116 protein-coding genes (2 of these 116 running past the window's edge) are annotated in these 112,208 nt (G+C 68.1%); 76 read left to right on the plus strand and 40 right to left on the minus strand.

Annotated elements, in window-relative coordinates; translation table 11 throughout:
• Both NVU01S_RS16560 and NVU01S_RS16565 read left to right on the plus strand, forming a co-directional pair.
• Positions 1-1,044: the 3' portion of a hypothetical protein gene (locus tag NVU01S_RS16560; protein ID WP_052280992.1), read on the plus strand. The gene continues 477 nt to the left of window position 1, outside the view; only the last 1,044 of its 1,521 coding nucleotides appear in the window; its start codon lies beyond the left edge, outside the window; its stop codon occupies positions 1,042-1,044.
• 2 nt (positions 1,045-1,046) lie between these two features.
• Positions 1,047-1,715, plus strand: a complete 669-nt coding sequence (locus tag NVU01S_RS16565; protein WP_082859546.1) for a pentapeptide repeat-containing protein — start codon at positions 1,047-1,049, stop codon at positions 1,713-1,715.
• A 126-nt stretch (positions 1,716-1,841) separates the two neighbouring features.
• On the opposite strand, the gene NVU01S_RS16570 is transcribed toward NVU01S_RS16565, so the two are convergent.
• A complete protein-coding gene (locus NVU01S_RS16570; protein WP_043676557.1) occupies positions 1,842-2,756 on the minus strand; it encodes an NmrA family NAD(P)-binding protein in 915 nt (304 codons plus the stop codon).
• 106 nt (positions 2,757-2,862) lie between these two features.
• On the opposite strand from NVU01S_RS16570, the gene NVU01S_RS16575 reads away from it, so the two are divergent.
• Positions 2,863-3,618, plus strand: coding sequence for a TetR/AcrR family transcriptional regulator (locus NVU01S_RS16575; protein WP_043676559.1), 756 nt, complete (start codon positions 2,863-2,865; stop codon positions 3,616-3,618).
• Positions 3,619-3,711: 93 nt separating this feature from the next.
• Here the strand turns inward: NVU01S_RS16575 and NVU01S_RS16580 are convergent, their stop codons facing one another.
• Positions 3,712-4,101: a DUF2237 family protein gene (locus NVU01S_RS16580; RefSeq protein WP_014987060.1), complete on the minus strand. Its 390-nt coding sequence runs from the start codon at positions 4,099-4,101 to the stop codon at positions 3,712-3,714.
• 111 nt (positions 4,102-4,212) lie between these two features.
• On the opposite strand from NVU01S_RS16580, the gene ftsY reads away from it, so the two are divergent.
• The 7 genes from ftsY to NVU01S_RS16615 all read left to right on the plus strand — a co-directional run bounded on the left by ftsY (position 4,213) and on the right by NVU01S_RS16615 (position 13,760).
• Entirely contained in the window at positions 4,213-5,787 is a 1,575-nt protein-coding gene (gene ftsY / locus NVU01S_RS16585) for a signal recognition particle-docking protein FtsY (RefSeq protein ID WP_043676561.1), read from the plus strand.
• 382 nt (positions 5,788-6,169) lie between these two features.
• Positions 6,170-7,549: an ammonium transporter gene (locus tag NVU01S_RS16590; protein ID WP_043676563.1), complete on the plus strand. Its 1,380-nt coding sequence runs from the start codon at positions 6,170-6,172 to the stop codon at positions 7,547-7,549.
• 5 nt (positions 7,550-7,554) lie between these two features.
• Entirely contained in the window at positions 7,555-7,893 is a 339-nt protein-coding gene (locus NVU01S_RS16595; RefSeq protein ID WP_014352094.1) for a P-II family nitrogen regulator, read from the plus strand.
• A gap of 90 nt (positions 7,894-7,983) precedes the next feature.
• A complete protein-coding gene (locus tag NVU01S_RS16600) occupies positions 7,984-10,431 on the plus strand; it encodes a [protein-PII] uridylyltransferase (protein WP_043676565.1) in 2,448 nt (815 codons plus the stop codon).
• Positions 10,432-10,546: 115 nt separating this feature from the next.
• Complete coding sequence (locus NVU01S_RS16605) at positions 10,547-10,861, plus strand: hypothetical protein (protein WP_106387032.1); 315 nt, start codon at positions 10,547-10,549, stop codon at positions 10,859-10,861.
• A gap of 104 nt (positions 10,862-10,965) precedes the next feature.
• A complete protein-coding gene (ffh, locus tag NVU01S_RS16610) occupies positions 10,966-12,531 on the plus strand; it encodes a signal recognition particle protein (protein WP_043676566.1) in 1,566 nt (521 codons plus the stop codon).
• 134 nt (positions 12,532-12,665) lie between these two features.
• Complete coding sequence (locus tag NVU01S_RS16615) at positions 12,666-13,760, plus strand: amidohydrolase family protein (protein WP_043676568.1); 1,095 nt, start codon at positions 12,666-12,668, stop codon at positions 13,758-13,760.
• A 77-nt stretch (positions 13,761-13,837) separates the two neighbouring features.
• Here the strand turns inward: NVU01S_RS16615 and NVU01S_RS16620 are convergent, their stop codons facing one another.
• Positions 13,838-14,326 (minus strand): MarR family winged helix-turn-helix transcriptional regulator, encoded by a 489-nt coding sequence (locus tag NVU01S_RS16620; RefSeq protein ID WP_043676570.1) that lies wholly within the window; start codon positions 14,324-14,326, stop codon positions 13,838-13,840.
• 62 nt (positions 14,327-14,388) lie between these two features.
• On the opposite strand from NVU01S_RS16620, the gene NVU01S_RS16625 reads away from it, so the two are divergent.
• The 3 genes from NVU01S_RS16625 to NVU01S_RS16635 all read left to right on the plus strand — a co-directional run bounded on the left by NVU01S_RS16625 (position 14,389) and on the right by NVU01S_RS16635 (position 17,373).
• Positions 14,389-15,522, plus strand: a complete 1,134-nt coding sequence (locus tag NVU01S_RS16625) for a questin oxidase family protein (protein ID WP_043676571.1) — start codon at positions 14,389-14,391, stop codon at positions 15,520-15,522.
• A gap of 52 nt (positions 15,523-15,574) precedes the next feature.
• Positions 15,575-16,558 (plus strand): LLM class F420-dependent oxidoreductase, encoded by a 984-nt coding sequence (locus NVU01S_RS16630; protein ID WP_043676573.1) that lies wholly within the window; start codon positions 15,575-15,577, stop codon positions 16,556-16,558.
• A gap of 62 nt (positions 16,559-16,620) precedes the next feature.
• Entirely contained in the window at positions 16,621-17,373 is a 753-nt protein-coding gene (locus NVU01S_RS16635) for a class I SAM-dependent methyltransferase (RefSeq protein WP_043676576.1), read from the plus strand.
• Between the two features lie 43 nt (positions 17,374-17,416).
• Here the strand turns inward: NVU01S_RS16635 and NVU01S_RS43405 are convergent, their stop codons facing one another.
• Positions 17,417-17,581 (minus strand): hypothetical protein, encoded by a 165-nt coding sequence (locus tag NVU01S_RS43405; RefSeq protein WP_156161770.1) that lies wholly within the window; start codon positions 17,579-17,581, stop codon positions 17,417-17,419.
• A gap of 226 nt (positions 17,582-17,807) precedes the next feature.
• On the opposite strand from NVU01S_RS43405, the gene rpsP reads away from it, so the two are divergent.
• The 4 genes from rpsP to trmD are packed head-to-tail and all read left to right on the plus strand — an operon-like array spanning position 17,808 to position 19,696.
• On the plus strand, positions 17,808-18,239 hold the full coding sequence (gene rpsP, locus NVU01S_RS16640) for a 30S ribosomal protein S16 (protein WP_014987048.1): 432 nt from the start codon (positions 17,808-17,810) through the stop codon (positions 18,237-18,239).
• Positions 18,239-18,481, plus strand: a complete 243-nt coding sequence (locus NVU01S_RS16645) for an RNA-binding protein (protein WP_011210690.1) — start codon at positions 18,239-18,241, stop codon at positions 18,479-18,481. The genes rpsP and NVU01S_RS16645 overlap by 1 nt, the downstream gene beginning before the upstream one ends.
• A complete protein-coding gene (gene rimM / locus NVU01S_RS16650) occupies positions 18,482-19,006 on the plus strand; it encodes a ribosome maturation factor RimM (RefSeq protein ID WP_043676578.1) in 525 nt (174 codons plus the stop codon).
• 12 nt (positions 19,007-19,018) lie between these two features.
• Positions 19,019-19,696, plus strand: a complete 678-nt coding sequence (gene trmD, locus NVU01S_RS16655; protein WP_043676580.1) for a tRNA (guanosine(37)-N1)-methyltransferase TrmD — start codon at positions 19,019-19,021, stop codon at positions 19,694-19,696.
• A 21-nt stretch (positions 19,697-19,717) separates the two neighbouring features.
• Here the strand turns inward: trmD and NVU01S_RS16660 are convergent, their stop codons facing one another.
• A complete protein-coding gene (locus NVU01S_RS16660; RefSeq protein ID WP_014987045.1) occupies positions 19,718-20,569 on the minus strand; it encodes a helix-turn-helix transcriptional regulator in 852 nt (283 codons plus the stop codon).
• Between the two features lie 145 nt (positions 20,570-20,714).
• Between NVU01S_RS16660 and NVU01S_RS16665 the strand changes: the two genes are divergently transcribed.
• The 5 genes from NVU01S_RS16665 (at position 20,715) to NVU01S_RS16685 (ending at position 28,094) form a co-directional block, all read left to right on the plus strand.
• On the plus strand, positions 20,715-22,343 hold the full coding sequence (locus tag NVU01S_RS16665; RefSeq protein ID WP_043676582.1) for an AMP-binding protein: 1,629 nt from the start codon (positions 20,715-20,717) through the stop codon (positions 22,341-22,343).
• Positions 22,343-23,968, plus strand: coding sequence for an AMP-binding protein (locus NVU01S_RS16670; protein ID WP_043676584.1), 1,626 nt, complete (start codon positions 22,343-22,345; stop codon positions 23,966-23,968). The genes NVU01S_RS16665 and NVU01S_RS16670 overlap by 1 nt, the downstream gene beginning before the upstream one ends.
• Positions 23,969-24,079: 111 nt before the next feature.
• Complete coding sequence (locus tag NVU01S_RS16675; protein ID WP_043676586.1) at positions 24,080-24,544, plus strand: hypothetical protein; 465 nt, start codon at positions 24,080-24,082, stop codon at positions 24,542-24,544.
• Positions 24,545-24,710: 166 nt separating this feature from the next.
• Complete coding sequence (locus NVU01S_RS16680; protein WP_082032246.1) at positions 24,711-27,143, plus strand: Tex family protein; 2,433 nt, start codon at positions 24,711-24,713, stop codon at positions 27,141-27,143.
• A gap of 33 nt (positions 27,144-27,176) precedes the next feature.
• Positions 27,177-28,094, plus strand: a complete 918-nt coding sequence (locus NVU01S_RS16685) for a hypothetical protein (RefSeq protein ID WP_063048140.1) — start codon at positions 27,177-27,179, stop codon at positions 28,092-28,094.
• Between the two features lie 265 nt (positions 28,095-28,359).
• Here the strand turns inward: NVU01S_RS16685 and NVU01S_RS16690 are convergent, their stop codons facing one another.
• Positions 28,360-29,256, minus strand: coding sequence for a sigma-70 family RNA polymerase sigma factor (locus NVU01S_RS16690; protein WP_043667304.1), 897 nt, complete (start codon positions 29,254-29,256; stop codon positions 28,360-28,362).
• A 98-nt stretch (positions 29,257-29,354) separates the two neighbouring features.
• On the opposite strand from NVU01S_RS16690, the gene NVU01S_RS16695 reads away from it, so the two are divergent.
• From NVU01S_RS16695 to NVU01S_RS16760, 14 genes are all read left to right on the plus strand, one after another.
• Entirely contained in the window at positions 29,355-29,765 is a 411-nt protein-coding gene (locus NVU01S_RS16695; RefSeq protein ID WP_043667302.1) for a DoxX family protein, read from the plus strand.
• Entirely contained in the window at positions 29,762-29,995 is a 234-nt protein-coding gene (locus NVU01S_RS44870; RefSeq protein WP_043667300.1) for a serine hydrolase, read from the plus strand. The genes NVU01S_RS16695 and NVU01S_RS44870 overlap by 4 nt, the downstream gene beginning before the upstream one ends.
• 348 nt (positions 29,996-30,343) lie before the next feature.
• Entirely contained in the window at positions 30,344-30,685 is a 342-nt protein-coding gene (gene rplS, locus NVU01S_RS16705; RefSeq protein WP_029893064.1) for a 50S ribosomal protein L19, read from the plus strand.
• A gap of 77 nt (positions 30,686-30,762) precedes the next feature.
• Complete coding sequence (lepB, locus tag NVU01S_RS16710; protein WP_043667298.1) at positions 30,763-31,539, plus strand: signal peptidase I; 777 nt, start codon at positions 30,763-30,765, stop codon at positions 31,537-31,539.
• A gap of 45 nt (positions 31,540-31,584) precedes the next feature.
• The gene (gene lepB / locus NVU01S_RS16715) at positions 31,585-32,367 is read left to right on the plus strand and encodes a signal peptidase I (protein ID WP_167829353.1); all 783 of its coding nucleotides are present in this window, start codon (positions 31,585-31,587) and stop codon (positions 32,365-32,367) included.
• A 79-nt stretch (positions 32,368-32,446) separates the two neighbouring features.
• The gene (locus tag NVU01S_RS16720; protein WP_043667400.1) at positions 32,447-33,202 is read left to right on the plus strand and encodes a ribonuclease HII; all 756 of its coding nucleotides are present in this window, start codon (positions 32,447-32,449) and stop codon (positions 33,200-33,202) included.
• A gap of 46 nt (positions 33,203-33,248) precedes the next feature.
• A complete protein-coding gene (locus tag NVU01S_RS16725) occupies positions 33,249-33,554 on the plus strand; it encodes a DUF2469 domain-containing protein (protein ID WP_011210678.1) in 306 nt (101 codons plus the stop codon).
• Positions 33,555-33,665: 111 nt separating this feature from the next.
• Positions 33,666-34,022: a YraN family protein gene (locus NVU01S_RS16730; RefSeq protein ID WP_029893067.1), complete on the plus strand. Its 357-nt coding sequence runs from the start codon at positions 33,666-33,668 to the stop codon at positions 34,020-34,022.
• On the plus strand, positions 34,022-35,530 hold the full coding sequence (locus tag NVU01S_RS16735) for a YifB family Mg chelatase-like AAA ATPase (RefSeq protein ID WP_043667293.1): 1,509 nt from the start codon (positions 34,022-34,024) through the stop codon (positions 35,528-35,530). The genes NVU01S_RS16730 and NVU01S_RS16735 overlap by 1 nt, the downstream gene beginning before the upstream one ends.
• Positions 35,531-35,768: 238 nt before the next feature.
• Positions 35,769-36,920, plus strand: coding sequence for a DNA-processing protein DprA (gene dprA, locus NVU01S_RS16740; RefSeq protein WP_043667291.1), 1,152 nt, complete (start codon positions 35,769-35,771; stop codon positions 36,918-36,920).
• Positions 36,921-36,985: 65 nt separating this feature from the next.
• A complete protein-coding gene (locus NVU01S_RS16745) occupies positions 36,986-37,225 on the plus strand; it encodes a ribbon-helix-helix protein, CopG family (RefSeq protein WP_043667289.1) in 240 nt (79 codons plus the stop codon).
• A complete protein-coding gene (locus tag NVU01S_RS16750) occupies positions 37,222-37,656 on the plus strand; it encodes a type II toxin-antitoxin system VapC family toxin (RefSeq protein ID WP_043667288.1) in 435 nt (144 codons plus the stop codon). The genes NVU01S_RS16745 and NVU01S_RS16750 overlap by 4 nt, the downstream gene beginning before the upstream one ends.
• Positions 37,657-37,750: 94 nt before the next feature.
• On the plus strand, positions 37,751-38,674 hold the full coding sequence (locus NVU01S_RS16755) for a tyrosine recombinase XerC (protein WP_029893072.1): 924 nt from the start codon (positions 37,751-37,753) through the stop codon (positions 38,672-38,674).
• A 258-nt stretch (positions 38,675-38,932) separates the two neighbouring features.
• A complete protein-coding gene (locus NVU01S_RS16760) occupies positions 38,933-40,387 on the plus strand; it encodes a peptidoglycan DD-metalloendopeptidase family protein (RefSeq protein ID WP_052280374.1) in 1,455 nt (484 codons plus the stop codon).
• A 46-nt stretch (positions 40,388-40,433) separates the two neighbouring features.
• Here the strand turns inward: NVU01S_RS16760 and NVU01S_RS16765 are convergent, their stop codons facing one another.
• Positions 40,434-41,894: an MFS transporter gene (locus tag NVU01S_RS16765; RefSeq protein WP_043667286.1), complete on the minus strand. Its 1,461-nt coding sequence runs from the start codon at positions 41,892-41,894 to the stop codon at positions 40,434-40,436.
• A gap of 55 nt (positions 41,895-41,949) precedes the next feature.
• On the opposite strand from NVU01S_RS16765, the gene NVU01S_RS16770 reads away from it, so the two are divergent.
• Positions 41,950-42,684: a TetR/AcrR family transcriptional regulator gene (locus NVU01S_RS16770; RefSeq protein ID WP_043667284.1), complete on the plus strand. Its 735-nt coding sequence runs from the start codon at positions 41,950-41,952 to the stop codon at positions 42,682-42,684.
• Here NVU01S_RS16770 and NVU01S_RS16775 read toward each other — a convergent pair.
• The gene (locus tag NVU01S_RS16775; RefSeq protein ID WP_043667282.1) at positions 42,666-43,400 is read right to left on the minus strand and encodes an esterase/lipase family protein; all 735 of its coding nucleotides are present in this window, start codon (positions 43,398-43,400) and stop codon (positions 42,666-42,668) included. The two genes, NVU01S_RS16770 and NVU01S_RS16775, sit on opposite strands and share 19 nt — an antisense overlap.
• 215 nt (positions 43,401-43,615) lie before the next feature.
• Between NVU01S_RS16775 and NVU01S_RS16780 the strand changes: the two genes are divergently transcribed.
• The 6 genes from NVU01S_RS16780 to NVU01S_RS16805 all read left to right on the plus strand — a co-directional run bounded on the left by NVU01S_RS16780 (position 43,616) and on the right by NVU01S_RS16805 (position 49,136).
• Positions 43,616-44,341, plus strand: a complete 726-nt coding sequence (locus NVU01S_RS16780) for an acetoacetate decarboxylase family protein (RefSeq protein ID WP_043667280.1) — start codon at positions 43,616-43,618, stop codon at positions 44,339-44,341.
• A gap of 158 nt (positions 44,342-44,499) precedes the next feature.
• Complete coding sequence (locus tag NVU01S_RS16785; protein ID WP_043667279.1) at positions 44,500-44,865, plus strand: YidH family protein; 366 nt, start codon at positions 44,500-44,502, stop codon at positions 44,863-44,865.
• On the plus strand, positions 44,862-45,173 hold the full coding sequence (locus tag NVU01S_RS16790) for a DUF202 domain-containing protein (RefSeq protein WP_043667277.1): 312 nt from the start codon (positions 44,862-44,864) through the stop codon (positions 45,171-45,173). The genes NVU01S_RS16785 and NVU01S_RS16790 overlap by 4 nt, the downstream gene beginning before the upstream one ends.
• 46 nt (positions 45,174-45,219) lie before the next feature.
• Complete coding sequence (locus NVU01S_RS16795; protein ID WP_043667274.1) at positions 45,220-47,136, plus strand: alkyl/aryl-sulfatase; 1,917 nt, start codon at positions 45,220-45,222, stop codon at positions 47,134-47,136.
• A 54-nt stretch (positions 47,137-47,190) separates the two neighbouring features.
• Positions 47,191-47,544, plus strand: coding sequence for a GatB/YqeY domain-containing protein (locus tag NVU01S_RS16800; protein ID WP_052280386.1), 354 nt, complete (start codon positions 47,191-47,193; stop codon positions 47,542-47,544).
• 245 nt (positions 47,545-47,789) lie between these two features.
• Entirely contained in the window at positions 47,790-49,136 is a 1,347-nt protein-coding gene (locus NVU01S_RS16805) for a hypothetical protein (RefSeq protein ID WP_052280385.1), read from the plus strand.
• A 74-nt stretch (positions 49,137-49,210) separates the two neighbouring features.
• Here the strand turns inward: NVU01S_RS16805 and NVU01S_RS16810 are convergent, their stop codons facing one another.
• The 3 genes from NVU01S_RS16810 to NVU01S_RS16820 form a co-directional block, all read right to left on the minus strand.
• Positions 49,211-49,729: a DUF1990 domain-containing protein gene (locus NVU01S_RS16810; RefSeq protein WP_043667268.1), complete on the minus strand. Its 519-nt coding sequence runs from the start codon at positions 49,727-49,729 to the stop codon at positions 49,211-49,213.
• A gap of 125 nt (positions 49,730-49,854) precedes the next feature.
• Positions 49,855-51,006, minus strand: a complete 1,152-nt coding sequence (locus NVU01S_RS16815; protein WP_175068899.1) for an epoxide hydrolase family protein — start codon at positions 51,004-51,006, stop codon at positions 49,855-49,857.
• A 151-nt stretch (positions 51,007-51,157) separates the two neighbouring features.
• On the minus strand, positions 51,158-51,679 hold the full coding sequence (locus NVU01S_RS16820) for a M23 family metallopeptidase (protein ID WP_052280372.1): 522 nt from the start codon (positions 51,677-51,679) through the stop codon (positions 51,158-51,160).
• Between the two features lie 873 nt (positions 51,680-52,552).
• Here NVU01S_RS16820 and rpsB point away from each other — a divergent pair.
• From rpsB to NVU01S_RS16855, 7 genes are all read left to right on the plus strand, one after another.
• On the plus strand, positions 52,553-53,395 hold the full coding sequence (rpsB, locus tag NVU01S_RS16825; protein WP_029893085.1) for a 30S ribosomal protein S2: 843 nt from the start codon (positions 52,553-52,555) through the stop codon (positions 53,393-53,395).
• A 101-nt stretch (positions 53,396-53,496) separates the two neighbouring features.
• The gene (tsf, locus tag NVU01S_RS16830; RefSeq protein ID WP_042255397.1) at positions 53,497-54,321 is read left to right on the plus strand and encodes a translation elongation factor Ts; all 825 of its coding nucleotides are present in this window, start codon (positions 53,497-53,499) and stop codon (positions 54,319-54,321) included.
• A gap of 230 nt (positions 54,322-54,551) precedes the next feature.
• On the plus strand, positions 54,552-55,280 hold the full coding sequence (pyrH, locus tag NVU01S_RS16835; protein ID WP_014987009.1) for a UMP kinase: 729 nt from the start codon (positions 54,552-54,554) through the stop codon (positions 55,278-55,280).
• Between the two features lie 66 nt (positions 55,281-55,346).
• Positions 55,347-55,904 carry a ribosome recycling factor gene (frr, locus tag NVU01S_RS16840; RefSeq protein WP_042255428.1) on the plus strand — a complete coding sequence of 186 codons (558 nt, stop codon included), beginning with the start codon at positions 55,347-55,349 and terminating at the stop codon, positions 55,902-55,904.
• 86 nt (positions 55,905-55,990) lie between these two features.
• Positions 55,991-57,082, plus strand: a complete 1,092-nt coding sequence (locus tag NVU01S_RS16845) for a phosphatidate cytidylyltransferase (protein ID WP_244467171.1) — start codon at positions 55,991-55,993, stop codon at positions 57,080-57,082.
• A 74-nt stretch (positions 57,083-57,156) separates the two neighbouring features.
• The gene (locus NVU01S_RS16850) at positions 57,157-57,852 is read left to right on the plus strand and encodes a MarR family transcriptional regulator (protein ID WP_043667263.1); all 696 of its coding nucleotides are present in this window, start codon (positions 57,157-57,159) and stop codon (positions 57,850-57,852) included.
• Positions 57,840-58,565 carry a hypothetical protein gene (locus tag NVU01S_RS16855; RefSeq protein WP_043667261.1) on the plus strand — a complete coding sequence of 242 codons (726 nt, stop codon included), beginning with the start codon at positions 57,840-57,842 and terminating at the stop codon, positions 58,563-58,565. The genes NVU01S_RS16850 and NVU01S_RS16855 overlap by 13 nt, the downstream gene beginning before the upstream one ends.
• A gap of 1 nt (position 58,566) precedes the next feature.
• Here the strand turns inward: NVU01S_RS16855 and NVU01S_RS16860 are convergent, their stop codons facing one another.
• Positions 58,567-58,941, minus strand: a complete 375-nt coding sequence (locus NVU01S_RS16860) for a LapA family protein (RefSeq protein WP_014987004.1) — start codon at positions 58,939-58,941, stop codon at positions 58,567-58,569.
• 123 nt (positions 58,942-59,064) lie between these two features.
• Here NVU01S_RS16860 and rlmN point away from each other — a divergent pair, with 123 nt between their 5' ends.
• The 3 genes from rlmN to NVU01S_RS16875 all read left to right on the plus strand — a co-directional run bounded on the left by rlmN (position 59,065) and on the right by NVU01S_RS16875 (position 61,410).
• On the plus strand, positions 59,065-60,174 hold the full coding sequence (rlmN, locus tag NVU01S_RS16865) for a dual-specificity RNA methyltransferase RlmN (protein ID WP_043667259.1): 1,110 nt from the start codon (positions 59,065-59,067) through the stop codon (positions 60,172-60,174).
• Positions 60,175-60,376: 202 nt separating this feature from the next.
• The gene (locus NVU01S_RS16870; protein ID WP_043667256.1) at positions 60,377-60,853 is read left to right on the plus strand and encodes an excisionase family DNA-binding protein; all 477 of its coding nucleotides are present in this window, start codon (positions 60,377-60,379) and stop codon (positions 60,851-60,853) included.
• Complete coding sequence (locus NVU01S_RS16875; protein ID WP_043667254.1) at positions 60,853-61,410, plus strand: PIN domain-containing protein; 558 nt, start codon at positions 60,853-60,855, stop codon at positions 61,408-61,410. The genes NVU01S_RS16870 and NVU01S_RS16875 overlap by 1 nt, the downstream gene beginning before the upstream one ends.
• Before the next feature lie 274 nt (positions 61,411-61,684).
• Here NVU01S_RS16875 and NVU01S_RS16880 read toward each other — a convergent pair whose 3' ends face one another.
• The 3 genes from NVU01S_RS16880 to NVU01S_RS16890 all read right to left on the minus strand — a co-directional run bounded on the left by NVU01S_RS16880 (position 61,685) and on the right by NVU01S_RS16890 (position 66,623).
• Complete coding sequence (locus tag NVU01S_RS16880) at positions 61,685-62,365, minus strand: DUF8020 domain-containing protein (RefSeq protein ID WP_043667252.1); 681 nt, start codon at positions 62,363-62,365, stop codon at positions 61,685-61,687.
• Between the two features lie 221 nt (positions 62,366-62,586).
• On the minus strand, positions 62,587-66,255 hold the full coding sequence (locus NVU01S_RS16885; protein ID WP_043667250.1) for a caspase, EACC1-associated type: 3,669 nt from the start codon (positions 66,253-66,255) through the stop codon (positions 62,587-62,589).
• Positions 66,252-66,623, minus strand: coding sequence for a hypothetical protein (locus tag NVU01S_RS16890; RefSeq protein ID WP_043667247.1), 372 nt, complete (start codon positions 66,621-66,623; stop codon positions 66,252-66,254). The genes NVU01S_RS16885 and NVU01S_RS16890 overlap by 4 nt, the downstream gene beginning before the upstream one ends.
• A 249-nt stretch (positions 66,624-66,872) precedes the next feature.
• Here NVU01S_RS16890 and NVU01S_RS16895 point away from each other — a divergent pair, with 249 nt between their 5' ends.
• From NVU01S_RS16895 to NVU01S_RS16910, 4 genes are all read left to right on the plus strand, one after another.
• Positions 66,873-67,724, plus strand: coding sequence for an inositol monophosphatase family protein (locus tag NVU01S_RS16895; protein WP_043667386.1), 852 nt, complete (start codon positions 66,873-66,875; stop codon positions 67,722-67,724).
• A gap of 14 nt (positions 67,725-67,738) precedes the next feature.
• Complete coding sequence (locus NVU01S_RS16900) at positions 67,739-68,980, plus strand: hypothetical protein (protein WP_244896313.1); 1,242 nt, start codon at positions 67,739-67,741, stop codon at positions 68,978-68,980.
• A 185-nt stretch (positions 68,981-69,165) separates the two neighbouring features.
• Positions 69,166-69,690 (plus strand): cysteine dioxygenase, encoded by a 525-nt coding sequence (locus NVU01S_RS16905; RefSeq protein WP_043667243.1) that lies wholly within the window; start codon positions 69,166-69,168, stop codon positions 69,688-69,690.
• Complete coding sequence (locus NVU01S_RS16910) at positions 69,687-70,079, plus strand: rhodanese-like domain-containing protein (RefSeq protein WP_043667241.1); 393 nt, start codon at positions 69,687-69,689, stop codon at positions 70,077-70,079. The genes NVU01S_RS16905 and NVU01S_RS16910 overlap by 4 nt, the downstream gene beginning before the upstream one ends.
• A 14-nt stretch (positions 70,080-70,093) precedes the next feature.
• On the opposite strand, the gene NVU01S_RS16915 is transcribed toward NVU01S_RS16910, so the two are convergent.
• Positions 70,094-70,480, minus strand: coding sequence for a DUF5997 family protein (locus NVU01S_RS16915; protein WP_041564607.1), 387 nt, complete (start codon positions 70,478-70,480; stop codon positions 70,094-70,096).
• 137 nt (positions 70,481-70,617) lie between these two features.
• On the opposite strand from NVU01S_RS16915, the gene NVU01S_RS16920 reads away from it, so the two are divergent.
• Positions 70,618-71,544, plus strand: a complete 927-nt coding sequence (locus tag NVU01S_RS16920) for a LysR family transcriptional regulator (protein WP_043667239.1) — start codon at positions 70,618-70,620, stop codon at positions 71,542-71,544.
• Between the two features lie 226 nt (positions 71,545-71,770).
• On the opposite strand, the gene NVU01S_RS16925 is transcribed toward NVU01S_RS16920, so the two are convergent.
• The gene (locus NVU01S_RS16925) at positions 71,771-72,040 is read right to left on the minus strand and encodes a DUF2631 domain-containing protein (protein WP_043667237.1); all 270 of its coding nucleotides are present in this window, start codon (positions 72,038-72,040) and stop codon (positions 71,771-71,773) included.
• 145 nt (positions 72,041-72,185) lie between these two features.
• Here NVU01S_RS16925 and dxr point away from each other — a divergent pair, with 145 nt between their 5' ends.
• The 5 genes from dxr to NVU01S_RS16950 all read left to right on the plus strand — a co-directional run bounded on the left by dxr (position 72,186) and on the right by NVU01S_RS16950 (position 78,843).
• Complete coding sequence (dxr, locus tag NVU01S_RS16930) at positions 72,186-73,328, plus strand: 1-deoxy-D-xylulose-5-phosphate reductoisomerase (protein ID WP_043667383.1); 1,143 nt, start codon at positions 72,186-72,188, stop codon at positions 73,326-73,328.
• 225 nt (positions 73,329-73,553) lie between these two features.
• Positions 73,554-74,753 (plus strand): M50 family metallopeptidase, encoded by a 1,200-nt coding sequence (locus NVU01S_RS16935; protein ID WP_043667235.1) that lies wholly within the window; start codon positions 73,554-73,556, stop codon positions 74,751-74,753.
• Positions 74,754-74,892: 139 nt separating this feature from the next.
• Entirely contained in the window at positions 74,893-76,050 is a 1,158-nt protein-coding gene (gene ispG, locus NVU01S_RS16940; protein WP_014986990.1) for a flavodoxin-dependent (E)-4-hydroxy-3-methylbut-2-enyl-diphosphate synthase, read from the plus strand.
• 64 nt (positions 76,051-76,114) lie between these two features.
• Positions 76,115-76,981, plus strand: a complete 867-nt coding sequence (locus NVU01S_RS16945) for a GNAT family N-acetyltransferase (protein WP_082031939.1) — start codon at positions 76,115-76,117, stop codon at positions 76,979-76,981.
• Between the two features lie 53 nt (positions 76,982-77,034).
• A complete protein-coding gene (locus tag NVU01S_RS16950; RefSeq protein WP_052280371.1) occupies positions 77,035-78,843 on the plus strand; it encodes a penicillin-binding transpeptidase domain-containing protein in 1,809 nt (602 codons plus the stop codon).
• Positions 78,844-78,849: 6 nt separating this feature from the next.
• Here NVU01S_RS16950 and NVU01S_RS43410 read toward each other — a convergent pair whose 3' ends face one another.
• The 9 genes from NVU01S_RS43410 to NVU01S_RS16990 all read right to left on the minus strand — a co-directional run bounded on the left by NVU01S_RS43410 (position 78,850) and on the right by NVU01S_RS16990 (position 84,457).
• Complete coding sequence (locus tag NVU01S_RS43410) at positions 78,850-79,008, minus strand: hypothetical protein (protein WP_156161491.1); 159 nt, start codon at positions 79,006-79,008, stop codon at positions 78,850-78,852.
• A 305-nt stretch (positions 79,009-79,313) separates the two neighbouring features.
• Positions 79,314-80,285 carry a hypothetical protein gene (locus NVU01S_RS16955; RefSeq protein WP_043667232.1) on the minus strand — a complete coding sequence of 324 codons (972 nt, stop codon included), beginning with the start codon at positions 80,283-80,285 and terminating at the stop codon, positions 79,314-79,316.
• Positions 80,269-80,712 carry a hypothetical protein gene (locus NVU01S_RS16960; protein ID WP_052280370.1) on the minus strand — a complete coding sequence of 148 codons (444 nt, stop codon included), beginning with the start codon at positions 80,710-80,712 and terminating at the stop codon, positions 80,269-80,271. Before NVU01S_RS16960 ends, NVU01S_RS16955 begins: the two co-directional genes overlap by 17 nt.
• Positions 80,713-80,716: 4 nt before the next feature.
• Positions 80,717-81,439 carry a WXG100 family type VII secretion target gene (locus NVU01S_RS16965; protein ID WP_043667229.1) on the minus strand — a complete coding sequence of 241 codons (723 nt, stop codon included), beginning with the start codon at positions 81,437-81,439 and terminating at the stop codon, positions 80,717-80,719.
• Complete coding sequence (locus NVU01S_RS16970) at positions 81,436-81,756, minus strand: type VII secretion target (RefSeq protein WP_043667228.1); 321 nt, start codon at positions 81,754-81,756, stop codon at positions 81,436-81,438. The genes NVU01S_RS16965 and NVU01S_RS16970 overlap by 4 nt, the downstream gene beginning before the upstream one ends.
• A 140-nt stretch (positions 81,757-81,896) precedes the next feature.
• Positions 81,897-82,397, minus strand: a complete 501-nt coding sequence (locus tag NVU01S_RS16975; protein ID WP_043667225.1) for a peroxynitrite isomerase — start codon at positions 82,395-82,397, stop codon at positions 81,897-81,899.
• A gap of 114 nt (positions 82,398-82,511) precedes the next feature.
• Positions 82,512-83,021: a hypothetical protein gene (locus NVU01S_RS16980; protein ID WP_043667222.1), complete on the minus strand. Its 510-nt coding sequence runs from the start codon at positions 83,019-83,021 to the stop codon at positions 82,512-82,514.
• Positions 83,018-84,076 carry a DNA polymerase III subunit beta family protein gene (locus NVU01S_RS16985; RefSeq protein ID WP_043667219.1) on the minus strand — a complete coding sequence of 353 codons (1,059 nt, stop codon included), beginning with the start codon at positions 84,074-84,076 and terminating at the stop codon, positions 83,018-83,020. The genes NVU01S_RS16980 and NVU01S_RS16985 overlap by 4 nt, the downstream gene beginning before the upstream one ends.
• 33 nt (positions 84,077-84,109) lie before the next feature.
• Positions 84,110-84,457 (minus strand): winged helix-turn-helix transcriptional regulator, encoded by a 348-nt coding sequence (locus NVU01S_RS16990; protein ID WP_244467170.1) that lies wholly within the window; start codon positions 84,455-84,457, stop codon positions 84,110-84,112.
• A gap of 73 nt (positions 84,458-84,530) precedes the next feature.
• On the opposite strand from NVU01S_RS16990, the gene NVU01S_RS16995 reads away from it, so the two are divergent.
• The 3 genes from NVU01S_RS16995 to NVU01S_RS17005 all read left to right on the plus strand — a co-directional run bounded on the left by NVU01S_RS16995 (position 84,531) and on the right by NVU01S_RS17005 (position 86,917).
• Positions 84,531-85,280, plus strand: coding sequence for an SDR family oxidoreductase (locus tag NVU01S_RS16995; RefSeq protein WP_043667213.1), 750 nt, complete (start codon positions 84,531-84,533; stop codon positions 85,278-85,280).
• Between the two features lie 52 nt (positions 85,281-85,332).
• On the plus strand, positions 85,333-86,274 hold the full coding sequence (locus NVU01S_RS17000) for a phosphotransferase (RefSeq protein ID WP_052280369.1): 942 nt from the start codon (positions 85,333-85,335) through the stop codon (positions 86,272-86,274).
• Positions 86,275-86,464: 190 nt separating this feature from the next.
• Positions 86,465-86,917, plus strand: coding sequence for a hypothetical protein (locus NVU01S_RS17005; protein ID WP_043667211.1), 453 nt, complete (start codon positions 86,465-86,467; stop codon positions 86,915-86,917).
• Here NVU01S_RS17005 and NVU01S_RS17010 read toward each other — a convergent pair whose 3' ends face one another.
• Complete coding sequence (locus NVU01S_RS17010; RefSeq protein ID WP_244467169.1) at positions 86,918-87,418, minus strand: hypothetical protein; 501 nt, start codon at positions 87,416-87,418, stop codon at positions 86,918-86,920.
• A 65-nt stretch (positions 87,419-87,483) separates the two neighbouring features.
• Positions 87,484-88,863, minus strand: a complete 1,380-nt coding sequence (locus NVU01S_RS17015; protein ID WP_043667205.1) for an APC family permease — start codon at positions 88,861-88,863, stop codon at positions 87,484-87,486.
• Positions 88,864-89,098: 235 nt separating this feature from the next.
• On the opposite strand from NVU01S_RS17015, the gene NVU01S_RS17020 reads away from it, so the two are divergent.
• A complete protein-coding gene (locus tag NVU01S_RS17020; RefSeq protein ID WP_043667201.1) occupies positions 89,099-89,914 on the plus strand; it encodes an ABC transporter permease in 816 nt (271 codons plus the stop codon).
• Positions 89,911-90,732, plus strand: coding sequence for an ABC transporter permease (locus NVU01S_RS17025; RefSeq protein ID WP_043667199.1), 822 nt, complete (start codon positions 89,911-89,913; stop codon positions 90,730-90,732). Before NVU01S_RS17020 ends, NVU01S_RS17025 begins: the two co-directional genes overlap by 4 nt.
• Here the strand turns inward: NVU01S_RS17025 and NVU01S_RS17030 are convergent, their stop codons facing one another.
• The gene (locus NVU01S_RS17030; protein WP_043667196.1) at positions 90,733-91,593 is read right to left on the minus strand and encodes a helix-turn-helix domain-containing protein; all 861 of its coding nucleotides are present in this window, start codon (positions 91,591-91,593) and stop codon (positions 90,733-90,735) included.
• Between the two features lie 178 nt (positions 91,594-91,771).
• Between NVU01S_RS17030 and NVU01S_RS17035 the strand changes: the two genes are divergently transcribed.
• Together NVU01S_RS17035 and NVU01S_RS17040 are read left to right on the plus strand one after the other, a co-directional pair.
• Entirely contained in the window at positions 91,772-92,197 is a 426-nt protein-coding gene (locus NVU01S_RS17035) for a guanyl-specific ribonuclease (RefSeq protein ID WP_043667193.1), read from the plus strand.
• Between the two features lie 470 nt (positions 92,198-92,667).
• Positions 92,668-93,024 (plus strand): DUF4254 domain-containing protein, encoded by a 357-nt coding sequence (locus NVU01S_RS17040; protein WP_043667191.1) that lies wholly within the window; start codon positions 92,668-92,670, stop codon positions 93,022-93,024.
• Between the two features lie 187 nt (positions 93,025-93,211).
• Here NVU01S_RS17040 and NVU01S_RS17045 read toward each other — a convergent pair whose 3' ends face one another.
• Genes NVU01S_RS17045 through NVU01S_RS17080 form a run of 8 tightly spaced genes read right to left on the minus strand, consistent with a single transcriptional unit; the run spans position 93,212 to position 103,063 of the window.
• Complete coding sequence (locus tag NVU01S_RS17045) at positions 93,212-96,499, minus strand: hypothetical protein (protein WP_043667189.1); 3,288 nt, start codon at positions 96,497-96,499, stop codon at positions 93,212-93,214.
• 56 nt (positions 96,500-96,555) lie between these two features.
• Positions 96,556-97,152, minus strand: coding sequence for a DUF4126 domain-containing protein (locus NVU01S_RS17050; protein WP_043667187.1), 597 nt, complete (start codon positions 97,150-97,152; stop codon positions 96,556-96,558).
• Positions 97,153-97,205: 53 nt separating this feature from the next.
• Positions 97,206-98,003 (minus strand): ABC transporter permease, encoded by a 798-nt coding sequence (locus tag NVU01S_RS17055; protein WP_043667185.1) that lies wholly within the window; start codon positions 98,001-98,003, stop codon positions 97,206-97,208.
• Between the two features lie 3 nt (positions 98,004-98,006).
• Positions 98,007-98,906: a 2-aminoethylphosphonate ABC transporter permease subunit gene (locus NVU01S_RS17060; protein WP_052280368.1), complete on the minus strand. Its 900-nt coding sequence runs from the start codon at positions 98,904-98,906 to the stop codon at positions 98,007-98,009.
• Positions 98,903-100,078: an ABC transporter ATP-binding protein gene (locus tag NVU01S_RS17065; protein WP_043667182.1), complete on the minus strand. Its 1,176-nt coding sequence runs from the start codon at positions 100,076-100,078 to the stop codon at positions 98,903-98,905. The genes NVU01S_RS17060 and NVU01S_RS17065 overlap by 4 nt, the downstream gene beginning before the upstream one ends.
• Positions 100,079-100,106: 28 nt before the next feature.
• Positions 100,107-101,180, minus strand: coding sequence for a 2-aminoethylphosphonate ABC transporter substrate-binding protein (locus NVU01S_RS17070; RefSeq protein WP_043667179.1), 1,074 nt, complete (start codon positions 101,178-101,180; stop codon positions 100,107-100,109).
• Between the two features lie 57 nt (positions 101,181-101,237).
• A complete protein-coding gene (locus tag NVU01S_RS17075; RefSeq protein ID WP_043667177.1) occupies positions 101,238-101,927 on the minus strand; it encodes a phosphonatase-like hydrolase in 690 nt (229 codons plus the stop codon).
• A gap of 8 nt (positions 101,928-101,935) precedes the next feature.
• On the minus strand, positions 101,936-103,063 hold the full coding sequence (locus NVU01S_RS17080) for a TIGR03364 family FAD-dependent oxidoreductase (protein WP_043667175.1): 1,128 nt from the start codon (positions 103,061-103,063) through the stop codon (positions 101,936-101,938).
• A gap of 96 nt (positions 103,064-103,159) precedes the next feature.
• On the opposite strand from NVU01S_RS17080, the gene NVU01S_RS17085 reads away from it, so the two are divergent.
• Positions 103,160-103,927, plus strand: coding sequence for a GntR family transcriptional regulator (locus NVU01S_RS17085; RefSeq protein ID WP_244467168.1), 768 nt, complete (start codon positions 103,160-103,162; stop codon positions 103,925-103,927).
• A gap of 31 nt (positions 103,928-103,958) precedes the next feature.
• Here NVU01S_RS17085 and NVU01S_RS17090 read toward each other — a convergent pair whose 3' ends face one another.
• The 3 genes from NVU01S_RS17090 to NVU01S_RS17100 form a co-directional block, all read right to left on the minus strand.
• Positions 103,959-105,086, minus strand: a complete 1,128-nt coding sequence (locus tag NVU01S_RS17090) for a monodechloroaminopyrrolnitrin synthase PrnB family protein (RefSeq protein ID WP_082031938.1) — start codon at positions 105,084-105,086, stop codon at positions 103,959-103,961.
• Positions 105,087-105,298: 212 nt separating this feature from the next.
• Complete coding sequence (locus NVU01S_RS17095; protein WP_043667172.1) at positions 105,299-106,309, minus strand: LLM class flavin-dependent oxidoreductase; 1,011 nt, start codon at positions 106,307-106,309, stop codon at positions 105,299-105,301.
• A 130-nt stretch (positions 106,310-106,439) separates the two neighbouring features.
• Positions 106,440-107,582 (minus strand): PucR family transcriptional regulator, encoded by a 1,143-nt coding sequence (locus NVU01S_RS17100; RefSeq protein WP_052280366.1) that lies wholly within the window; start codon positions 107,580-107,582, stop codon positions 106,440-106,442.
• 138 nt (positions 107,583-107,720) lie between these two features.
• Here NVU01S_RS17100 and NVU01S_RS17105 point away from each other — a divergent pair, with 138 nt between their 5' ends.
• From NVU01S_RS17105 to NVU01S_RS17125, 5 genes are all read left to right on the plus strand, one after another.
• Complete coding sequence (locus NVU01S_RS17105) at positions 107,721-109,259, plus strand: class I adenylate-forming enzyme family protein (protein WP_043667169.1); 1,539 nt, start codon at positions 107,721-107,723, stop codon at positions 109,257-109,259.
• Positions 109,260-109,294: 35 nt separating this feature from the next.
• A complete protein-coding gene (locus NVU01S_RS17110; protein WP_052280365.1) occupies positions 109,295-110,110 on the plus strand; it encodes an alpha/beta fold hydrolase in 816 nt (271 codons plus the stop codon).
• Positions 110,107-111,021 (plus strand): NAD(P)H-dependent flavin oxidoreductase, encoded by a 915-nt coding sequence (locus NVU01S_RS17115; protein WP_043667167.1) that lies wholly within the window; start codon positions 110,107-110,109, stop codon positions 111,019-111,021. Before NVU01S_RS17110 ends, NVU01S_RS17115 begins: the two co-directional genes overlap by 4 nt.
• Positions 111,022-111,062: 41 nt before the next feature.
• Entirely contained in the window at positions 111,063-111,926 is an 864-nt protein-coding gene (gene map, locus NVU01S_RS17120) for a type I methionyl aminopeptidase (protein WP_014986950.1), read from the plus strand.
• Positions 111,927-112,119: 193 nt separating this feature from the next.
• A protein-coding gene (locus tag NVU01S_RS17125; RefSeq protein WP_043667357.1) for a cobyric acid synthase crosses the window boundary here: on the plus strand, positions 112,120-112,208 show its start. It continues 1,465 nt past the right edge of the window; only the first 89 of its 1,554 coding nucleotides appear in the window; the start codon lies at positions 112,120-112,122; the stop codon falls past the right edge of the window.

Consider the following 112,208-nt stretch of genomic DNA (forward strand, 5'->3'; position numbering starts at 1 on the left):
AAGTTGAGCAAGGCATCCACCGCATGGCGCACGTTCGCCGAGCACGCCACGATCACCGGTTCGGCAGGGCAACTCGCGGGTGCCATCGGTTTGTTCGATGGTGTCGCGGACAAGAAGAACCTGGAGCTGGTCCTCGAGAACCTGACCACACTTCGAGACAGCGCCGGCCAGGTCGCTCTGGCCGCACAGAACTTGGCAACGCCGGTGGCTGAATTCCACACCGGCACCGTGGATGCTCGCAAGACGTTCGAGTCCGAGATCAATACTCTCGTCATCGGTGCTGGAATCGCCGTCGCGCTGGGAGTTGTCGCAGCCGCCTTCAGCTTTGGGGGCAGTTTGGCAGTCAGCGGCGGCGCCGTTGTCGGGCTCGTCGCCAACACCATCAACGCCATCCGCACGGCCTATACCGCCAGCAGACTGTATCGAATCGTCGGTCTCACCGCTGCGACCGCAACGGCTGCCGTCGTTCTGACTCATTTCGACAAAGTGCCCAGTGAAGCACTCCTGGACCTGAGCGCAAAACTCACCGCGATTATCGGTATGCGTGTGCTCATCGACGGTGCAGACGGGGTGCAGCCCGGTTCATCGAACGCTTCCAACACGCCCGGAACGACTGAGTACCAGAAGCGCGTCGAAGAACTTGCGCAAGACCCGGCGAAAAACGGGAAAGTGAACCCCCAGTCGAAACGGGAGGCAGAGGTGGGTTTGGGTTTGGAGAACTCCGGCGCGGTCGAAGGACCGATCACCCGAGCTCCGTTGGGAGCCAACGGAGAGGACCAAGGCGAGTTCATCGATGCCTCAGGCAAACGGTGGGACGTGAAAAGCTCACCGGATGTCATTCCGGACTACAGACCGGCCCAGGTTGCGGGCAATCCGATACCCAATCCGCAAACTGATCAGGAATTCACCGAAATGATCGAGGATTCGATCGCAGACGGTGAGGGTGTCATGATCGATCAGAGCGGGATGACGCCCGCCCGGATAGCACGCCTGAAGCAACTGGTCGAGAGTCACCCCGAGTGGCAAGGAAAGGTGCTTTGGTAGAGATGACCACGGCTGATGGTCCCAGTTCGAGCAGTGTCGCCAGGTGGCCTTCGGATTCGGCGGCACATCGAGCATTGGCCGAGTATCTGCAGGTGCTGCCAGCCGATCCTGCTGCTGAGCGGACGGCGGCTACGGTTCTCAACGGGTGGGGAGCGGATTTCTCGGGTGCGGATCTGTCGGGGCTGGACCTGCTCGGTGCGGAGTTGGGCAGCGCGAACATGAGTCGGGTGGTGCTCATCGACGCCGACCTATACACCGCTTCGCTCGGCGAGACTCGACTGGACGGCGCCGACCTCAGCGGTGCGGATCTGCGCAAGGTCCAGGGTCGCGGTTGTAAAGCGCAGTACGCCAACCTTTCCGGCGCCAATCTACAGCGAGCGGATTTCGCTCAGTCGAACTTTCGCGGCGCGGTTCTTCGAGGCACACAGCTCCAACGAGTTACATTCTCAGGGGCGGACCTTCGAGAGGCGGACCTTCGAGATAGTGTTTTCGAGCGGACCAGACTGTCACGTGCGCGCATGGGGGGCTGCCGGGTCGCCGGGGCATCCGGACAGGTCATCGGGCCTGTCGACGTCGGCGTCGACACGTCGAAGCTGCTGGACGGCCCAGAGTTACGCGAGTGGTTCAGCGCCAACGGCGCGCCGTCGGTCGAGGTTCGCCCATCCGCTTAGCTCCTAGGCAGGATTTCGATGCTGATGTATCAGCCCGTGCGGTGTCGAGCTGTGCTCGGCATTTCCGCGGCCCGCCTGGTGAAATCCCGCGGAGACGTCGCCTGCGCGGGATTTCGCGGCTCGGGCCTAGGCGGTGGGGAGTCGGTCGTTGTCGAGTAGGGATTTGATTTGGGCGGCGCCGGTTTCGGCGAGCCAGGTGGCGAAGGTGCGCAGGGTGGGGTGGATGGCGCGGACGGTGTCGATATCGGCGCGCCAGCCGCCGGTTTCGCGCATCAGCCGCCAGGTGTAGGCGATCGATGCGCCGAGGGAGGCGGCGTAGGCCTCGTCCAGTTCCTGATAGCGGACGGGATGGCCGGTGACGGCGGCGATCGCGGCGGCGGCATCCGGCGGGGTGAGGGCGTCGCCGGCCAGCTCCAGGGTCCGGCCGTGGAAACGGTCGGGGTCGGCGAAGGCCAGGGCGGCGACCTCGGCGACGTCGGCCACCGCGATGACCTTCATCGGGCGGTCGGCGGGAAACATGTGCCGGTGTACGCCGTCGACGATGCCGTCGAGCGGCAGGCCGCGCAGCAGATAGTTCTCCATGAACCGGACCGGGCGCAGCAGGGTGTAGCGCGCCCCGCTGGCCGCGACGGCGTGTTCGATGCGCTGTTTGCCGCTCGCGCCCCACGAGGTGTCCTCGTTGAACGAGGCGATACCGGTGAACACGATCTGTGCCACCCCGGCTCGGCGGGCCGCGTCGACGAGCGCTTCGCCGCGTCGCGCTTCCCGCTCGACATCCCAGCCGTCCGGGTCGTAGGCGGCGGGCGGCACCGCGAAAAGGGCTGTGGCACCGGCCAGTGCGGTGGGCAGGGTGGCGGGGTCGTCGAAATCGCCGACCGCGAGTTCGGCGCCCGCCGCGGCGAGCGCTCGCGCGGCCGGCGCGTGCGGGTCGCGCACCAGCGCGCGGACCGCACGCCCGTCGGCGAGCAGTTTGCGGGCGGTCGCGCCGCCCTGCTTGCCGGTGGCGCCGGTGACCAGGATGAGGTGCTGCGAAGAAGACATGCTCGCCTTGTCTGTCGATAGAATCGGGTCGGACAACCCGTATTTCGGGACGGTACGGGTGGCCTGGCCCGCTTGACCAGGTCGAAGAACGGAAGGCCGTAACGAATTGACTGCCCCACCCACCGCCCGCAGCGACGCCACCCGCAATCGCGCCGCGGTGCTGTCCGCCGCACAACGCGCGTTCGCCGAGCAGGGGCCGACGGTGTCGCTGGCGGAGGTGGCCCGGCGGGCCGGGGTCGGCGCGGGCACCGTCTACCGGCACTTCCCGACGAAAGTCGATCTGCTGGAAGCGGTTATGCAGCAGCGCGTGGACCGGCTCGCCCAACTGGCCGCCGATCGGCTGGGCGCGCCGGATCCCGGTGCCGCCTTCTTCGATTTCTGCACGCAGGTGGTGGTGTCGACGCCGGGCAATCAGGCGCTGTGCGATCTGGTGCAGTCCGATGACGGTTGGCCGCGCGCTTTGTTGATGAGTGCGGGCGCACGATTCCATCAGGCGCTGGGCGCGCTGCTGACGGCCGCGCAGCGTCAGGGCGCGGTCCGCCCGGATCTCGAGGTCTCGGATGTGCTGGCGATCTTCACCGGTTGCGTTGCCATCCAACGACTTCAACCGACCGACGGTGCACTGGGCCGGACGGCCGCGTTGGTCATCGATGCGATGCGTGCCCCGGGCGTAACGAATCGTCCCGCCGCGGCGGGCGAAACTCGTAACGAAACGGCGGATAGTAACGAAACGCGGTGCCCGGTGTGCGCCGGTGCCGTCCGGCACTCGGGCACCGGCCGTCGTCCGCGATATTGCTCACCCGCCTGCCGGCAGAAAGCGCACCGTCGCCGCGCGGCGACGACGCGAACACGTGGCGCATAAGCGACACGTGTCGAGACCCGGTCACGGTCGAACGGGACAGGTCGAGCCCGACGGCAGCCGGATCCGGCCGGGCTGCCGTGCGCGGCATGCGGATTACAGCAGGTCGCTGACGTCGTCGGGCACGTCGACGGCGTATTTGCGCAGGATGTCCATCGAGATCACTTCCAGGGCGTTCTCGTGCGTGGCGGCCAGCACCACGGGTGCGGCGACACCGTCCTCGTGCGCGTGTAGCCACCGCACGGCCACCACACACCACCGGTCGCCCGGCTGTAATCCCGGGAAGTTGTTCTCCGGCCGCGGCGTACTCAGATCGTTGCCGATGGACGCCTGATGCTCCAGGAATTCGGCCGTGACGACGGTGCACACGGTGTGGCTACCGAGATCCTCCGGCCCGGTGCTGCAGCAGCCGTCCCGGTAGAAGCCGGTGAGAGGATCGGCGCCGCACTCTTCCAGCGGCCCCCCAAGCACGTTTCGATCGGTCACGTCGCCGATCCTATTGGCACGTCGCGAGAAGTTCCGCAGGACAAGAAATCTCGGGGGTTGTGTGTCGGCACCGGGGCGGCGTGGTAAAGCGGGCCGGTTCGTTCTGCAAGGATGGGGCGCGTGAGTTCCGAAGCCTGGATCATTGTCGCCGTTGCCGCTGCTCTGCTGCTGGTGGTGCTTGTTGTCGGTTTTGTCCGGTACAAGCGCTCTCGGGTCTCTTTGACGCAGCCTGCGGAGCAGCAGCTGACCGACCGGTCCGGCGGATACGCCGCCTCGGGCGGATTCAGTTTCAGTCAAGGCGGCACGGCGACCGCACCCGAACCGCAGCTGGTCGAGCGGACCGATACGGACGGGCAGCCGCACGTCGGCGACGACGCGGCCATCCCCCGGGACGCACCCAAGCGCGGCATCACCAATGTGCAACTGCCCGAGGGCGATGTCGCCGAGGCGCCCGCGGGCGAAACCGCTGCGCCCGAAGTCGAATCGACCGACGTCGCCGCGAACGCACCGGAAACCACCGAAGCACCGGCGGCCGCCGACGCACCGACCACCGCTCCTGCGGACTCATCGACCACCGCATCCGCCGGCGCGCCGACCACCGCTCCCGCGGACGCACCGACCACCGCATCCGCCGGCGCATCGACCGCCGCGCCTGCCGAAACAGAGTCCGCCCCGACCACCTTCCCCGACACCGCCGCGGGCGCCGAGGCCCCCGCCCCGCTCGAGGAGATCGAACCCACCGCGGGCCGGCTGGTCCGCCTGCGCGGCCGCCTGTCCCGTTCGCAGAACGCGGTCGGCAAGAGCCTGCTCGGCCTGCTCGGCGGCGGCGACCTGGACGACGACTCGTGGGAAGAGGTCGAGGACACCCTGGTGCTCGCCGATCTGGGCACCGCGAGCACCGCCGCGGTGGTGGCCCGCCTGCGCGAGGAGATGGCCTCGCGCAGCGTCCGGACCACCGACGCGGCCCGTGCCGTGCTGCGGGACGTGCTGATCGAGGCGTTGCGCCCCGAACTGGACCGCTCGATCCGGGCGCTGCCGCACGCCGATCACCCGTCGATCCTGCTGGTCGTCGGCGTCAACGGCACCGGAAAGACCACCACCACCGGCAAACTCGCGCGGGTGCTCGTCGCGGATGGCCGCCGCGTGCTGCTCGGCGCGGCCGACACCTTCCGGGCCGCCGCCGCCGACCAGTTGCAGACCTGGGGTGAGCGGGTCGGCGCGGAAACCGTGCGCGGCAAGGAGGCCGCCGATCCGGCCGCGGTCGCTTTCGACGCGGTGAGCGCGGGCATCGATCGCGGCGTCGACGTGGTGCTCATCGATACCGCGGGCCGCCTGCACACCAAGACCGGCCTGATGGACGAGCTGGGCAAGGTCAAGCGCGTCGTGGAAAAGGCAATCACGGCTGGTCGCTCTGCAGGCTCCGCTCCTGGTGCGGTCGACGAAGTGCTGTTGGTGCTCGACGCCACGGTCGGCCAGAACGGCCTGATGCAGGCGCGTGTGTTCGCCGACGTGGTCGATATCAGCGGGGTGGTGCTCACCAAGCTGGACGGGACCGCCAAGGGCGGCATCGTCTTCCAGGTGCAGCACGAGCTGGGCGTGCCGGTGAAGCTGGTCGGTCTCGGCGAGGGGGCCGACGATCTGGCGCCGTTCGAGCCGGGCGCTTTCGTGGACGCGCTGCTCGGCTGAGCCACGCTCGCGGACCGACAACGGCCCCGCGCGACAGCATCGTCTCGGCAAACCGGGCTGCTGACCGAATTGTCCGGCTCGACCTGACAACATGACGCGCCATCACGGCGCACACGGCAGTGTTTGCGACGAAACACGCCGAAAACCGAATGTTTGCTACTTCTAGCGGGCCGGTAACCGGCGCTGCGCCGGCTCCGGCCCGCACCTCACCGCCGCCCGGAAACTTCCGGTGTAAACCCCGAAACGTGGCCGCAACACAACTGGCTCATCCGTTCACGCAGGTGAAACACCGCAGCTCTGTAGCTGAAACACCGAGTGACCACCCTTCTGGTCAGGTCCATTTGCCGGAGTCGGCAGGGCCCGAGATGAGGAGGACATTAAGGTGGCATTTCCCCTTACCGGTGCACCGGACACCGGTGACACCGCATGGATGCTGGCGAGCTCAGCGCTCGTGTTGTTGATGACGCCCGGTCTGGCGTTCTTCTACGGCGGCATGGTCCGCTCGAAGAACGTGCTGAACATGATCATGATGAGCGTCAGCGCCATGGGCCTCGTCGGCGTGCTCTGGTCGCTGTACGGTTTCTCGACCGCCTTCGGTGACAACACCTTCGGCCTGATCGGCGACCCGGCGCAGTTCTTCGGGCTGAAGGGTCTGCTCGGCGGCAACGCGGTGGCCGAGGTGAAGGACGCCACCGGCGCCGTCACCACCGCCGCCTCCGGCATTCCGCTCGCGGGCACCATCCCGATGAGCGTGTTCGTCGCGTTCCAGCTGATGTTCGCCATCATCACGGTTGCCCTCATCTCGGGTGCGGTTGCCGACCGCATGAAGTTCGGGGCCTGGCTGCTCTTCGCGGGCATCTGGGTCACGGTCGTCTACTTCCCGGTCGCGCACTGGGTCTTCGACTTCGACGCCAAAGACGCCGACGGCAATGTCGTGCACGAGGGCGGCTGGATCGCCAACAAACTGCTCGCGGTCGACTTCGCCGGTGGTACCGCGGTGCACATCAACGCCGGTGCGGCCGCGCTCGCCCTGGTGCTGGTGCTCGGCAAGCGCAAGGGCTGGCCGACGACCGCGTTCCGCCCGCACAACCTGCCCTTCGTCATGCTCGGCGCCGGCCTGCTGTGGTTCGGCTGGTTCGGGTTCAACGCCGGTTCCGCGCTGACCTCCGGTGGTCTCGCGGGCACCACCTTCGTGACCACCGCGGTGGCGACGGCCGCGGCCATGCTGGCCTGGCTGCTGGTGGAGAAGCTGCGCGACGGGCACGCCACCTCGCTGGGCGCGGCCTCGGGCGTCGTGGCCGGTCTGGTCGCGATCACGCCGTCCTGTTCGTCGGTGAACGTGCTCGGCGCGCTCGCGGTCGGCGCGGTCGCGGGTGCGCTGTGCGCCCTCGCGGTCGGCCTGAAGTTCAAGTTCGGGTTCGACGACTCGCTCGACGTGGTGGGCGTGCACCTGGTCGGTGGCATCGTCGGCACCCTGATGGTCGGTTTCGTCGCCGCGCCCGAGATGGGTGCCGCGAAGACCGGCCTGTTCTACGGCGGCGGTATCGATCAGCTGTGGCGTCAGGCGGTGGGTGCCGGTGTGGTACTTGCCTTCTCCTTCGTCGCCAGCCTGATCATTGCCTATATCGTGAAGTTCACCATTGGGCTGCGCGCGAGCGAAGAAGCGGAGTCGGTGGGCTTGGACGAGTCCGAGCACGCCGAATCCGCATATGACTTCGCCGCCGTGGGCAGCACGGCACGTTCGGCCGTCAAGGAGGCATGACGAACATGAAACTGATCACCGCAATCGTCAAACCGTTCACCCTCGAGGACGTCAAGACCGGTCTCGAGCAGGCGGGTGTGCTCGGCATGACAGTCAGCGAAGTGCAGGGATATGGCCGCCAGAAGGGGCACACCGAGGTCTATCGAGGTGCCGAGTACTCCGTGGATTTCGTGCCGAAGGTCCGGGTCGAGGTGGTCGTCGACGACGCGTCCGTGGACAAGGTCGTCGAGGTGATCGTCGAGGCCTCGCGCACCGGCAAGATCGGCGACGGCAAGGTCTGGGTGACGCCGGTGGAGACGATCATTCGCGTCCGTACCGGCGAACGCGGTACCGACGCGCTGTAGATCTCGAATATCTGAGCTGAGCGGCGGCCCCGCTCCCACCGGAGCTCCGGTCGGGGCGGGGCCGCGACTGTTAGGGATGGGCGGTGGGTTGTGGCAGGTCAGCACGAGCACGACGGCAAGGTGTCCAACGGGGCGGCGGATCTGGTCCGCGCGCGCGGCCAACTGCTCGACGGCGGGGTGCCGCGCAATCCCCGGCTCGACGCCGAGTCCCTGCGGCAGGCCCTGGTCGACCTGTTCGAGCTGTGGCTCACCAGTAAGGGCGCCGAACTCGGCATCACCCGCGACAGCGGACTGGCCGTGGTCGCGGTCGGCGGTCTGGGCCGTGCGGAGATGCTGCCGTACTCCGATCTCGACCTGGTGCTGCTGCACGACGACGTCGATCCCGCCCGGGTCGCCGAGGTCGCCGATCAGCTCTGGTACCCGCTGTGGGACGCCCATATCAAGCTCGATCACAGCGTGCGGACCGTCCCGCAGGCGCTGCGCGTCGCCTCGGACGATCTCATCGCCGCGCTCGGCATGCTGGAGGCCCGGCATATCGTCGGCGATCAAGAGCTGAGCAACTTGCTGATCGGCGGGGTGCGCCGGGAATGGCGCAACGGAATCCGTTCCCGGTTCGACGAATTGATCGCTCAGGCACAGGCCCGGTGGGAGCGCAGCGGCGAGATCGCGCACCGCGCCGAACCGGATCTGAAGAACGGCCGCGGCGGCCTGCGCGATATCCAGCTGCTCGACGCGCTCGCCATCGCCCAGCTGACCGATGCGATGCCCGGCCTCGGTCCCGACGTGCCGGGCGGCGGCCTGAAACAAGCGCACCGGCGACTGCTCGACGTGCGGACCGAGCTGCATCGGGTGGCGGGCCGGGCCCGCGATCAGTTGCGGGCCCAGGACGCCGACGAGATCGGCGCGGCGTTGCGCATCGGTGACCGGTTCGATCTCGCGCGCACGCTCAGCGATTCCGCGCGCACGGTCAGCTATTCCGTCGACGTCGGATTGCGTACCGCGGCAAACGCTTTGCCCCGGCGCGGGCTGGCTCGGCTGCGTCGGATGCCGGTGCGCCGGCCACTCGATGAGGGGGTGGTCGAGCACGGCGGCGAGGTGGTGCTGGCCAGAGACGCACGGCCACAACGCGATCCGGGTCTGATCCTGCGGGTGGCCGCGGCCTCGGCGCAGACCGGGCTGCCGATGTCGGCCACCACGCTCAACCGGCTCTCCGAGGACGCGCCCGAACTGCGCGAGCCCTGGCCCAAGGACGCGCTGAACGATCTGCTCGTGTTGCTCGGCGCCGGCCGCGGCGTCATCGACGCGATCGAGGCGCTGGACCGAACGGGCTTGTGGGGCAGGCTGCTTCCGGAATGGGGTGCGGTGCGCGACCTGCCGCCGCGCGACGCCCTGCACACCTGGACCGTGGACCGGCACCTGATGGAGACGGTGGCCTACGCGAGCGGGATGAGCACCCGGGTGGCCCGGCCCGATCTGCTGGCGCTCGGCGCGCTGCTGCACGATATCGGCAAGGGGCGCGCGGGCGATCACAGCGTGGTCGGCGCGGAACTGGCCACCCATATCGGCCGCCGGCTCGGGCTGTGGCCGTCGGACGTGCGCACGCTCAGCGCGATGGTCCGCCACCATCTGCTGCTCCCGGACACCGCCACCCGGCGTGACCTGGCCGACCCCGCCACCGTGCAGCATGTCGTCGACGCCCTCGACGGCGATCCGGAACTGCTGGAACTGCTGCACACCCTCGCCGAAGCGGACTCGCTGGCCACCGGGCCCGGCGTGTGGGGCGACTGGAAGGCCTCGCTCATCGGCGATCTCGTGCGCCGGTGCCGGCTGGTGCTGGCGGGCGGTGAACTGCCGCAACCGGAGCCGATCGCGCCGGAACTCGTCGCGAAGGCCAAAGCGGGCGGCGTGCACGTCGAGCTGAAGCCGGGGGAGAGCAAGTACACCTACGCGGTGACGGTGATCGCGCCCGATGGCGCCGGACTGTTGTCCGACGCTGCCGGGGTGCTCGCACTGCACTCGTTGCGGGTGCTCTCGGCCGCGCTCGGCAGCGAGGGCGAGTCGGCCATCGACACCTTCGTGGTGTCGCCCAAGTTCGGTGATCCGCCGGATGCCGGACTGTTGCGCCAGGAACTCATCCGGGCCATCGGCGGCGACCTCGACGTCGCGGCCGTGCTCGCCAAACGGGAACGGGAGGCGGGCGGCGTCAAGCCGAGCGAGTACGCACAGGCGCAGCCGCGGGTGCTGTGGTCGGGCACCTCGGCGCCGGGGCAGGTGCTGCTCGAGTTGCGGGCCGAGGACCGGATCGGGGTGCTCAGCAGGCTCGCCGCAGCACTGGAGAACTGTGGCGCCGACGTGCGCTGGGCCAAGGTGGTGACCATGGGTTCGGCGGTGGTCGACACCTTCTGCCTCGACCTCGGCACCGCGGACGGACCGGACCGGCGGACCGAGATAGAGCAGGCGATCCTGGCGGTCGTGCCGCGTCCCGCGCCGAAGAAACCGGAGGCGGGTATGCCCGGTCCGGAGATCGTCGGGACCTGACACGCCACGAAGTAACCAATCTGTTGCACACGATTTGCTGTAACCCATATGTCGGCGCCTCCGGTCGTTTTAGGATCAGAGCATTCGGCTATCGCTGCATGAGGGGAGCACGTCGTTGGCAATTGAAGTTGTTTCGGCGTCGATGATGACGAGCGACGAGACCACGCATATGGCGCGGTGCGTCGGCGGGGACCGCTGGGTTGTTTCCTGGCTTCCCGGTCGCACATTGACCGGACAACAGGCCGTGACCGCGATGACCATCGCCTCGACGGTGGCCAGCTCACGGATCCCCACCACGACGGAATGGGCCATCCTCGACGACCTGGCCCTGGAGCTGGGACTGACCGCGCGCGAGGCGGTCTACATGGTCGCCAAGGAGAACCACGACTACCGCAAGACCGCCAAACCGCGTCGCCGTTCGCTCGACTGATCGACCCGTTCCGACCTCGAAGGACGCACCGCCTGCGCGGGTGGGTCGGCTATCCCATTACCCTGGGAGGCAATTGACGTCCCCCGAGATCAGGAGCGCGATCGGTGTTCGAATCCCTGTCCGACCGGCTTACCGGTGCCCTCAAGGATCTGCGCGGTAAGGGGCGTCTGTCACCGGCCGACATCGACGCCACCTGTCGCGAGATCCGGCTGGCGCTGCTCGAAGCCGACGTCGCGTTGCCGGTGGTGCGCGGCTTCATTGCCCGAATCAAGGAGCGCGCCAAGGGCGCCGAGGTCTCCGCCGCGCTGAATCCGGCGCAGCAGGTCGTCAAGATCGTCAACGAGGAACTCGTGACGATCCTCGGCGGCGAGACCAGGCGGCTCACCCTGGCGAAGAATCCGCCGACCGTGGTCATGCTGGCCGGTCTGCAGGGCGCCGGTAAGACCACGCTCGCCGGCAAGCTCGCGAAATGGCTGAAGGGCCAAGGGCATCAGCCCTTGCTGGTGGCCTGTGACCTGCAGCGGCCCGGTGCCGTCACGCAGCTGCAGGTGGTCGGTGAGCGTGCGGGCGTGCCCGTCTTCGCGCCGCATCCCGGCACCTCCACCGGCGGCGGCGAGAACGCGCTGGGCGTCACGGCCGCCGACCCGGTCGAGGTGGCCCGCGGCGGTATCGCCGAGGCCAAGTCCAAGCAGTACGACGTGGTCATCGTCGACACCGCCGGTCGCCTCGGCATCGACGAGGAACTGATGCGCCAGGCCGCGGGCATCCGCGACGCCGTGCAGCCCGACGAGACCCTGTTCGTGCTCGACGCCATGATCGGTCAGGACGCGGTCAACACCGCCGAGGCGTTCCGCGACGGCGTCGGCTTCACCGGCGTGGTGCTGACCAAGCTCGACGGTGACGCCCGCGGTGGCGCGGCGCTCTCGGTGCGCAACGTGACCGGCGCGCCGATCATGTTCGCCTCCACCGGTGAGAAGCTCGAGGACTTCGACGTCTTCCACCCGGACCGGATGGCCAGCCGCATCCTCGGCATGGGCGACGTGCTCAGCCTGATCGAGCAGGCCGAGCAGATCTACGACGCGCAGCAGGCCGAGGAGGCCGCGCGCAAGATCGGCAGCGGCGAGCTCACGCTGGAGGACTTCCTCGAGCAGATGCTCGCGATCCGCAAGATGGGCCCGATCGGCAACCTGCTCGGCATGCTGCCCGGTGCGGGCCAGATGAAGGACGCGCTCGCCGCCGTCGACGACAAGCAGCTCGACCGGGTGCAGGCGATCATCCGCGGCATGACCCCGGCCGAACGGGACAACCCGAAGATCATCAACGCCTCCCGCAGGCTGCGCATCGCCAACGGCTCGGGCGTCCAGGTGTCCGACGTCAACCAGCTCGTCGACCGCTTCTTCGAGGCCAAGAAGATGATGGCCGCCATGGGCCGCCAGATGGGCATGCCCGGTGCCCGCCGCGGCAACACCAAGAAGGGCAAGAAGGGAAAGAAGGGCGGTCGCGGACCGACCCCGCCCAAGGCCCGCGGCGGTTTCCCGGGGATGCCCGCCGGCATGCCGGGGATGCCCGCCGGAATGCCCGACCTGTCCAACATGCCGCCCGGCTTGGACCAGCTCCCGCCCGGCCTGGAAGGTTTCGACATCTCGAAGCTGAAGTTCCCGAAGAACTGACCGTTGCCGCGCACGTTTCCGCCCGCCGCGCACGAATTCGCTGACGAATTCGTGCGCGGCGCGCCGTTACGCGCGCGTCGGCGGAGGCGCGGCCCGCACTCGCACACAGTAGGTTGGGGACAAAGGAGGTCTCTGTGCATCTGCGTGGCGTGCTTCTCCCCGGTGACGAGGTCCGCGACCTGTGGGTGCGGGACGGAACCGTGTCGTTCGAACCTGTACCCGGAGCCGAAACACTGTGCCGCACAGGGTGGATCGTGCCGGGACTGGTGGACGCGCACTGTCACGTCGGGATCCGCTACGGCGGTGGTGACGAGGACCGGGCGGGGGCGATCGCGCAGGCCGAGACCGAACGGGACGCGGGCGCGCTGCTGCTGCGCGACGCCGGGTCGCCGATCGACACGCGGTTCATCGACGACCATCCGGAACTGCCGAAGATCATCCGCGCCGGTCGCCACATCGCCCGCCCGCGCCGCTACATCCGGGAACTCGGCATCGAGCTGGACGACGAGCGCGACCTGCCGGAGATCGTGGCCGAGCAGGCGCGCTTCGGCGACGGCTGGGTGAAGATCGTCGGCGACTGGATCGACCGGTCGGTGGGGGATCTGCGGCCGCTGTGGAGCGACGCGATCCTGAAGGAGGCGATCGACGCGGCGCACGCCAACGGCGCCAGGGTCACCGCGCACGTGTTCGGCGAGGACGCGCTGCCCGGCCTGATCGGCGCGGGCATCGACTGCCTGGAGCACGGCACCGGCCTCACCGACGACACCATCGAGTTGATGGCGGCGCACGGCACGGCGCTGGTGCCGACCCTGGTCAATATCGACACCTTTCCCGACATCGCCGACAGCGCGGGCAAATTCCCCGTCTACGCCGCGCACATGCGTGACCTGCACCGCCGCGTGCGAACCACCGTCGCCAACGCGCACGACGCGGGCGTGCCGATCTTCGCGGGCACCGACGCCGGCGGTTCGATCCGGCACGGCCGCATCGCGGACGAGATCGCCGCGCTCGGCGGCGCGGGCCTGTCGCCGCACGACGCACTGGGCGCGGCCTCGTGGGATGCCCGCACGTGGCTCGGCCGTCCCGGCATCGAACCCGGTGCCCCCGCGGATTTCGTTGTCTACCAGGAGGATCCCCGCGCTCACCCCGAGACCCTCACCGCGCCGTACGCGGTGATCCTGCGCGGGCGCGTGTACGCCCAGCGCGACCCGGTCACGGGTCACCGCTGACAAGATCAGGGGGAACTGGTGGCGGCGGCCTCTCGCGAAACGCCGCCACCAGTTCCCCCTGATCTCGAGCGCTCGGTTCAGGTGCGCCAGTGGCGGATTTCGTGTGCCCAGGCCTGGAGTCCCGCTGCGAAGCCGGCGCGCTGCTCCGGTGTGAGGGTGGCCATCGCGGCCAGGAGCGGTTCGGCGCGGCGGGCGAGGAAGGTCTCCATGTGTTCGCGCCACCGCGGCAGCAGCGCGACCAGGGTCCGGCGGCGGTTGGCCGGATCGGGTTGTCTGCTCACCCAGCCCGCGCGGTCGAGGTCGCCGACCAGTTCGCTGACCGTGGACAGGGCCAGGCCCATGCGCCCGGCCAGCTCGCTGACGCTGAGCGCCGCCTCGGGCACCAGCTGCACGCAGACCGCGCCGTGCCGGGCGGTGAGACCGTGGGCGGCGAACGAATCCTGATGCGCGACAGGCATATCGGAGCGTGCCTTGTCGAAGAAGTTGGCGATCAACGGTACGTAACCGATCACCTCGGTGATCTCCGCACGGTTCGGCAGCCGGGGTGCGCTGGGCTTGTCGGGCATGGGTACAGCATATATATTCGGATTTACGAACTATTCGTATATCCAAACCATTGGGGGTTGGGGTGTCCAGCTATCAGGACGCGGTCGTCGATGCACTCGAGCGCCTCGACGACCTCGGTTACGAACGCAATCTCGGCGGCGGCGATCTCGCCAACCACGGGCCGATGGGCGCCGAGGCGCTGGCGGTGCTCGGTCACGGTGACGCGGTGCCGGCTTGGGTCGCGACCTACCGCAAGGCGGCGCCGCATCACGAACCGCCGGTGCCGTACCAGCGGATCGACGGCACCGACGAGGCGGAGTGGCGGGCCGCGCTGGGCGATATCGGTCGCGCGGGCGACTTCGAGGAACTGTTCCTGCGCGAGATCGCCGAGGAAGGCTGGCAGGCCGTGCTGGTGCGCTGGTGGCCGCGGTTGCTCCCGGGTCCGATGACCGGACTGACGCACGGGTTGATCCGCACCGCGCACGCGGTGCGCGGGCTGTCCGCGGCGCCACCGACTCCGGTGCAGCTGCGCGAACTGTCCCGCGGGCTGGGTTACTGGGCCGCCCGGTTCGTCGACGCCCCGTGGGCGGGCACGTTGACCGGGCAGCTGCCGGTACCCGCCGCGCTGGCCGCGGTGCCGCGCCTGCCCGAACGGCCGCGCAGCCCGCAGGAGGGGTTGGCGCGGATGCGGAATCCACAGGCGATGCCGGGCTACACCGACGCGCTCACCGCGCTCGCCGCCGACCACACCGACCGGCTGATCTCGGAGATGACCGCGACCTACGCCGGGGTGTGCGTCGCGCATTCGGGCGCCGGGTTCCCGATCCCGCTGTTGCACGGCGTCACCGCACCCGCCGCGGCCCGGCTCGTGCTGCCGCAGTTGCCGCCGGAGCTGCACGGCCCGACCGTGGCCGCGCTGTGGCAGGCCCAGGTGACGCTGCTGATGATGGTCACCGACGGCCGTGCCGGCGAGGACACCGCCCTGGCCGACGCGCAACGGGCCGAGGTGCCGGCCTGGGACGAACTGGTCGGGCGGGCCGTCGACCACGGCGACGAGCACGTCATCAAGTTCACCGAGGCCTGCCTGCGTGAGCACACCCTGCGCCCGGATCCGCGCTATGCCTGGGCGGTCGATCTCGCGCAGCGCCAGATCGAGCGTCCCGACGCCGAAGGCGGTTCCGCGGTCGCCGTACGATTCGCCCGTCCGGCCGACTGAGCGCCCTGCCACCGGCGGTGCACCGCCGGTGGCCCGCGTAGGGTCGGCTCTCATGAGCATTCGCCTCGGCTATCAAATGCCCAACTTCACCTACGGTCAACCGGTGCGTGAGCTGTTCCCGACCGTGGTCGCGCAGGCCAGGGCGGCCGAGGCCGCCGGTTTCGACACGGTGTTCGTGATGGACCACTTCTATCAACTGCCGGGGCTGGGCACGCCGGACGATCCGATGCTGGAGTCCTACACCGCGCTGTCCGCGCTTGCCGCGTCGACCGAGCGAATCCAGTTGTCGGCGTTGGTGACCGGCAACACCTATCGCAATCCGGCGCTGCTCGCCAAGACCGTCACCACCCTGGACCTGGTCAGCGGCGCTCGCGCGGTGCTCGGCATCGGCGCGGGCTGGTACGAACTCGAGCACACCTCCTACGGTTTCGAATTCGGCACGTTCACCGAGCGTTTCGAGCGGCTCGACGAGGCGCTGCAGATCATCCGGCCGATGCTGCGCGGCGAGCACGCCACCTTCGACGGCAAGTGGTACCAGGCCGATCGCGCCATGAACGAGCCGCGGCTGCGCGACGATCTGCCGATCATGCTCGGCGGTTCCGGGGAGAAGAAGACCTTCGCCCTGGCCGCGCGGTACGCCGATCACCTCAATATCGTGTGCAACGCTTCGGAATTGCCGCGCAAGATGGCGGCCCTGCACCAGCGCTGCGCCGAGATCGGCCGCGACCCGGCGACCCTGGAGGTCAGCTACCTGTGCATGCTTTTCCTCGACGAGGACGGCGACCAGGCACGCAAGCAGCAGCGAGACTTCCTGCGCGGCAACGGCATCGAGTTGTCCGATATGTCCGAGGCAGAGCGGGCGCAGTCCGTCGCGGATCGGCAGTTCGCCGGTGATGCCGACGAGGTCGCCGAGCAATTGCAGCGCCGCGTCCTCGATCACGGCGTGCAAGGACTCGTCGTCAACATGCTCACCAACGGCCATCAGCCGGGTGCGGTCGAACTGGCGGGGCATGCCCTTGCGCCGCTGGTGCGTTGATCGAACGCGCCCTGAAAACTGTTGGGAGTACGGAAACTTTTCCGGTCGATAGAATCGGCAACGTGACAGCGTCCACACCGGAGCGGCGGGGTTCTTACGGATTCGACGCGCCACCGATCATGGTCCTGCTAGGCGTGCTCGCGCTCGGATTCCTGATCGGTGCGGTGGTCGACGTGCTGGTCGGCGAACTCGCATCGGCGGCGGTGCTGGTGTTGATCGGGCTCGCGATGGCCGCGCAGTTCAGCCTGTTCCTGCACGCCACCCGGCGGGGCAAGTTCCGTGCCTGGGACGGACTGCTGGACGACCTGCGGCTGCGCGGCGACGAGCGCCTGCTCGATCTCGGCTGCGGGCGCGGTGCGGTGCTGCTCGCCGCGGCCAAGCGGCTGCCCGAGGGCAAGGCCGTCGGCATCGATCTGTGGCGTTCGGTCGACCAATCCGGCAACAATTCCGCGACCACCGCGCAGAACGCGGTCGCCGAGCAGGTCGCGGACCGGATCGAACTGCACACCGGCGACATCACCTCGTTGCCGTTCCGGACCGGCGAGTTCGATGTCGTCGTCTCCAGCCTGGTCATCCACAACATCAAATCCTCGGCGGGGCGCGCCGCCGCCGTGCGGGAGGCGCTGCGCGTGCTGCGGCCCGGCGGTCACCTCGTCCTCGTCGATATCGGCCGGACCGGCGAATACGAGACCACCCTCGTGGCCAACGGCGCGCAAGCCCTGCGCGCCCGCACCCTCGGCTGGCAGGTCTGGTGGGGCGGCCCGTGGATGCCGACCCGCACCCTGAGCGCCACCGCCCCACCCGCCGCCGCCTGATGTATTCCGGTGCGAGAAGTGTTCGGTGAAGGACTCCGTAGCCTCAGTTGAACAGGTTCGCGATGCCGGATGCGATGGCGCGTAACAGGCGGAAGCCGCCCGCGGTGGCGTATTCGACGGCGACCTCCTGACCCATGTCGGTCACGGTCTCGCGGGCTGTCTGGCGCGCGGTGCTGCGCCTGCGTCTGCGGCGGCGAAAGATCCCCATGACCTGTTATATGAGCGGACCGCCCCCAGCGCAACAAGTCCAGGCGATTTCAGGTGCTCGCGGTCCATCTGGCACAATGAACCACCGTCCTTCCGGACGAAGTGTCAGCCCGTCTCCGGTTACGTACCGCGCGGCGGTCACACACTCCAAGCGCTAAACCGGGCTCGCAGACCATGCGGGTCGCTGAATTGCGCCGTGACCAACCAATGAAAGAGGCAGAACAAGCATGGCTGTTCGCATCAAGCTCACCCGTATGGGCAAGATCCGCAACCCGCAGTACCGCATCGTCGTCGCGGATGCCCGCACCCGCCGGGACGGCCGGGCCATCGAGTCCATCGGCAAGTACCACCCGAAGGAAGAGCCGTCGCTCATCGAGATCGATTCCGAGCGCGCTCAGTACTGGCTGGGTGTCGGCGCGCAGCCGACCGAGCCCGTCCAGCGCCTGCTGGAGATCACCGGTGACTGGCAGAAGTTCAAGGGCCTGCCGGGCGCCGAGGGCACGCTGAAGGTCAAGGCCGCCAAGGCGTCCAAGCTGGACCTGTTCAACGCCGCGCTGGCCGCCGCCGACAACGCCCCGACCACCGAGGCCGTCACCCCGAAGAAGAAGGCCGCCAAGAAGGACGAGGCCGCCGTGGCCGAGACCGAGGCTGCTGAGTAATGAGCGCAGTCGTCGCCGATGCTGTGGAACATTTGGTTCGCGGCATCGTCGCGAATCCGGATGACGTCCGCGTCGAGCTGATCACCGGCCGCCGCGGACGCACCGTCGAGGTGCACGTTCACCCTGATGACCTGGGCAAGGTGATCGGTCGCGGCGGTCGTACCGCGACCGCGCTGCGCACCCTGGTCGCCGGTATCGGCGGCCGGGGCATCCGGGTCGACGTGGTCGACACCGACCAGTAGATGGAACTTGTCGTAGGACGCGTCGCCAAGTCGCACGGCGTGCGTGGCGAGTTGGTCGTCGAGATACGCACCGACGAGCCGCAGGCCCGGTTCGCGCCGGGCAGTACGCTGCGCGGACGGCTGGCGCGGTCCAAGGAAGTTCGTGAGTTCACCGTGGAGTCGGCCCGAGAGCACTCGGGCCGGCTTCTGGTGTTTCTCGACGGCGTCAGCGGGCGCGAGGCGGCCGACGCGTTGCGCGGAATGCTGTTCGTGGTGGACAGCGCCGACCTGCCGCCCTCGGACGATCCGGACGAGTACTACGACCACGAACTCGAGGGGCTGACCGTCCGGCTCACCGACGAGACCGTGGTCGGCACCGTGCGCGAGGTCCTGCATTCGGCTGCGGGAGAACTGCTTTCGGTGCGGGCCGCCGCGGACGGCCGGGAGATCCTGATCCCGTTCGTCACCGCGATCGTGCCCACCGTCTCGCTGGCGGATCGGCTGATCGTCATCGATCCGCCCGAGGGACTGCTCGATCCGGAATAGGGGGATGAGCGTATGAAACTCGACGTCGTCACGATCTTCCCCGAGTACCTCGAGCCGTTGCGGACCGCGCTGCTCGGCAAGGCCATCGACAAGGGCCTGATCTCGGTCGCCGTGCACGATCTGCGCGACTGGACGCACGACGTGCACAAGTCTGTCGATGATGCCCCGTACGGCGGCGGCCCCGGCATGGTCATGAAGCCGACGGTGTGGGGCGACGCGCTGGACGCGGTCTGCCCCGACGACGCGCTGCTCGTCGTCCCGACGCCCGCGGGCGTCCCGTTCACCCAGGCGACCGCGCAGCGCTGGGCCACCGAGGACCATCTCGTCTTCGCCTGCGGCCGGTACGAGGGCATCGATCAACGTGTCTTCGACGATGCGGCCCGTCGGGTGCGCGTCGAAGAGGTGAGCATCGGCGACTACGTACTGATCGGCGGGGAGGCCGCGGTGCTCGTGCTGGCCGAGGCCGTGGTCCGGCTGATCCCCGGTGTGCTCGGCAATCAGCAATCCCACCAAGAGGATTCGTTCTCCGACGGTCTGCTCGAGGGCCCCAGCTACACCCGTCCGGTCACCTGGCGCGAGCTCGAGGTCCCGCCGATCCTGCTCTCCGGCGACCACGCCAAAGTGGCCGCTTGGCGCCGCGAGCAGTCCCTCGCGCGCACCCGTGAGCGCCGTCCCGATCTCCTGCCCTGACCTACCAGGCCCAGGCCCTGTCTAGGGCAGCAGCCCGTGCCGCCGCGCCGCGACCACCGCCTCGTGGCGTGAATGCGCGTCCAGTTTCGTCATCGCGTTGCGCAGGTAGCTCTTGACCGTTTCCGCGGCGAGCGAGAGCCGTTGCGCCGCCTCCTGATTCGTGCAGCCGAGGGCGACCTGCGAGAGCACGTCCAGTTCCCGCCGGGACAGCTGGGGTGCGTCGGCGGCGGGTGCGCCGACCATGACGCGGGTGAGGCGTTCACACACCGTGTGCAGCCGGCCGCGCAGGTTGTCGTCGTCGGCCGAGCGGGCCATGCCGCGCAGTTCGGCGTGGATGTCGCGGAGCTCCTCGGCGACCGCGGGCGCGGTGTCGGAGGCGGGCGCGGTCATCTCCAGCAGGCGCAGCCTGCGGTCCACCTCGTCCCGGATGGCGATCTCGGTGGCCAGCCGGCGACCCGCCTGCACGACCAGATCGGCGGTGCGGTCGCCGATCGGACTGGCGCCGCGGGTGGCGGCGTAGAGCACGGCCCGCGAACACTGGCCGACCACCACCGGCACGGCGACGATCGACCGCAACCCTTCGCCGGACACCGGCCCGTCGTAGTGATGGGTGATCGTGGAGGTGTTGACGTAGTCGGCGACCGACGCCGGGCGGCCGGAGTCCATCACCCGCCCGCCCAGCCCCGAGGTACGCAGCACGGACAGACCGCGCAGTCCATTGGTGAGGGTGCCGACGAATTCCGATAGCAGCAGCGCATCACCGTGCACCTCGCCGCCGAACGCCACCGGTACCCCGGCCGTGCCCGCTACCCAGCGGATTTCGGCGCGCAGCGCGTCTGAGTCGCGCGGGCGGAGCAGCGCGGTGTGGGTCATGGGACTCACCCCTTTTCGGGGGTAGTGGCGAACGAGGTGTGACCCACATCCTATTAGGGCCAACGGGACGTAGTGCGTGTTCGGTCACGCCTGGCGCGCGGCGGGGACGCGCCAGTGCGTGACCCGAACACTGAGGAGTGACGAGATGGGTATCGACTTGAATCCACGGGTGCGGGAGTTGCTGGACACCTACGACCGGCCGGAGGCCTCGGCGGCCGACGTCCTGTGCGACCGGCATCCCGCGAACGGGATCGCGTTCACCATCGTCGAGAGCGACCTGTCGTCGACCGATCTCACCTATGGCGAACTGCGGGAGCGCTCGTCCCGGTTCGCCGCGGCGCTGGCCGACCTCGGGATCGGGCCCGGCGATCGGGTCGCGACGCTGATGGCGAAGTCCGCGGATCTGGTGGTCGCCCTGCTGGCCATCTGGCGCCGCGGGGCAGTGCACGTCCCGCTGTTCACCGCGTTCGCGCCGCCCGCCATCGCGTTCCGGCTCGAGGCGAGCCGGACCACGGTCGTCATCGCCGACGCCGACCAGGCGAGCAAGCTGGCGCCGGGGCCGGACCTGCCCGCGGATGCGCCGTGGCAGGTCATCGTCAGCGGTGCGGCGCCGAGCGGCACGCTGAGCATGGCGGAGCTGCTGGCCGGCAAGTCCGCGGACGATCCGAACGCCGCCGCGGTCGCGGTCGGCGGCGACGGGCTGCTGATCCAGCTGTTCACCAGCGGCACCACCGGCACGCCGAAGGGGGTGCCGATCCCGTTGCGCGCCTTGGCTTCCTTCCAGGCGTACCAGGAGTTCGCGCTCGACGTCCGCACGGACGACGTGTACTGGAACGCCGCCGATCCGGGCTGGGCCTACGGCCTTTACTGGGCGATTCTGTCGCCGCTGTCCAGCGGCATCCGCAGCCTGCTGCTGCACGCGGGTTTCTCCGCCCCGCTCACCTGGCAGGTGCTCGAGCACTTCGGCGTCACGAATTTCACCGCCGCCCCGACCGTGTACCGCGCGCTGCGCGCGGCGGGCGGCACGCCGCCGCGGATCAGGTTGCGCCGCGCATCGTCGGCGGGTGAACCGCTCACGCCCGAGGTCGTGGCGTGGTCGCTGGAGAATCTCGGCGTCGCGGTGCGCGATCACTACGGCCAGACCGAGCACGGGATGCTCATCTGCAATGCCTGGCACGAGGCGCTCGACGCGGAGGTGCCCGCGGGGTCGATGGGACGCACACTGCCGGGCTGGACCTGCGCGGTGCTGGCCGACGACGCGGACACCGTCGCGCCGGTCGGCGAACTCGGCCGCGTCGCGATCGACACGGCCAACAGTCCGCTGCTGTGGTTCCTCGGCTACCTCGACGCGCCCGAGCGCACCGCCCAGCGCTTCACGCCGGACGGCCGCTGGTATATCACCGGTGACGCGGGCTCGCAGGACGAGAACGGCTGCTTCCGCTTCTCCGCCCGGGACGACGACGTCATTATCATGGCCGGGTACCGGATCGGCCCTTTCGAGGTGGAAAGCGTGCTGGTGCTGCACGATCAGGTCGCCGAGGCCGCCGTGGTCGGTATGCCCGACGAACTGCGCGGCGAGGTGCTGGAGGCGTTCGTGGTGTTGCGCAACGGTTCCGGGGGCAGCGACGAGCTCGCGGCGGAGCTGCAGGAGCTGGTGAAGCGGAAGTTCGCCGCGCACGCCTATCCGCGCACCGTGCATTTCGTGCCGGAGCTGCCGAAGACGCCCAGCGGCAAAGTGCAGCGATTCGTGCTGCGGCAGAAGGGAACCAAGTGATGTCGCGGCCCAGCTATGCCTCGGGGGTGTCGCAGACCCCGCTGCTCGGCGACACCATCGGCGGCAATCTCGACCGCGCGGTGGCGGCGCATCCGGACCGGGAAGCGTTGGTGGACAAGACCTCCGACCGGCGCTGGACCTACCGGGAGCTGGGTGCGGCGATCGACGCGCTGGCCACCGGGCTGGCCGCGCGCGGCATCGCCAAGGGCGACCGGGTCGGCATCTGGGCGCCGAACTGTGCGGAATGGTTCTTCGCGCAGTACGCGACGGCGAAGATCGGCGCGATCCTGGTGAACATCAACCCCGCCTATCGGACCAGTGAGCTGGAATACGTCCTGCGCCAGGCGGGCGTGCGCGTGCTGATCGCGGCCGCGGAGTTCAAGACCTCGAACTATGTCGCGATGATCGACGAGGTCCGCCCGAACTGCCCGGCGCTGGAACAGGTGCTGATCCTCGGCACGCCGGAGTGGGATGAGCTGGCGGGGACCGCGATCGATCCGGATCGGCTGGCGGCGCGCGCCGCGGAACTGTCCATCGACGACCCGATCAACATCCAGTACACCTCGGGCACAACAGGTTTCCCCAAAGGGGCGACGCTGAGCCATCACAACATCCTGAACAACGGCTTCTTCGTCGGGGAGCTGTGCGGCTACACCGAGCAGGACCGGATCTGCGTGCCGGTGCCGTTCTACCACTGCTTCGGCATGGTGATGGGAAATCTGGCCGCCACCAGTCATGCTGCGGCGGTGGTGATTCCGGCGCCCGCATTCGATCCGGTGGCGACCCTGGCCGCGGTCGAAGCCGAGCGCTGCACCTCGCTCTACGGGGTGCCGACCATGTTCATCGCCCTGCTCACCGAACTCGATACCGCCGCACCGGATCTGTCCAGCCTGCGCACCGGCATCATGGCCGGTTCGCCGTGTCCGGTGGAGGTGATGAAGCGGGTGATCGATCGGATGGGCATGCACGAGGTGTGTATCTGCTACGGCATGACCGAGACCTCGCCGGTTTCCACCCAGACCCGCCGCGACGACGGCATCGATCGGCGCACCGCCACCGTCGGCCGGGTCGGCCCGCATCTAGAGGTCAAAATCGTCGATCCCGCAACGGGTCTCACCGTGCCCCGCGGCGAGCCGGGCGAATTGTGCACCCGCGGTTACTCGGTGATGCTCGGCTACTGGAGCGACCCCGGCAAGACCGCCGAGGCCATCGACGCCGCGCGCTGGATGCACACCGGCGATATCGGCGTGATGGACGACGACGGCTATCTGGCCATCACCGGCCGGATCAAGGACATGGTGATCCGCGGCGGCGAGAACATCTATCCGCGCGAGATCGAGGAGTTCCTCTACACCCATCCCGACATCCTGGATGCCCAGGTCATCGGCGTGCCCGACCCCAAGTACGGCGAGGAGTTGATGGCCTGGGTCCGGATGCGCGAGGGTGCGGCGCCGCTGGACGCGACGCGCGTTCGCGAGTTCTGCACCGGCAAGCTGGCGCACTTCAAGATTCCGCGTTATGTGCACGTGGTGGACGAATTCCCGATGACCGTCACCGGCAAGATCCGCAAGGCCGAAATGCGTGAATTGTCCCGTGCGCTACTCGCTTTGCCGGACCAGACCTGAATTGAGGTGCCCCGATTACTACGGTCATGTGACCCGGAGGCGGCGACCATAAGGTGGGATGAGTTCGGCCGTCGGGGGGTTTCTGACACATCTGATATCGAGAGGTCTTGCATGTCCATCGGTTCGTTGTCCCGTGTCCTGTCTTGTGTTTTCGCCACCGCGGCGCCCCTGCTCCTGTTCGCACCGCAGGCTACGGCCGACCCGGGTAGCCCGTACCTCTGCCTGGGCCCGTACCTGTCGAGCGACGGTTCCGCGAACGTCGAATCGTGCATATACGCGGAGAACGGAGTGCCGCGGGCCTTCGGCGGGCTGGAGATCGTCAAGGGTGGCCCCATCACTCGCGACAACTGCACCATGGTCGTCACCGTCGTCGACAAGGACGCCTACCTCGATGGCACCAATGAGCAGGTCGCGACGAGCGGCCCGTTCCCCTGCCTGGACGGCCGGTACCCTTCGCCGCCGCTGACCGTGGACGCGGCGCTGTCCAAGCCCGGGCATCGGTACGTCAGCTTCACCGAGGTCACGTTGAACGGTCAGGGCATCGCCCGCATCTACAGCCCGGAATTGGTCCTGTAGTAGATGATTCGCGGAGCCGACGGGAAAACGCCGAACCGGGCCGGGCATATCCGGCCTGGTTCGGCGTATTCGTGCGCAGGCCGGACGCCTGCCGCGGGGTGGCGTCGGCAGGCTGGTTCAACTGGGTGTGGGCCCCATGTCGGGCGACGGAGGTAGTGTCTCCGGCGTGACGACAGCGCCCGAGACCACCAGTGCAGAGTCCCAGCCCGTGTCCGCCCCCGCGACGATCGTGAGCCAGGCCGGCGTGAATCGCCGCATCGCCGACGAGCTCGCGGTGCGCGAGACCCAGGTGCGGGCCGCCGTCGAGCTGCTCGACGCCGGCTCGACCGTGCCGTTCATCGCGCGGTACCGCAAGGAGGTCACCGGCGGTCTCGACGACGCGCAACTGCGACAGCTGGACGAGCGCCTGCATTACCTGCGCGAACTCGACGAACGCCGCGGCGCGATCCTCGAATCCATCCGGGGCCAGGGCAAACTGGACGATGCCCTGCACCAGCAGATCATGCTCGCCGAAACCAAGGCCCGGCTCGAGGACATCTACCTGCCCTACAAGCCGAAGCGGCGCACCAAGGCGCAGATCGCCCGCGAGGCGGGGCACGAGCCGGTCGCCGACGCGCTCATCTCCGATCCGGCCACCGATCCCGCGCAGTACAACGCCGAGCAGTTGGACGGCGCGCGCGCGATTCTGGTCGAGCGGTTCGCCGAGGACGCCGACCTGGTCGGCGAGCTGCGCGAGCTGATGTGGAACCGCGGCCAGGTCACCTCGACGGTGCGCGCGGGCAAAGAGGAGGCCGGCGCCAAGTTCGCCGACTACTTCGAGTTCAGCGAGCCGTTCACCAAACTGCCCTCGCATCGCATCCTCGCGCTGCTCCGCGGCGAGAAGGAAGAGGTGCTGACCCTGCACCTCGAGCCCGACACCGAAGAGCCGCAGCCGGGCGAACGAACCATCTACGAAGGCCGCATCGCGGTGAAGTTCGGCATCGCGGACAAGGGCCGCGCCGCCGACCCCTGGCTGCTGGACACGGTGCGCTGGGCGTGGCGGACCAAACTCCAGGTGAGCCTCGGCATCGATACCCGGATGCGGCTGCGGCAGGCCGCCGAAAAGGACGCGGTCGACGTGTTCGCGGCGAACCTGCGCGATCTGCTGCTGGCCGCGCCCGCGGGCACCCGCACCACCATGGGCTTGGACCCGGGCTACCGGACCGGCGTGAAGGTGGCCGTCGTCGACGCCACCGGCAAGGCCGTCGCCACCGAGGTGATCTACCCGCACAAGCCGCAGGGACAGACCGAGAAGTCGCTCGCCGTGCTCGGCGCGCTGGTCGCCCGGTTCGGCGTCGAGCTCATCGCCATCGGCAACGGCACCGCCTCGCGCGAGACCGATGCCCTTGCCACCGAGCTGATCTCGCGGATCCCGGAGAACAAGCCGACCAAGATCGTGGTGTCCGAGGCGGGCGCCTCGGTGTACTCGGCCTCGGCGTACGCCACCCAGGAACTGCCGGACATGGACGTGTCGCTGCGTGGCGCGGTGTCGATCGCGCGCCGGTTGCAGGACCCGCTCGCCGAGCTGGTGAAGATCGACCCGAAGTCGATCGGTGTCGGCCAGTACCAGCACGACGTGTCCGAGACGCTGCTGGCGCGCTCGCTGGGCGCGGTGGTCGAGGACGCGGTGAACGCGGTCGGCGTCGATGTGAACACCGCCTCGGTACCGCTGCTGTCCCGGGTGTCGGGTATCGCCGGTTCGGTCGCGGAAAGCATTGTGGCGCACCGCGATCAGAACGGACCGTTCCGCAGCCGGACCGCGCTGCTCGACGTGCCGCGCCTCGGCCCGAAGGCGTTCGAGCAGTGCGCGGGCTTCCTGCGCATCCGCGGCGGCGACGACCCGCTGGACACCTCCTCCGTGCACCCCGAGGCCTACCCGGTGGTGCGCCGCATCATGGCATCGACCGGCCGCGACATCACCGAGGTCATCGGCAACACCACCGTGCTGCGCGGGCTGCGCGCCGACGACTTCACCGACGAACGCTTCGGTGTGCCCACCGTGACCGACATCATCACCGAACTCGAGAAGCCCGGCCGCGACCCGCGCCCCGAGTTCAAGACCGCCGAATTCGCCGCGGGCGTAGAGAAAGTGGCCGACCTGGAGCCCGGCATGGTGCTCGAAGGAGTCGTCACGAACGTCGCCGCGTTCGGCGCGTTCGTCGACATCGGCGTGCACCAGGACGGCCTCGTGCACGTCTCGGCGATGTCGCACAACTTCGTCAAGGACCCGCGCGAAGTGGTGAAGTCCGGCGACGTGGTCAAGGTGAAGGTGCTCGAGGTCGATGTCGCCCGGCAGCGCATCGGCCTGTCGCTGCGCCTGGACGACGAGCCGGGCGCCCCCGCCAAGGGCGAGAACCGGCAGCGTGGTCAGAGTGGTGACCGTAAAGGCGGTCCCGAGCGGCAGAATGGGCAGGGCAGGAACCAGCAGGGCCGCAACCAGGGCCAGGGGCGCAACCAAGGCCAGGGGCAGTCGCGCGGCGGCGGCAACCAGCGCCGCAACGCGCCCGCGCCGAGCGGTTCGATGGCCGACGCGTTGCGCCGCGCCGGTTTCGGCCAGTAGGACCCCTATCGCGGACGGAGGATGCGGGAAGCCATGCGACGGTGGCTCGACGAAGATGTGGTCGCGCAGGGCAGGCTTCCGCTGCTGTGCTTCCTGCTCGGGTTCATCGTCGGCTTCCTGCTGATCCGGCTCAGCGTCCGGCTGATCCGCAAACAGGTGCGGTGGTGGCCGGGCAACCTGCGCTCCGGCGGGGTGCACATCCATCACATGGTGTTCGGGGTGATCCTGGTGCTGGCCTCCGGCATCGGCATGGTCACCCTCTACCAGAGTGCCGACACCGCAACGGCTTCCGCGCTGGCGGCCGCCTTCGGCGTGGGGGCGGCCCTGGTGCTCGACGAGTTCGCGCTGATCTTCTACCTGCGTGACGTGTACTGGGAGGAGCAGGGGCGCACCTCGGTGGACGCGGTGTTCGTCGCGCTCGCGGTCACCGGGCTGCTGCTGCTCGGCTTCCATCCGCTGTGGATGCTGGACATCAACGACTTCCGCAGCGACCCCAGCACGGAGGTCCGGATCTTCGTCGTCGCGTTCTCTTTGGTGAACCTCGCGCTCGCCGCCACCGTGATCGCGAAAGGCAAGATCTGGACCGGCTTGTTCGGCATGTTCTTCCTGCCGTTGCTCGTGGTCGGCGCACTGCGGTTGAGCAGGCCGGGTGCGCCGTGGGCGCGCTGGCGCTACGCCGACCGCCGCCGCCTGATGTACCGCGCGATCGTGCGCGAACGGCGATACCGGCGTCCGGTGATCCGCGCCAAGATCTTCGTGCAAGACCTGGTCGCCGGCAAACCGGATGTCGAACACGTCCGCACCGCCGCCGAAGCCGAACTCACCCGAACCGTCGTCCCCGCCCCACCCGCCCCCCACCGCCACCACCTCTCCCTCTTCTCCCACGACCACGAACCCGCCCACCCCGACCCAGACCTCGAACCAGCTGCCTCCGACCGCCCCACCCCCTGACCCGCCGGACGAGCCCCGCGCCGAGCCGGGGTCGCCTGGTCGAGCTGGGGTCGCCTGGTCGAGCCGGAGTCCCCGGCAGGGCGGGAGTCGCGGTGCCGGGCCGGAGTCGCCGCACCGCGCACAAGTTCGTGCACCGCGCGCGGATTCGCGTGCCGCGCGCGGATTCGCGTGCCGCGCGCGGATTCGCGTGCCGCGTGCGGATTCGCCGACGAATTGGTGCGCGGGATGCGAATTGGTGCGCGGGACTGATGCTGCGCGGCCTCGGCTAGGGGTTTGTGGGGAGGGGGAGGGTGGCTAGGCGTTCGGGGTGGGCGATCAGGTCGATGGCGGTGATTCGATCGTCGGCGACGGTGAAGGCGAGCACCGACTTCGGTGCGCCGTCGACGGTACTCAGCAGGCCCGCAACACCGTTGACGAGCGCGGGCGCGACCTCGTACCGGTTGGCGAAGGTGTGGAAGGTGTCCAGCAGCCCGGCCACCGCGGACGCACCGCGGATGATCTGGAGGCCGCCGGCGCCGCTGTCCGCGCGCAGCACCACGTCGGGGTCGAGTAGGGCGAGCAGTGCGTCGAAGCTGCCTTCGCGTGCGGCGGAGAGGAACGCGGCGACCGCGCGGCGCTGGCGGGGCAGATCCGGGTCGAGCCGCGGCGCGCAGGCCTGCACGCGCCGCCGGGCCCGGCTGGCGATGGTCTTGGCCGCGGCCGGCGACTTGCCCAGGACCGGCCCGATCTGGTCGAACGGCAGCGCGAACAGGTCGTGCAGCACGAACGCCAGCCGCTCCGCCGGATTCAACGAGTCGAGGACCACCAGCAACGCCAGGCCGACCGAATCCGCCAGCACCGCTTGCTGTTCCGGATCGGCACCGGCGTCGAGGCGGACCACCGGATCCGGCAGCTGCTCCTCGAACGAGTCCTCGCGCCGGATCCGCCGCGCGCGCAGCATATCCAGGCACACCCGGCTCACGGCGGTGGTCAGCCAGCCGCCCAGGTTCTCGATCTCGGCCGGATCCACGCGCGCCAACCGCAGCCACGCCTCCTGCACCGCGTCGTCCGCCTCGGTCAGTGAGCCGAGCATCCGGTAGGCCACCGCCGTCAGATGCGCACGGTGCGCTTCGAACCGGTCGGCCAGATGGTCGTCCACGTGTGCTCCTCCGCCTCGTCCCATACTTATGACGGTGCGCGCGGGCAGAGTGTGACAAGGCTCGTTACCTTTTCGTTCCGCCATCCGTCAGAGCAGCAGCACACTCGACGGAAGGACGCATCATGCACACCCGCGCGAAGGACCTCGCTTACCTCGGCGCCTCAGGTCTGCTGCTCACCGAATCGGTGGTCGGCGCCTACTGGGATCTCGCTCGAATCCCGCATGTCCGTACAGCTTTCGAGCACCTCGGCTATCCGATGTATTTCGCGAGTATCCTCGGCGCCGCGAAATCAGCGGCGGCGGCTGCGATCGTGCTGCCAGGCCACCCACGGGCCGAGGAATGGGCCTATGCCGGACTGACTTTCGTTTTCGCGGGCGCGGCGGCCTCGCATCTCGCGGTCGGCGACAAACCGAGGGCGTGGGTCGGGCCGCTGGTCTTCGCGGGGCTCACCCTGGTGTCCTGGCGGCTGCGTCCGCCCGCCGGGCAACGAAATCCTGTGGCGCTGTTGCGCCGCCCGGGACGATCCGCATGAGCATCGACGTACAGGGCACCGTCGCACCGGGATTCGAGAGCGTACGCACCGAATTCGCGGCGGTCGTCGCCGCGGAGAACGGCGAATCCGGCGCGCAGCTGGCCGCTTTCGTGCACGGCGCACCGGTGGCCGACCTGTGGGCCGGGCCGCAGGTGACCGGGGACACGCTGACGGGTCTCCTCTCCGCCACCAAAGGCGCGGCGACGGTAGTGGTCGCGTTGCTGGTCTGATCTATCCTTTTCTCGGCGCGCAGGAGTTCGGGCACACCGGTGCGGCAGGCTCGGACGGCTTCGCCGACCCGCACAGCGGCCTGACCTACGGCTACACCCGCAGACGGTCCGCGTTCGGTTTCCGGGCGGGCGAAAACGAGAGATCGGCCGCAGCGTTGCACCGTGCGGTGCGGGACCTGGGCCGGTGAGCGGGGGCCGATTTTTCTCGCGACCTGCCGATCTGGCACAATGCTCAGGTTGCCCTGGGTGCGTATCGGCCCGGCGCACCCCCTTAATCGGAGCATGAACCGGTCGAGCACGTCCCGTGCCGCCAGGGTCCTCTGTTCGCGCGAACCCAGAAGGATGGAAATGAACACCCTTGACTTCGTCGACGAGAAGTCGCTGCGCAGCGACGTCCCCGACTTCCGGCCGGGCGACACCCTCAATGTGCACGTGAAGGTCATCGAAGGCTCGAAGGAGCGCATCCAGGTCTTCAAGGGCGTCGTCATCCGACGCCAGGGCGGTGGCATCCGCGAGACCTTCACGGTCCGCAAGGTGTCGTTCGGTGTCGGCGTGGAGCGCACCTTCCCGGTGCACACCCCCAACATCGACCACATCGAGGTCGTCACCCGCGGTGACGTCCGCCGTGCCAAGCTCTACTACCTGCGTGATCTGCGCGGCAAGGCCGCCAAGATCAAGGAAAAGCGCTGACCTGGTCGTCCAGCACCAAAGCTTTTTCGTAGCCCGGCCCCGGACCCCAGTTCCGGTGCCGGGCTACTGTTTTCGGTGTGACCGACGAGGGAGCGTCAGCATCGGCTGACGAGGGGGTACGTCGCGCCGAGCGACGGGGTAAGCGCAAACAGCGACCGTTCTGGCAGGAACTGCCGGTCTTGATCGTGATCGCCGCGGTGATCGCCGCGTTGATGGTCAACTTCGTGGGTCGGCCGTACATGATCCCGTCCGAATCCATGGAGCCGACCCTGCACGGCTGTGCGGGCTGCACCGGCGATCGAATCTACGTGCAGAAGCTGGGCTACTACTGGGGTGAGCCGAAACCTGGGGATGTAGTCGTCTTCGTCGGTCCGCAATCCTGGAACGATACCTACGTCTCCCACCGCTCGGACAATTCGATCCTGCGGAATGTGCAGAACTTCTTCTCGTTCTTCGGTCTGGTGCCGCCGGACGAGAACGATGTGGTGAAGCGGGTGATCGCGGTCGGCGGCCAGACCGTCGAGTGCTGTGATGCGCAGGGCCGGGTCAAGGTGGACGGCAAGCCGCTCGACGAGCCGTACGCGCGCTACCTCTTCCCCTACGTCGCAGGTCGGCCGTTCGGTGCCGGGGGCGGCCGGGAGTTCGCGCCGGTCAAGGTGCCCGAGGGAAATCTGTGGGTGATGGGCGACAACCGCGACAACTCACGGGACTCGCGCGCGCACACCCGAGACGAGTTGCACGGCACCGTCCCGGTGGACAATGTCCGGGGCAGGGCCGTGTTCAAGATCTGGCCGCCGAGCCGGATCGGTCCGGTGCGCACGCAGAATCCCCAGACAACTGACGGGACGTCGTAGCCCGGCGTCGGACGCGTCACAGGATGCCGGGCTAATCTGTTCGGCGTGGCAGACGAAAGTGGGTCGGTGTCGGTGTCCGATTCGGGCGACGAAGGGGTATCGCGGCGTCGCGGGAAGCGGCGGCGGGAGAAGAAGCAGCGGCCGTTCTGGCAGGAGCTGCCCATCCTCATCGTGATCGCCGCGGTGATCGCCGCGCTGATGGTGACTTTCGTCGGGCGGCCGTACGTGATTCCGTCGCAGTCGATGGAGACCACGCTGCACGGCTGCGCCGGGTGCACGGGCGACCGGATCTACGTGCAGAAGCTGAGCTACTACTGGGGCGATCCGCAGCCGGGCGACGTGGTCGTCTTCGTCGGCCCGCCGTCGTGGAATACGCACTACCAGTCGATCCGCTCGGACAACGCCGCGGTGCGCGGCGTACAGAACTTCTTCTCGTTCTTCGGCCTGGTGCCGCCGGACGAGAACGATCTGGTGAAGCGGGTCATCGCGGTCGGCGGCCAGACCGTCGAGTGCTGTGACGCGCAGGGCCGGGTCAAGGTGGACGGCAAGCCGCTCGACGAGCCGTATGCGCGCTACCTCTTCCCCTACGTCCCCGGCCAGCCGTACGGCCCGGGCGGCGGCCGGGAATTCAAGCCGGTCAAGGTGCCCGAGGGGCACCTGTGGGTGATGGGCGACAACCGCAACGAGTCCGCCGATTCGCGCGCGCACATCAGCGACGAACTGCAGGGCACCGTCCCGGTGGACAACGTCCGGGGCAAGGCCGTGTTCAAGATCTGGCCGCCGAACCGGATCGGTCCGGTGCGTTCCGAGAACGCCCAAGCGAACTGATCATCAGCGGCCGCAGCATAATTGGACGGTGGGGCAAAGCCGAGTGGTACACAGCAATGGGTGGCCGCCGCGCGTGGTGATGCGCAAAGCCGGTGGCTTGCGCACGCTCGAAGCAGCGCTGATCCGGAGCGGACTGGGTCCTGTCGCGGGTGTCGACGAGGCCGGCCGCGGACCGTGCGCGGGGCCGCTGGTGGTGGCGGCCTGCCTGCTCGCGCCGAAGGCCTACGACAAGCTGGCCGGACTGGACGACTCCAAGAAGCTCACCGAGTCCGTCCGCGAAGAGCTGTACCCGGTGATCCTGCGCCTGTCGCTGGCCTGGAACGTGGTGGTCATCCCGGCCTGGGAGATCGATTCGATCGGCATCCACGTCGCCAATATCGAAGGCATGCGGCGCGCGGTGGCCGGGCTGGGGGAGCGTCCGGGGTACGTGCTCACCGACGGCTTCCGGGTGCCCGGCATCCCGGTGCCGTCGCTGCCGGTGATCGGCGGTGACGCCGCCGCGGCCTGTATCGCCGCCGCCAGCATCCTGGCCAAGGTGACCAGGGACCGGATGATGGTCGAGCTGGACGAGCAATTTCCCGGCTACGGTTTCGCGTCGCACAAGGGCTACAACACGCCCGACCATATCGCCGCCCTGCACCGGCTCGGCCCCAGCGATGAGCATCGGCGCTCATGGCGAAATGTGCGGGAGATGGCCGGTCTCCGGCCGGTCGACGCCGGGGCCGAGGCCGCCGACGCGGTGCTCGCGGGCGAGGTCGACCCGATGCTGTCCGATGAGTCAGAAGCCATGCGTTCGGATAGCCGAGTGGCTACCGGCGCGACCCATGCGCGATGATGTCAGCAACTGACGCAACGCGGCGAGAAGGAGGACGTCCCACCCGATGAGTGCCGAGGACCTCGAGAAGTACGAAACCGAGATGGAACTCTCGCTGTATCGCGAGTACAAGGACATCGTCGGTCAGTTCTCGTACGTGGTGGAGACCGAACGCCGCTTCTACCTGGCCAACTCCGTCGAGTTGCGCCCGCAGAACGCCGACGGTGAGGTGTATTTCGAGGTGCGGATGAGCGACGCCTGGGTCTGGGACATGTATCGTCCGGCCCGCTTCGTCAAGCACGTCCGCGTGATCACCTTCAAGGACGTGAACATCGAGGAGCTCGAGAAGCCGGACCTGCGGTTGCCGGAGTAACCGCCGGCCCGTGCACGGCGAGTTGTGCACAGGGCGTCCGCTCTCCACAGTCTTTGTATTTCCCCAGGTCAGCGCCTAGGCCCGCAGTGCGGCGCCGAGCACGCTGACCGGGTGACAGACAAACAGGCACTCGGTGCGCACGGAGAAGAACTGGCGGCGCAATTCCTGCGCACGGCGGGCATGGAGATCGTCGCCAGGAATTGGCGCTGCCGCTACGGCGAACTGGACCTGATCGCCCAGGACGCCGAGGTCACCGCCTTCGTCGAGGTGAAGACCAGGTCCGGGCTCGGCTTCGGCGTACCCGCCGAATCGGTCACCTTCGCCAAACGGCAACGCATCCGGCGCCTCGCGCTGCTGTGGCTGGCCGAACAGGAAGGACCCTGGCGGCGGATCCGCTTCGACGTCGTCTCGGTGCTGCTGACCCGCGGTCACAAACCGGTGATCGACCATCTCGAGGCGGTGTTCTGATGGCCCTCGGCCGGGCCCACTCGGTCGCGGTCACCGGCGTCGACGGACTGCTCGTCGAGATCGAGGCCGATATCGGGCAGGGCCTGCCCTCGGTACATCTGGTCGGGCTGCCCGACACCGCGCTGCAGGAGTCACGCAACCGGGTGCGGTCCGCCGTGGCGAACTCGGGGGAGAAGTGGCCCGACGGCAGGGTCATTCTGGCGCTCTCTCCCGCGACCCTGCCGAAGATCGGCAGCGTCTACGACCTGGCCCTGGCCGTCTCGGTGCTGGACGCGGCCGGGGCGGTGCCGTCCGAGCCGCTCGCGAAGACGGTGCTGCTCGGGGAACTCGCGCTGGACGGCCGGGTGCGCCGGGTCCGCGGCATCCTGCCCGCGGTGATCGCCGCGCGTAACGCCGGCTGGCCCGCGGTGGTGGTGCCGGAAGCGGCGCTGGCGGAGGCCGGACTCGTCGATGGCATAACGGTTTTCGGCGCGGCGAGCCTGCGCACGGTGATCGCCTGGCTGCGCGGCGAAGGTGCGCTGCCCAAGCCCGACGGCGACCTGCCCGCCCCGGTGCACCAGGGCGGCGATCTCAGCGAAGTGGTCGGGCAGGACGAAGCGCGATGGGCGCTGGAGGTGGCCGCCGCGGGCGGGCATCACCTATTGCTCACCGGGCCGCCCGGCATCGGCAAAACGATGCTTGCGCAACGTCTTCCGGGCTTGCTGCCGCCGCTGTCGGAAACCGAGTCGCTGGAGGTGACCGCCATCCATTCGATGGCGGGCGTGCTGTCCGGTGACCATCCGCTGATCACCATGCCACCGTTCGTCGCGCCCCATCATTCGACCTCGGTGACCGCGATGGTCGGCGGCGGCTCGGGCACCGCGCGTCCCGGCGCGGTGAGCCGGGCACATCGCGGCGTGCTCTTTCTCGACGAGTGCGCCGAGATCGGCACCAAGGTGCTGGAGGCGATGCGAACCCCGTTGGAGGAGGGCGAAGTTCGGATCGCCCGCCGCGACGGCGTCGCTCGCTATCCGGCGCGTTTCCAACTGGTGCTGGCGGCGAACCCCTGCCCGTGCGCTCCCGCCCGCGATATCGACTGCATCTGCGCGCCGCTGGCCCGCCGGCGCTATCTCGGCAAGCTCTCGGGTCCGCTGATGGACCGCATCGATATCTGGGTACAGATGCGCGGCCAATCCGGGGCCGCGTTCAGCACGGACCAGTCCGAGAGCAGCGCGGTGGTGCGGGAGCGGGTGGCAGCGGCCCGCCAGGCGGCCGTGCACCGCTGGCGCGAATACGGCTGGCTCATGAATGCCGAAGTCCCGGGTCACATTCTGCGGCAACGCTTTCGCCTACCACCCGAGGCGATCGCGCCCGTCGAAACCGCTCTGCGCCTGGGCCGCATGTCCGCCCGCGGCGCGGACCGGGCCATCCGGGTGGCTTGGACCATCGCCGACCTTCGCGCCGCGGCCCTCCCCACCGACCGAGATGTGTTGGCCGCCCTGAACTTCCGCCAGCGAGGTGCGCCGTGAAGCCGAGCTGCTCGATGCGGCGCGGCACCGGCACGTCACCACGCAGCGAAAGGGCGGTGTGCACGACCGTGCTGCGGTGTGGCGCTCGCGGCGTACAGACCGAAGGGCGCGGACTCGGGCGAGATCGCGCTGAACGGCACGGTCCAGCACGGTCGACGGGCCGTGCTGCGCTGGGCTCTGCGCCGGGAGATGCGCGGTGAGCGGGGCAGCGGTGCCGGGTGCGTGCCCTGGGGGGTCGGTGGCCGAGGACGAGGAGCGACGGCTGGCGTGGGTGTACTTGTCGCGGGTGGTCGGCGGGCCCTGTGCGGCGCTGTCGGCACTGATCGAATCGGTGGGGGTGGTGGAGGCGGCGCGGGCGGTGCGCGAATGCGTGCTGCCGGAATCGCTGCGTGGGCCGACCGAGCAGCGGCGTGGCACAGATTCGGCGGCACGGGATCTGGAGTGGATGACGCGCATCGGCGGCCGGGTCGTGACACCCGACGATCCGGAATGGCCGTCCTGGCGGTTGCTCGGCCTCGCACAGCTCGAGGCCGCACGAGATCGTGACAGCGCGGTGCCGCTCGTGCTGTGGGTGCGTGGCCCTCGCTCGTTGCGGCAGGCGAGCGAGCGTGCGCTCGCGGTGGTGGGCGCTCGATGCAGTACCGGGTACGGCAACCACGCCACCGCGGAGATCGTAGGCGAGCTCGCGGCGCAGGGGTGGACGATCGTGTCCGGTGCGGCCTTCGGTATCGACGGGATGGCGCACCGTGCCGCCTTGGCGGCCGGCGGCGGCACCATCGCGGTCCTCGCCTGCGGTATCGACCGTCCGTACCCCGCACAGCACGATCGTCTGCTGGCGGAGATCGCCGAAACCGGTGTAGTGGTCAGTGAATACGCACCAGGGACCGCGGCACTCAAACATCAATTCCTGTCCAGGAATCGTGTGATCGCCGCCTTGGCCGACGGTGTGCTGGTGGTGGAGGCGGGCGCGCGCAGCGGTGCCCGCAACACGGTGAAATGGGCTCGGCGCCTGGGCCGTCCGGCGTTGGCACTGCCGGGTCCCGTCACCTCGGCCGCCTCCGTGGGCTGTCACCGCATGATTCGTGACGGCGAAGCACGACTGGTCACCTGTGCGGCAGAGGTGATCGAGGAGGCTGGTCCGCTCCGGTTGCCGCTACCCGGCGCGGCGGACCCGACCGCCGAAATCCTGTCCGGCGACGAGGCCGTCGTCCTCGCCGCACTACCGCAGATCGGTTCCCGGACACCGCGTGAGCTCGCCGAGGCATCGGGCCTGTCGTTGGCGGTGGTGCGAGCCGCACTGCCTGCCCTGGAACTCGCCGGATCGGTCGGTACCGGCGCGGGCGGTTGGTTCCGCATGCCGACCGATCGCCCAACTACCGAGAAAGCCTGACCACATGCACGCAACCCCAATAAAAGAGGCAGGTCACAATGTATGGCACTGGTACCATAACCACCATGCTGAAAAAGACGACGGTCATGGTCGACGAGGAGGACCTGGCCCTGATCAAAGCCGCTGCCGCGCGGGAGGGACGCCCGGAGTCGGAGATTTTCCGCGAGGCGTTCCACATCGCCGCACTGCGTACGAAGCGCTGGAACAAGGACTGGGATATCCCGACGTTCCGTTCCGGCCGCGAATGGACGCACGACGAGCTCAAACAAATAGTGCACGAGGAGATCATCCGGCGGAATACGTGATCGTCGTCGCGGACACGTCGGGGCTCTTCGCCGCCTTCGATGCCAGCGCACCCGAGCACGACCGGGCGCGGTCCGCGTTGGCTGCCGCCGCGCTGACGGTGGTCTGCCCGCTGGTCTTTCTCGAACTCGAGCACCTCGCGAAACGAGATTTCGACTGGTCGACGGCGGGTGTGATCAACGACTGGCTGCTCGAACACGAGCCGGCGGGCCGGGTTGCCGTGCCCGCCTTGCTCAGTGACTTCCTGCGTAAAGCGCGTGCGGTGCAAAACAAGTACGCCGACCTTCGGCTCGATCTCACCGACGCGGTGAACGTTGTGCTGGCCGCCGAATTCGAGACCGACGTGATCCTGACCCTCGACCATCGGGATTTCCGGGCGATCCGCCCGCTGACGGGCTCCGAGTCCTTCCGCATCCTGCCGGAGGACCTGTGACGGCCGCGTCCCCGTGCCGCGGCTCGAACCGGCGCGGTGGCCCGAACCGGCGCGGTGGCTTGCCAATCGGGAGGACGGTGGGGACGGTGGTGTGATGGACGAACTACCCGAAGACCTGGAAGCGCTGCTGACGGAGTACGGCAGGCATCTGCGTCTCGGGCGGAATCGCTCGGCTCATACGGTGCGCGCGTATCTCGGTGACGCGCGCGCACTGCTGGGCCACCTGTACGCCCGGTCCGCGGATTCCGCAGTGCGCGAACTGGATCTGCTGCTCTTGCGCTCCTGGCTCGCGCAGCAATCCGCGGCGGGCGTGGCCCGGACGACGATGGCCCGGCGTGCCTCGTCGGCACGGACGTTCACCGCGTGGCTCACCCAGACCGGCCGCCTGACCGTCGACCCGGGCCTGCGCCTCGGCTCACCCAAGGCGCATCGAGTGCTACCCGCGGTACTCGGCCGTCAGCAGGCGGTCGGCGCCATGGACGCGGCGGAATCGGGTGCCGCCCAGCACGAGCCGATGGCCCTGCGCGACCGGTTGATCGTAGAACTCTTGTACTCCACCGGAATTCGAGTGAGCGAGCTGTGCGGCCTGGACATCGAGGATGTCGATCGGGAACGCCGCGTGGTGCGCGTGCTCGGCAAAGGCAACAAGGAGCGGTCGGTGCCGTTCGGTGTTCCGGCGGACGAGGCGATCGGCGCCTGGCTCCGGCACGGTCGCCCTGCGTTCGCGACCACGGAGTCCGGCCGCGCGCTCCTGCTCGGCCGCCGGGGTAAGCGCCTGGATCAGCGACAGGCCAGAACCGTTGTGCACGAGGTGGTTTCGTCCATCCCCGGCGCGCCGGACATGGGTCCGCACGGTCTGCGGCACACCGCCGCCACCCATCTGCTGGAGGGCGGCGCCGACCTGCGCGTGGTCCAGGAATTGCTCGGCCACGCCAGCATGGCCACCACGCAGCTCTACACGCACGTCTCGATCGAGCGCCTCAAGAAAGTGCACGATCAGGCGCACCCCCGCGCCTGATCTCGGACCGGTCCTGCGGGTCCGGCATTCGCCGAACGTGATTCAATCGTGATTAGACAGGCTTAATCCTTCCTATAGAAGCACCAGCTTTGCTGGGCTTATGCGGTCCGCCGCCCTATGCTCGCTGTCGGGAAATGGGAACTCGCGCAACACTATTGCGCCCGAAAATCACCGACCGACGTAGGAAGTTGTCTTATCTTGAGATCGACCGATCCACGCCGATCCAGCGGCTGGATAATTTCGAGTGCAATCACAATATTGGTCAGTATCACCATCATCGCCTTGGCGGTGGCCGCCGGCCCGGTCGGCGCCGAACCCACCCCCGACGGCTTGGACGACGCGATCAGCGACACCCTTGTGCGCGAACAGGTTCCGGAGGCCGCCGAGAAGGAACCGGTGATCGATCGCATCCGCAGCGACGGTGAATGGGTATTCGGCGCGGCGACCGTTCCGCAGGACGCCGACAGCGAAGACGCACCGAAATCGACGTTATATGTTGCGAAACTCGACGATGACGACGATTGGACAGTGGCGCTGGAAGGAACGCCGGAGTTCGGCCACCTGGTGAGTGCGGCACCGGAATCGGTGGTGAGCCACGGTGAGAAGGCGGCATTGACCGCGCCGCAACCGCGTTCGGCGAATACGGCGCTTTCGCTGCCTTGGCCGCAGGGGCAAGCGTGGTACATGGGTGGCGGTCCGCACGGCATCTCCGGTTCGAGCCGTCCCTACAATTCTTTGGATTTCAATGGCGGCGACGGCCGAGTGGTGGCTCCCGCGTCCGGCCGGGTGTACAAGACGTGCGTGCGCAATGGCAGTGCCGAGGTGAAAATCGTGCACAACAACGGTCTCAGCACCACCTATTACCACATGACCAATGTGATCGATGCCGCGAACGGATCCGAGATCGCGGCGGGAACGTATCTGGGACATATCGGAACCCAGTTGCCGTGTGGCGGTTTCGCCAGCGGTCCGCACGTGCACATGTCGCTCTACCGAGGCAACGAGCCGATCAGCTTGAACGGGACGACCATGGGCGGCTGGACTTTCCGGGAAGGCCCGGAAGCCTACGGCGGTTTCGCCGAGCGCGAGGGCAAACAGGTCCGGGCCGGTGGCCGATTGATGAATTACGGCGGCGGAGACGATTCGAATCCTGCCCCGCCGACCGTGACCCCCAAACCGCCGGCACCGCCGACGTCGAAACCGCCGACCACCCCGAAACCGACCACACCGGCACCACCGACCCCCAAACCACCGACAACTCCCAAACCCCCGGCGCCCGAACCCGATCCCACGCTGGCCAACGGCATCGTGCGCCCTTTTCCGGACCGGAACCGAAAGGTCAACCTGCGCTCCGGCCCTGGTACCCGCAACGCGATCGTCGGCACGGTCCGCGACGGCGATTCCGTGACGATCGTCTGCACCGCCCGCGGTGACCGGCTCGACGGCAAGTGGGGCCCCACCGATCTGTGGAACAAGCTCGACACCGGCAAGTGGATCAGCGACGGTTTCCTCTACACCGGCAGCAACGGCCCGGTCGCTCCCGATTGTGCCGAGCCCGCGCCGCCTCGCCCTACCCCGGGGACCGGCACCGATGGCGAGGAGAACCAGACCGAGGACGAATGGCCGGACAGCGAGTGGCCGGAGCCGGAATCGCCCGGTGACGACTGGCCGGACGACGGCTGGACCTGGGACTGGTGGCAGTACGACTGGTGAATCGACCGCGCCCGGACCCACCTTCGAGGTGGGTCCGGGCGGGTGACTATCCGACGTCGACCGGATCCGTCTGCGGCTGTTCGGCCGGTTTCCGCGGCGTGCGCAGCAGCGTCAGGCCGAGCAGCGCGGCCGCGAGGCTGAAGCCCGCGCTGATCCAGGAACCGGTGGACATTGCCGCGGTGAACGCTTCCTTCGCCGGTTCGGCGAAGCCGAGTTGGAAAGCGGCGCCGATGGATTCGCGAGCCGCCTCGGGTGCGTCCGCGGGCATGTGCTCGGTGAACACGCCCGCCAGCACGCTACCCAGCATCGCGATGCTGATCGCCATGCCGACCTGCTGCAGCGTGTCGTTCATCGCCGAGCCGACGCCCGCGTGTTCGAGCGGGATGGCGCTCATGATCGCCGCGTACGCGGCGGGGCCGGCCAGGCCGCCGCCGATGCCCATGACCAGCATGCTGACCAGCACCCACAGGTAGCCCTCGCCGACCGCGAGGATCGCGAAGGCACCGCTCATCACCAGCAGGCCGGAGACGATCAGCGTCTTGTTGCTGAGCGTTTTGCCCAAGGTGGCGCCGAGTCCGTTGCACACGGCGGCCGCCACCGCGTAGGGCAGCAGGGCCAGACCCGCTTTCATCGGTCCGTATCCGAGCACGAACTGCAGGTACTGGGTGAGCATCAGCATGACCGCGCCCATCCCGAACACCATCAGCAGCAGGGTCAGGCAGGTGCCGGTGAAGTCGCGGTTGCGGAACACCGCCAGCGGCAGCATCGGATGTTCGGATCGGCTCTCCCACACCACGAATCCGACCGCGGCGACCGCGGCGAGCGCGATCATCCCGATGTTCCACTCGCGCTCGATGATCACGTAGACGGTCGAGACGAGCGCGACGATGGACAGCAGCACCCCGACGAGGTCGACCGGCCGCTGCTCACCGGTGGTTTCGGGCATCAGCAGCACCGCGGCGACGATCGCGAGGATCGCGACCGGGATGTTGAGCAGGAACACCGAGCCCCACCAATAGTGCTGCAGCAGAAAGCCGCCCAGGGTGGGTCCGGCCACGATGCCGACCATCGACACCGTCGACCAGGCCGCCATCGCCTTGCGTCGTTCGTCCTCGGCGAACGTGGTCATCAGGATGGACAGTGTGGAGGGCATCAGCAGCGAGCCGCCGACCCCCATCGCCACGCGCGCGCCGACCACCTGCCACGGTTCGGTCGCGAGCACGGCCGCCAGCGATGCCACGCCGAACACGGCCAAGCCGAGGATCAGCATCCGGCGCCGGCCGAACCGGTCGGACAGGCTGCCCGCGGTCAGCAGGAGTCCCGCGAAGACCAGGACGTAGGCGTCCAGGATCCACTGGATGTCCGAGGGCGTGGCGTTCAGTTCCCGGATCAGGGACGGGATAGCGAGATTGAGCACAGTGCCGTCGAGCATCAGCACCAGCAAGGACAGACAGAGGACCCCCAGAATCCACCAACGGCGAGGATCTCGTACAACGTTCGATTCCACTCGCACAGCGTACGATGAACTAGAACAGTGTGCGAGTCAATATAGGATTGGGCCCGTGACCAAGCAGTTCGATTCGGTATGGCTTCGCGAACCGCGCCGGCCCAAGGCGTCGGGCTTACATCGCGAGCAGATCGTCGCCGCCGCGGTGGACCTCCTCGACGCCGAGGGGCTGGAGGCGTTGAGCATGCGCAAGCTCGGCGCCAAACTCGGCGCGGGCGCGACCAGCCTCTACTGGTACGTCGCCAACAAGAACGAATTGCTGGAACTGGCCCTCGACGAATTCTGGGGGATGGCGGATACGCCGCAGCCCGACGACGTGCCGTGGCGAGAGCTGTTGTCGGCCTTCGCCTACAACTTCCGCACCGTGCTGCGGGCGCATCCGTGGGGTGCGATGTTGATCGGCCGGCTGCCGAGCATGGGGCCGAACGCGCTGCGCGTCACCGATCGCCTGCGCCGCGCCTACGTCGGTGCCGGATTCCGCGGCACGGATATCTATCTCGCCAGCGGCACGGTGATGTCCTATGTGCTCGGCGTGGTGCTACCGGAGATCGCCTGGCGGAACTCCTATGGCCAACTCGAATTCGACCGCGAATCCGTGGTGGAGATGATGGACCACGCGGCCCGGGATTACCCCGAGCTGCAGGCGGACTTCCGCGCCACGACGCCTACCGATCCCGAGTTCGCCCGGGCCATGGCCTTCGACTTCGGCCTGCTCTGCGTGCTGGACGGCCTCGAGGCGCGGCTGGGCAGCGACGTGGAATTCCAGCAGAGCTACACGCCGCCCGGGTAGAGCGTGGCCTCCGGGGTGATCGCGCCGTCCGGCTCGTCGACGTATTCGCCGGCGCAGTCGCCCGCGAGAGCCTGCCGAACCTGTTGCCAGACAGCCGGGTTGGCCGGTTCGAGAGTGTGGTCGAGGCCGCCGTTGCCGAGCGAGGGGAACGGCGTCAGCCGGCATTGACCGCCGTCGAGCCGGCCGTCGGCCCACTCGCGGGCGCTGCGAATCGAGTAGTACCTGGTCGGTCCCGGGGTGTCGTCGCCCGCGTTGAGCGCGGTCATGAACTCGGTCCCGGGGCAGGCTTCCGGCGCGGCAGGTTGGCCGCACGCGCCCGGTGAACCGTATTGCGGCGCGCCGATCGAGACGTAGGTGCCGATGTGGCGAGCGCCGTCGCGGGACTTCAGAAAAAGGCGGGAGCTGATCGCGCCGATGCTGTGGGTCACCAGATCGATCTCGGCATTCGCGTGCTGGGCGCGGGTTTCGGTGACGACGCGGTCGATGGCGGCGGCGTCGGCGGTGAGATCGAAGCCGTTCAGATCCAGCACCCGCACCTCGGTTCCGTCGGTGCGCAGCGCGTCGGCCATCGGCCCGTAGGGCAGCGCACCGATGTACTGGCCGGGCACGATCACGACGACGCGGCTCGGCTCGGCAACCGCGTGCGCTGTCGCGCTCGTGCCCGTGAGCAGCGCGGTGGCGATGGCAAGGAAGGCAGGCAGCGAGCGCACTGTCATGGTTCGGGCAATCCTTCGGCCTCGGCGGTGATGGGTGCACCGCGGATCGTGTTTGCTCCACTATTGCCGCAATCGCGGCGTCGTGGGGAGTGCTGACACGTGTTCCTTTTCTGATTACACCCTTTCGGTGGCAGGCGAGTTGATAAACTAGAACGCGTTCTAGATTCGGAGGAGCGGTACCGCCCACGTAGCGCGGTGCACGGGAAGGCGTTCGAGTGAGCATCCATACGGTCCTCGGCCAGGAAGTTCGCATGCCCGTGCGGATCCGGCTGGCACACGCGTTCATGGCGAGCTATCTGGTGCCGGCCCACGCCGCGCAACGACTGATCGACTACTCCGGCCTGCAGGTGCTGCGGCTGCCCGCCGGGCGAGCGATGTGCTCGCTCGCCTTCGTCGAGTACGTGGACGGTGATCTCGGTCCGTACAACGAGTTCGGCGTGTCGTTCATGGTCCGCCACCACCGGGCCGATCGTGGCCGCGGCGACCTGCGCGCGCTCGCGACGAACCAGGCCGGGGTGTTCATCCATCAACTCCCGGTCGACGGCGATTTCACGCTGGCCGCCGGGCGCGGCATCTGGGGATTCCCCAAGCAACTGGCCGACTTCGACGTGCACCACGGCGGCCCGCTCCGGCACGGCACGCTCCATCAGGGCGGCGATCTCATCGTCGATCTGACCGTTCGGCAGGGTGTCGCCACGCCGCGCCGCGCGAGTGCGGCCACGTCCTTCGAGGCCTACTCGCACATCGACGGCGTAACCCGGTGCACACCTTGGCGTATGGAACCGTCCGGCGTGCGGGGACGGCCCGGCGGCGCCACCCTGACCCTCGGCGATCATCCCCTCGCCGCCGAACTGCGCTCCCTGTGTCTGCCGCATCGCGCGATCATGACCTCGACCATTGCCGGGCTGGCCATGACGTTCGAGGACGCCGTCCCCGTCTGAGCCGGGATAACCGCATGGTCACGGCGTCGCGCGGTGCATGGATTCCCCACGCGCGCCCGGTTAGGGTGACTTAGCCGAGCGTTTGCCTGTGTGGGAAGGTGCCCAGTGGATTCCGATGACCAGTGCCGTGCGTCGATGACGGTGCTGTTCGGCGCGACATGACGCTGCCGAGCCCGGACGCCGAATCCGAGGACGGCGAAGCGGACCTCGACTACCGGTTCACCCTCGCCAACGAACGCACCTTCCTGGCCTGGATGCGCACCGCGCTCGGCTTACTCGCCGGTGGCGTCGCGGTACACACGCTCGTGCAACCCTTCCGGATGGGCGGCGTGCGGCGGGCGCTCGCGCTGAGCTGTCTGGTGCTCGCCGTGGTCGTCGCGATCGGGGCGTACGCGCATTGGCGCCGAGTCGGGGTGGCGATGCGGCAGGGGCGGCCGCTGCCCGAAACCGTGCTGGTGCCGATCCTTTCGGCCGGGATCGCCGCGGTCTCGATCCTCGCGACGGTCGCGGTGTTGCTCCGATGAGCCGCGCCGGACTCGCCGCCGAACGCACCGCGCTGGCTTGGCGGCGCACGGCGATCGCCGCGATGCTCACCGGCGCGCTGTTCTTGAATCACGCGGTGACCAGCGGGTGGCGTCCCGCGATGCTCGCACCGATCGGTGCCGCGCTCACCATGGCGGCGTTGGCCTGCGCCAGTTTCGCCCGCAACCGCAGTTTGCGTTCGGGGCATTACGGCCACGGCAGAACCGTTGTCGCCGTGGCGACCACGGTCGTCGTCGCGGTGGCCGTGCTGGCCGCGGTCATCACGCTCACTGATCCATGGCCTCAGTAGTTCCAGAGCACAGCATCTTTCGGCACTCGACTTCCAGGAGGATGACATGAGCACAGCGACCGAGCCGAGCGATTTCATCGTCGCGGAGCAGCAGCGTGCGGCTGCCTCGATGCCGTTCGCCGACACCACCGACTTCGCCGACGCGGACCGCGGCTTCATCGCCGCGCTGGAACCCGGCGTGGTGACCGCCGCCGATGGAACCGTGCTGTGGGACAACGACTCCTACGAGTTCCTGCGTGAACCCTGTCCCGCCTCGGTCAACCCGAGCCTGTGGCGGCAATCCGGGCTGGTGACGAAACAGGGGCTGTTCGAGGTCACCGAGGGGATCTATCAGGTACGCGGGCTCGACCTGTCCAATATGACTTTGGTCGAAGGCGCGACCGGGGTGCTCGTGATCGACCCGCTGATCTCGGCGGAAACCGCCGCGGCCGGGCTCGCGCTGTATCGCGCGCAGCGCGGGGATCGTCCGGTGACCGGGCTGATCTACACCCACTCACACGTCGACCACTTCGGTGGTGCGCTCGGGGTGAGCACCCTCGACGAGGTCGCGGCGGGCCGTTGCCCGGTGCTCGCGCCGGCCGGCTTCATGGAACACGCGGTGGCCGAGAATATTTACGCGGGCACGGCGATGGCACGCCGGGCCGGATACATGTACGGGGCGGTGCTGCCGCGCGGACCGCTCGGCGCGGTCGGCGCCGGGCTCGGCCAGACCACCTCGGTCGGGACGGTCACCCTGATTCCGCCGACCACCGATATCACCGCGACGGGACAAACGGAGACCATCGACGGCATCCGCATCGTCTTCCAGGTCACGCCCGGCACCGAAGCGCCCGCCGAGATGAACTTCTACTTCCCGGATCGGCGCGCGTTGTGCATGGCCGAAAACGCTACGCACACACTGCACAATCTGCTCACGCTGCGCGGTGCGCTGGTCCGCGACCCCTACGTCTGGGCCAAATATCTGACCGAGGCGATCAACCTGTTCGCACGGGAGTCGGACGTGGTGTTCGCCTCCCATCACTGGCCCACCTGGGGAACCGAGCGGCTGGTGGAATATCTTGCGCTGCAACGAGATCTATACGGGTACCTGAACGACCAGACCTTGCGGCTGCTGAACCAGGGATACGTCGGCGCGGAGATCGCCGAAATGCTCACGCTGCCACCGGCGGTCGACGGCGCCTGGCACACCCGCGGGTACTACGGATCGGTCAGTCACAACGTCAAAGCCATCTATCAGCGATACATGGGGTGGTTCGACGGCAACCCCGCTCATCTCTGGGCACACCCACCGGTCGAATCCGCGAAGCGGCACGTGGAATTCATGGGCGGGGCCGAGGAGGTGCTGCGCAAAGCGCGGAAGTCCTATGACGCCGGGGACTTTCGGTGGGTCGCCGAGGTGGTCGACTACGTCATTTTCGCCGATCCGGCGAACGACGCCGCCAAAGCCTTGCAGGCCAGCACTTTCGAACAACTCGGCTACGGGGCGGAGAACGCCACCTGGCGCAACTTCTATCTCAGCGGGGCCTACGAACTGCGCTACGGCTCGTTCGGCACCCCGACCAAACCCAACTCGCCGACGATGCTCGCCGCCATGACCGTCGAGCAGATATTCGACGCGATGGCGCTGCGCGTCGACGGTCCGAAGGCGTGGAATCAGCGGGCGCTGACGGACTGGGAGCTCAGTGACGAGAAGCGCACGCACCGGCTCGAACTGCGCAACGGACGCCTGACCCACTACGAGGTGCCCGACGGCGTCGGCCTCCCGGAGCCCGACGCGACGTTCACATTGACGAAGGCGACGCTGGTCCGGGTCCTGTTGCTCGGCGAGGATTTCGGGGTCGCGGCCGCCGCGGGCGATATCCAGATCGAAGGCGATGTCACCAAGCTGGCCGAGCTGGTCGGCGTCTTCGACGCACCCGACCCGGACTTCACGATCGTCACGCCGCGCGGGACGATCGGGTAGTCCGCCAGTTGAAACCGCTCGACGCCGCAAGCCCCTCTCCCTACGGTGGTGATCATGTCAACCGAACGACCCCCGCTGCGGACGCGGCTCCGCGACGCGCTGTCCGTGGCGATGAAGGCGCGCGATCGCCAAGCGATCTCCGCGCTGCGGTCCACCCTCGGCGCCATCGACAACGCGGAGGCCGTCGATGTCGGCGAGCACCGCGCCGGCTCGGTGGAAAGTTCCGCGGTCGGACTCGGCGTCGCCGAGGTGGCGCGTCGTGAGCTCACCGAATCCGACGTCGAGCAGATCGTCCGCGCGGAAATCGCCGAACGCCGCACTGTCGCAGCTCAGTACGAGACGCACGGGCGCACCGAACAAGCCGCGGACCTGCGTGCACAAGCGGAAGCGCTGGAGGCGCAGCTGTAGGGATGTCGTGCCGGTTGCCCTGGTTGCGGCTCGGCTTGTGCCAGCGGCGGATCCACAGGCAGAGGTGCTTCGATTCTGCCGACCGGGACATATCGCGGGCGTATCGAAAACTGCATACGCGCCAGCAACACCGCACTGCTTTCACTGGAGGGCATGAATCAGAGTCAACCGGCCGGATTCGACCGGCTCGGGTCGGCCGTTCGCGGGGTGCGGCGGTGAAAGATCAGCAGCTCGCCCAGCCGCCGATTGCCGCCGGCACGACCGAGCCGGTACACGCCGTTGAAACCGTTACCACGCAGGGGGATTGGCGTCCGGCGACGCAGATCGCGTTCCGGTTCTGCGTCGTCTACTTCGGCCTGTACAACCTGCTCCTGAATTTTGTTCCCTTCACGGTGATCGGCCTCCTCGGGCCGTGGTTCCGCAGATACAGCGGGTGGTGGATCCCGTCCCATACGGATCCGGTCACCGGTTGGGTGGGCCGGATGGTTTTCGGGGTCGACACCGCGCTGCACCAGGACTCCGGCGCAGGCGATCAGACGGCCGCCTGGGTGCTGATGTTCTGCGTCCTTGTCGTCGCCGTGGTCGCCGCCGCGGTGTGGACGGTCTTCGACCCACGCGCCTCGCACCCACGGCTGATGGCGTGGTTCACACTGTTCCTGCGGGTGTCGTTGGGTGCGACGATGCTGGGATTCGGGTTCGCCAAGCTGATCCCCACGCAGATGCCCGGCCCCGGGTTGGCTCAGCTGCTCCAACCGTACGGCGATATGAGCCCGGCGTCGGTGCTGTGGTTGCAGGTCGGCAGCTCCTATCCGTACGAGATGGCGCTCGGCGCAGTGGAAGTCGTGGCCGGGGCACTGGTCTTCGTGTCTCGGACCGCGGTACTCGGTACCGCGTTGAGTCTGGCGAGCTGCGCGCAGATCCTGCTGATGAACATGACCTTCGACATCCCGGAGAAGCTGCTCGCTTCGCACCTGCTCATGATCTGCCTGATTTTGCTCGCGCCCTATCTGCGCCGACTGGTCGATGTCTTTGTACGCCAACGCGCGGGCGAACCGCTGACACAACCCGCGCTGTTCGCCGACGACCGGAAGAATCGCGTCGCGCTGTGGCTCACAGTGTGCCTCGGTATCTGGATCGCGCTGGTCAGCGGCACCGACCGCTGGCGGGTCTGGCAGGAGCAATACGGTCCCGCCAGCCCCAAATCCGAGTTGTACGGCATCTGGGACGTCCGGGAGTTCACCCTCGACGGTCGAACCCTCCCGCCCCTGACCACTGACGAAACACGCTGGCAGCGGCTGGTTTTCGATGATCCAGAGCAGGCGGCCTACCAAGAAATGGACGGCGACCTCGTCCCCGTCGGTGCAAACTTCTTGCCCAACGGGATCGTTGACCTGAGCGCAGTTGAAACCACCAGCACAACAACACCTTTGGCAACGCTGTCGCGCGAACAACCCACCCCGAACCAACTGCTTCTGCGCGGTACCCTCCGCGGTCTCCCGGTAGTGATCACCCTCGAACGCGTCGACCTGAACAGCTTCACCCTCCGCAGCCGTGGGTTCCACTGGGTCCAGGACTACATCTACTTCCGATGAATTACTCGACCGGGCAACGTCTCTGGGCGCACGCCCGCACTCGTGGTGAGTCGGGCGTGCGCTCTGCACGTGGTCTACCCGCTGGTGGGCAGGGTGCGGATGTAGCGACCCGCGAAGAACCGCTGAATTCCGCGGACCACGGGACCGCCGAGGCGGGTGTACCAGGTGCCTGGACGGGAGAACGCGGAGACCACGCCGTAGACGCTGTCGTCCGACGGGTCGTATTCGACGGCGAACAGTTCCTCGCCGATCTCCGGGTGCCCGGGCAGGGTGCCGTAGGCGAAGCCGCGCTGATTCGGTGCCGCCAGCACGTACACCACCTGGCATGGGGCGATGATGCTCAACGGTCCGATGCCGAGTCGTACCGTGAGCCGGGTGCCTGGCTCGGCCTTCGGCGTGGACGCGGTGTGAAAGATGTGGGTTCCCTTCTGCATTCGATACCCGAGAATCTCCACCGCCGCATGCTCGAACAGCGCCCGCCCCTGCCCGATCCGCCGCCGTAACCGGAAATGGTGGTACCCCTGCGGCGGTTCACCACTGGTGGCACCGACTTCCGGATAGGTGAACGAAGGCTCGCCCGGCGCATACTCCATCCCCTGATCTTCACCCCCCACCTCCGATCGCGGAACAATTCCGCCCCGTCTCCTCCGACACACCGCCGCCTCCCGGACGAACCCAACCCACAGCGTCCCAGTGGGCCGGCCGCCGGCAGCGAGTGTCACCCGCGGAGCTGCCGGAAGAAATCGCGGATGTCGTCGACGAACAGGTCCGGAACTTCGATCGCGGGGAAGTGGCCGCCTGCTTCGTGCTCTCGGAAGAAAGCGACCTGATCGCCGGGGTCGAGAACTTTGCGGACGAGCGGATCGGTGTAGAACACCGACGCCCCGTGCGGCACAACTGATTGTGCGCCCCAGCCCGCGTTCTCGGCGTGTGCCAGCTCCCAATAGAAGTCGGCTGCCGCCGGTCCGGTGCGGGTGAACCAGTAGAGGCTGGCGGTGATCAGCACATTCTCGCGACTGATGGGCGTGGCCGGATTGGCCCACGCGGCGAGCTTCTCGGCGATCCAGGCCAGTTGCAGGATGGGGGAGTCGGCCAAGCCCGCCGCGAGGGCATTGGGCTGGGTGGACTGCAACACGCGATAGCCTTTGCCCCGCGACCAGCTTCGTTGCGCTGATTCGAGTTCGGTGCGTTCCTGCGGACTCAAGCCGTCCGGTACCGGAAAATCCTCGCCCGCCATACCGAGCTGCAGCCGATCGCCGTGGGTCAGCGCGCCGATCACGCGATCAGGCAGCAGCGCGGCCAGCCGGCCGGTCACACCGGCGCCGAGATCGCCGCCTTCGGCACCGAATCGTTCGTAACCGAGTCGGGTCATCAACTCCCCGAACGCGAGCGCGGTCCGTTCGAGGTGCCAACCGCGCGCGGCGAGCGGGCTGGAGAAGACGAAGCCGGGCAGCGAGGGGATCACGAGGTGGAAGGCGTCGGCCGGGTCGCCGCCGTGGGCGCGCGGGTCGGTCAGCGGTCCGCTGGCCGCGAGGAACTCCACGAACGAAGTGGGGTAACTGTGATTGAGCAGGAGCGGGACCGCGTTCGGCTCCGGTGATCGCAGATGCAGGAAATGGATTGTCTGGCCGTCGATTTCGGTGCGGAACTGGGCGTAGGTGTTCAACTGTGCCTCGTGGGCTCGCCAATCGAACTCCTCCGCCCAGTGGGCGGCCAGTTCGTGCAGGTAGCGCGGAGGGATGCCACGGTCCCACTGCGTATCGGCACCGGGCACGGGGTACGGCGATCGGGTCCGGGCCAGGCGGGCACGCAGATCATCGAGCTCGACCTGCGGAATCTGGATCCGGAAGGGAATGATGTCAGCGTCCATGCTCAGCAACCTAGAGACCGACTAGGCCACAACCTGTCCTAGATCGCCGGGGCTGGCCCGTGTCGCGCGCCACTCCGTCTGCGCTGGTTTTCGTAGTCCGGTCATCGTCCTTCGCTGCGGGGTCGTCGTGGTCCGCTACGGGCGGTGGGAACTAGGGAGACGTGGGTTTGAGGCGTAGGGGTGTGAGGTGGAGTAGGCCGAGGGGGTCGAGGTATGCGCGTTTGCGTCTGCCGGATCCTTCGCTGCGCAGACCCCAGTGGAGGCAGGTTCCGCATCCTTCATGCCCGGGTTCGAGCGTGCCGATCGGTGTGCCGCGGGTGACCCGGCGGCCCACCGGCACCTCGGCGTGGACCGGCTCATAAGTGGTCCGCAGACCGCCGGGGTGGTCGATCGAGACCACGGGTTTGTCGGCGACCGTGCCCGCGAACACCACGATCCCGGCCCCCGCGGCCAGCACCGCTTGTCCCGCCGCGCCCGCGAGGTCGACGCCGCGATGTCCGGGCAGCCAGTCCTGCGCGGGTTTGTCGAACCGCCGGACCACGGCGGGCCGCGGTTGCAGTGGCCAGCCGAATGGCCCGACGGGTTCGGCGACAGCGAGCGATTCGGTACCGGCTACCAGCGCCAGCACCAACCCCACCACCGGCGTGAACCGAAGCGCGCCAGCCCATTTCATCCCGCCGGTCGCCCCGCGCCCACCGTCGGCACCGGCAATGGCGCAGGAGACAGGAGTCCACAGAATTCGGAATCACTCGGCGACATGAAAAACGGTGCAGGACCGACATACTCGCAGTACTCGCGATCAAGCGGAGTGCGCTCGAACGGTTCCGGCCCACCCGCCGCACAATCAGCCGCGGGCGTCGGAATCACCGTGATCGGCCCCAGCGACGCACACCAGGCTGGCACCCCCGCTGGACCCGCAGGCAAGTTCCCGCCGAACCCCTCGTCCACCGCCCGCGGCGCGAGCCGCCGCAACGCACAAGCCGAACCCGAACACGTCCGCCCGACCTCATCGGGCGACCAGGGCAGATCGGCGCGAGCGGTCGTGGCGCTCGTGCTCAGAGGCTCGGCCGTGCCGGGCGGCGCGCTCACCACACCCAGCACGAAGAAAAGGGGGATGACCAGTGTCGTCAGTGTGGAAATCGGATATGGAGGCATACCGAAAAGCCTCATCGCCCGGAGGCGATCCCGGTACCCCCACCACCCCGAATGTGCACAACTTTCCGACTTGTGGACATCGCCCGTTCCACCTCGCGTGCACCCCCGATTCACCCCGTTGACAGGCCGATTTAGCAGCTGGCGGCGGACCCGATAGACTGGTCGAGCGGTCTGTGCCTGCATGGACCGACTTCGCGCGCCACCCCGTGCTTGTTCGCAACGGCGCTGTTCGAACCAGTCACATCCTCGGGTTCGCGGCAGCTCCTGTGCGGAGCAGGGAGTCGTCGGCTGGTCCCCACCCTCGCGGTCGGGTCCGACGATTCGGAGGCGCCAGGGCAACGAATCACCGATTCGCTGCGTCAACCGGCAACGAAAGAGAGATACGAGAGCCATGGCTGTCGTAACAATGAAGCAGCTGCTCGACAGCGGCGCACACTTCGGGCACCAGACTCGGCGCTGGAACCCGAAGATGAAGCGGTTCATCTTCACCGACCGCAACGGCATCTACATCATCGACCTGCAGCAGACGCTGACCTACATCGACAAGGCCTACGAGTTCGTCAAGGAGACCGTCGCCCACGGTGGCACCGTCCTCTTCGTCGGTACCAAGAAGCAGGCCCAGGAGTCGATCGCGGCCGAGGCGACTCGCGTCGGGATGCCCTACGTCAACCAGCGCTGGCTGGGTGGCATGCTCACCAACTTCTCCACCGTGCACAAGCGTCTGCAGCGCCTCAAGGAGCTCGAGGCGATGGAGCAGACCGGTGGTTTCGAGGGTCGCACCAAGAAGGAAATCCTCATGCTCACGCGTGAGATGAACAAGCTGGAGCGCACCCTCGGCGGTATCCGCGACATGGCCAAGGTGCCCTCGGCCATCTGGGTCGTCGACACCAACAAGGAGCACATCGCCGTCGGCGAGGCGCGCAAGCTGAACATCCCGGTCATCGCGATCCTGGACACCAACTGCGACCCCGACCTGGTCGACTACCCGATCCCGGGTAACGACGACGCGATCCGTTCCGCCGCGCTGCTGACCAAGGTCGTCGCCTCCGCGGTGGCCGAGGGCGTGCAGGCGCGGGCCGGCCTGTCCTCCGGTGACGACAAGCCGGAAGCCGGCGCGGGCGAGCCGCTGGCCGAGTGGGAGCAGGAGCTTCTCGCGTCGGCCGCCCCGGCCGCCGAGGCGCCTGCCGAAGCCCCGGCCGAGGCTGCTGCCGTGGAGACCCCGGCTGAGGCCTGAGTCTCGTAACTCGCTGTTCCAGCGGTGATCACCAACGCGTGCGATGGTGATCACCGCTGCCCAGTACTCGAAGAACTTTCTCCGAAGGAGGCTCGCCACCGATGGCGAACTACACCGCTGCCGATGTGAAGCGGCTCCGCGAGCTCACCGGCTCCGGAATGATGGATTGTAAGAACGCGCTGGCCGAGACCGACGGCGACTTCGACAAGGCCGTCGAGATCCTGCGCATCAAGGGCGCGAAGGACGTCGGCAAGCGTGCCGAGCGGACCACCGCCGAAGGCCTGGTCGCCGCCAAGGGTGGCGTGATGGTCGAGCTCAACTCCGAGACCGACTTCGTCGCCAAGAACGCGGAGTTCCAGGAGCTGGCCGACCAGATCGTGACCGCCGCCGCGGCCGCCAAGCCCGCCGACCTGGACGCGCTGAAGGCCCTCGACCTCGGTGGCAAGACCGCCGACGAGGCCGTGCAGGCGCTCGCCGCGAAGATCGGCGAGAAGCTCGAGCTGCGTCGCGTGATCGCGCTCGACGGCCCGGTCGCCACCTACCTGCACAAGCGGGCTTCGGATCTGCCGCCGGCCGTCGGCGTGCTGATCGAGTACCAGGGCGAGGGTGACGCGGCCGCCGAGGCCGCCCGTGCCGCCGCCATGCAGGTCGCCGCGCTCAAGGCGAAGTACGTGACCCGCGACGAGGTTCCGGCCGATGTCGTGGAGAACGAGCGTCGCATCGCCGAGCAGACCGCGCGCGAGGAGGGCAAGCCCGAGGCCGCCCTCCCGAAGATCACCGAAGGCCGCGTCAACGGCTTCTTCAAGGACGTCGTGCTGCTGGAGCAGTCGTCGGTCACCGATTCGAAGAAGACCGTCAAGGCCCTGCTGGACGAGGCCGGTGTCACCGTGACCCGCTTCGCCCGCTTCGAGGTCGGCTCCAACTGATCGTGCCCCGCACGGTCAGCCCGACCTGGTCTGACAACCGCCCTATGGCTATATCGAGCAGACCCCTCGTCGACCGTTTCGCCGGTTGACGGGGGGTCTTCTCATGCCGCCGAACCCACATGAGGCAGGATAGGAGCCGCTCCGTGTTGAGGAGCCTTTCCGAGCTGCCGAATTCTTTGACGCACTTGCCTGCCGAGAACAACGTTGACCGCCGAAGGAGAAGAACACCCATGACGGACCCGGGGAACGACCGCCCAGGATATCGCCGGGTACTTCTCAAATTGGGTGGCGAGATGTTCGGCGGCGGCAGGGTGGGGCTCGACCCGGACGTCGTGGAGGCGGTCGCCGAGCAGATCGCCGAGGTCGTCGCGACCGGCGTGCAGGTGGCCGTGGTGATCGGCGGTGGCAACTTCTTCCGCGGCGCCGAGCTCGAGGAGCGCGGCATGGAGCGGGCCCGCTCGGACTACATGGGCATGCTCGGTACCGTGATGAACAGCCTTGCGCTGCAAGACTTTCTGCAAAAGCAGGGGATCGAGACCCGGGTGCAGACCGCGATCACCATGGGTCAGGTCGCCGAGCCGTACCTCCCGTTGCGCGCCAAGCGGCACCTGGAGAAGGGGCGCGTCGTGATCTTCGGTGCGGGCATGGGCATGCCGTACTTCTCCACCGACACGACCGCCGCGCAGCGTGCACTGGAGATCGGCGCCGAGGTGGTGCTGATGGCGAAGGCGGTCGACGGAGTGTTCACCGCCGACCCGAAGGTGGACGAGAACGCCACCATGTTCTCCGAGATCACCCACAAAGAGGTCATCGAACAAGGTCTCAAGGTGGCCGACGCGACGGCCTTCAGTCTCTGTATGGACAACCAGATGCCGATGCTGGTGTTCAATTTGTTGACCAAGGGCAATATCGCCCGAGCGGTCGCCGGTGAGAAGATCGGCACATTGGTTCGGTCCTGACCCCGCGACCCGCGGACGATGACGATGACGACGCTGTGGAGCCGGTGTCTAAGGAAGGACAAGGTCGTGATTGAAGAAGCGCTCTTCGACGCCGAGGAGAAGATGGAAAAGGCTGTCACGGTGGCGAAGGACGATCTCGGATCCATTCGCACCGGGCGGGCCAACCCGGGCATGTTCTCCCGGATCGTGGTCGACTACTACGGTTCGCCGACGCCCATCACTCAGATATCCAGCATCACCGTGCCCGAGCCGCGCATGGTTGTGATCAAGCCCTACGAGCAGGCTCAGCTCGGTGCGATCGAAACCGCCATCCGCAACTCGGATCTCGGCGTGAACCCCACGAACAACGGTGACATCATTCGGATTTCGGTGCCGCAGCTGACCGAGGAGCGCCGCCGCGAACTGGCCAAGCAGGCCAAGGGCAAGGGCGAGGACGCAAAGGTGTCAATCCGCAATGTCCGCCGCAAAGCCATGGACGAACTGTCGCGCATCCAGAAGGATGGCGAGGCGGGGGAGGACGAGGTCGGGCGCGCCGAGAAGGACCTCGACAAGACCACCGCCAAGTATGTCGGCCAGATCGACGAACTGGTCAAGCACAAGGAAGCGGAACTGCTCGAGGTCTGACGCCACGGCGTGCGCCCCGGGGCAGTCGCCGCGGGTTCGAACGCAGCCGAAGGCCCGCTCGGGCGGAGGACGAACGGAACGACGAGTTGAGCGACGGGACAATCGTGGCCGAGAACGCCGCCGCGACCGGTGCGGCAGAGGAGCCGATGCCGGTGGACGGTACAGCTGAAGCGAGGCAGGAGCACGTGCGCGATGCGGGAGCATCTGGTCACGAGGCTCTAGCCGACGCGGCGGTCGGCGCGGCGGTCCCGGGGTCCGAATGGTCTGCGGCCGGGGGTGAAGCCGCCGTGGTCGCCGCCGATGAGCACGACCCCGAGGCGCACGGCCCGCAGGCCGTGGTCGCCGGCGCTCCGGCGTCCGGTTCGCGGGCGGGCCGGAACCTGCCCGCGGCACTCGCGGTCGGTCTCGGGCTCGGCCTCTCGCTCATTGCGATCCTGCTGTTCGTGCCGAAGGTGTTCATCGGTGTCGTCGGCGTCGCGGTCGGCGTCGCCACCTGGGAGGTCGCCAAACGACTGCGCGAGGCCGACGTGCTGGTCCCGCGCATCCCGCTCATCGTGGGCGGACAGGCGGTGTTCTGGCTGGGCTGGCCGTACGGGGCCAGCGGTGTCGCCGGTGCGTTCGCGGCGACCACACTGACCTGCATGGTGTGGCGGCTGTTCGATCACGGCCTGCAGACCGCGCCGCGAAACTTCCTGCGCGACACCGCCATCACGATCTTCACGCTGGCCTGGATCCCGCTGCTCGCCTCCTTCGCCACCCTGCTGCTGCTCGAAGACGACGGCAACCTGCGGGTGCTGACCTTCATGATCCTGGTCGTCTGCTCCGACGTCGGCGGCTACGTCGCGGGCGTCCTGTTCGGCAGGCATCCGATGGTGCCGTCGATCAGCCCGAAGAAGTCCTGGGAAGGTTTCGGCGGATCGCTCGTCTTCAGCGTCATCGGCGGCCTGCTCACCGTCACCCTGCTGCTCGACGCCAACTCGATGATCGGCGTCGTGCTCGGTGTCGGCCTCGTGCTCGTCGCCACCTGCGGTGACCTGATCGAATCCCAGATCAAACGCGAACTCGGCATCAAGGACATGGGCACCCTGCTCCCCGGGCACGGCGGCATCATGGACCGCCTCGACTCGATGCTCCCCTCCGCCTTCGTCTCCTGGTTGGTCCTGAGCACCCTGCTCTGAACGGGCGTTGGGGGCCCTGAGCTGCATGTATAAATTTTCTCCCGGGCACCCGCGAAAATTTATATACTCGGCTCATGTCGGAGAAACGTTTGGCGCACGCGGAGGTCGCGGTGCTGGCCTACCTCCTCGGCAACCCGGCGCCGCAGCGTCAGATCCATATCGCCGCGGCCACGGGAGTCACCCAGGCGCGTATCTCGCAGATTCTGACCGCGGCCGACGCGAACGGCTGGACCGAACGATCCGCTGACGGCTGGCAGGTGCGGCGGCCTCGCGAATTGTTCGATCGACTGGTTGCGGCCCGTGCGCCGAGACAGGAAGCTGTCGAAGCCTGGTACAGCCTCGACAGCGCGCAAAGGCAAATCGAGCTGGTGCTGGAACAGGCTTCGGCGCAGCGAGTCTCGGTTCGGGTCTGCGGTGATTGGGCAGCCGACCTCGTCGCGCCGTGGCGGATCCCCGACATCGTGCTGATTCATGCCGATAGCCGCCTCGACCTGGAAAGTGCCGGATTCGTCCGGGTGGAAACCGATCCGTCCGATGCGACCCTGGTGGTCAGTGTCGGTGCGATTTCGCCGGGCTGGCATCTGGATTCGAGGCTTGCGGCCGCAATGGGCGGGCCGCGGGATCTGGCATGGCCGCTCGCGCCGGTCATCGAGGTGGCCAGGCACATCCTGACCGTCGGCGGTCCCGACGCCGTCGATGCGGTCGCCGAACTGGAACAGCGATTTCTCAGCGCGCGCGCCGACCTCGAGGTCGAGTCGTGCACGAGCTGACCGTCGTCAGCGGATCTCGCGCGGAAGACGGTGCGTACCTGGCGCTGGCCGATGCCGCCGCGGTGGCGTTGGGATCCTGGGCGGTGATCGGCGGGCACATGGTCAATCTGCATGTCCTGCGCACAGGCGTGTCGGTGCCGTTGCGGGCGACCAGGGACGCCGACCTCGCGGTCGAATTGGTCAGCATTCGCGGCGGTGCGCTCCTGGACCGCCTGCGTCGGCTGGGATACGACAATCCTCGTTCCGGCAACAGATTCGAGCGATCGGTCGGCGGGACGTTCGCGACCATCGACCTGCTCGCTCCCTCGTTCACCAATCGGCACGTCCCCGACCTCGACGCGGGTCCCATTGCGGTGGACGGGATCCCGGCGGTCCACGTCGCCTTGGCGCAGGAGCCGATCTGGATCGCGCTCGCGGCTACCCTGACCGACGGTAGCCGCCTCTCGGCGCGGGTCGCGATCCCCGACGTGGCAACCGCGCTCTGTATCAAGGTGCTCAGCTATCTGCAGCGGCGAGTACCGCGCGATGCCGAAGACATCGGCCGACTACTCGAGTGTGGTTACGCCGACGGCGGTCGGTGGCCCGAAGGGGCCACGTTCACCGAAGCGCTCGGCTTGTTGCAGGAGTACTTCGACCGGCCCGGGCAGGCCTTGCGGAAGTGGAGCGGGAACCCTGCTCGAATCCGTGCACTGGTGCGGGCGTTGTCGCGGTGACCTACTTCTTGGCTGCGCGGCGCAATTGGAGGATGCGGACTCCGCCGACGAGGGCCATGACGAGTGCGCCGCCGATCACTGACAGCAGGACCGCGACACCGAGCGGCAGCGAGAAGTGCCAGAAGAACAGGCCCACGTTCACCTGGTCGAGGTTCTGCAGAATGAAGACCAGCAGGACGATCAGGATCAGTGCGCCCGCGATCAAGGCCACCCAGGTGTTGCCCGTGCGGGACGACAGCGACTGGCGATGCTTGGTCGGAACCGTGGTCGTCGGCCCGGTTGTCGCAGGTGGGGCGACCGGGTCGGGGGTGGGGGCGGTGCGCTCGTCCGTCAGATCGGGATCGGGCTCCGGCAGGTGGTCAGGATTGGTCGACATGGGTCGATCATTACCCACTGCTATTACAACCACACGTATTTCCTGGCAACGAACTGGGCATGTCGTCCGGCTGGAGCGGGCGAGTGTGCGGCGCATTCGCCCAGATGGGAGAATGGGGGAACTATGACCGTCTCCCTGCCCCTCGTTTTCGATGCCCCGCGCCGTGGCATGCCGCCGCGGCACCTCGCCGACCTCGACGCCGAGGGCAGGCGGGCGGCCGTCGAGGAGCTGGGACTCCCGAAGTTCCGCGCCGACCAGATCGCCCGCCAGTACTACGGCCGGCTGCAAGCCGACCCGGAACAGATGACCGACCTGCCCGCGCAGGTGCGCGAGAAGATCGGCGCGGCACTGTTCCCGCCGCTGATGTCGGTCGTCAAACACGTCGCCTGCGATGCGGGCGAAACCCGAAAGACGTTGTGGCGCGCGGGCGATGGCACGCTGCTCGAAAGCGTCCTCATGCGCTACCCCGACCGGGCGACGCTGTGCATCTCCAGCCAAGCCGGCTGCGGTATGGCGTGCCCGTTCTGCGCGACCGGCCAGGGCGGGCTGAACCGCAACCTGTCCACCGCCGAAATCGTCGACCAGGTCCGCGCCGCGGCCGCCGCCATGCGCGACGGCGAGGTCACCGGCGGCCCCGGCCGACTCTCCAACATCGTCTTCATGGGCATGGGTGAGCCCCTGGCCAACTACAAACGCGTCGTCGCCGCGGTCCGCCGGATCACCTCGCCGTCCCCGGACGGTTTCGGTATCTCGCAGCGCAACGTCGTCGTCTCCACGGTCGGCTTGGCCCCTGCCATCCGCAAACTTGCCGACGAAGATCTCTCCGTCACCCTCGCCGTCTCCCTGCACACTCCCGACGACGAACTCCGCGACACCCTCGTCCCGGTCAACAACCGCTGGCCCGTCGCCGAAGTCCTCGACGCCGCCCGCTACTACGCCGACAAGTCCGGTCGCCGCGTCTCCATCGAATACGCGCTGATCCGCGACATCAACGACCAAGGGTGGCGGGCCGATATGCTCGGCCAGAAGTTGCACAAGGCGTTGGGTTCTCGCGTGCATGTCAATGTGATCCCGTTGAACCCGACTCCGGGCAGCAAGTGGGATGCTTCGCCGAAACCTGTTGAGCGCGAGTTCGTTCGGCGCGTCAACGAGCAGGGTGTGCCGTGCACCGTCCGCGACACCCGCGGTCAGGAGATCGCCGCTGCCTGTGGCCAACTCGCCGCGGAGAACTGAGCTCCCGCACCCAAACCCGGCAGGCGTCCAACGAGCAGCCATGCAAGGCGCGTAGTGGCCGAAGTAAATCTCCGGCGTCGGCGCTTGCTCCGGAGTGTCCACCATTTGAGTGCGCAGCGGCTCGAGTGGTTGTTCCGCGAGCACGCCCGCAGCGCTTTCGTTTTATTCGAAAGCGGGGCATGATGGTTGCCATGGAGGTGCGATGACCGAGACGTTGAATGAGCGCACACTGCTGCCTGAGCACTTGGACCAGCTTGCCGAGGTGCGGAGGTTCATGGACTCTGCGGTCGCGTCGACCGGCGCGACCGTGCTGAGGTCGGCCGAGGGTGCGGTGGTGACGTTGCCTGCTGAGGTGTTCGAGGGGCTGCGTTTGGTCGCGCTGGCGCTCTCCGAAGGCAAGGCGGTCACGGTCGCGCCGTTGCACACCACGTTGACAACGCAGGAGGCTGCCGAGTTGCTCGGGATGAGCAGGCCCACGTTGGTGAAGCTGTTGGATGCGGGGGAGATTCCCTTCACGCGGCCGGGACGACATCGGCGCGTGTGTTTGACCGATGTCCTGGCATTTCGGGAGTACCGACGCGCCGAACGCGCCGCGGGATTGTCCGAGTTGACGCGGATCTCCGAGGACTTGGGGCTTTACGACGACGAGCCACCCGAGCCGTTGCGGCGGCACGACTGATGCAACGGGTATTCCTCGATACCTGCGTCTTGTACCCGGCCCACCTGCGCGACACCATTCTCCGCCTGGCGGAGGCCGACTTGGTCCAACCGCTGTGGTCGGCGGAAGTGCTGGCGGAGCTGCGGCGGAACCTCTGTCTGCGGCATGCGGGCGACGAATCGGCGTCGAAGGTCGATCGGCTGATCAGCACGTTGAACGGCTTCTTCGCCGATGCCCTGGCCGAGGGATATGAGGAGTTGGTCGACAGGATGGAGAACCATCCCAAGGATCGTCACGTGCTCGCGGCGGCATTACAGGGCAACGCCGATGTGTTGCTGACGTTCAACCTCAAGGATTTCGCAGTAAGGCCTATCGGCGAAGGCTTCCCGGAATTGTGTCACCCGGACGCTTTTCTGCTGGACGTGTGGGATTTGGCTCCCGGTCAGGTACTCAGACATTTGTACAATCAGGTCGCCGAACACAAGCGGCCACCGAGGCGAATCCAGGGGCTCCTTGACGTGCTGGAGCGATCCGGGGTGCCAGGTTTTGTCGCCGAGGTACGCAGGCGTCTCGACTGAATTGTGGCGCGTACCGGTCGCTGGAGTCGCCGCCGAATGGAAGGCGGGCTCGCGACCCAGGCAGGGTGCTCGAAGATATATTCGAGTGGCTCTGGGCTGTGTTTGCCTCACAACATATGTCCGGGAGAACATGGCATTGCGAGCGCGCGGGGACATTATTGCAGTCGATGCCGCAGATCCGATCGATGTGACCATCAGTTGGAATCAGCTCGACCTCGGGTTGGACTGATCGGCCCCTGCGCCGTTCATGGTTGCGGGTGCATACCCCGTCGACTCACATCGCACCGAGGGTGCCGGCGAGGAGGACGCCGCCGATGATGATGGCGGGGACGCCGAAGGCGATGGTGCCGACTATGGCGCCGAGGGCGGCGCCGGGGATGGCGGTGACGATGCAGCCGCCGAGGAAGCCGGGGATGGTGAGGACGCCGAAGGTGGGGAGGGTGGCGGCGCCGCCGACGAGCAGCCCGCCGAGGAGGCAGCCGAGGGACGCGCCGACGAGGGTGCCGATGATGGTGCCCAGGGCGGTGCCGATGCCGACGACGGTGGAGAAGGTCGACAGGGCGGCGCCGAACGCGGGGGAGGTCGGGTCCAGGGCGACGTCGTGTAACTGGTCGGTGGTGCCGGGGGCGGGTGTCGCGGTCGCGGGGTCGACGCTCGGGGTCAGGGTCGCGGTGTTGCCGTCGATGACGGCAGCGATCGGGTAGCGCTGGTTGTCCCGGTAGTAGCCGAGCGGGAACGCGGCCATCAGGTTACCGTCGTTGTCCCGGATCTCGAGGCGGTCGTCGGCGGTGTCGAGGGAGCCGGAGTCTGTGGTGAGGGTCATCGAGCTGCCGACGGCCTGCGCGGTGTACCGGAGGCCCGCGGGTTCCGGGTCGGCCTGCGCCGACGTGACCGAGCCGGCCACGATGGCAGCCGTACATGCCACCACGGCAACGAGTTTCGTCGATCGGTTCATGCGCACTCATCCTCGGTTTCGGCCTGTCGGCACGGCGGTACCGCGCATCGGTTCGGGATTGCGGACTTGTCCCGCGACGGCGTGGGCGTCGCGCAGCCCCGCTGACGATAGCGATTCCGCATGAATTTATGACTTCAACGGTAGTCGGCGAGTCGTCATAAGCAAGACTTGCTGAGTGTTAACCGCAGCACATTATTGGACCATCGTCCAGTTTGCTGAAGTTAAGCCTCGACCTGCGGAGTCGCCCGATGCTCGAACAGTCGCCAGGCGGGCAGGCGAGACCCGTTCCGCTGCGCACCGGGTTCGGTCAGCAGCGCCGCACGCCGCTGTTGGAGCCGGAGATGGCGGGCGAACTCGTGCGCCGAAGCGACGCCGGTATCGAGGACGACCGCGGTTTCCGTCCCGGTGTCGGTCGTGACCAGTGCGTCCACGATGTACCCGGACCGGCGCACCGCCAAGTCGACCTGGCACCAGTCCTGTTTCAACCGTTGATGGAGCAGGTCACGCAACGCGGCACCGTGCTGCCACAGCACTTCGCCACGCGCAGCGGCGATTTCATCGTGTAGCCGACGGCCGAGACCGCCCCGGCGCACCCAGAAATCGCTACTGCCGACGATGAACAGGTGCGCCCGCGCCCGCGTGATCGCGACATTCCACAGGTTCGCTTGCGCATCCAGGAAAGCCAGTGCGCCGGAACCGATCCCGTCGGCAGCCACCAGGCTGAAGATGATCGCGTCACATTCGCCGCCCTGGAAGGTGTGTGCGGTGCCGACGCGAACGGATTCCACCCCGCGTAGTTTGCGGCGGATCAGCGCGGCCTGTCGGGTGAACGGGGTGACCACGCCGATGGTCGCGCCCGCCGGCAGGGCGTTGCGCAGGAAGTGCACACCGCGCAGTGCCCGCTCCGCCTCTGCCTCGTTGACCCAAGAATTCGCGTCGCGGCGGGCCCGCCCCGGTTCGTCGATCCATTGCACGGCAGGCTGATTCGTGCGCTGATGCTTGGCGACATCGGTCAGGATCGTGAGCGGTTTGCCGCGCGGCGTGTAGAAGATCCGGTCGGCCAGTCCGGCGATATCCGGGTGGCAACGGTAGTGCTCGTTCAGCAGCAGACTGCCGGACCGTGCGTGTTCGAACGCGTGAAATGCCGAGTCTCGGCGGTAATTCAGGTGTGTGTCGATGAGCCGGTCCCCGTCGAGCCCGTGCTCGTCGCGCATCCTGGCCTCGGTGGCCGGGGCCAGCTTGGCCACGTGTGGAAGTTGCAGCGGATCCCCGATGATCAAGGCACGTTCGGCCCGGAAGAGCACGGGCAGGACGGCGGCGATCGAACACTGGCTCGATTCGTCGACGATGACCAGGTCGAACAGGCCCGGCGCCGGCCGGAACAGCCGCGCGGAAAGGCAGGTGACGGCCCAGGCGGGCGCGGCCGCGATGGCGTCGCTTCGGCGCTTCCATTCGGTGCGGTAGTCACCGTCTTCGGCGAGCTGTTGCAGTGCGGCGCGCCCACCGGCCCGCAGGTCGTCGAGGGTCGCCGACACCAGGTCGCGGCTGGCGGCGCTCAGTGCTGCTTCGGTGCGCGTCCAACGCTGTGCCAGTTCGGAGTCGGGTGTCTGCGCGTTCGGGAACTCCTCGCGCCAACGAAGTTCTGCGACCACGTAGGCATGAAGATGCCCGCACAGCTGCGCGGCTTGTTCTTTTGTCGCCGTGATTCCCCAGCGGGACAAGAAGTTACGGCGTCGCCAGGTGGCGAAGAATCGGGCCTTTTCCAGTTTGGTGGCTTGGTTGCGAATGCGGATGAGAGCGGTGTCGTCCAGTTCGGTGGGGAACTCCGCAGCCGCGGCGATGGCGGCCCGCGCCCCGGCACGAGCCGCGCCGGCGGCGAACAGTTCGCGTTCGGCTCTCGCGTGGTCGGTGAACAGCTGCCGGACGTCTGCGTGCTCGCGGCAGACGTGCGCGTGCTCGGCCTGGTAGGTCGTGCGCGACATGGATGTCTGTCGATCGGCAGTGGCGGCGGCCAGCAGCGACTGTTTTTCCGCCGCACGGTAATTGAGGCGTTCGCCAGTGCCCGCGCTACCCGTGCGGATCATCAGTCCGGGGATCGCCGCCTCGCAGCGCTGCCACACCTCGTCCACGGCCGTGTTGTTCGTCGACGCGACCAAGACGCGTTGTCCGTGCGCCACCGCGGTAGCCACGATATTGACGATCAGCGCGCTCTTACCGGTACCGGGCGGCCCGGTGGCGACGGTGAGGCGCTGCGTCATGGCCGCGGCGAGAATGTCGGATTGTGCGTCGTTCATCGGCCCGAGGAGGACCGGAGCGGGTGGTTGTCCGGCCACCACCTCGGCGGCTCGACGCGGGTCGAGCAGGGTGCCCAGTGCCGTCCCACCGATCGCCGCGGGATTCCGGCTGATGTCGTTCAGATCGTCGAGCAGTTTGCGGATGGCCTTGTCGGTCGGAACCGTCAGCAGCACACCGATATTGCGCGCACCGCTGCGCGGCGTGGCTACCTCCAGCGACTCCTGGAGCCGGTCCGGATCGATGTCTTCGACCCAGGGCAGTTCGAACTCCTCCCGCAGCAGGTTGCGGATCTCGCGGGTCATCAGCGAGCGATCGGCGGGACCCCACTCCGGCTGGTACGTGCTGATCAAGGCTTCGGCCGCGTCTTTGTCCAGCAGTTGCGCCGCCAAAGCCGGGTTCACGCGCGGTTCGCCGTAGGGGCGTAGGCGCGGTGTCTCCGAGTCGGCGTCGATGACCTCGATATCCCGGATGAGCAGGGGCGCGCAGGTCGGTTCACGCAGTTGCGTTCGCTCGGCATCGGCGAAGAGCACGACAACGGGATAGCCGTATACCAGCTCTACAGCTTTGCCCGCGGCTTCCGTCAGCTGCGAAATCAACTGCGGGGGAGCGGGAAGTGCGCCGTCGCCGTCCACGCCGTTGCCGCTGAGAAACCGCTCCGGGCCGCCGAGGAACACCGCGGCGGTGCTTCTCGCGGCGAAGGACAACCGCGCGGCGTCGGCGTTCTCGGCTTGCAGGCAGTCGCGGTAGTAGCTGATCAGCCGCTCCCATTCCGACCGATGGGACACGACCCGTGGTTGAGCGAGGTGGGTGCCGATGCGGTCGCGGGACCGCGCCACCGACCGGATCAGCGGCGCGGAGGCGAGGTAGATCGCCCCGGCCACCCCGACCGCCGACATCACCGGCGTTTGGCGCCGGCCGGACTCGCGGGCGGTCAGCGCGCGGTGCACATGGTGATAGAGCTCGTCGACCGCGACTCGCCCGTCGCGATCCTGGTCGCCCGCGCCGGAACGGAGCGCATCGATCAGCTCACCGGTGAAGATCGACGGATCGCCGGGATTCTCGCCAGGAAAGGACGCTTCGGCGGATTGCGACGACGCCAAGACGTAGACGCCGCGGGTGGCCAGCGGCGCCGCGCCCTGGGCGGTCGCGGCCTTCGTGGTCGCGAAGCCGGTGGTGAATCCGCCGCTGTTGCAGCAATCGATGACGAGCACGCGCTGCCGGGCGTGACAGTCGTCCAGCAGATCGTTGAGAAAGCCGGCCGACACCGCCGACTCGAATTCGTTGTGCCGGGTATCGCGGGCGATGAAATGGAACTCGGCGGTCTTCGGCTCCCGGCACCCGTGCCCGCTGATGTACACCATGGTCAGTTCGTCCTTGGTGCTGCGTTCGAGGAAGTCACGCAGACCCTGCCGCAGGGCCGACACCTCCGGGTCGAACAGCGTCGTGACCTCGTCGAACGAGCCGATCTTCGGATCGACGAGTACCTCACGAAAATTCTCTACGTCGGTCCGGGTGCAGGGGAGCGCCGCAAAATGGGAATCGGCGTAGCTGCCGATCCCCACCAGCAGGGCCCGCCGGACAGCGGGCCGGGTCATCCCCTGGGTCGGCGAAGCAGTTCGAGCAGCAGCGTCAGCTGCGCGTCGGTCGGTTCGCCGCTGATCTCCATGACTTCGTCACCGACCGTCACGCGGACCCGGCCCTGACGCTCTTTGAGACATAGAGACTTGATCTTTTCGGCGACCAAGGGCGCCGCCAGCGGCCACGGGTACTCCAGCGTGATGCGAAGAACCTCGTCGAGCACCCCCTTGGCGCCGGATGCCGGCTCCGGTGCGAAGTACGAGAAGTCGACGGTCAGGTCGTCGATCTCACTCAGCGATTTGCCGAAAGCCCTTGTGGCGTCTTCCGCGTCGATGGCGTCGTCACCGTGTACTTCGACGAATGCCGTCTGCGTTCCATGCCCCATCGCAGTCCCTCCCTGAGCATTGCGTGCGTTACGGATAAAGCTCGATGCCCGAACAGCCTATGCCGTCCGGACACTACACAGCAGCCGAACCGACGGGCAACCAACCTGAAACCTGTTGCATGGGAGCCTTTTCGGTGGTGCGGAGCCGAAGTGCGCAGGTCGGCGTTCGTGCCCGGATTCGTGAGCATCGGCTCACAGGAGCCGGCGATTTCGCTACCCTCACAGGACCAACTCGTGCGGAGGGGTCCCTTGAGCGATGTCGGATCGTTGTGGAAGGCATTGGACGAGCAGTTGCTGCCGTTGCTCGGCGGGTATCGGAAGAATCTCGGATCGTTGCACGTAGATCGGAAGGCCGACGACACGTTGCTGTCGGAGGCGGATCTCGCGACGCAGACGGCGATCATCGAGACGATTCAACGGCACTATCCGGGGTCTCGGTTCGTCGCGGAGGAAGACGAGGCCGAGCTGCCGAGTTCGGGCGAGCCGACCTGGATCATCGATCCGATCGACGGCACCAGCGAGTTCGTCTCGCCGGACGGGCGTGAATTCTGCAGTGTCGTGTGCCTTCTCGACGCGGGCGTGCCTGCGGCCGCCTATGTGTTTGCGCCCGAATTGGGTGCCGGTCGGACGCCGATCGCGATCCACTGGTCCGGGGAGGTCCTCGTGAACGGGCAGCCGGCCCCGCAGTTGACGGCGGCGGCGAAACCGCGACGCGCGTCCGTCACACGCAGCAAGGGTTCGGCGCCCCGGAAGTTCGAAGCCGCGCTCGCGGATATCGGGTGCGCGATGAAGCTCCGTACCACCTCTCAGACGCTGGACATGGTTCGCACCTGCCTCGATCTGTCCGCGTGGACGCAGGCGCCGGACCAGCAATTCGACCTGTTCTACCGGCCGAACCAGAAGGTCTGGGATGGGGCGGCGGGGATCGGGCTGGCCACGGCCATGGGCCGGACGGCGACCGGCGGCGACGGGCAGAGTCAACTACCACTGCAGCCGCAGTTTCTCGCGCAGCGCGAACCGGTGTTCGCCGAAACCATTGCGGGCGAACCGGATTCGGTCCGGTGGTTCATCCAGGTACTGGCGGAGTCGCGGGGCGGTTGATGTCGAATCGTGTCATGGTGGACGTCACGACGTTCATCAGCGCGGAAGAATTCATTCTTTCGCAGAATTCCCGGCAACCGGCAAGGCCGCGCGATCCTTTTGCGCAGCAGTGTTATGCGGAACTCGTACAGTCCCTGATCTACTTCGACGAGGTGCTGGTGCCGCACCCGACAAAATTGAATCCGGTGGCCGCCGACTACGGCACGTATCCGCGAATCCTGCGTCATCTGTTCGACCTTCGAATCGCGGTGCCGATGGCGATCGGCCCGCAGGATCGGCCCGCGCTCGACGCCGCCGAAGCCGCGGCGATGGAGACGCTGAAGACGACCGGTGTCGAGACCATGCTGCGGTTCATCGACAAGACCCGCAGAGCGGATCGAGAGGTGCAGGAGCGCGGCGGCGGTCAGCGCATGCTGGCGAACATCGCGGCGTGGGCGGACTACCAGTGGGAAAACGTCCGGATCGACGACCATCACCGTGCTCGGATCGGCGGCGTGGACGGTGTGGAACTCGACGCGTTCGGTCAATGGGCGCGGGCCTCGTCGTTCGCGATGGAGGGACAGTTCCGCAACCTGATCGCGGATACGCACCAGCAACTGTGGCTGATTGCCACACTGGTGCGTTCGCTGCGTTACTCGGCGCGGGCGAAGGTGAATGGTGTTGCGTATACGCCGCATCCGCTGCGGCGTGATTTCTCGGTCATGTTCGATCTGTTCGACGACGGCGTTCCGGAGAATACGATCGAGGAGGTTATTTCCGCGGTTCGCGGGATTCCCAGCGATATCCGCAAGGTCGCCGGACCGCGGGAGGGGCGACGACTGCAATTGCTCGAATATCAGCTGCCACTGCTAGGTGGGCGGTTGTGGTCGTTGCAGGATCGCGGGCGGTCGAGTCCGGACCGCTGGCTGGCGATGGTGTGCGGTCGAATCGATGAATATCGTTCTCGTGCAGTCGATTTCCGTAGGGCACTGTCTCGTTGTGATACCGAGGAGGAAGCGCGGCGGCTGGAGCTCGACGTGGAAGGGGTGCGGGATCAGTTGCTACGGCACCTCGGACTGGATTCCGCCGAGCGGAACGCGACCGAGGAAGGGTTGATCGAAACGGTCGCTTCGGTGGCGGAGTGGGGGACCGGGGTGCCGGTGACGCGGCCGTTGCGGCTGGCGATGGTGCCGTTTCGGCGGCATGCGGGCAATCTCGAGGGGTTGCATCAGAAGTTCTTGTATCGCGAGTTCGTTCGGGAGATGCGGGCGGGCTAGTGGACTGGCTGGTTGTTGTCAGGAAGAGGGGTCCCCATGGCGGCGGCGGGCTGTGTAAGCTGCACTCGTGCAAAGGCTTCTGCTGACCAGTGACCGGGTCGTCGACCTGGTTCGGGTCGCGGCCTGTGCGTGTCGTCGGTGACGTAACCCGACCTTGCACGCCACACCTCTGCCAGGAGCGCACTGTGACCACGTCACTTCCGGTGAAATTGAAGCACGCCAAAGACCTGCACCCTGATCTCGATCTGCCGCTGCTCGACGATCTCGTCCGAGCGGATCGCACCCTGTGGACCCCCGATGAACTGCACGAACTCACCAGCGTGGTGACGCGCGAGCTGACCGTGCCGTTGCTCGACATGGTGCGTTTCGATCCGGCGCAACGCTGGTGGGTGCGGTTGGCGCTGACGATGGGCGTCGAGTTGTGGCTGCTGTCCTGGATGCCGGGGCAGGGGACGGAGCCGCACGATCACGGCGGCGCTTCGGGTTCGTTCACGGTCCTGCACGGCGAATTGGACGAGGAATTCGCATTTCCGAACAGTCCGGTTCGTGCCGCGCAGCGCCGCGCCGGAAGCACGGTCGCGTTCGGTCCGGAGCGCGCGCACCGGCTGCGCAACACCGGCGCGCACGACGCCGCGACGGTGCACGCGTACTCACCCCCGCTGCGGCCGATGCGCGAATACCGCACTCTCGCAGATGTTTCCGGCGCATGAGCGCCGAGGAGTTGCTCGCGCGGGCGCGGGCGAACCTGGTGCGTGTCAGTCCCGAACAGGCTGAATCGTTGCGCCGCACGGGAGCGCTGCTGGTCGACATCCGGCCTTACGCGAACCGGTCGGCAGAGGGGGAGATCCCGGGCGCGGTCGTGGTCGAACGCATCGTCCTGGAATGGCGCCTCGACCCGCACGGCGACCATCGGCTCCCCGACCTCACCCCGGATACGCCGGTGGTGATCTTCTGCAACGAGGGCTACGCCTCCAGCTTCGCCGCCCGCGACGCCCGCGAACTGGGCATACGCGACGCCACCGACCTGGTGGGTGGCTTCCGAGCCTGGAAAGCCGCCGGACTACCGGTAGTGGCGGGCGGCTCCCCGGCCGTGCCGTAGCGGCGCGCGGAAAGTCAGAAGCGGTTCTTGGCGGGGCGGTTGGTGGCGGCGCGGCGCTCGGCTTCCTTGGTGGCGATGCGCTCGTTTTCTTTGCGGACCTCGGCGTAGGTTTCGCGTTCGCGGGTCAGCCATTCCGGCGGATCGGCGAGGAGGGCGGCGATCTCGTCGGCGGTGAGGGCGTCGGCGACGCCGGCGCGGGAGAGGCCGGAGTTGGAGATGCCGAGTTTGCGGGCCGTGATGTCGCGCGGGAAGGGGCCGGTGCGGCGGAGTTCGGTGAGCCACTCCGGGGGATCGGTGCGCAAGGCCTCGAGATCGGCGCGGGACAGGGGAGTGGTTCGGAAGGATTCGGGAGCCGCCGGAAGGTAGATGCCCAGCTTGTTGGCTGCGGTCAGGGGCTTCATCTGCTGCGGGTCCAGGCTCACGACTGCGCCTCGCTGACGCTCGGCTCCGTCGTAAGCCCGAGGGCGCCGTGCCTTCGATTCACTCGCTGTCGCTCGCTCACCGCATCAGCCTATCCGGTACGGATACGCTTCCCTGCATGAGCCGGTTCGAGTCGATCGATGTCGCGCGTCTGCGGTGGTTTGTCGCGGTTGCCGAGGAATTGCATTTCGCGCGGGCGGCGAAGGGGCTGAACATTTCGCGGCAGCGGTTGAGCCAGACGGTGATCGATCTGGAAGCGGAACTCGGCACGAAACTGTTCGTGCCGGGTGCGCAACCGACGCAGCTGACGGCGGACGGGGCGGAACTGCTGGAGGCGGCGCGGGAGTTGATCGCGCGGGCGGCGGCGGAGGCGGCGGCCGAGACTCCGGCGGCGGCGCCCGCGTTGCGGGTGGGGTTCGTGCCCGGCGTCACGGTGTCGAAGTGGACGCGCATCTGGGGTGAGCGGTTTCCCGGTATCCCGCTCGAGGTGGTGGCGCTGCCGATGGCGGAGCAGGAGTCGGCATTGCGCGACGAGCGGGTGGATCTGTGCTTCGTCCGGCTGCCGATCGATCGGGACGGGATGAGCGCGATTCCGCTCTATCGTGAGGTGCCGGTCGTCGTGGTGCCGAAGGATCACCCGATTTCGGCGTTCGACCAGGTCGGGATGGCGGACCTGTCCGGCGAGTGGATGCAGGACGCCACCGATATCGACGCGGCGGCGGATGCCATCGAACTGGTGGCCGCGGGCGTCGGGGTGACCGTGGTACCGCATTCGATCGCGCGGCTGCACGCCCGCAAGGATGTCGTCTACCGCACCGTCATGGATCGCGCGGACACCGAGATCGCGTTGGCTTGGCCCGCCGCGCGCACCACGGACCTGGTCGAGGAGTTCGTCGGCGTCGTGCGGGGCCGCTCCGAACGCAGCTCCCGCTCACCGGCCACGCGCGCGAAAAGCCCTGCGCCGCAAAAGAAGACACCGGCCAAGCGGCCGACTGCCGGGAAAACTCAGCCCAAGAAGAAGCCGGCGAAGCGCCGCGGACGCTGAGCGAGCGGGGGCTATATCGACGTGTCCCACTCGCCACTTCACGCGTTGCCGCCGGAGCACGCTCGGTGACCGGGTCGAGATCGGTCACCCCGCGCGTTCGCAGAGGCCATGATGGACCTTGCCCGCAACCGCGGCGATAACCGAAGTCAGTGTGAGGTGGTGCCGGGACGGTGGCGTCGTCGAGCAGGCGTCGTCCGCGGCACCCACGCCCGCGCGGGACGATTCCCTACCGCGGCTTGCGCTTGAGGATCGAGTCGCGGATCAGGATGGCGACGATGGCGGCGGCGAAGCCGATCAGGAAGATGTCCTCGACATGTCCCTTGTGGTTGCCGATCACCATCGCGATGAGGATGAGCGCGGTGATCCAGCCCGCGACGCGGAAGGTCTTGGGCGATTCGCCGCTCCAACCCCAAGCGGCGGAGGGAACCTCGGCGGTGTCCACGTGAGTGACGGTGCCGCGCTCGGTGCTGGCGGGTTCGAGTTCCGTGGCGGCCACGATCGCTCCTTAGCTGGTTCGGGTACCGCGGGTTCCGGTACGACCTCGAAGGGACTGCTGCTCGATATCGTGACATACGACGGGGCGTCGTTGACAGTCGGGCCACGCCCGTCGGGCGAACTTTTCTGTGCGCCACAATGAACGGGTGTCCGACATCGTGAAAGTCCTGCTCCTCGGCAGCACCGGATCCATTGGTACCCAAGCGCTCGAGGTGATCGCCGCCAATCCCGACCGGTTCGAGGTGGTCGGCCTGGCCGCGCGCGGCGGTAATACAGCGCTGCTGGCGCAGCAGATGGCGGCCACCGGGACGCGCAATGTCGCGGTCGCCGACCCGGCCGCCGCCGCGCAACTGGATCTGGAACTCGCCGGTCCCGCGGCGGTGACCGAACTGGTCCGCCGCACCGAGGCCGACGTCGTGCTCAACGCGTTGGTCGGGTCGCTCGGGCTGGAACCGACCCTGGCCACCTTGCACTCGGGTACCAGGTTGGCGCTGGCCAACAAAGAATCGTTGGTCGCGGGTGGTTCACTCGTCACCCGTGCGGCCGCACCCGGTCAGATCGTGCCGGTCGATTCGGAACATTCCGCGCTGGCCCAGTGCCTGCGCGGCGGGCGGGCCGACGAGGTGGACCGTCTCGTGCTCACCGCATCGGGCGGTCCGTTCCGCGGCTGGACCACCGAGATGCTGGAATCGGTGAATCCGGCTGAGGCCAAGACGCATCCGACGTGGTCGATGGGCCCGATGAATACGCTCAATTCGGCCTCGCTGGTGAACAAGGGCCTCGAATTGATCGAGACGCACCTGCTGTTCGGCATTCCGTACGACCGCATCGACGTCACCGTGCACCCGCAGTCGATCGTGCACTCGATGGTCACCTTCACCGACGGTTCCACGCTGGCGCAGGCCAGCCCGCCGGATATGAAACTGCCGATCGCGCTGGCCCTCGGCTGGCCGGACCGGGTGCCCGGCGCGGCCGCCTCCTGTGATTGGGGCACCGCCGCCACCTGGACCTTCGAGCCGGTCGACAGCACGGTCTTCCCGGCCATCGAGCTGGCGCGACGGGCCGGCGAGGCCGGCGGCAGTGTCACCGCCGTGTACAACGCCGCCAACGAGGTCGCGGTGCAGGCGTTTCTCGACGGCAAGATCCGCTTCCCCGAGATCGTGCGCACCGTCGCGGCGGCGGTCGAGGCCGCCGACCAATGGCGGCCCGAACCCACGTCGCTCGCCGAGGTCCTGGCCGCCGACACATGGGCCCGCGATTTCACCCGCGGCCGGGTCGATCCCGCGTAGGCGGGCCGGTCGTGCGGTCCGGCGCGGACCTGCGTTCCGAGGGTTTCCGACTCGCGAGGTGAGCCTCGGCTGGCAGACTGAGCACCCGGGGCTGATGGGTGTCCGGTTACTGTGGTCGTGGGCTCGCGGCCGTGACGGACTCGCGCACCCGGGTTTGTGGGCGGCCGGACCGGGCGGCCGCATGTCATCAGGCGAGCTGCGCACAGCAGGAGGGCTGTAAATCACATGGTGTTCGCGTTGGGTTTCGTGCTGTTCGCTCTAGGCATCACGATTTCGATTGCGCTGCACGAATGCGGGCACATGTGGACCGCGCAAGCCACCGGTATGAAGGTGCGGCGGTACTTCATCGGATTCGGGCCGAAGATCTTCTCGTTCCGGCGGGGTGAGACCGAGTACGGGCTCAAAGCGCTCCCGCTCGGCGGCTTCTGCGATATCGCGGGCATGACCGCGCTGGACGAGTTGCAGCCCGAAGAAGTCGAACGCGCGATGTACCGCCAGGCCACCTGGAAGCGGATGGTGGTGATGTCGGGCGGTATCGCGATGAACTTCCTGCTCGGCTACATCCTGGTGGTGTTCCTCGCCGTCGGTTGGGGCCTGCCCCGGTTCGATCAGCCGCCCGCCACCGCGCTCGGGGTGATGGACTGTGTGGCGCAACAGAATCCGGACGGCAGCATGCAACCGTGCACCGGTACCGGCCCGGCGCAGCGCGCGGGACTGCAGCGCGGTGACGTGGTGACCGCGGTCAACGGGGTGAACGTGAAGACCTGGAAGGAATTCCAGTCCGAGACCCAGAAGCAGAACGGCCCGTTCACCTACACCGTCGATCGCAAGGGGCAGAGCCTCACCATCCCGGTGACCCCGGAGCGGGTCGTGCGCTACCCCGAGGGCGGTGGTGCGGGGCGTGAGGTCAGCGCCGTCGGCGTCGGCATGGACTTCTACGGGCCGGTCCAGTACAACGTCCTGGCCGCGATCCCCGCGGCCGGCGCGTTCACCGGCGACATGTTCGTGCGCACTTTCCAGTCGCTGGCTCAGTTGCCGCAGAAGGTGACCGCGCTGTGGAGCGCGGTGACCGGCGGTGAGCGCGACGCGGAGACCCCGGTCAGCGTGTACGGCGCCAGCAAGATCGGCGGCGAGACCGCCGAACGCGGCCTGTGGAACGTCTTCATCCTGGTGCTGGCCAGCCTGAACTTCTTCCTCGGCGCGTTCAACATCCTGCCGTTGCTGCCGCTCGACGGCGGCCACATGGCGGTGGTCCTCTACGAGAAGGTCCGCAACACCATCCGCGGCTGGAAGGGACTCGCGCCCGGCGGGCCGGTGGACTATCTGAAGTTGTTGCCGGTCACCTACGTCGCGGTGGTGATCGGCGGCGCGTACATGGTGCTCACCCTGGTGGCCGACATCGTGAATCCGATCAAACTGTTCTGAGTTCCGCCGGCGCGGTACCCTGTCGCCGGCTTGGGGACAGCACGTTGTCGCGGGCGTCACAGGGTGGCCGTTCGGCGGGCGCGACTAAGCTCGTAGGCGAACGGCCCGGAATGTACGGACGGAAAGTAGGCAGCCGAAGGTGACCAGCACAATCGGATTGGGGATGCCCGCCGCACCCGCGGCCGTTCTCGCTCCTCGACGCAAGACCCGCCAGCTGATGGTGGGCAATGTCGGAGTGGGCAGCGATCACCCGATCTCCGTGCAGTCGATGACCACCACCAAGACCCACGACATCAACGCCACCCTGCAGCAGATCGCGGAGCTCACCGCTTCGGGCTGCGACATCGTGCGGGTGGCCTGTCCGCGTCAGGAAGACGCGGACGCGCTGGCGACGATCGCGCGCAAGAGCCAGATCCCGGTGATCGCCGATATCCACTTCCAGCCCCGCTACATCTTCGCCGCGATCGACGCGGGCTGTGCCGCGGTGCGCGTGAATCCCGGCAACATCAAGGAATTCGACGGTCGAGTCGGCGAGGTCGCCAAAGCGGCCGGCGCCGCGGGCATCCCGATCCGGATCGGTGTCAACGCCGGTTCGCTGGACAAGCGGATGCTGGAGAAGTACGGCAAGGCCACCCCGGAGGCGCTGGTCGAGTCCGCGCTGTGGGAGGCGAGCCTGTTCGAGGAGCACGGCTTCGGCGATATCAAGATCTCGGTCAAGCACAACGACCCGGTGATCATGGTGGAGGCGTACCGGCAGCTGGCCGCGCAGAGCGACTACCCGCTGCATCTCGGTGTGACCGAAGCAGGTCCGGCGTTCCAGGGCACGATCAAGTCCGCGGTGGCGTTCGGTGCGCTGCTCTCGGAGGGCATCGGCGACACCATCCGGGTTTCGCTGTCCGCGCCGCCCGCCGAGGAGATCAAGGTCGGTGGCCAGATCCTGCAGTCGCTGAATCTGCGGCCGCGCAAGCTCGAGATCGTCTCCTGCCCGTCCTGTGGACGGGCTCAGGTCGACGTGTACACCTTGGCCAACGAGGTGTCCGCCGGACTGGAGGGCATGGAGGTGCCGCTGCGGGTGGCCGTGATGGGTTGTGTCGTCAACGGACCGGGCGAGGCCCGGGAAGCCGATCTCGGTGTGGCCTCGGGCAACGGCAAGGGCCAGATCTTCGTGAAGGGCGAGGTCATCAAGACCGTGCCGGAGGCGCAGATCGTCGAAACACTGATCGAAGAGGCCATGCGAATCGCCGAGGAAATGGGCGAGGACGTCGGCTCGGGCGAGCCCGTGGTCACGGTCGGCTAACGGCGGGACTGTTGCGTTCGGCATAGCCGTACCACATCGCGGATATTCGTGGCAGGCTGTCAACGTGCGGAGTCTGCTGGAGCCGACGCGAAGGGCGAAATACGTCCCCGCGCGGCAGCTCGCGAATCGGGACCTGGCGCAGGTCCTTCGAGTTCTGGACGCCGATCCGGTGGCCTCGTGTATGGTCGCGGCCCGGCTCCAGGAATTCGGCCTCGATGCCGCGCGCTGCGGACAGGGTGAATTGTGGAGTCGCGGTGGCCCGTCGGAATCGCTGTGTTTCTCCGGCGCGAATCTGGTGCCGTTGCGCGGCGATCACGACGCGTTGCGCGCCTTCGCCGATCGTGCCGTGCGCTGGCCTCGAATAGCCTCCTCGGTGGTCGGCCGGCGCGAATTGGCGTTGCCGCTGTGGGAAATGCTGGTCGGTCATTGGGGTCCGGAACGCGAATTACGCGGCGAGCAACCATTGCTCGCGCTCGCGCAACCGCCACTGGCGACTCCTGATCCGAATGTGCGCCGGGTGCGCCCGGACGAAATAGATCGCTATCTCGGTGCCGCGATCGCCATGTTCATCGAGGAGGTCGGCGTCGATCCGCGCGCGGGCGACGGCGGCCGCGGATATCGGCGGCGCATTCAGAGCTTGATCGAATCCGGCCGGGCCTGGGCGCGTTTCGAAGACGACGAGGTCGTGTTCAAGGCGGAGGTGGGGGCGCTGTCGCGGCGCACCGGTCAGATCCAAGGCGTCTGGGTGCACCCGGAACATCGAGGCAGCGGGCGCGGCACCGCCGGCACCGCGGCCATCGCGAACGCCGTCGTGGCCTCCGGGCGGACCGCGAGCCTGTACGTCAACGACTACAACGCGATCGCCCGCCGCGCCTACAGCCGCGTCGGATTCCGGCAGATCGCGACCTTCTCCACCATCCTGCTCGACTGAAACACGGTGTGCCGCCGGGGTTTGCCCGGAGGTGGCCACTACCATCGGTGCCGATGCAGACCAGGACGGTACCGTTGCGAAAATCGCTGCTCGGCGCGCTGAGCGTGGCGGTGCTCACGCTGTCCGCCGTCGGCTGTGGCGGCGGTCCGCAGGGACCGACGCCGGTCGCCGACGATTTCGTCGAAGCCTTCGCCGGGCACGACCCGGCGGCCGCGGCCCGGCTCACCAACCAACCCGAAAAGGCCACCGCCGCACTGAATTCCGCGTGGGACCAGTTGCAGGCGGAGGGGCTGGACGCGCGCACCGGTTCGGCGCGGGTCAGCGGCGACACCGCGACCGTCGACTACACCTACGAGTGGCGGCTGCCCAAGAACCGGACCTGGCGCTACACCGGCCAATTGCAGATGGGCCGCAGCCAAGGCCGCTGGGTGGTGCGCTGGACCTCGTCGAACATCCACCCGAATCTCGGCGACACCCAGACGCTCGCGCTGCGTGCCACGCCCGCGCCGCGGGCCCGGGTGAACGAGCAGGCAGGCAGCGATGTGCTGGTGCCCGGCAAGGTGTCCCGGGTCGCGTTCACCGCCGCGAACGCGCCCGATCCCGGCGCGGTGGCAACGGCCCTGGCGGCCGCGCTGAACCGCTTCGATCCGAAGCTCACTCCCGAAGCCATCCGGGACGCGGCTACCGCCACCACGGGCGCGTACACCGTCACGGTGCTCAACGAGAACGAATTCGACCAGGTGAGCACCGATCTCATCGGGTTGCCCGGCGTGCAACTCACCTCTGAATGGGATCTGGTGCCCACCGATCGCAATTTCGCGCCGGACCTGCTCGCGCAGGTGCGCAAGACGGTGATCGCGGAGGTCGACGGCAAGGCGGGCTGGAGCGTGGTCACCATGAACGCCAACGGTGCCGATACCGATGTGCTCACCGAGGTGCCGTCGCAACCCGCGCCGTCGTTCTCGCTCAGCGTGGACCGCAACGTGCAGAACGCCGCGCAACGCGCGGTCGACCTGCGCCCCGACCAGACCATGATGGTGGTGCTGCGACCCTCCACCGGCGCGATTCTGGCGATCGCGCAGAACAAGGCGGCCGATCGGGACGGGCCGGTGGCGACCATCGGTCAGTATCCGCCCGGGTCGGTGTTCAAGACGGTGACCGCGGCCGCGGCGATGTCCACCGGTATCGCGACACCGGATACGGTGCTGCCCTGCCCGAGCCGAATCACCATCGGCGAGCGCATGATTCCCAACTACAATCTGTTCACCGTCGGGGACGTGCCGATGATCACGGCGTACGAGCGGTCGTGCAATACCTCGTTCGCGACCATAGCCAGCAAGTTGCCGGGTACTGCCCTGCACAACGCCGCGATGAAATTCGGACTCGGCACCGGCTACACGATCGCGGGTCTGCCGACGTTCACCGGGTCGGTACCGCCCGCGGACGAACTGGTGCAGCGCACCGAGGACGGCATCGGCCAGGGCAAGGTGGTGGTCAGTCCGTTCGGCATGGCGTTGATGGCGGCGACGATCGCGCACGGCTCGCTGCCGGTGCCCTACCTGATCGCGGGCCGCACCACGACGATCGATGATCCCGGCGACGCGCCCGACCCGGCGGTGATCGCCGGCCTGCGCGCGATGATGCGCCGGGTGGTCACCGGCGGCACCGCCGAGCGGATCGCCGATCAGGGCGAGGTGTACGGGAAGACCGGTGAGGCCGAGGTGGAGGGCGGCTCGCACTCGTGGTTCGTCGGCTATCGCGGGGATATGGCGTTCGCGACCCTGCTGGTCAAGGGCGGCAGTTCGGACAATGCGGTCGCGGTCACCCGCGATATGTTCGCCGCGTTGCCCGGTGGTTACTGACGGCTGCTACCGCTGGGCGCTGCCGGGTCCGGCCTGCTGATTGCTGGAGGACGCGCCGTGCTCCAGAATGATGGCGCCGGCATCGCCGCCGTCCAGGATCTCGACGGTCGCCGCGCCCCCGAGAATGATCGCGACGCTGGCCAGAATGGTGGTGGAACGCTTCATTGTTCGGCTCCCTCAGGTCAGGGGTGTCGACGGGGTTCTTGCTTCGGATGGGTTCGCCACCCGAAGTTGACTGAAAGTTTGCTGGTTGATCGAACCGTAATCTCTGGGCGATTCGGTGAACAAGGACATGTGGCCGATGGCACAGCGGGGGCCATAGTGGTGTGGGTCACATTCTCGAATGGTCTGCGGTGAGACTACCCAGCGGGCGCGCGGCATTGTCGCGAAATCCATCGATGCTGGAACAAGTACACGGAACGGGCCATTCGGACAGATAAAATCGGGCGCCCGTTGCGCTCGAGCGGACGCTATCCGGATTTCGCCGGATCGGTCTGTTCTACCGAGAGGCCGGAATCACCCGGGGCGGCGAAATGTCCCTTTCGGAATCGGCGCAACGCGGCCTCGGTGCCGAGTTCACGGCGGCGCTCTCCGTGGTGCAGGTAATAACGCAGTGCGTGGAACACCAGAGTGGGGTCGGTGTCGATTTGCTGATGGGGAATTTCATAGGCGAGGTAGCCCGCATCGGGGAAACGTTCGTCCGGTGTGGTCGTCGGATCGTCCGGACCGAGTACCGCGGGATCATCGACCAGGACGACGATCATGTTTGTCGGCGCGGCGGTAGCGAGCGCGGCCGGACCGGTGCGGACATGGGCGGCGTGAATGCCGGAAATATCGGTCCAGTCGAGCGCGATCGGGCCGGCGCCGTGGTCGGTGCGCAATTGCCGCGGGGTGAGCAGTATTCCGGTATTCGCCCGCGTCACGTGCGGCCGAAATGTATGGCGTGCCAGGAGAAGACACAGCGCGCCCGCGGCACTCAGGCCCGCACATCCGAGATATCCGAGCGATGGATCGGTGCCGAATTTCCAGGCCATGAACCAGGCGCCGCACCCGATCAGCAGCATGCCGCCCGCGGCCAGCGCCACCGGCCGGATTCGGGACGGCAGCCGCACCGGGATCGCCAGCGCGGACTGGTCTTCGGGGCCGGTGATCACCGTGCTCGCCTGTACCACCGCGTCTTTCGGCCATGCTCGCCACAGCGCGCAGAGCACGCCCGCGGTCACCGCGGTCCAGACCGCGGCGCCGAGCAGGGTGCCCGCGTCGGCTGTGCCCCGCACCAGGCGGCCGAGCCCGAGCACGACCGCGCTGAGCGGAATGAGCAGTACCACCGTGACGCAGCAGGGCAGGACCGCGTACCGATACGAGTAGAACGCCCGCCGATCCCATCCGCCAGGAAACGGCAGGTCGAATCCGCTCCGATAACGGTTATTCGAGCCAGCCACGGCGCCGATGCTCCTCGAAGTACCGGTCGTCCTCGTCCGGCTCGCCCGGGTCGACGATCGGGTCGCTGCTCGGTGTGTCGGGCCGCACCACAGCCTGGGGTTCGGGTTGATCCTGCGACGCGCCGGACTCGCGCAGCTGATCCAGTTCCGCTTGCCCGACCGCGGCCAGCCGTTCGCGCTCGGCGGCCGACATCGCGCCCGCTCGATGGAACATGCCCTGGGCGATGCCGTCGAGCAGTCGCGCGAACCCGTCGGATTTGCCGAACTCGCGCATGCTCGCCCGGCCGGCGAGCACCTCGCCGAGGGTGCGGCGCAATTCCGGGTCCGGGGTCGAGGACGCGAGTACTTCGAGCGAGCGACGCAGGTGGCGGGCGGCGCCGAGGTCGCCCCGCGCCACATCGAAGACGACCTCGGGTTGCTGTGGCATCCGGTCACGCTCCCGGGTGGTCGTAGGTCGAAGTGCCCAGCGGCGGCAGCTCGTTCGGCGGTCTGTTGGACAGTTCCAGTGCGGTGGCGCCGAGGCCGACGACGGTTTTGAACGCGCCGGTCGTCACCGTCAGGATCTGCTCGAATCTGGTGAAGATCATCACGGCGTGGGCGGCGGCCACCGCGGCGGCCGCGGCCGCGCCGGGAGCGCCGACGAGCGTCGAGGACAGCACCGTGGCCGCGGCCATTTCGGCCAGCCACATGATCGTCCAATCGACGATGTCCTGCAGCAGGTCGCCGAGGAGCCGGGCCAGGTTGAGCATGGAGTTGCCGATGTTGTTCAGGGTGCGTTCGATCTCCCGGAGTGCCGTGACCTGGAATTCGACGCCGCCCGCGAGATGGTGGAAGTAGCCGCGGGCCTGGTCGGCGGCGTTGCCGCGCCACGACTCGGACAGTAGGTGCTGCCACTCGGTCTCGACCGAATCGTGGAAGGCGGCGTTGAATCCGGCCAGGTTTCCCGCGGCGTCCGCGGCCTGTTTCACTCCTGCCCAGTCGCCCGCGACGAACTCCGAGGCCAAGCCGAATACATCGGTGCCGGTGATGCTTTGGATGGCCTGACCGATGTAGTAGGCCGGGGAGACGTAGTTCCCGCCGAGAAAGAAGGGAATCCAACCGGGCAGCGGATCGGTGGCCTCGGGAACCTGCAGGGCCGCCACCGGGCCGGTCACTTCGGCACCCCGACGTAGGTGCGGTCCAGGCGGATCGCCGTGGCCAGATCGGTGGTCCGGTACATCTCGGCACTCTTGGCGAGTTCTGTCGAGGCCGTCTCGCTCAGCACCCGCAGGTGGATGTAGTTGGACTCGAGATTCCGGCGTACTTCCTCGAGCATGCCTTTGACTTGCGCATAGATCCGGCCGTCGTGGTCGCCGAAGGCGAACCAGGTCGCCGCGTAATCCTTCGCGGCGCCGGCCTGGCCCGCCAGGTCGCCTAGCGCGACGGCGAACTCGTCCAGCTGATCGGGCCGTACTCGGAGCTCTTCGGCCATCGGGTCCTCCCGTTGTCGTCGTCCGGTGCCGGATCGGCTACCCCGGAGGACGACGTCGTCGGCGGCCGTCCGGGTCCGATACTGGTTCGACGCGACACGACGGCGTTCGGTTCCATCGAATCGGGAGAGATTTTTTCCGGCTACGCGGCGCGGATCAGGGTGGCGGCGAGGTGGTGTTGCAGCGGCTCGCCGACCGCGGCCATGCGCACCGTGTAATCGATCGTGTCGCCCTTGACCTGAAAGGTACGGCCGAGTGCGGTAACGAGTTTCGCGGTACTGGAACGGCCGATACTGGTCGAGTCGAATTCCAGGTGCAGCGCGCCGTCGTCGACCGTCAGTGCGCCCTCGCATATTTCGGTGATCCCGGTGGGATGGGCCAAGATCAATTCCACTCGATCCGGACGCGGGCAGCGCAGATATCCGGTTTCGGCGTGCATGGGGCGGCCGTCGTCGGCCGCGCGGGTGCGCTGCCGGTAGGTGAGGAACGGGCGGCCGAGATGACCGAACCGGACTTCTTCCAGGTAATCGAACGGCTGGATGGTCGGGTATTCGCCGTGTCCGTTGCCGCGCCAGGTGCCGAGCAGCGCAGCCAAGGGGGCGATATCGGGATGGGGTGCGATTGGCGGTTGGGGTTCGACCACGGCGCACAGCCTAAACCTGTTGGTTCTCGGGGGTTTCACATACCGTCGAATTCCGTCGACAATAAGGTTAGCTTTACCTGAACGGCAAGCTGTCTCTTTCGCTCGGACCGAAAGCTATTCACCCGAGTCCGGTCGACCCGTTGGGGCAGACGCGCGTGGGCTGGTGTCGCCGACCTGCACGGCTGCTTCCACTTCGCCGAGCGCGGTGTGGATGACCGTGCGATACGGGCTGTCCGGCAGGTCCGGCAATGTTGCACGGGTGGCGGCGATTTCGCGGCGGGCGGCGGCGAACGAGCCGAGCCTGCGGTAATTGTCCGCGAGGTTCAGGTGCAGCGACGGATAGAAGCCGCGGACCTGCAGCGACGAGTGGTACTGCTGGGCCCGGGCATCGGTCAGGCTGTCGGCCGCATCGAGGGCGCGGATATCCCAGGTGAGCGCCTCGGCCGGGTCGTCGTGCAGGTCGGCCAGGTAGTGCGCGAGTGTGCAGCGGTGCAGCGGATCCCCTTGGGGGCCAAGGGAACCCCAGAGGTCCAGCAGTGCGGTGCGTGCGGTGTCGGGCTGGCCGGCCCGGCCGAGTTCCACCGCGTGGGTGATGGCGGTCATGGTGGTGTCGGTGGTGGTCATCGATTCTCCTCCGGTGTGGTGGGACGGGTGGGCATGACAAGGGTGGTGAGGTCGCCGTCGGTGGCGGAACGGACGACGACCGGCCGGTCGGCGGCGGCGATGTCGATCATGAGATCCGGGCCGAGCGCGCTGTGGATTGCCGAGCGCAGCGTCGCGGTGGTGAAGGTCAGGGCGAGATCGGGGCCGGTGCGCTCGGCGGGTAACCGCCGGTGCGCGCCGTCGGCGTCCGAAATCGTGAGCCCGGCGCGCTCGGTCGCGAATCGAACGGTGGCGGAGTCGCTTTCGAGGGCGGCGAGCAGCGGTTCACGGGCCGTGACCACGCGCAGCCGCGGCGGTGCGAGCGCGTCCAGCATGGCGCGGTAGTCCGGGAACCGCTCGTCGATCACGGGGCAGCACCGCTGCTCGCCGCCACCGCCGAGTTGCAGCCCCTGATCCGTTGGCGCCGCGACGATTTCGTCGAGTTCGCCGAGCCACTCGATGATCGGGCCGAGTTCGCGTGCGTCGACGACCAGGGACCAGTCCGCTCCCCGGCGCTCCCGCGGCACCACGCTCCGGGTGGAGAGCCGGTATCGATCGGTGGCGGTCAGCGTCAGCGAGGTGGCGTCCACTTCGAACGAAATGCCCGCCAGGACCGGGATTTCGGGGTCCACCGCAGTCGCGGTGCGTACCTGCTGGAATGCCGTGGCGAGCAGCGCCGCGGGCACGATGACCCGGTCGCCGCCCAGCGTCTGTTTGATCGCCACCGCGGCCTGTTCTGCCGCGCGTGCTCGCCGGTGCAATGCGGCCACGTGCCGATCCAGGAGTTGCTCGGCGCGCCGGATATCACCGGTCAGGAGGTCGGCGATCGACTCGAGCGGCATCTCGATGGCCCGCAGCCTGCGGATCAGCGTCGCGCGTTCCCGCTGGTCCGCGGTGTAGTACCGGTACCCGGTGAGCGGATCGACCTGGGCGGGCACCAAGAGCCCGCAATCGTCATAGAAGCGCAGCGCGCTCGCCGTGAGCCCGCTGGCTCGCGCGAGTACGCCGATCGTCATCAATCTGCCGGACTCGGTCACCCGGTCATCATGAAGTCTCAGCTAGGCCGAAGGTCAAACCGCCGGTTCGCCCGCGGGAGGCGTCCAGTGCCGGGACCAGTCCCAGAGCGGGTGCAGCGCGGCGGTGAGTCCGGTTCCGGCCGTGGTCAACTCGTAGGACTTGTCCGCGTTCTTGACGATCAGACCTGCGGTTTGCAGATGCTGGAGCCGGACCGAGAGCATGCTCGACGAGCAGTTGTCCATGCGCCGGCGCAGCTCGAGAAAGCCGAGGCGGCCCGGTTCCAATTCCCACAGGATGCGCAGCATCCAGCGCTGGCCCAGCAGCTCCATTGCGGCGAGGATCGGCGCGTTGACCGGATCTCGCCCGCCGTTCGGTGGCGTCGCCCCGTTTGCACTTCTCATTTAGAACTACCATAGTGGTTCTGAATTAGAAGCAATTCGCCGGGCCGCCGGGCCCGCGATCGAGAGGGCGACGGTGGGCGAAGCAGACGGACAGCGGGTCGTTCTGATCACGGGCGCGTCCCGGGGCATCGGAGCGGAAACGGCCCGGATCCTGGCGGCCGGTGGTGATCACGTGATCATCAACTATCGCGAAAAACTCAAGCGCGCCAAGGTGATCGCCGACGAGATCGTGGCCGCCGGAGGTAGCGCGTCCACCGCGGGCGCGGACATCTCCGACGAGGATTCGGCCCGCGCCATGATCGAGGGCGTCGTCGCACAGTTCGGCCGGATCGACGTGCTCGTCCTCAATGCCTCGGGCGGTCTCGAGCGCCAGGCCGCGCCCGGCTACGCCATGGCGATCAACCGGGACGCGCAGACTCGGCTGGTGCGATTCGCGTTGCCGCACCTGCCATCCGGCGCCAGGATCGTCTTCGTCACGAGTCATCAGGCGCACTTCCACGGTCGCAAGCCGGTGCCCGCCGACTACGAGCCCATCGCCGCGAGCAAGCGCGCCGGTGAGGACGCGCTGCGGGCGATGATTCCCGAGCTCGCCGCGCGAGATATCCCGCTGCACATCGTTTCCGGCGACATGATCGACGGCACGATCATCGTGCAACTGCTGGAACGCCGGAATCCGGACGCGGTCTCGGCCCGGCGCGAGCAGGCCCCGCTGCCCACTGTTGCCGAATTCGCCACTGCGGTAGCCGAAGCCACCACCTCGACCGCCGAGTCCGGCCACACCACCTACGTCGGCGGCCCCGACTACCTCGCCGACGCGGGCTGATCGAGGTGCTTGATCACTGGAGATCGACGCGGTCGCCCCGCAAGATGTCGGCATGACCGGCATCGAGGAGGACACCGCCTTCCGGATCGACTGGGGGCAGCTGCCGCACGAGGTCCGCGCGGGCATCGAGGAACGGCTCGGCGGCACGGTGCTGCGCGCCGTCGGCCAGCGCGGCGGATTCAGTCACGGACTTGCGGCCAGGGTGCGGTTGACACACGGCGCGCGAGTTTTCGTGAAGGCGATCGATGCCGCGGACGATCTCGCGACCGCGTACCGGTCGGAGGCGCGGACCGCGTTGTGTTTGCCGGAGCGGGTGCCGACGCCGCGATGCCGGTTCGGCGAAGAGATCGCCGGCTGGTTCGTCGCGGCGTTCGACGAGGTCGAGGGCGCGCATCCGCGGTTGGCCGACCCGGGGGAGGCGTCCGATGTGCTGCGCACCCTCGGCCGGATGGCGCAGGTGCTGACACCGAACCCGGTACCGCACGTGCCGACCATCGCAGACGCGCTGGGCTCGGCGTTCGTGGGGTGGCGCACCTTCGCCGAGCAGGGCCCACCCACTGACCTGGACGACTGGTCGCTGCGGCACCTGGACCGGCTCGCCGCACTCGAAAAGACTTGGCTCGCAGCCGCTTCCGGGGAAACGCTGCTGCACACCGATCTGAGTCCGAGCAATCTGCTGCGGCGGGCGGACGCGGCGGTGCTCGTGGTCGACTGGGCGTGGGCCTGCCGGGGCGCGGCCTGGGTCGACCTGGTCCTGCTGGCACCGTCGTTCGCGGCCGCCGGGGTCGATCCCGACCCGATCATCGCGACCCACCCGGTTACCGCCGCGGTCGATCCGGGGGCCATCGATGCGGTGCTCTGCGCGATGGGTGGATACTGGGCCACCAACTCACGCAAGCCCGTGATATCGAGTTCGCCGAAGCTGCGCACGCATCAACGACGTTTCGCCGGACTTGCCCGGGATTGGCTGCGGCGGCGCGTCGGTTGGGCATAGCCCCAGGAAATTACTTCCGAGTGGCAGATTAAGGTGTGGTCACTCCGAGTTAGCCGAAGCCCGGTGCACGTGCGGCCGACTGGTGGGGAGCTGGGCGAATGCTGCGTGTCGGACCGACGGAAGTGGGTGAAAACGACGTGGAGGGGGGCACTCTCGTTCACGCTATCGATGTGTGTCAGGCGCCGCTGACGTGAACCGTTCGGGTAACGACCGGGTCATCCCCGGCAAGTACCTGCTGCTGGCGGCGCTGCGGGGGTTTCCGCACGCGGACCACCCGATGCTGGAGGCCGCGGGTGAACTGGCGCAGCTGCACCTGGCGCGCGAACGCACCCCGGCCGCCGAGTCGATCAAGATCGAGCGGCGGCGGATCCAGCTGGTGCGCACCATCGATCGCTGGGTCACCCTGGCCACCCCGGTTCCGGAACTCGCCGCGGTCGAACATCCCGAAACGGTCGGCCGGCTGGTGGATCGACTCGCCGAGATGACCGCGCAGGCGAGCACCGCACTGACCTATGCCCCGGAAGCCGTCTTCTACGACGCGTGGGTGCGCATCGAAGCGCTGGCCGCCGGCTACCAGCAGCTGGTGGAGGACCTGCGCCACGGCATCCGCCGCTTACCGGACGATCCCTACGACGACCGATGACTACCGGCCGCGGCCGAACAACCGGAACGAGCGAGCCCGCCGCCGTGGCAACGTCGCGTAGACCATCGTCATATCGGCGAACACCTCCGCCTCGCGCTCGCGCTCCTCGCCGAAATCGCTGCGTCCCAGCACATGTTTGATCGATCGCGGGGACATCGCCGGCAGCAGCAGCGCCAGCGACGGCGGCAGCGGATCGGTGTGCGCCGGCTCCTGCTCGCCGTGACCGAGCAGCATGTGTCCCACCTCGTGCAGGACGATGTGGTCGGCGTTGCGTCCGGTCGCCTCGCTGTCGCGGACGATGATGTCGTCGTGCGTGCGCGCGACCCACAGACCCCCGGCGCCGCAACCGATCTCGTGCAGCAACGCCTTCGGCGCGGTGTGCAGGGTGATGGAGCGCCCCCGATGCGCGGCGACGGCGGCGAGGTACGCGGACAGATCCCACGGGTTGGGGAGGGGCACGGTTCGGGTGGCATCACCGAAACGAGCGTCCATGCTGGTCATCTCGGCACACATTACCCACCGGTTCGCTTCGCGTCACCCGCTGATCCGGGCCGTCGGATCGACCACTACGCGGACGGTTCCGCGGTGGACGGTTCGGCGTGCAGATGCTTGATCGCGAAGTGGTTCACACCCCAGAGCACGACGCCGATACCGAGCAGGATGCCGGCGATCACGTACTGCTGCGGATTGCGATCGGTGAACGGTGTCACCAGGAATCCGCACGTCACCGCCCCGATGACGGGCAGCGCGGTCGGCGTCCGGAAATGCTCGTGCGCGACCGGATCTCGTCGCAGCACCAGCACGGCGACATTGACCACGGTGAACACCGCGAGCAGCAGCAGCGCCGTGGTCCCGCCGAGTTCGGGCACCTCGCCGACGAACGCGATCAAGCCGAGCGCGAGCAGGGTGGTGAACAGGATCGCCACGAACGGCGTGCGCCGCCCCGAATGGACGCGGCCGAGCTGCCGGGGCAGCACGCCCTGCCTGGCCATCCCGTAGAGCAGGCGACTGGCCATCAGCATGTTGATCAGCGCGGTGTTCGCCACGGCGATCATGCTGATGTAGGCGAAGACATGGGTCGGAAACGCGGGTGCGCCGACCTTCACCACCTGCAACAGCGGGGTGTCGCCCTGCCCGAGCTCGGCGATCGGCACCAGGGCCACCGCGGTGATGGACACCAGCACGTAGATGAGGGCGGTGATGGCGAGGCCGGCCAGCAGCACCTTCGGGAAGATCCGGCTCGGCTGCTTGCACTCCTCGGCCATGTTGACCGAGTCCTCGAAACCGACCATCGCGTAGAACGCCAGGGTGGTGGCCGCGATGACGCCGCCGACGGCGGTCCGGTCGCCCGTCTCGAACTCGGTGATCCGGCTGAAATCGCCGTCCCCGACGCCGAGCGCCCAGCAGCCGATCCCGATGACGATCAGCAGGCCGGTCAGCTCGATGCAGGTGAGCACCACATTCAGCTTCACGCCCTCGCTGACGCCGCGCAGGTTGATCGCGGCGACGAGGAGCATGAAGCCGAGCGCGATCAGCGTGATCACCGCGCCCGGGCCGAGGTCCAGATCGAAGGCCGCGGAGAAGTTGGCGCCGAACGCCCGGGAGGCCGTCGCCGCGGAGGTGATACCGGAACTCATCACCGCGAACGCCACCATGAAGGTGAAGAACTGGATGCCGAAAGCCTTGTGCGTATAGAGGGCCGCGCCTGCCGCGTGCGGATACTTGGTGACCAGTTCCAGATAGCTCATCGCCGTGACCAGGGCGACCAGGAACGAGACCACGAACGGCACCCAGACCGCGCCGCCCACCTCGTTCGCGACTTTGCCGGTGAGTGCGTAGATCGACGACCCGAGAATATCGCCCACCACGAACAGCAGCAGCAAGCCCGGGCCCATCACCCGTTTCAGCTCCGGCTCGGCGGCCCGCTCGGCGGTTGTGTCGGCCATGGTTCCCCTCCCGATCTCTGTGTGACAGATGGATGAAGTACCCAGAACCAGGTGAAAATAGTCGACCGAATCCGGCTTTCGCCGCAACCTGGCCCGGCTGGTGAACCGGATCGCCTGCTGTCTCGGTATCCCTTAGACAACCGTCCGCGACATGCGGACCGAGGGCGGGTTCCCCGGGAACCGGTGCGGTTGTCCGCAGGATGAAAGGGTGCGGTCGCGGGATGAGAGCGTACGGATGAGCCTGCCCACGGTGGCACCGCGGCCGCGGTTCGGCGCGGTGGCGCAGTGGTGGGTACTGACCTGCCGGTTGGTGCGGCCTTCGTGGCGCAACGGCGAGCTGGTTACCGCGGTGGTCGCGCCCACGGTGTTCACCCTCGGGTTCTATGTGCCGCTGAACCTGGTGATGAGCGGATACGGGCACGGGCTGAGCAGTTATGCGCAGTTCCTGCTGCCGATGATCGTGATGCAGGCGGTGGCGTTCTGCGCGACCTCGGCCGCGTTCCGGGCCGCGTCCGACGCTCGAGACGGGCTCACCGTGCGGTTCGGGTCGCTGCCGATGCCGGCCGCGGTGCCGTTGGCCGCACGGACCACCGCGGCGCTGTATCGTGCCGTCGTCTCGTTGGCCGTCGCTCTGGTATGCGGCTGGGTGATCGGCGTGCGCTTCTACGGAAGTCGGCTGGAGACGGCAGGTTTCATCGTTTTCGCGCTGCTGGTGGCGTTGGCGCTCACCCTCGGCGCCGACCTGATCGGCAGTATCGTCGCCAAGCCCGAGGCGATCTCGCAGGCGCTGATCTTTCCGCAGCTCGTGCTCGGTCTGGTGTCGACGGGTTTGGCACCGGCTCACCAATTCCCCTCCTGGCTACAAGGATTCGCGCGCAACCAGCCCGTGTCCCAGTTCGTCTACGCGATGCGCGCGCTGGCCGGTGATCCGAGCGGCAACGCCGGTGTCGTGAGCTGGCCGGTGCTCGGGCCCGGATTGGCGTGGACGGCCGGCCTTTTCGTGGTGTTCGGTGGGCTCGGTGCGGTGGTCGCCATGCGGAGGTCGGGATGACCGGAACTCGCGTCGCCGCGGCATTGCCGGTGGTGCCCGGCCGGACCGAGACCTGGCGACTGCTGGTGCCGCATACCCTCATCCAGGCCCGTCGGCTGCTGCTGCGCTGGGGGCGTGATCCGTTGACGACGGTGCAGTCGCTGGTGTTCCCGGCGCTGCTGCTGATCGTGTTGAATACCGTGCTCGGCAAGCAGATCTCGGTCTTCGCCGGGGACAGCGCGCTGTATGGTTCGGTGCCGATGGTGGCCCTGGTGGGGGTGATGTCCGGTTCGTTGGCCGGCGCGATCACGCTGGGGCGGGAGCGCGACCAAGGACTGCTGGCTCGGCTGTGGGTGCTGCCGGTGCACCGGGCGTCCGGCTTGGCGTCCCGGATCCTCGCCGAGGCGGTGCGAATCCTGCTGTGCACCACGGTGTTGTTCGCCGTGGGGGTCCTGCTCGGGTTTCGCTTCGAGCAGGGTGTCCTGGCCGGGCTCGCGCTGTTCGGCGTGCCGCTGCTCTACGGGCTGGGCTTCGCGACACTGGTCACCGCCGTCGCCGTGTGCGCCGCGAAAACCGCTCTGGTGGAGGCGGTTTCGCTCGGCTCGTCGCTGATGATGTTCTTCAGCACGGGTTTCGCGCCGCTGAGCGCGTATCCGCGCTGGGCGCAGCCGATCGTCGCGCATCAACCGATGACCTATGCGATCGACGCGATGCGCGGGTTGTCCCTCGGCGGTGCGGTCCGTGCGCCGCTGCTGGCCACGGTGGCGTGGTCGGTGGGGGCGATCGTGCTGTTCGCGGTGCCCGCGGCCGTCGGCTACCGCCGGGCCAGCCGCGCCTAGTCAGCCCATCTTGCCCGCGGCGTCGGTGATCATCGCCGCGGAATCACGGGGGCTCAGAGCCATGGCCCGCAACTGGTCGAAGATCACGCCGAAGCGCCGGATCTCGGGATGGCCCTCGATCAGCTCGTCGCCCGCGATGCCCTCCACATAGACCAGTTCCGGATCGGCCGGGTCGTGGAAGTCGAGCAGCGTGAACGAGCCCGCCATGCCGGGGTGGGCGCCCGCGTCGAACGGCAGGATCTGCAGAATCACGTTCTTGCGCTTGGTTTCCTGGAGCAGCCGGTCCAGCTGGCCGCGCATCACCGCGGGCCCGCCGACGGTGCGCCGGATCGCCGCCTCGTCCATCACCACCCACAGCTCGAGCGGTTCGTCCTTGGTGAGGTTGGCGGCACGGTCCATCCGGGCGCGAGCGCGGTCCTCCATCACCGACGCCTCCACCTTCGGCATCGAGGTGTCGATCACCGCGGTCGCGTACTCCATGGTTTGCAGTAATCCAGGAATGGTGGAGGTCTGGTAGTGCCGCGCGGACAGCGCCTCGGCCTCGAAGTTGATGTAGGCCGCGTAGACCTCGGAGACGCTGCCCTCGTAAGCCCGGGACATCCCGGGCTTGAGTGCGTCCGACAGGAGTTCGCCGGCGTCGTCGCGCTGTTCCTCGCTCACGCCGTACAGATCGAGCATCGCCTGCAGGGTGCGCCGTTGCGGCCGAGCCTGCGCGGTCTCGATCCGATACAGCGTGGTGACGTTGATGCCGGTCTTCGCGCTGACCTCTTCTTTGCTGAGTCCGGCGTGTTCGCGCATCTCGTGCAGCATCGCGGCCAATCTGCGCAATCGCACGGTCAGGACGGTGCGCTTGCCTGCCATGACAACATCCCTCCGATGTGCGCCAGCGAAAATCAGAGCGTACCCCGTTCCATCCTGCGCGGAACCGAGGTTTGCGGGCACACATGACATTTCATGCCCGCCCTCGGCACCCCAATCTTCACCGCACGGAAACCTGCGGAAACCTGGTGTTCGGTTCGGGGCAGTAGGTTCTGCGCCTATGACTGGGGTGGCATCGATAGCGAAGCGTGTCGGGATCACCGTTGCCGCGCTGGTGGCGGGCCTGACCTTGGTGCTCGGGTTGTCGACGGGTGCGCAACAAGTGGCACGGCCGGTGCCTGCCGATTCGATCACGCTGGTCGGCGCCGGCGTTCCGCAGCGAGCCTGGGACACGCTCGCGCGCATCGACGCGGGCACCTGGCCGCCGAACGACGGTTCCGGCACCAAGGGCGGCGGCACCTGGCAGAACCGCGACGGCACCCTGCCCCGCACCGATGCGGCAGACAAGTCGATCGCGTACCGCGAGTGGGACGTCAATATCAAACAGCCGGGCCACAACCGCGATGCCGAGCGAATAGTCACCGGCAGCGACCACTCCGCCTGGTACACCGGTGACCACTACGCGACCTTCACCAGAATGCGCTGAACGCCGGTTCCCCGCACCGATTCCCCCACGGGCTCGAAAGCTTCGGCTTCCGAGCCCGTTTTGTGTCCATTCAGAGACGGACCGGTTGGTAGCTCGTGATTGCGCGATCGTAGCCAGGCCGATCGGTCTATTAGATGAAATGGCTGGTCCCGGCGCTGCCACCGAGGGGTCGAAGTTGTTGGGGCAGTGCGGGGATGGGCGGTGAAACGGCGGTAGGACACAGTTGGTGCAGCAATGCGGACGCACTCTTGCGTTCTTGCATCTGTAAGAGCATGATCCAGCTAGCCTAGTTGTGAACAACCGATCCGATGACCGGGATAACCGAATCGAGAGCCAATTATGTTGGTACAAAGCGCGTTGGTGTCGGGTGAAGTCGGGGTGGAGGCATGAGTGCGCCAACGGTGGGGGTACTGCCGACTGCTCCGCAATTGTTGTGTGCCTTTCAGGGGCGCCGTTTCCAGGACCGGGAAATGCTGCGTTCGGCACATGCGCTCGCCGAGCTACATGCTCGGCGGCGACAGGTCGGAGACTCCGCTCTGATCATTGAAATCGACTGCCGTAGAAGCGAACTGGTCGACGATATCAACGATTGGATCGGCAAGGAGATACCCTGGCATCGCAATGGCGCGTCGCTGCACACCGAAAGCCTCGGCGCGGTGGTGGACCGAATGGCCCGCAGCTGGGTGGACGCCAATCAAGCCATCGACGCCGAGGGCGCGCGCAGCGACAATACCCATAAACATTGGTACCACTTGGCCGAACTCGTTGACGGGTACACTGATTTGGTAACCGACGTGGCCGGTGGCCGCCGTCGATTGCCTTCGTGAAAGTGACGCTCGGACCCGACGGCGTCACAGCCCTATAGGCGACGTGCCGGGCGCAATCATCCGACCAGTGATTTCGCCCGGGCATTCACGTTGTCGCACAGTGACGGCGGGCGCAACGGGGCGCCTCGCCCGGCGTGCCGCGTGGTCGACTGGCGCGGCACGCCCGCTGAAACCCCGTCTTCCGCAATCACTCCGCAACAGTGAAGACCTCGTGGGCGGCGAACCGCACATCCTCCTGCTCGTGCGTCCGCATTCGGGCGAGTAGTTCGGTCCAGTCCGCGCTCCAGCCGAAGTGAGTGCCGCACTGCGTGATCAACGTCAGCGCACACAGGGCCGCCGCCGTCGAGTCGGCAGACACGGCGCGTACCACCGCTGCCATGGTGTCCGCGTCAACGACATTCGGGGTGGCCGCCAGCCGGGACCGCAGCCGTTGCGCCGGGTAGGTCAGCAGTGCGCCGTGCGCGTGCGCACAGGCCTGCCGGATGGCCAGCACCCCGGCATCCGCTTCGGCCCACTGGATCCGCGTGAGCCGCAGATCTATGGCCGCGCGTTGCCAGCCGGGCTCGTGCGCGAGCCGTGCGGCGACGGTCGCGGCGATCGTGCGCGCCTGCTCGGAACGTTCGGCGGCGCCGGCCAGCGCGTCGAGCAAGGTCGAGAGTCGCTGGCGCGCCGGCAGATCGCGATCGGCCAGAGTATGATCCGCTGAGGCGAGCAGCCGATCGACGGCCGCCGGAATGCGTGCGTGGAAACCGCCGCGCACGAGCACGGGCACCACCTGCCGCCACAACCCCACCTCGCTGAGGTCGGTCAGCCTGCGCACCAAGAGGTCACCGGTTTCGGCGGGCGCCCAGCGGTGCCAGGTTCCCAGCACCCGCAGCGCCGTGCCGGAGAGCGTGGTATCCGGGTCCGCGGCCACCGTGTGGACGAGTTCGGCCATGCGATGCCGCTGCGCTACCGGAAGCTCGCCAGGGGTGCGAGCGAGCACCTCACTCGCCACCTCGGGCAGCCGTACGGCTGCGTCCAGAATCTGCCAGGCCTCGTCGTGCCGCAGCAGCCAACGGCAGCCGAAGACGATGGCACGCCGCACGTCTCGGTGCTGGTCGGGGCGATCCCAGAGCGCCCGCAGCGTGGCCATCGCTTCCGGCGCGTGCAACGCCGCCAGCAGGCGCACCCCCTCTTTCACGGAGGTGACCTTGGGGGCGTCCAGCAGCGGTCGCAAGGCCGCCGCGAGCCGGTCGGGGGCGATGCTCCTGGCGCGGGAAGCCATGCCGCTCACCGCGACCCGGGCGCGGTCGCCGGTCACGTAGCCGCCGAGTACGTCGATGGCGGCCGCGGCCTGCTCGCTGCGGCCGAGTGCGGTGAGTGCGGCCTCGGCCACCGTGAGTTCCGGGTGGTCCAGATAGCCGCGCAGGCGGGCGACGCTCTCGGGCAGGCGGCCCAGACGCTGTATCGCCCAAGCCTTCTCCCACGGTGCGGTCTGCTTCGACCGCGCCAGCGCGGTGAGCGCTCGGGCATACAGCTCGAGCTGTCGCGGCGTCCATCCCGCGAATCCTGTCGAGAAGTCCGGCACCATACGCACTGTGGGCGAACCGAAGCGGCCCGGGTTCGCCCCGGCGAGGACCAGGCCGAGCAGGTCGGTGCGGCGCGTCGCGATCAACTGCCGCACCCGGGGCAGTGCGATGAGGGAACGGTCTCGGTGCAGTAGGACGGCCAGGTGCTCGTCGCGGGTGGCCGGGTTCGCCAGCACCAGATCGACGGCGGTACGGATGACGTGGTCGTCGCGCGCCCCGCAGGCGCGTAAGAGCAACTGCTGCAACGCCGGGACCTGCCAGGCGCGCCGGTCCAGGCCCTGGGCGAGGCGTAGCGTGAGATCCCACTCGTCGCGGGCGGCGGCGCTGTCGAGCCGGGGGCGCAGGGTATCGAAGAGGCGGTGCTCCGCGCCGTGCGGGAGGTCCCGATACAGCTGCCACAGCGGCACCGAACTCTCGTGCGCGGCAAGCCTTTCGATCATGCGCAGCGCGGCGTCCGCGAAGGCGTTTTCGCCGGTGCGGGCTCCGTGCACGAGCAGCGTGCGGGCGATCCGGCCGACGGCGTCGATGGTCGCGGACGACCGGTCCCGTGCCTGTACGGCGTCGGCGGTCAGCATTTCCAGCGCGGGCAGGTGGGCGCTGCGCAGCAGCGTGGGCGGAATACGGCCGATCGCCTGTAACGCGCTGCGCCGCACCGGGTCCTGCTCGTTGCGCAGCCTACGTAGCAGGTCGAGCAGCGCGCCGACCGCTGCGGGATCGCGGCTGCCGAGCGCGGCGGTCACCAGCAGCGGATAGGCCTGCGCGCGCTCCTCGGCCGTCGGTCGGCGAATGCTCTCGCGGAGTGCGGGTTCGGCCTCGTCCCACGGCAGGCGGGCGATCAAGCGCTCGCGGACGGCTCGAACCTCGGTGCCGCCGTGCTTGGCGAGCAGCAGCCGGACGAGTGCCGTCCGCTCGTTTCGGGGCACCTGGTCCAGCGCGTCGAGATCGACCTGTGCGGGGTCGGTGCCGGGCCGGATGAACACCTGGATCACCGCGGCCCGCCGCGCCGGTGCCAGCGTGCGCAGGAAGGCCCGTCGCTGGTGGTCGGGATAGGCGGCGCACAAGGCGATCAGCCGGTCGTCGGGTAGTTCGCGCAACGCGGTGAACAGGGCACGTCCGGTCAGGCCGGCGCCGCGCCCACTCGGATGCAGGATCAAAGCGCCGACCGCGGCCACGTCGTGCCTGGCCAGTGCGCCGACGATGCGGTGCAGTCCGGTGAGCGGCACATACCGGACCGCGCGAGCGGCGAGGGCGAGCAGCTGGTCCGGGTGGCGCCGTGCGCCGGTGTCGGCGCCCGCGGCGATCCACGGCCACAGGTGCGGCCACTCCGCTTCCCCGGCCAGCGCGGCGAGGCCCGCCAAATGACCGAGCACGAGATCGGAGTGTTTGCGGTGCAGCGTGCGCCAATTCGGCGTGGCGTAGTCGAGCTGTGGCAGATACTCGGCGACCACCGCCGCGGAGCAGTACGGCAGGATATGCGCCGCTTCCGCATCGCCGAAATGTGTTCTGATCTCGGGCAATAGCGCATCGGCCAGATCCGGGTCGGCCGAACGACGCCCGATCGCGCGATACAGCGTGCGCCGGACGCGTTGCGGCAATCGCGGCACCCGCGCGACCAGTTCCGCCGGGGCGACGCCGACGCGCACCAGTCCGGCGAGCGCGCGGCAGCCGAATTCCGCTTCCGCCGAATCGAGTTGCGCGAGTAGGTGGTCGCGGTCGGCGGCGATCGTGGCCAGCTGGATGGCGAGGACGCGTTCGTAGTGGCCGCGCGTCCCGAGGTCGCCGAGCAGCGCACCGAGTTCGGGTGTACCGCTCAGGCGCAGGGCCGTGCCGGCGACCGCGCGCCTGCGCTGCGGCGCGGCCAGCGGTTCGAGGTCCTTCAGGAGTTTTGTCGCCGGTGCTGCCATGGTTCGACGGCCCGCCTTTCGGATACCGCTGGGTGGGAGCTGACGGGGTTGGGGAATCAGATCGCGGGCGCGTGCCGAGCCGCCCTGCGCTCGCGGCGGCGGCGCAGATAGCGGCGGATGCGGGTGGCGAGAAAGGCCACCACGACCAAGCCGAGTACGAGCAGCACGCCCGCGATGATCGCCGCCGGGATCGGATGGAAGATCGCGAGCGTGACGATCCCGGCGACCGCGGTGTCCTCCGCGGTGCTCGCCACGACATTGCTGACCGGCTCCGGCGAGGTGTTGATCGCCATCCGCGTGCCCGCCTTGACCAGATGACTGGCCAGCGCGCTGAAGCCACCGACCGCGCCGGCCGCCAGCTCCGGCAGCGAACCGTCCTGTCCCGCAATCAAAGCCGCCACCACCGCGCCCGAGAGGGGCCGCACCACGGTGTGGAACGCATCCCAGAACGAGTCCAGGTACGGGATCTTGTCCGCCACCGCCTCGATCAGGAACAGCACCGCGGCGGCGATCAGCACATCGGTCCGCTGCAGCGCCGCGGGCACCGAATCGGCGAGGCCGGTGCGCCCGAAGAGGCCGAGCAACAGGACGACGGCGTACGCGTTCACCCCGCTCGCCCAGCCCGCGGTGAAGATCAACGGAAGTGCGGTCACCTCGCCATCCTAGGTCGGCCGGCCCGCACCGGCCGGGACCAACGCGGGCCGGGTCAGCGCAGGGTCGCGCGGCCGCGGATCCGTCCGAGCAGGATCAGCGCCACCAGGGTGGTCAGCACGAGCAGGGTGGTGCTCGCGGCGGCGTCGAAGACCTCGCCGCGGTCGGTCTGGGCGAAGATGCTGACCGGCAGCGTCTTCCAGGTGGCCGGGTACACCATGATGGTGGCGCCGAGTTCGCCCATCGACAGCGCGACGGCCAGGCCCGCGGCCGCGCCGAGGGCGGGCAGCAGCAAGGGCAACGTCACCTGGAACAGGACCCTGGCCGGTCCCGCGCCCAGCGACTCGGCGGCTTGCCGGTAACCAGGGTCGATCCGATCCAGCGCGGCCGACACCGCGCTGAACGCGTACGCCAGCACCAGCACCGAATGTGCCAGGATGACAATCCATTTCGTGCCGCCGAGCAGGACGGGCCGCTCGTTGAACGCGATCAGCACGCCGAGGCCGATGGCGACCGACGGGACCGCGACCGGCAGGTGGAACACGGCGTCGGTGCCGCGCCGCCACCAGCCGGGTGCCTCGCGCGCCGCCAGCGCCGCCCACGTGCCGAGCACCAGCGAGACGGCGCCGGCCAGCAATGCGGTCTGCAGACTCACCGAGAGACTGGCCGCCTGCTCGCCGGACAGCGCCCGCCCGAAGTTGGCGAAGCCGAGGTCCGAGGGCAGCGGGCCGGTCCAGCTGCCCGCCAGCGCGGCCGCCGCCACCGTCGCGATCGGGGCAACGAACACTACGAGTACGACGAGCGCGAACGCCGCGAGCACGACGGCTCTGCCCTTTTCCGTCCACACCAGCATGATTCAGTCCTTCTTCCTGGCGGCACCGGTGAACCGGGCGAACACGAGCCGGTAACCGATGTAGAGCGTGAGCGACAACAGCACCTGCACCGAGGCGAGGACCGCGGCGCCGGGCAGGTCGAAGGTGACGATGCCGCGCGTGTAGATCAGCGCGGGCAGCGTCAGCACGCCCTTCGCGCCGGTGAACAGCACGATGCCGAACTCGTTGAGCGTCAACAGCAGAACCAGGCTGCCGCCCGCCGCCAGTGCGGGCCAGGCCTCCGGGAGCACCACCTGACGCAACACGCGCCACGGCGAAGCCCCCAGGCTTGCGGCGACATCGAGCTGTTCCCGCGGCAACTGCGCGAACGCGGCCAGCAGGGGACGCACCACGAACGGCGTGAAAAACGTGATCTCGGCGAGGATTACGCCGAGCGGGGTGGTGAGGAAGTCCAGTGCCGGCTCGGTGCCGCCGGTCAGCTCGGCGATCAGCGCGTTCACCGCGCCCGCGGTGCCGTAGAGGAACGTGAACGCCAGCGTGATCAGGAACGACGGCAGCGTCAGCACCGTATCGATGAGCCGGCCCACCACCTGCGCGCCGGGGAACGGCACGAAGGCGAGCACGATGGCCAGAAAAGTGCCGAGCACCAGGCACCCCGCGGTGGACAGGACCGCGATGGACACTGTGCGCCACAACGCGTTCCGGAACGATTCGGAGCCGAGGACGTCCGACCACACCGCGGTGCCCCGGCCGGTCGGCGTCACAGTCGATTCGGCCAGGACCCGGACGATCGGATACACCGCGATGCCCAGCACCACCAGCATCGGCGGCAGGCTCCACAGCACCGGCTTCCAGTGGCGTTGCCGCACGGGGCGTTGCGGGCTCGGCTCGGTGATCGGTTCGAGCAGCGCAGGCGTGCTCATGCGTCCGCCCCGACCGCGCGGGGGATGAGGACACCGGCCGGGTCGGGGAAGCGGACCCCGACGACCGAGCCGACCGCCGTCTCCAGGTGGCCGGGAACATCGGCGGTGACCTCGTCGGCCAGCCCGTCGACCGTGAGGTGCAAGCGGGTCGAGGCACCACGCCAGACCGCGGTGATCACCGTGCCGCGCAACGCGTCTCGTTCGGACAGGGCGCCGATCCGAATGGTGTGCGGGCGTACGCACAGCAGTGCGGGGGAGTCGGGTGCCCAATTCTCCTGACCGACACCGGGTGTGGGTGCCTCCGCCCGGAGTGTCCGGGTGCCGACGGTGACCAGGGCCGCGCCGCCGGACACCCGGTTCACGGTGCAGGACAGCAGGTTCGCGCCGCCGAGGAAGGCTGCGGTGAAATCGGAAGGCGGGCGGCGCCAGAGATTTTCGGCGGTGTCGATGTCGACCAGGCGGGCATCGCGCATGACGGCGATGCGATCGGCCAGGGCGAGCGCCTCGGTTTGATCGTGGGTCACATACAGCATGGCCGTGTCCGGCAGCGCGGCCCGTAGCTGCTGTAGCTCGCCGAGCATGGATTGGCGCAGCTGGGCGTCGAGCGCGGCGAGCGGCTCGTCGAGCAGCAACACCTTGGGCCGGATGGCCAGCGCCCTGGCGATCGCCACCCGCTGCTGCTGTCCGCCGGACAGTTCGCGGGGCAGTCGCTGGGCGTAGGCGCCCATGCCGACCATCTCCAGTGCCTCGGTGACCCGCGCGCCGATCTCCTTGCGCGGCACGCGCTGTGCCTTCAGTCCGAAGGCCACATTGCCGTGCACGGTCATATGCGGGAACAGCGCGTAGGACTGTACGACGACGCCGATCCCGCGTTTGGCCGGGGAGAGTTCGGTGACGTCGCGACCGGCCAGCCGGACCGCGCCCGAGGTCGGCCGGACGAAACCGGCCAAGGCTTTGAGCGCCGTCGATTTCCCCGAACCGCTCGGTCCCAGCAGGGCGACCGTCTCACCGGCGGCGACGCGCACCGTGAAATCGGCCAGCGCGACTGTGGTTTTGCGGCCGCTGCGGTAGCTGACGCCGACCCGATCGAACACGATCGCCGGCTCGGCGACAGCCCGTGTCGTGGTCGGGGCTGAGGTGGATGACTCGGTCCGCGCGTCACCGGTGGACATGATCGACTCCCTTGTGCGCTAGTGCTTTTCAGCTACCGGTGGCCTTCTGGTACGCGGCGAGATCGCCGTCCAGATCCGTGAGCACCTTGGCCCAGTCGACCGGCAGCAGCTCGACACCTTGCAACACCGAACTCGGCGACGGGCCCGAGCCGGCGGCCGGGGTCTCGCGCAATTCGGCCCGCGCGGGCACCGCGAAAGCGTCTGTGCCGAGCGACTTCTGGGCCTGCGCCGAGAGCAGGAACTCCATCAGCTTCTTGGCGTCGGCCTGATGCGGCGCGCCCTTGGCCAGACCCATCACGTACGGCACCGCGACGGTCGATTTCTTGCCGTCGGCCGCGGCCGGGAAGAACACGCTGAACTTCGAGCTCTTCTCCTTGATGGTGGTCAGGTTCATCTGCACGTCGCCGTTGGCGATGCTCAGCTCGCCCTTGTCGACCTTGGCCTGCAGCTTGCCGGTGGACGAGGACGGCCCGACATTGTTGGCCTGCAACTTGGCCAGATAGTCGAGCGCGCCCTGCTTGCCGAGCAACTTCTGCAACAGAATCAGGACCGCGGTGCCGTCACCGGCCTGGCCGGGCGTCGAATACTGCAGCTTGCCTTTGAATTCCGGCTTCAGCAGGTCGTCCCAGGTGAGCGCCTTCGCGTCGACCGCGGGGTTGGCGATGAAGCACAGGTAGTTGTTCGCCAGCGTGACGTACTTGCCCTCGGCGTCCTTGTCCGCGGCCGGGACGGCGCTGGTGTCCACGCCGCTGTCCTGCAGCAGCCCAGCGGCTTTCGCCTTCTGGATGAACGGCGGCAGGGTGACGACGACATCGGCCTGCGGGTTGGCCTGCTCCTTGTCGACCCGGTTGACGACCTCGCCCGAGCCGGCCTCGACCAGGTTGACCGCGATGCCGGTCTGCTTCTTGAACTCGGCGAACTGGTTCTGGTACCAGCTGCCTACGCCGTCGGCGGAATAGACCGTGACGGTCTTGCCGCTCGCGCTGTCCGTGCCGGTGCCGCCGCAGGCCGCGGTGGCCGCGACGGTGGTGACGGCGGCGACGAGCAGCGCGGCCCGGGACAGGCGGCGTGCGAGGCGGGTCTGCGTGGGGGAAGTACGCACGTGACTACAACTTTCGGTTCGTGAGGGGTGTCGGAGTCGAAGGAATGGACGGGCCGGTCAGGAGTGTTCGGCCAGGATCAGTTCGGCGAATTCGACGATCGAGGCCACCACGTGGGTAGCGCCCGCCGCACGCAGCTGCGCCTCGTCGTGCGCGCCGGTGAGCGTGCCTGCGACGATCTGTGCGCCCGCGGCCAGGCCGGTGGCGATATCGCTGGTCGTATCGCCCAGTACCGCAACCCGATCCACCGCATCCGCCTGCAGCCGCAGCAGCGCGGTGAGCACCAGGTCGGGGTAGGGGCGGCCGCGTCCGGCGTCGGCGGGCGCCAGCGTGAGGTCGGCGATATCGTGCCAGTCGAGCGCGCGCAGCAGGCGGTCCTGGGTCGAGCGGCTGAAGCCGGTGGTGAGTGCGACCTTGATGCCCGCGCCGCGCAGCTTGCCGATGGCCGCGGCGGCACCGGGAATCGGGGTGATCTCGACCTCGTCGATCAACGCCTCGTACGCCGCCTCGAAGGCCAGGTTGGCCTGCTGGGCGCGGTCCTCGGCGCCGAGCAGGGCGCGGAACACGGCGATCTTGGACTGGCCCATGGTGTCGAGCACGTAGGTGCGGGCCGCCTCGCGCTCCGGCCCCTCGGCCGCGATGCCCGCCGCCGTCGCGGCGGCCTCGAACGCGCGCAGCACCAGGCCGCCGTCGGCCACGGTGGTGCCCGCCATGTCCAGCACTGCTAGTTGAATGGTGTTGTCCGACAAGGTAATCCTCACAGATTCAGGAGTTCGGCGGTTTCCTCGCCGAGTGCGGGTCCGAGGGTCATACCGCGGCCGCCCGGGCCGGTGACGACCCAGGTGTGTGCGCCGGCCGCGGCGCGGGTGACGAGCGCGGTGGGATCGGTGCTCTGGCTGTACACGCCCGCCCAGCGCCGAACCACCTGCGGCAGAGCGCGTCCGAGCAGTTCCTCGGTGACCGCGGTGAGATGGTCGTAGGGCGCCTCGTCCACGTCGAAGGCGAACGGCTCGTCGTATTCGTGGGTGTCGCCGATGGTCAGGCCGCCGTGCAAGCGCTGCACACAGAGCAACTGCATCTTGTGCTCCGCCGCGGTCGCCGATTGGGACTGCTCCCGATTCAGCGTGTCGACCGCCGCGCCCGCGAAGCCGGGGTAGTAGCGGAAGCTGTCGCCGTCGGCGATGGCGGTGGTGAGCGGCTCGCCGAGCGGCGCGGTCTGCATCATCTGCAACCGGACCCGGCGCACCGGCAGCACGCCGGCCAGCTCGCGGGTCAGTCCGGTGTGCGCCGCACCGGGGCAGACCAGCACCAGGTCCGCGTCGAAACGGCGGCCCTGGTCGTCGCGCACGCTCGCACCGGCCGCGGTGTCGGTGACCGACCGGGCTTCGGTACCCGCGTGAAAGGTGTAGCGGCCGGTGGCCGCGAGATAGGCGCGAATCGCAGGCAACGCCTGTCGCGACTCCACTGCCGCGTCGGCCGAACAATGCAGTCCGGCAAGGAATTCGCCGCGCAGCGCGGGGTTGATCGCGCGTACCTCGGCGGGCTCGAGCAACGCGAAACCGCGCGCTTCGGCCGACGGGTCCGCAACGGCTTGTTCGGCGACCGCCAGCTCGGCGGGGGTGCGCACCAGCGTGATCGATCCCGCGGGACGGAATCCGACGCCGGGGACCTTGCCGCCCAGTTCCTCCCACAGCTGCCGGGAACGCAGGGTCAGCTCGAGTTCGCCCGCGGCCCGGCCGGAGACCCAGACCAGGCCGAAGTTGCGGACCGTGGCGCCGCGCGCCTCGGTCTCCCGCTCGACCTGCACGACCTCGTGACCGCGGCGGACGGCGGCCAGGGCGTGCGCGGTGCCGAGGATCCCACCGCCGATGATGACCAATCGCATGCGACCATGGTGCACATTGGTCTAGACCAACGGGTGTTAGTGGCGCGAACGGCAGGTTAACAATTGGTATAGACCAATTGCGGTACGCTGTGGACCATGGACGCGACGGAGGTGGGCAGGGTCGGTGCCGCGGCGGGCGGCGGCGGGCGCGCGGAGTTCGCGCTCCCGGATCGGCTGCCGAAGTCTTATCGCGTGCGCACCGAGATCGAGGCGATCCTCGGGGAACTGCACGAGGGCGATCCGGTTCCGTCCGAACGGGATCTGGCCGTTCGATTCGAGGTCGCGCGGGAAACGGTGCGGCAGGCGCTGCGAGATCTGCTGGTGGAAGGGCGGATTCGCAGGCAAGGCCGGGGCACGGTGGTCTCGCGCCCGAAAATGGTGCAGCCGCTGTCGTTACGCTCCTACACCGAGGGGGCGATCAGTTACGGCCGCGTGCCCGGCCGGTTGCTCGTCGGCTGGGACGATGTGCCCGCCGATGCCGATGTGGCCCGTGATCTCGCTGTGCCCGTAGGCACTTCGGTCATGCACTTGGAGCGGGTGCTGCTCGCCGACGGCGAACGCATCGGGCTGGAGAGCACCTTCCTGCCGCTGCATCGGTTCGCCGATCTGCGCACCAGTTACGACCCGACCACCTCGCTGTACGCGGCGGTGCGCGCCGCCGGCGTCGCCTTCGGCCGCGCCACCGAACGCATCGAAACCGTCCTCGCCTCCCCCCGCGAGGCCGCCCTGCTCGAATGCACCACCGCGCTACCCCTGCTGCTCCTGCACCGCCGCAGCGTCGACACCGACGGCGCCCCCATCGAACGGGTCCGCGGCCTCTACCGGGGCGACCGCATCGCCTTCGAAGCCCACCTCGATGAATAGATCTGTGTAGCAGTTGATGTCGTGAGGCTGGTCAGGTTCGGGCGCCTTTGCGGCGGGTGCGGGCCCAGTCCGCGCAGCGGCGGGTGAGGGCGAGGACGTGGTCGAGGACGGCGGGACTGACGCCTGCGATGCCCATGGCGTAGCGCGTGCCGTCGGTGTAGGCGGCGCGGGCGAGCAGGCCGTGTTTGGTGCGAAAAGTGACCAGGCCGTCCAGGATTCGGATGACGCCGTCCATGGCGTAGGCCGCCTTGGTCGACGGGGGACCGTCGGGGCGGTCGAATTCCCGGACGAGTCTGGTCACCAATGATTCGGCGTCCGTGGTGTGTTCGAACATCCGCCGCCACCGGGGGAGTCCGTAGTTCAGCAGATCGTCTTGGAAGTACGCCATGCCGACGCCCCCGTGATCGGACGACCAGACGAGCCGGTCGATCAGATACAGCGGCACGTGGACGGCGGCGGGGCCGTAGTACGAGCGGTCGGCCACGACCACATCCGCCATGAACGGTCGCAAACGCGCGGCGTAGAACTCGAGCGGGTCGACGGTGCGGTACAGGCCGCTCATCAACTGCGGCAGGGTCTCCAACTGGTCGGCTGCCGCGTGGCAGATCTCGCCGAAAGCCGTGTCGTCCGGGTGGAGTTCGGCCAAACCCGCCAGCTGCGGCGCGATCTCGCTGATCAGCAGGGTGCTCACGCGGACCGCATCGAGCACGACGCTTTCCTGATGCTCGCCGAGGAACATCCGCTGGCGCTTGCCCCGCGGATTCCACGCGCCATAATGCAGCACGGTATCCCGGGGCACCATGCCCGCGGAATGACCCCAAGCGAGCAATACGCCGGCGGCTTCGGGCACGGCATCGAGTGGCTCGACACCGTGTCTGCGCAAAGACGACATGAGCATGCCGACGTCCCGCATGGCCGCCAGCCGATCGGCGATATCCGGTAACTCGCTCTCCCGCGCCCGGGACAGCAATTCGCGGAACGTGGTCGCGAGCTGGCGCAGATCGGCCGCCGCATTCATGATCGGAAGATTCGCCAGCACCGCGTCGGCGGCGAGCGGATCGCGGCGCGCTACCTGTCGGCACGACAATTCATCGATGTTTATCGCGTAGGGATTGTCCATCCTGGTCAGCGGCCGTGACTGCAGTCTCGAGCTCGGCATCGGTTCCTATCTCGATCCCGCGAGCGATGAACCCGCCGAATCTTTGTCCATGCCGTCTCAGTAGTACGGTCCGATGTTTGGGTGCTGTAAGGCAAACAAACGCCCCGCGACTATGTCAATCATTGTTCTGGCAAACGATGGGTAAACGAAATCGTTGCGCCTTAACCAGTTTCACCGAGCCCTTAAGTCGAGGGCTCGGTGCTGGTTGCGGATCAGCGAACCTGGGGTGCCACCTTCTCGCCGAGCAATTCGATGTTGTGCAGGACCTTTTCGTGCGGGAGGGTGCCGACGCTGGTGTGCAGCATGAAGCGGTCCAGGCCGAGGGTGTCACGGATGTCGGCGATCTTTTCGGCGACGTAGTCGGCGGTGCCGACGAACAGTGAGCCTTCCTTCGAGCGCAGGGCCTCGAACTGGGGACGGGTCATCGCTCCCCAGCCGCGTTCGCGGCCGATCGTGCTCATCGCGAGGGCGTAGGGCTCGTAGAAGTCGGCGACGGCCTGCTCGTCGCTGTCGGCGATATAGCCGTGCGCGTGCACCGCGACGGGCTGCTTGTCGTGGCCGCCTTCGGCGAGAGCGCGGTGGTACAGGTCGACCAGCGGCTTGAACCGGGCGGGCTGGCCGCCGATGATGGCGATGGCCAACGGCAGGCCGAGCAGGCCGGCGCGGACCACCGACTCCGGGCTACCGCCGACCGCGATCCATACCGGCAGCGGCCGATTGTCGGTGCGCGGGTAGATAATTGCGTCGCGCAGTGGTGCCCGGAACTTGCCGTTCCAATTCACCGGACCGTCTTCGCGCAGGTGCAGCAGCAGTGCCAGCTTCTCCTCGAAGAGTTCGTCGTAGTCGCTCAGGTCGTAGCCGAACAACGGGAAGCTCTCGGTGAAGGACCCGCGCCCGGCCATCAGCTCGGCGCGGCCGTTGGACAGTCCGTCCAGGGTCGCGAAATCCTGATACACCCGGACCGGATCGTCAGAACTCAGCACCGTCACCGCGCTGGTCAACTGGATCCGTTCGGTGCGCGCCGCGATCGCCGCCAGCACCACCGCGGGTGCGGAGGCGGCAAAATCCTTGCGATGGTGTTCCCCGACGCCGTACACCTCGAGCCCGGCCCGCTCGCTCGCCACGGCCTCGTCGACCACCTGGCGCAGCCGCTCGGCCGCACTCGGCGCGGGCCGATCGCCGACGGGGTACAGCTCCGCGAACGTCGTGAGTCCCAATTCCACGATGGACCCTCTTTCCTGGGTAGTGTCGATGTCAACTACCACCCTAAACGGACCACGGTCCGCAGGTATTCCGCAGTGGCTTGGCGCTGCCGTCCTCGTCTGTGCGGCTGCCCTGGGTGCTTGTGAGGATTTACAAAGTGGTGGTTCGGAGGTCGTGGCGGCGTAGGGCCCACCAGAGTTCGAGGGTGGTGGCGGGGTTGCGGAGGTCGTGGCCGGTGAGGGCTTGGTAGCGGTCGATGCGGTAGCGGACGGTGTTGGGGTGGACGACCAGGGCGCGGGCGGTGGTCTCGATGTGCAGGCCGGATTCCAGATAGGTGTGCAAGGTCCGGCGGTACAGGTCGGGACTGTCGGTGCGATGCAGGGGGTCGAGGTAGCGGCGGACGAGGTGGTCGCCGACCTCGGTGTCGGCGAGGACGGCGGGCAGCAGGCCGAGGTCGGCGACGCTGTGCGCGCCGGTGAGGGTGAAGGCGGCCGCGGTGTTGAGTGCGCGGGTGGCCTGGACGAACCCGGTCGGGAGTTGGTCGATCGGGGTGGCCGGGCCGAATCCGGTGGGGATGGGTGGCGCGTCCGGGAGTCGATCGGTGAATCCGGCGAGGTCGCCGTCGATGGTCGTCACGAACCCGACCCGGCCGGACCTGGTGAACAGGTGCGCTAGCTCGGCCGGGCCGTGTTCCGCGGTCGGGCGGGCGCGGAAGGGGACGACCGTGTGCTCGAGGTCGAGGCTGTATTGCTGTGCGCGCAAACCGATTTCGGCGCGGGTGAGGGTGCCGGTGAGCGCGGCGCGGGTGAAGTCGGCGCGGGCCTGGTGGTCGCGGCCCGCGTTCGCGAGTTCCACCTCGCGGTGGCCGCCGGTGAGCTCGAGAATGGCCACGTCGACGATGTCGAGCAACTGCCTGGTGAGTTCGAGTTGCACGTGGCCCGAGACCTGATGGGATCCGCCGATCTCGGCCATCTCGTCGAGGATCACCCGCACCGCCAGCCGCCACGCGCCGAGCATCTCCGCGAGCGCGATGCCCTGGCCCGCGCGGATGACGCCGAATTCGTGGAAGGCACGCAACTCGGTGCTGGACGGGCCGCGTTCCTCGACCATGGCCAGCAGCATGGACTCGATCATCCGTGCCGTGAGCGGGCGCAACATGTCCGGGCCGAGGCGTGCGTACGCCGGGATCTCGCTGCGGGCCGTGCCGACGATGCGGTCGAGCAGCGTCGATTCGCGTGCGGCCAGCTCGGCGACCAGGCGACGTTTCGCCGTCGCGGTTTTGGCACCCGACATGCGGCCAGTGTAAGACGAGCCGTTTGTAATCGTCTACAAGGAGGCCACCGACAAGTCGGGAAATCGCTCCATGGTGGCAACGGGACTATTCGGACGATGCTCGAAGGCGTTCCAGTCGACGGAAGGACCCGGGCACCGATGGATGTGACCACGCTCATGCGGCAAGCCGCCGAGCTCAATGCCGACCGCACGGCGATCATCACCGAGCAGGGCACGCTGACCTTCGCGCAGGCGTGGACGCGCGGCGTGCGACTGGCGAATGCGTTGCGCGCGTTGGGTGTCCGGCCCGGCGATCGGGTCGCCGGTTTGGAGGACAACAACCTGGGCTGCGTGGACACCGTGCTCGGTTGCGCGATCGCCGGTGCGGTGCGGGTGCCGCTGTATCCGCGCAATTCCGCTGCGGCGCACGCGCACATGGTCGGCAACACCGACGCCAAGGTCCTGCTGACCGACGAGGCCTTCGCCGACTCGGTGCGCGGGCTACCCGAGCAGCTCGCCTGCTCGGAGCGGATCATCGTGCGGGACAACAGTTATGAGCAATGGCTGGCCGGGCAGGACGATACCGACCCGCGACTGCCGATCGACCCGGACGCCTGGTACGTCATCCGGTTCTCCGGCGGCACCACGGGCAAGCCGAAGGGCGTGGCCTACAGCCAGCACGACTGGGTACTGAACTGCCGGAACTGGGCGTACGGCGTCGAACGGATGGGCCGCGGGAGCGTGATCGGTCATGCGGGCCCCATCTCGCACGCGTCCGGGTACCTGTTCCTCCCGGGCTGGCTGGCGGGGGCGGCCAACCTGATGTTCGGCGCGTTCGAACCGGGCAAGGTGCTGGCGATGATGGCCGAGCGGCGGGTGAGCCATATGTTCGCCTCGCCCAGCCTGCTCGCCGCCCTGGCCCGGCAGCCCGCCGCGGCCGCACGGGATTGGCCGCATCTGCGCACCATCCTGGTCGGTGGCGCGCCGATCACCGACGCCACGGCCCTGCTCGGTCGAAAAGTGTTCGGCGACACCCTGTATCAGGGCTTCGGGCAGACCGAGGCGGTACCGATCTCGTTCATGGCGCCCGAGGAATGGTTCGGCACGGTCGACGGGTCCGAGCCGATGCGGTCGGCGGGCCGGGTAGCGCCCTACGCGCAGGTGCAGATCCGAGACGAGGACGGCAACGTCGTGCCGGTCGGCGAGCCGGGGGAGATCGTCGCGAAGGTCGAGGGCCAGATGCGCGGCTACTGGCGCGACGAAGAGCTGACCGGGACCAGGCTGGTCGACGGCTGGGTGCGGACCAGGGATATCGGGCGGCTGGACCGCAACGGTTTCCTCTACGTGCTGGACCGGGCCGAGGACATGATCGTCTCCGGTGGCTTCAACATCTGGCCCGCCGAGCTGGAAACCGTGCTGGCCGACCATCCGGCCGTGGTCGAGGCCGCGGTTTTCGGGATACCGGACGAGCGCTGGGGTGAAACCCCGATGGCGGTGGTCACCGTCACCGATCCGGCCGCGGTCACCGCGAGCGAACTCGTCGAACTGTGCCGGGAGCGGCTCGGTTCCTACAAGAAGCCGAGCCGCGTCGAGCTGACCACCGAGCCGCTGCCCAAGAGTGTGGTCGGCAAGCTGCTGCGCAAACAGTTGCGGGAACCGCACTGGGCCGGTCACGCGAGCCGAGTGTCCGGCGCTTGACCGATTCCCTTGTCCGACAACGAAGGAGGACCATCATGACCGGCTGGCATCGCGTCGACGTCGGCACCGGCCGGCCGCTCGTGCTGTTGCACGGCGGCGGCTCGTCGGTGCGCAGCTGGCTGCCGGTGATCGAACTGCTCGCCACCGAACGCCGGGTGCTCGCGCTCGACTTCCCGGGCTTCGGCCGGACACCCTCGCTCGCCGGCGCGGAGTTCGACATGGTGGTGGCGGTACGCGAACTCGGCGCCGAACTCGCGCGACTCGGCGTGCGCACGCCGGTCGACCTCGCGGGGAACTCGATGGGCGGATGGATCGCCCTGGAAGCCGCCAAGCACGGGCTGGCCCGCAGCGTCGTCGCGATCGGGCCCGCCGGTCTCTGGGCCGAGAGCATGCCGTTGCGCACCCGCGCGCAGTTCGCCGCGGGTTCCTTCGGCGCGTGGCTGTTCCACACCCGCGCCCGCGTGCTGCTGCGATCGTCGCTGTGCCGTGCGCTCGCGCTCTCGACGCCGGTCAAGCACCCCCGCAACTTCACCTACGCCGAGGCGGTCGACTTCTTCGACGATCTGCGCACCTCGGCGCCGACGCTGCGGCGTGCGCTGCACGTCGCCCGCACGTCCAGATTCGAAGGGGGACAGGGCATCACCGCGCCGATCACGCTGGCGTTCGGCTCGCACGACCGCATGGTGCGCGCGGGGGACAGCCGGTTTCTCGATCAGCTGCCCGATGGCGTCCGGATCGTGCCGCTGCCCGACTGCGGGCACATGCCGATGTGGGACAAGCCCGTGCTGGTGGCCCGCACCATCCTGGCGGGCACCGAGAGCGCGGTCGATCGCAACGGGCTCGGTGCATGAGCACCTTCGATCGAATCCGGCGCAGACTGCGGCTGCCGATCATCGCCGCGCCGATGTTCCTGGTGTCCGGTCCGGAGCTGGTGCTGGCGGCGTGCCGGGCCGGCGTGATCGGCGCGTTTCCCACCGCCAATGCCCGGACCAGCGCGCAACTCGGCGAATGGCTCGGCCGCATCCGGTCCGGGCTCGCGCCGACCGACGCGCCGGTCGCGGCGAATCTCATTGTGCACAAGAGCAATCCGAGACTGGCGGACGATCTGGCGGTGCTGCAGGAACTGCCCACCGATCTGGTGATCACCTCGGTCGGCTCGCCCGCGCCGGTGATCGAGGCGCTGCGGCTGACCCGGACCCTGGTATTCGCCGATGTCGCGTCGCTGCGGCATGCCCGGCGGGCCGTCGAGGCCGGCGCCGACGGACTCATCCTGCTCACCGCGGGTGCGGGCGGCCAGACCGGCTGGGCCAACCCGTTCGCTTTCGTCCGCGCGGTCCGCGAGTTCTACGCCGGGCCGGTGGTGCTCGCGGGCGGTATCGCCGACGGCGTCGCGTTACGTGCGGCGCTGACACTCGGGGCCGATCTCGCCTATCTCGGCACGAAATTCCTTGCTACCACGGAAAGTCTCGCGCCCGCGGCGCACAAACAGATGGTCGCCGCGACCACGCTGGACGACGTCGTCCTCACCTCGGCCCTGACCGGGCTGCCCACCAGCATGCTGCGGCCCTCGCTCGACGCGGCCGGCCTCGAGTTCGATCCCCACACCGGTGATGCCGACGTCAGCTCGTTGCTCGCGCAGGCGGACGGAGTCAGGGCTTGGCGGGATCTCTACAGCGGCGGTCACTCCGTCAGCGGCGTGCACGCGGTCTGCTCGGTCGCCGAAGTCGTGGAACGGACCGCGCGGGAGTTCCACGACCAGTAGGGCCGTCGGCGCGGCCGCCGCGCGCCGATTACCCTGTTCACATGTCTGTCCGCACTCGTAAGCCGCTGACCCCCGGGACCCTCTCGCCCACCCGCGAGGTCCCGCGCACGATCGAGCGCCCCGAATACGCGTGGAAGAAGACCGTCAACGAGGGTCGCGAGCCCTGGGTGCAGACCGCGGAGACGATCGAGAAGATGCGGATCGCGAGCAAGATCGCGGCGCAGGCCCTGGAAGAGGCGGGCAAGGCCGTCGCACCCGGCGTCACCACCGACGAACTGGACCGGATCGCGCACGAGTACATGTGCGACCACGGCGCCTACCCGTCGACCCTGGGCTACAAGGGCTTTCCGAAGTCGTGCTGCACCTCGCTGAACGAGGTGATCTGCCACGGCATTCCGGACTCCACCGTGATCGAGGACGGCGACATCGTCAATATCGACGTCACCGCCTACATCCACGGCGTGCACGGCGACACCAACAAGACCTACCTGGCCGGCGAGGTGGACGAGGAGGTGCGCCTGCTCGTCGAGCGGACCGAGGAAGCCACGCTGCGGGCCATCAAAGCAGTCCGGCCCGGGCGGGCGCTGAACGTCATCGGCCGGGTGATCGAGTCCTACGCGAACCGCTTCGGCTACGGCGTGGTGCGCGACTTCACCGGTCACGGCGTCGGCCCCACCTTCCACAGCGGCCTGGTGATCCTGCATTACGACCAGCCCGCCATCGAGTCGATCATCGAACCGGGCATGACGTTCACCATCGAGCCGATGATCAACCTCGGCGGGATCGACTACGAGATCTGGAACGACGGCTGGACCGTGGTCACCAAGGACCGCAAATGGACGGCCCAGTTCGAACACACCCTGGTGGTCACAGAAACCGGCGCGGAAATCCTGACCTTGCCGTGAGCGGACGGCCCGGTCCGAAGCTCGCGCCTTTGGGTGGTCACAGATACCGGCGCGCAGATCCTGACTTTGCCGTGAGCGGACGGCCCGGTCCGAAGCTCGCGCCCTTGGGTGGTCAAAGATGTCGGCGCCGAAATCCTGACTTTGCCGTGAGTGGACGTTTCGGCCCGTGGGGTCACGGAAACCGGCCGACGTGGTGAAGGGGGCGCTGCTCGTCGCGGGCACGACCTCGGACGCGGGCAAGAGCGTCGTGGTGGCCGGGATCTGCCGGATGCTGGCGCGGCG

The organism is Nocardia vulneris, assembly GCF_001613425.1.
Taxonomy (GTDB): Bacteria; Actinomycetota; Actinomycetes; order Mycobacteriales; family Mycobacteriaceae; genus Nocardia; species Nocardia vulneris.

What these genes read in the sequence shown, in the direction of transcription:
- NVU01S_RS16565 (WP_082859546.1), top strand. Translation starts at nt 1,047, where the DNA reads ATGACCACGGCTGATGGTCCCAGTTCGAGCAGTGTCGCCAGGTGGCCT.
- NVU01S_RS16570 (WP_043676557.1), bottom strand. Translation starts at nt 2,756, where the DNA reads ATGTCTTCTTCGCAGCACCTCATCCTGGTCACCGGCGCCACCGGCAAG.
- ftsY (WP_043676561.1), top strand. Translation starts at nt 4,213, where the DNA reads ATGGGGCGCGTGAGTTCCGAAGCCTGGATCATTGTCGCCGTTGCCGCT.
- NVU01S_RS16595 (WP_014352094.1), top strand. Translation starts at nt 7,555, where the DNA reads ATGAAACTGATCACCGCAATCGTCAAACCGTTCACCCTCGAGGACGTC.
- NVU01S_RS16620 (WP_043676570.1), bottom strand. Translation starts at nt 14,326, where the DNA reads ATGCCCGACAAGCCCAGCGCACCCCGGCTGCCGAACCGTGCGGAGATC.
- NVU01S_RS16630 (WP_043676573.1), top strand. Translation starts at nt 15,575, where the DNA reads ATGAGCATTCGCCTCGGCTATCAAATGCCCAACTTCACCTACGGTCAA.
- NVU01S_RS43405 (WP_156161770.1), bottom strand. Translation starts at nt 17,581, where the DNA reads ATGGGGATCTTTCGCCGCCGCAGACGCAGGCGCAGCACCGCGCGCCAG.
- rpsP (WP_014987048.1), top strand. Translation starts at nt 17,808, where the DNA reads ATGGCTGTTCGCATCAAGCTCACCCGTATGGGCAAGATCCGCAACCCG.
- NVU01S_RS16645 (WP_011210690.1), top strand. Translation starts at nt 18,239, where the DNA reads ATGAGCGCAGTCGTCGCCGATGCTGTGGAACATTTGGTTCGCGGCATC.
- rimM (WP_043676578.1), top strand. Translation starts at nt 18,482, where the DNA reads ATGGAACTTGTCGTAGGACGCGTCGCCAAGTCGCACGGCGTGCGTGGC.
- trmD (WP_043676580.1), top strand. Translation starts at nt 19,019, where the DNA reads ATGAAACTCGACGTCGTCACGATCTTCCCCGAGTACCTCGAGCCGTTG.
- NVU01S_RS16660 (WP_014987045.1), bottom strand. Translation starts at nt 20,569, where the DNA reads ATGACCCACACCGCGCTGCTCCGCCCGCGCGACTCAGACGCGCTGCGC.
- NVU01S_RS16665 (WP_043676582.1), top strand. Translation starts at nt 20,715, where the DNA reads ATGGGTATCGACTTGAATCCACGGGTGCGGGAGTTGCTGGACACCTAC.
- NVU01S_RS16670 (WP_043676584.1), top strand. Translation starts at nt 22,343, where the DNA reads ATGTCGCGGCCCAGCTATGCCTCGGGGGTGTCGCAGACCCCGCTGCTC.
- NVU01S_RS16675 (WP_043676586.1), top strand. Translation starts at nt 24,080, where the DNA reads ATGTCCATCGGTTCGTTGTCCCGTGTCCTGTCTTGTGTTTTCGCCACC.
- NVU01S_RS16685 (WP_063048140.1), top strand. Translation starts at nt 27,177, where the DNA reads ATGCGACGGTGGCTCGACGAAGATGTGGTCGCGCAGGGCAGGCTTCCG.
- NVU01S_RS16690 (WP_043667304.1), bottom strand. Translation starts at nt 29,256, where the DNA reads ATGGGACGAGGCGGAGGAGCACACGTGGACGACCATCTGGCCGACCGG.
- NVU01S_RS16695 (WP_043667302.1), top strand. Translation starts at nt 29,355, where the DNA reads ATGCACACCCGCGCGAAGGACCTCGCTTACCTCGGCGCCTCAGGTCTG.
- NVU01S_RS44870 (WP_043667300.1), top strand. Translation starts at nt 29,762, where the DNA reads ATGAGCATCGACGTACAGGGCACCGTCGCACCGGGATTCGAGAGCGTA.
- rplS (WP_029893064.1), top strand. Translation starts at nt 30,344, where the DNA reads ATGAACACCCTTGACTTCGTCGACGAGAAGTCGCTGCGCAGCGACGTC.
- NVU01S_RS16720 (WP_043667400.1), top strand. Translation starts at nt 32,447, where the DNA reads ATGCGCAAAGCCGGTGGCTTGCGCACGCTCGAAGCAGCGCTGATCCGG.
- NVU01S_RS16725 (WP_011210678.1), top strand. Translation starts at nt 33,249, where the DNA reads ATGAGTGCCGAGGACCTCGAGAAGTACGAAACCGAGATGGAACTCTCG.
- NVU01S_RS16735 (WP_043667293.1), top strand. Translation starts at nt 34,022, where the DNA reads ATGGCCCTCGGCCGGGCCCACTCGGTCGCGGTCACCGGCGTCGACGGA.
- NVU01S_RS16745 (WP_043667289.1), top strand. Translation starts at nt 36,986, where the DNA reads ATGCTGAAAAAGACGACGGTCATGGTCGACGAGGAGGACCTGGCCCTG.
- NVU01S_RS16755 (WP_029893072.1), top strand. Translation starts at nt 37,751, where the DNA reads ATGGACGAACTACCCGAAGACCTGGAAGCGCTGCTGACGGAGTACGGC.
- NVU01S_RS16775 (WP_043667282.1), bottom strand. Translation starts at nt 43,400, where the DNA reads ATGACAGTGCGCTCGCTGCCTGCCTTCCTTGCCATCGCCACCGCGCTG.
- NVU01S_RS16785 (WP_043667279.1), top strand. Translation starts at nt 44,500, where the DNA reads ATGACGCTGCCGAGCCCGGACGCCGAATCCGAGGACGGCGAAGCGGAC.
- NVU01S_RS16790 (WP_043667277.1), top strand. Translation starts at nt 44,862, where the DNA reads ATGAGCCGCGCCGGACTCGCCGCCGAACGCACCGCGCTGGCTTGGCGG.
- NVU01S_RS16795 (WP_043667274.1), top strand. Translation starts at nt 45,220, where the DNA reads ATGAGCACAGCGACCGAGCCGAGCGATTTCATCGTCGCGGAGCAGCAG.
- NVU01S_RS16800 (WP_052280386.1), top strand. Translation starts at nt 47,191, where the DNA reads ATGTCAACCGAACGACCCCCGCTGCGGACGCGGCTCCGCGACGCGCTG.
- NVU01S_RS16810 (WP_043667268.1), bottom strand. Translation starts at nt 49,729, where the DNA reads ATGGAGTATGCGCCGGGCGAGCCTTCGTTCACCTATCCGGAAGTCGGT.
- NVU01S_RS16815 (WP_175068899.1), bottom strand. Translation starts at nt 51,006, where the DNA reads ATGGACGCTGACATCATTCCCTTCCGGATCCAGATTCCGCAGGTCGAG.
- NVU01S_RS16820 (WP_052280372.1), bottom strand. Translation starts at nt 51,679, where the DNA reads ATGAAATGGGCTGGCGCGCTTCGGTTCACGCCGGTGGTGGGGTTGGTG.
- rpsB (WP_029893085.1), top strand. Translation starts at nt 52,553, where the DNA reads ATGGCTGTCGTAACAATGAAGCAGCTGCTCGACAGCGGCGCACACTTC.
- tsf (WP_042255397.1), top strand. Translation starts at nt 53,497, where the DNA reads ATGGCGAACTACACCGCTGCCGATGTGAAGCGGCTCCGCGAGCTCACC.
- pyrH (WP_014987009.1), top strand. Translation starts at nt 54,552, where the DNA reads ATGACGGACCCGGGGAACGACCGCCCAGGATATCGCCGGGTACTTCTC.
- NVU01S_RS16850 (WP_043667263.1), top strand. Translation starts at nt 57,157, where the DNA reads ATGTCGGAGAAACGTTTGGCGCACGCGGAGGTCGCGGTGCTGGCCTAC.
- NVU01S_RS16860 (WP_014987004.1), bottom strand. Translation starts at nt 58,941, where the DNA reads ATGTCGACCAATCCTGACCACCTGCCGGAGCCCGATCCCGATCTGACG.
- rlmN (WP_043667259.1), top strand. Translation starts at nt 59,065, where the DNA reads ATGACCGTCTCCCTGCCCCTCGTTTTCGATGCCCCGCGCCGTGGCATG.
- NVU01S_RS16870 (WP_043667256.1), top strand. Translation starts at nt 60,377, where the DNA reads ATGACCGAGACGTTGAATGAGCGCACACTGCTGCCTGAGCACTTGGAC.
- NVU01S_RS16875 (WP_043667254.1), top strand. Translation starts at nt 60,853, where the DNA reads ATGCAACGGGTATTCCTCGATACCTGCGTCTTGTACCCGGCCCACCTG.
- NVU01S_RS16880 (WP_043667252.1), bottom strand. Translation starts at nt 62,365, where the DNA reads ATGAACCGATCGACGAAACTCGTTGCCGTGGTGGCATGTACGGCTGCC.
- NVU01S_RS16885 (WP_043667250.1), bottom strand. Translation starts at nt 66,255, where the DNA reads ATGACCCGGCCCGCTGTCCGGCGGGCCCTGCTGGTGGGGATCGGCAGC.
- NVU01S_RS16890 (WP_043667247.1), bottom strand. Translation starts at nt 66,623, where the DNA reads ATGGGGCATGGAACGCAGACGGCATTCGTCGAAGTACACGGTGACGAC.
- NVU01S_RS16900 (WP_244896313.1), top strand. Translation starts at nt 67,739, where the DNA reads ATGGTGGACGTCACGACGTTCATCAGCGCGGAAGAATTCATTCTTTCG.
- NVU01S_RS16910 (WP_043667241.1), top strand. Translation starts at nt 69,687, where the DNA reads ATGAGCGCCGAGGAGTTGCTCGCGCGGGCGCGGGCGAACCTGGTGCGT.
- NVU01S_RS16915 (WP_041564607.1), bottom strand. Translation starts at nt 70,480, where the DNA reads ATGAAGCCCCTGACCGCAGCCAACAAGCTGGGCATCTACCTTCCGGCG.
- NVU01S_RS16920 (WP_043667239.1), top strand. Translation starts at nt 70,618, where the DNA reads ATGAGCCGGTTCGAGTCGATCGATGTCGCGCGTCTGCGGTGGTTTGTC.
- NVU01S_RS16935 (WP_043667235.1), top strand. Translation starts at nt 73,554, where the DNA reads ATGGTGTTCGCGTTGGGTTTCGTGCTGTTCGCTCTAGGCATCACGATT.
- NVU01S_RS16950 (WP_052280371.1), top strand. Translation starts at nt 77,035, where the DNA reads ATGCAGACCAGGACGGTACCGTTGCGAAAATCGCTGCTCGGCGCGCTG.
- NVU01S_RS43410 (WP_156161491.1), bottom strand. Translation starts at nt 79,008, where the DNA reads ATGAAGCGTTCCACCACCATTCTGGCCAGCGTCGCGATCATTCTCGGG.
- NVU01S_RS16960 (WP_052280370.1), bottom strand. Translation starts at nt 80,712, where the DNA reads ATGCCACAGCAACCCGAGGTCGTCTTCGATGTGGCGCGGGGCGACCTC.
- NVU01S_RS16970 (WP_043667228.1), bottom strand. Translation starts at nt 81,756, where the DNA reads ATGGCCGAAGAGCTCCGAGTACGGCCCGATCAGCTGGACGAGTTCGCC.
- NVU01S_RS16980 (WP_043667222.1), bottom strand. Translation starts at nt 83,021, where the DNA reads ATGACCACCACCGACACCACCATGACCGCCATCACCCACGCGGTGGAA.
- NVU01S_RS16990 (WP_244467170.1), bottom strand. Translation starts at nt 84,457, where the DNA reads ATGAGAAGTGCAAACGGGGCGACGCCACCGAACGGCGGGCGAGATCCG.
- NVU01S_RS17000 (WP_052280369.1), top strand. Translation starts at nt 85,333, where the DNA reads ATGACCGGCATCGAGGAGGACACCGCCTTCCGGATCGACTGGGGGCAG.
- NVU01S_RS17010 (WP_244467169.1), bottom strand. Translation starts at nt 87,418, where the DNA reads ATGACCAGCATGGACGCTCGTTTCGGTGATGCCACCCGAACCGTGCCC.
- NVU01S_RS17015 (WP_043667205.1), bottom strand. Translation starts at nt 88,863, where the DNA reads ATGGCCGACACAACCGCCGAGCGGGCCGCCGAGCCGGAGCTGAAACGG.
- NVU01S_RS17020 (WP_043667201.1), top strand. Translation starts at nt 89,099, where the DNA reads ATGAGCCTGCCCACGGTGGCACCGCGGCCGCGGTTCGGCGCGGTGGCG.
- NVU01S_RS17025 (WP_043667199.1), top strand. Translation starts at nt 89,911, where the DNA reads ATGACCGGAACTCGCGTCGCCGCGGCATTGCCGGTGGTGCCCGGCCGG.
- NVU01S_RS17030 (WP_043667196.1), bottom strand. Translation starts at nt 91,593, where the DNA reads ATGGCAGGCAAGCGCACCGTCCTGACCGTGCGATTGCGCAGATTGGCC.
- NVU01S_RS17035 (WP_043667193.1), top strand. Translation starts at nt 91,772, where the DNA reads ATGACTGGGGTGGCATCGATAGCGAAGCGTGTCGGGATCACCGTTGCC.
- NVU01S_RS17040 (WP_043667191.1), top strand. Translation starts at nt 92,668, where the DNA reads ATGCTGCGTTCGGCACATGCGCTCGCCGAGCTACATGCTCGGCGGCGA.
- NVU01S_RS17045 (WP_043667189.1), bottom strand. Translation starts at nt 96,499, where the DNA reads ATGGCAGCACCGGCGACAAAACTCCTGAAGGACCTCGAACCGCTGGCC.
- NVU01S_RS17055 (WP_043667185.1), bottom strand. Translation starts at nt 98,003, where the DNA reads ATGCTGGTGTGGACGGAAAAGGGCAGAGCCGTCGTGCTCGCGGCGTTC.
- NVU01S_RS17060 (WP_052280368.1), bottom strand. Translation starts at nt 98,906, where the DNA reads ATGAGCACGCCTGCGCTGCTCGAACCGATCACCGAGCCGAGCCCGCAA.
- NVU01S_RS17065 (WP_043667182.1), bottom strand. Translation starts at nt 100,078, where the DNA reads ATGTCCACCGGTGACGCGCGGACCGAGTCATCCACCTCAGCCCCGACC.
- NVU01S_RS17080 (WP_043667175.1), bottom strand. Translation starts at nt 103,063, where the DNA reads ATGCGATTGGTCATCATCGGCGGTGGGATCCTCGGCACCGCGCACGCC.
- NVU01S_RS17085 (WP_244467168.1), top strand. Translation starts at nt 103,160, where the DNA reads ATGGACGCGACGGAGGTGGGCAGGGTCGGTGCCGCGGCGGGCGGCGGC.
- NVU01S_RS17090 (WP_082031938.1), bottom strand. Translation starts at nt 105,086, where the DNA reads ATGCCGAGCTCGAGACTGCAGTCACGGCCGCTGACCAGGATGGACAAT.
- NVU01S_RS17100 (WP_052280366.1), bottom strand. Translation starts at nt 107,582, where the DNA reads ATGTCGGGTGCCAAAACCGCGACGGCGAAACGTCGCCTGGTCGCCGAG.
- NVU01S_RS17105 (WP_043667169.1), top strand. Translation starts at nt 107,721, where the DNA reads ATGGATGTGACCACGCTCATGCGGCAAGCCGCCGAGCTCAATGCCGAC.
- NVU01S_RS17110 (WP_052280365.1), top strand. Translation starts at nt 109,295, where the DNA reads ATGACCGGCTGGCATCGCGTCGACGTCGGCACCGGCCGGCCGCTCGTG.
- NVU01S_RS17115 (WP_043667167.1), top strand. Translation starts at nt 110,107, where the DNA reads ATGAGCACCTTCGATCGAATCCGGCGCAGACTGCGGCTGCCGATCATC.
- map (WP_014986950.1), top strand. Translation starts at nt 111,063, where the DNA reads ATGTCTGTCCGCACTCGTAAGCCGCTGACCCCCGGGACCCTCTCGCCC.